Below are 115,343 nucleotides of genomic sequence, written 5' to 3'. Positions count from 1 at the left end.
ATAGATCTGAATTTTTCAATTAAATGGCAAACGATGGTTTTTGATTGAACCCAGAATACAAGGGAGCTCACGTTATTAAGATACTTACTTTGGAGCTCTATATAAATCAATGCTATAATTCTTATTAAATAATACATATCTAATAAGTAAGTAGACTCATGGCTGGTTCATTCAAACCTATTTCAGGCTCTAAGCGAAGCCTTCACGTGCAAGTTGCTCGTGAAATCGCCCGTGGTATTCTTTCTGGTAACCTTCCTCAAGGTTCTATCATTCCTGGTGAAATGGCGCTCTGTGAACAGTTCGGAATTAGTAGAACAGCATTAAGAGAAGCCGTTAAGCTTCTGACTTCAAAAGGTTTATTAGAATCCCGACCTAAAATCGGTACACGAGTTGTTGATCGAGCGTACTGGAACTTCCTTGATCCACAGCTCATTGAATGGATGGATGGGCTAGCGGATCCAGATGAATTCTGTCATCAATTCTTAGGTTTACGTCGTGCTATTGAGCCAGAAGCCTGTGCTCTTGCTGCAAAGTTTGCTACAGCTGATCAACGTATTGAATTATCAGAGACATTTCAGCAAATGGTTGAAATCTCGGATGCAGAAATCTTCGACCAAAAGCGTTGGACAGAAGTTGACATTAAATTCCATAGCCTGATTTTTAATGCGACAGGTAATGATTTTTACCTACCGTTCGGTAATATCCTCACGACTATGTTCATTAACTTTATTTCTCATTCTTCGGAAGAAGGTAGCACGTGTATTAATGAGCACCGTCAGATCTATGATGCAATCATGGCTGGCAACAGTGAAAAAGCACGTATCGCTTCAGCAAATCACCTGCACGAGTCAAACCATAGGCTTTCAAGTGTTAGCTAAGTAAATATTTTTAAATGATTGATTAAGCACGCATTTTGCGTGCTTTTTTTTGGCTGGGTTTTGTTGCGTAAGTAGATTGTGGAGGTGTTAGCTTATTATTTAGGCAAAGCTCACTCGTTTTAATAAATCGGCTAGCAATTACATTTAATGGTTATATAATAATACATAATTGAAATGATGTGTGAATATGACTATGTCCCAATCTTTATTACCCAATATTCTTCAATTTATTGGACAAATTGACCCTTTCGATAAAATACCAAAAGATGCGCTAAGAGAGTTATCTTCGCACGTACAGATTATTTATCTTGGAAAAGGTGATGTCGTTGATTTGTGTGAGTCTGGAAAAGAAAAGTCTCTTTATATTATTCGCACGGGCTCAATGGAGCAGAGAAAATCAGATGGTGTTTTACGGGCTAGGCTAGGTAGCGAAGACCTATTTGGTTTTACTTTTCTTGAATCTAAAGTCAATGATGATAAGGGCTATCGAGCTATTGCCATAGAAAATACCTTACTCTATGTTATCCCGCACAATGCGTTACAAACTTTGTTTAAAACTTTCCCTAGTTGCGCGGAACAATTTGCTTCTCAAGCCCAAGTTCGTTTGAAATCGGCTTTAGATGTGGTTTGGTCGAATAAAGAAAAAGGGTTATTTATTCGAAAAGTGGAAGATGTCGCAAGTGGTCATGTCGCAATAGTAAAATCAGACCAGTCGATTCAATCTGTTGCCACAGAAATGCTGCACCAGAGATCTCCTTGTGCGGTTATCTATGAAGATGACAAAATTGTAGGATTAATTACCGATCGAGATATGACTAAACGTGTTATAGCACATGGTGTGAGTACTGATAATGTTATCTCAGAAGTCATGACACATTCACCGTTAACAGTTAAACCGGATGATTTAGTCTTACATGCTGCGTCAATCATGATGCAGTTCAATATTCGTAATCTCCCTGTAGTGAAAGAGAATAAAGTTATTGGTTTATTAACCACTTCTCACCTTGTTCAAAATCACCGTGTTCAAGCGATTTTCTTAATTGAGAAAATCAAATACGCGGGCAGTGTTAAAACCATGTCTTCGTTTACTTCAGAGAGGCAAGCCATTTTTGAAGCCTTAGTTGAAGGTAAAGTAGCGCCAGAAACGGTTGGCAAAGTCATGACCATGATCATGGATGCTTATACGCGGCGACTAATTCAAATTGCGATTGATAAATTAGGACCTCCACCTTGCGACTTCTCTTGGATTGTTGCAGGTTCCCACGCACGTAATGAAGTACACATGCTTTCTGATCAAGACAGCGCGATTGTACTTGCTGATGACGCAACAGACAGCGACCGTATTTATTTCAAACACTTAGCTATGATGGTGACTAATGGGTTGGCAAGTTGTGATTATCCACTATGTCCAGGTAAATTCATGGCTGCAACGCCGAAATGGTGCCAACCTTTAGGCGTGTGGAAGCACTATTACAAAAAATGGGTATCAAACCCGGAGTATGAACGCTTACTAAACATCAGTGTTTTTTTAGAAATTCGGACTATTTATGGTAATAGTGAGTACGAAACGATTCTTCGCGATGAGCTGCATTCAAATATCCGAAGTAACCGAGAGTTTCTAAGTACATTAGTGAGAGATGCGGTGAACACGAATCCACCGTTGGGAATTTTCAACAGCCTAGTATTGGAAAAATCTGGTGAGAATAAAAAAACGCTGAACGTTAAGAAGTATGCGATAAATCTAATAATCGATTTGGCTCGCATCTACGGTTTAGCAGTGGAATGCGATTTGTCTGCCACGGATGACAGGTTTACAGCAGCCAATGAAAAGGGCATGTTGAGTGATGATGCCTATAAAAATATATTAGGTGCCTATCAATACATATTATCGCTCCGGTTTGGTCATCAGCTGGAAGCATTAAAAAATGGTGAAGTACCCGACAATAATATTAATCCAGATAGCTTTGGCAGTTTTGAACGTAAGCACTTGAAAGATGCCTTTAGAATCATTGCTGACCTTCAAGAAGCTGCAAAAATTAGATTTGGAGCCCGATAATGAAAGGGTTATTTAATTACTTTCATCCTCTTGAGCGTATAAAACGCAAGCGAAAGCAGTACTTAAATACCGTGAAATTACCGGAAGTGTTGTTTAATGTTCTCGAACAGCCTTTGCCACAAATGTTTGATCTTGCTAAAGATGCCGAATATATCATTCTAGATTTAGAAACGACGGGGCTAAGCAGTGAAGACGATCTTATTTTGTCTATGGGGTGGGTGGAAATAAGCAAAGGTCGAATCGACTTAGCTTCAGCGAAACACTTATATTTGAATAATGACTCTCAAATAAATCCAGAAACGGCAGTGATCAACCACATTACACCTCAAATGCTGCAGGAAGGTTTATCTATTCATGATGCCATGCAGGCATTCTTCGAGTCAGCTAAAGGCAAAATTATTGTCGCCCATGCATGTGTTGTTGAAGAAAACTTCATCAATCAATATTTACTGCGTTGTTATGGCTTGAGAAGTCTCCCCTTACTTTGGTTGGATACGTTATGTATTGAGAAGAAAATGGAGCAAGCGATCAGCAACCATGAAGAAGTGGATCTAACATTGGCGGCAACACGAGAACGGTATCGACTCCCCGAATACAACAATCATAATGCGTTAGCGGATGCGGTTTCGACTGCTGAACTATTTTTGGCCCAGCAAAAACGGGTGGCGCAAGGTAAAGAGGTGCCCATTTCTCAGTTGTATCGAATGAGTCATTAGTACCATTAGAAAGTCAGAAGATAGATATTTAAATAAATTGATTTTTTGACTAGCTAAAAAGCCAGCAGATTCGCTGGCTTAAATGTTATTTATGATTAATTTTACTTCCGACGACTCTTTGGAAGCTAGAGGTCAGGAACTAGAAGCTGTAAGTTAAACCGACACGACTTCTTAGTTCACGTGTAGCAGAAGTGCTCGATGTGCTTACATCACCAAACTCTACATATGGTGCCCATGCACCCATCATGCGACGTGCACTTACATTAAGCTCATAGTTCGTGTCGTCATTGTCGTAAATGTCATATCCATCAGCTTTGTAATAGTTTCCTTCAAAACCAAAGCGCCAGTCATTTAATGCATAGTTAATATTAGCGGTTAATCGGTGTCTACGTTGATTAGCGACATTGCTATCAACCATAATAGGCACGCCATCACCATCAACAATAACGTTACCAGCATCGTCAAATTGATATTCAGAACTACGAGTATTTTGTCTCATATCGTAGCGGTAACGAGCACTTAGGCTTAAACCATCGATGCTATCAACACTGTAAGTGGCACGTACTTGAGGCTTGTAAGTGACACCTGATTCACGACCTTCAATAGGCATCCCGTAAGTCATGGTCCAGTTATCGTTAAGTACATGGCGATAGTTGAGTCCGAGCTCCCAGCCATTATTTTTTAGATCTTCCATGAATTCACCATCTTCGCCTTTAAATTTGGCCTCAATGTCGACTAAGAAATTGCCAATGTTATCTGCAAGCTTTACTCGCGTTGCATGTTGATCTGTATGACTTTTATACTCATGTCTCATATCAAAAGATGCAGCTGAAACAGAACTTACCGCCATTAGCGATGACATTGCTATCACAATTGTTTTAAGTTTATTCATGGTAATAATTCCACTCTATCGATTATAAATAAGGTCAATAGGACCAAAAAATGACGCCATATATACTTTTCTACTAATTATTCACTTATTGAATGTTCCTTATAGAATAATTATCTGGCATTAAAATAATACAAATATGCTAACTCTATAAGAAGGTAAGAACTGTGAATTGGATCAAGATGCAGTTATAAATCAGGCATTAACAAAGTGTTACAAACTGAAATAAATGACATAAGTACTTGTTTTGTATCTATTTTGTTGATTTTTGTTCGTGGGCTGGTTTGATTTGTTAGTTAAAAAATGTGCACTGATGCAAAAACTTAATCTTTAGCTCTTCCTTTTTAATTTGTAATACATTAATATTTATACATTAAGGCGTCTGGCAATAATCAAACTTTGATGGCTAAAGTTGAGGGTGTTTTCAGTAATCGCAAGTGGCAATGTAATTGATGGCTCTAAATACATTGCTGCGACTCTAATCATTGAAGAAGACATTATTGAAGTGCTCAGCTAGCATTTTCATTATTGCTCCCAACTATTCTAATGAATCCTTCATTTCTCGATTAGGGGAATAGAAGCGGTAGTCGTGCACTACCTTTACGCTCATGTTGATACAGGCAACATGGGCGTTTTTTTTGCTTAAACATTAGAAACAACAAGGTGTCGAGCCTTGTATTTAGTTTATTTTGTAAAAGATCTAAATATCTCTCTTCATCCGATCCTTTCCCTACCGATATCTGTATCAATCATGCTGTTTTTTATTGTCTCACCTACTGTTGTGTCTTTTGTCGATCCCCAAAATATTTAGCAACAAACGCTAGGTGCTCATTTAACTTTCAGAAAGTAAAATGAAACAGTTAGTTTTAAAAAACCTTACAAATCAACACGATTTAATGATGACCATATAACTTTGATTATTGCTTATATAACCAAATTTATGGATCAGCTTGTCATAATCCCCATCCAATAAATAATGTAGATACAGCGAGATCGAATTTTGAAATTACTCCTTATCTTGCTGTTCTTTGTTATCAACTACATTTAAGACAAAGGAATTGCTATGCATAGCAAAGGCTTAATCACATTAGCCGTGGCTTCCGTGTGTGCAGCAAGCACAGCGCAAGCCAGTACATTTTCAACTGATGCTCGCAGTATGGGTATGGGTAACACTGGTGTTGTAACCGCAGACTTTTTAACCGCTCCTTTTCACAACCCAGCATTAGGCGCTGCATATCGTGCAGAAGATGATATTGGGCTCTTAATCCCTGCTATTGGTGTTACTGTCCAAGACTCAGACGATGCACTAGCAATGATTGATGATGTTCAAGATCATTATGATTCAATGGGAAGGCTACCTTCTCAAGAAGAATACGACACATTGGATCAGTATCTGAATGACTTGTCAGGTGCAAAGCCAATTAACGTAAATGGCGGGATTGCATTTAGCATTTCTATCCCTAATCAATACGCCTCAGTGAATGTGTTCTCATCCACATATGTGGAGATAATGGCTAACCCTTTGATTGGTGATGAAGCTAATGCTAAAAAGCGATATGAAAATTCTGAAGTCGCCCTTACGGGCTTTGGTGTCGCTGAATTTGGTTTAGCTTTATCGAAGGAATACATACTAAAGGAGCAAAAGTTTTCTTTTGGTATTAGCCCTAAACTGCAAGAGCTTCGTACCTATTCTGATGTTACATCTTTAGATGACTTTGATATTGATGACTATGAAGATAGTGAAGTGTCAGATACGGTATTCAACGTAGACGTGGGAGCCGTTTGGTATAAGGATAACTGGCGTGTGGGACTTGTTGGTAAAAACTTGATTAAACAAGAGATTGAGACGAAAAACTCACACCTTACGTATGAACTTGCTCCCAAAGTGACAATTGGCGGCGGTTATATCACAGAGTTGTTTACTGTAAGCCTTGATGCCGATTTAACAAGTCAAGAACGCTTTTCTATGAGTAGTAATGCCACTCAATTTGTTAGGGCAGGCATAGAGTTTAACGCTTGGGGTTGGGCTCAATTAAGGGCAGGCTATGAGACCGATTTAGAAGATAATTTAGAAGATAGCATGAATGCTGGTTTGGGGATCTCACCATGGGATATTGTGAGTTTTGATTTAGCAGCGTCTTACGCAGGTGATAATCAATTTGGAGTAAGTGCAAACCTAGCACTAACGTTCTAACATTTTCTGAGCAGACTATTCCGACTAGATAAATAGAAAAACCGCTCAATCACATTATGAGCGGTTTTAACTTTAGTATTCAGAACTAGCCTAAAAATCCTAGGCTTATAGATAACGATTTTTCAGGTGATCTTGGAAATGCTGAGCATTCAATGTTTCACCTGTTGCTTGCTTCACGAGTTCGTCAGTTGTGAGTAAGCTACCTTTGCTCCAAATGTTCGTTTCTAACCAATTGAAGATAGGCGTTAGATCTTTACTTTGAATGACAGAACTCACATCCAAATCGTTCTTCATCGAAGCCATAAATTGAGCGGCGTACATTGCACCTAGTGTATAGCTAGGGAAGTAGCCAAATGCCCCGTCTGTTTGATTCTAGTATACGGGCGTTATTGTTCAAAACAATTGAGCCTTTCTTAATCCCGCGCTCTAACCCTTTGTAGTATGTGCTATAGAACGAAATGCAGAGTGCGTTAATCCAAGAAATGGACAATACCAATCCAGTATTGGAATACGGTATTATCCCAGCAAATAATAACTTTAAGGTTAGCATTAGCATTCCCTAAAACAAATTAATAGTTAACTGCAGATGCTCTCAAAGCAAAAGATTAATTGGTAAGTTTTCCCAAGCCATCTTTAGCTGAGTTGCTGAGCTTGTCTAATTTTGAAGACATAGAATAGGAAAGGTCTTGAGCATTGTCCTTCATGGCATCGACAGCGTCTTCAGTAGCATCAGAAAGGTCTTCAGCTTTGTCCTTCATGGCATCAACAGCGTCTTCAGTAGCATCAGAAAGGTCTTCAGCTTTGTCCTTCATGGCATCAACAGCGTCTTCAGTAGCATTAGAAAGGTCTTGAGCTTTGTCCTTCATGGCATCGACAGCGTCTTCAGTAGCATCAGAAAGGTCTTTAGCTTTGTCTTTCATGGCATCGGCAGCATCTTCAGTAGCATCAGAAAGGTCTTCAGCTTTGTCCTTCATGGCATCGGCAGCATCTTCAGTAGCATCAGAAATGTCTTGAGCTTTGTCTTTCATGGCATCGATAGCGTCTTCAGTAGCATCAGAAAGGTCTTCAGTTTTATTTTTCATCAGGTTCACAGTGCTTGTCGATGTATTTGCTATTTTGTTGCTTTGTACTCGAATTGAACTACTAACCTTATTGAGGCTGTTGGAAAAAGAGTCATTAGTCACAGAGTCTATTTTCGTGAGCATGTCTTCCCAGCTTTGTGATGCAGAGTCAGCTTGTTTAGAAAAATGTGCTTTTGTGCCACCAATAGTTAAAACTGTATACTTTGTTAATTCTGTTTTTAGATATTTGCCCGATTCTTGTAAATCTGAAATGGCCTGAAAATAGCATTTTTTAAAATCAAATTTATCATTTTTATCAAATAAAAAATTGATTTCATCAATCATATCTCGATGAGATGTACAGTAATCTTCTGCTGCAAAGATTGCCGTGATACCGACCACCGCTGCTGTGCCAATAGTAGCCGATGAAATAGCACTCTTGGTCATTTTCTTTGTAGTGTTTTTTACGTAGTTTTTAGTTAGATCTTTAGCTTTTTTTTCATATTTATCTTTAAAGCCATCTATTTTTGCAATAAAGATTTTGGATTTATCATATTCGTTAACATGGATTACTTTATATTTACCAAAGTGAAACGTTGTAGCCAAAATTAATAGTATTGTTGTCGATGTTGTTAAAAATGTAATTGCAACCAGTTTTATGTTTGACATGAGTTTTAGACCTCATATAATTTACCAGAATAGAGTTCTGTAAAATAACATATGAGTACAGTCGTGAATATCAAAAAGCACATATTAATTTCTTCTATTCTACTTAGTTTTGCTATGGCACAACCTGCATATGCTGATTGGAAAGACACTCTGAATTCAGGGTTAGACAAAGCAAAAGAACTTGTAAACTCTTCAGATTCTATCACTTTAGATTTAGCCCCAGCCTCTAAAGAAATTAAACCGACGGTAACTGAAGAATCAGTTGTAGAGCACTGGGAAAGTCTTAATAAGAGATTCAGTAAAATCTATGAGATCAAAGAAAAGCAGGAAGATGCCCCCAAACAGTCTGGGTTTCTTAAAAAAGGCAAAGATAAATATCAAGATGATATTAATGAACTACTAGGTCAAATATTTGAAACTATTAGTGATGAAGATTTAGAGGATTATAAAAAGCAATTAATTAAGAATGCAGACTATCGAAAGGAGCAGCTTTCAGATTTGTCTAAGTTAAAAGAGAATTATAGATTTAGTTTTGATGCAGATGATAAAGAAAAAATACAAAACAACATTTTAAAATTAGAAGAAAAAATAGCTTATACCGACGCAAAAAAAAGTGAAATAATTGTAGCTGTACAAAATCGACTATCTGATTTTGGAACTTATGTTACTGAGGAGCAAGTTGAAGCTTTGCTAATAAAAGTAAATGCTGATGATATTCTTTCAATGACAACAATATTTCCTATTATCAGTGAGTTTGCTAATTATTTGGGACAAGTTACTCAAGATACTGGAGAAGACTTAGAAGCTGCTAAAAAATATTACGGTATGTATGTAATGTTGTTAGAGCTTCAATTGTTTATTCAAGATCAATATATTAATAAGTTAGATTATACGTTTATCCCACAAATTAATGAGTTGCGTAAGAGTAATGTGAAGTTAATTGAAGATACTAAGCGATTAGTTAGGAAAGCTAAAGGAAATAATAAAAATGTATATCAAAATAACTTAGATAATCAGAGGTTTACTTTAAAAGCTGTAGATTTATATAAGAAGCAGTTGCAATCGGATTTGAAAAAAATAAAAAATGCAAAATATCGACTTAAAGAAGATTATCTTGTTGCGGTGAATACTTACAAAACTGTTGATCTATCATTTAATGTTGCAAATTTAATTAATGAAAATTCAAAGCTATTTGATGATGTGATGAATTTGCAAGCGCCTGATTTGATTTCTTTCGAAAACGAAAAAATGAAAGAAGAATTCGAAAAATTAACAGCACAAATGCAATAAGGCTGAACATATGAATATTATTTTATCTATTATTGCTGTCGTAATAATTTGGACTACTGTCTCTGGTATTTATAGCTATGGTACAACTTATAGAAGCAACACTGAATCAACAATGAGTACATTGGCAACAATCAGTGTGATTTATCTAATTATCAAATGGGTGATATAGCCGAGATTACGCAGCTAATTCAGGAATAAACTGCTTCATAGAATCTACCTAGTGGTTGATCGAGCTTAGTTTTGATGGTTTTGATGGTTTTGAATAATGAGACATGTACTCAGAGGAAATTGAGTACATGTCAGTAACCTAACTAGAGGTAGCGATTTTTCAGGTGATCTTGGAAATGCTGAGCATTCAATGTTTCACCTGTTGCTTGCTTCACGAGTTCGTCAGTTGTGAGTAAGCTACCTTTGCTCCAAATGTTCGTTTCTAACCAATTGAAGATAGGCGTTAGATCTTTACTTTGAATGACAGAACTCACATCCAAATCGTTCTTCATCGAAGCCATAAATTGAGCGGCGTACATTGCACCTAGTGTATAGCTAGGGAAGTAGCCAAATGCTCCGTCTGTCCAGTGAATATCCTGCATGCAACCATTCTTAAAATTACCTTCAGTAGACAAGCCTAAGTATTGCTGCATTTTAAGGTTCCAAAGTTCAGGAACGTCTGTATGTTTGATTTTTCCGTTAATTAAGTCACGTTCAATCTCATATCGAAGAATTACGTGGGCTGGGTAGGTCAGTTCATCTGCATCCACACGTATGAAATCTTTTTCTACGCGAGTATAAATTTTTTGGAAATTACTTTTCTCAAACTCATTTCCACTAAATTGTTGCTCTGCAAGTTCAGCTAAGTGACCGATGAATTCGTCACTGCGACCAATCTGCATTTCAAAAAATAGTGATTGAGATTCATGGATACCCATTGAGCGAGCCTCACCAGAAGGAAGGCCGGAAAGGTGCTTAGGAAGCCCTTGCTCATATCGAGCATGACCTGTTTCATGGACGATGCCCATTAAAGACTGAACAAATTCATTTTCATCATAGCGAGTGGTAATACGAACATCAGATGGAACACCGCCACAGAATGGGTGGACACTCTCATCCAAACGACCATGGTTGAAGTCAAATTGAAGCAAGCTCATCACTTGAAGACCAAGCGCTTTTTGCTTGTCTGTCGAGTATTTACCTGATGGCGCGGTAAATTGTTCAGTAGATTGCTTATCAATGACTTGATCAATTAAGCCTGGTAGCCATGTTTTTACGTCTGAGAATAAAGTATCAAGAGACGCAGAACTGGTTCCTGGTTCATAAATATCAAGCATGGCATCGTATGGAGTCAGCCCTGCAAAGTCAGCACGAATTTGCGCTTCTTCTCTAGAAAGCTCAACGACTTCTCGCCAGTTTTTTTCAAAGCCAACCCAATCGTTTTCACCGCGTTGAGTTCTCCATGCATGTTCACATTTAGAGCCAGCGAGTGATTTAGCTTGAACTAATTTCTCTGGAAGTAGGTTTGCTTGTTGCCAGTTACGCTTGATTTCGCGTAATGTCGATTGCTGTTCAGAATTTAATGATTCATTTTCTGCGTCATTTATCCAATCGGATAGTTGTGGTTGGGTCATCATTCCGTGAATATGAACGGATAACTGAGCCATAGCTTCACTACGAGCTTGGTTACCACCAGAAGGCATCATTGACGCTTGATCCCAACCGCAAATTGCAGCTAGGTGGTTGAAGTGAGAACATTTTTGAGAATGGTCGACTAATTTTTTGAAGGCACTCATAGTACTTCCCTGAGAGTAAAAATGGGATCTTATCAACCAAATAACGGTTGAACCAATACATTTATTCGAATAGTTGATATGAAATGTGAATAAATTGTAATGGTATATTGATGATGACTAATAATTTACAATCTTGGCTTCGTCTTACACAATGCAAGAATTAAAGACTTGGTGGCTAGCCTGTTTAGGCGGGGCGCTAATAGGATATCGAGATAGGAAGGAATAGGGATGGCAATTTTAAATATTGAAGCGTTCTTGATAGCAATAACGATTTTAACGTTAACTCCGGGGTTAGACACGGCATTGGTGATTCGTAATACGACTCGCTCTGGTGTTAAAGATGGCGCAATTACAAGCTTAGGCGTTTGTCTTGGGCTATTTGTTCACGCCACTTTTTCGGCGATTGGTATCTCGGCTATTCTTCTGCAATCAGCCGATCTGTTTCAAATGATAAAATTTTTGGGTGCCGCTTATTTAATTTGGTTAGGGCTATCTAGTATTTACGGGGTAGTGAAGGGCAATGCAGCTTTTCAAGTTGAAGGTATTGTTCACTCTAATCTAAGTGTAAAACGCTCTTTAAGAGAAGGCTTCTTGTCTAATGTATTAAACCCTAAAACGGCGGTTTTCTACTTGGCATTTTTACCACAGTTTATCGACCCTGAAGGTTCAGCATTTGCTCAATCGATGCTTATGGCAAGTATTCACTTTATTATTGCGATGATCTGGCAATGCGGGATTTCAGGCGCGGTAAACTCAGCAAAGCAGTTATTTAAGAGCCCATCTGTGATTGGCTGGATGGAAGGGGTCACTGGTGCTGTACTCATTACTCTTGGGATCAAGTTGATGTTGGAAGATGCCCCCACGCCTGCCTAGAATTTGCATCATCTAATAGATGCTGTCATGAGATAGACAAATAAAAGCCCCCATCATGATTTCATTTTGGGGGCTTTTTATTTACATCCAACTTTCTATTTTTAACTTCTTGATTAGCTGATTAACGTGCTGGTGATTCAGTGTCTCTAATCATGCGAGTACCAACCATTAATCAGCGAATAAGAGGGCTGGTGGGGTGTCTACCTTCAGCTTTAACGTTTGGCAGTTTTGCGAAGAATTGCTTGGTTTCTTCAATAACTACATGTCTTAGAGCAATTAGACCAATAAGGTTTGGCACCGCCATTAATCCATTCACGATGTCTGCAATTAGCCAGATCATATCCAGTTGTAAGAATGCACCAGAAGCGACTAAGCCAATAAAAACGATTTTGTATGGAAGTACTGCTTTAGTACCAAACAAGAATACAACGCAGCGCTCACCGTAATAGTTCCAGCCTAAGATAGTCGTAAACGCGAAGAAGATTAAACCTGTAGATACTAACATTGGTCCAAGTGTATCGGCGTTTAAACCAACAGCAAAAGCGTGAGTTGTCATCGCAGCGCCAGAAAGGTCGGTTTGCCATGCACCCGTCAAAATTAATGCTAAACCTGTCATCGTACAAATAATGATGGTGTCAAAGAAAGTACCAGTCATTGAGATCAGCCCTTGCTTCACACAAGAATCCGTTTTCGCTGCTGCTGCGGCCATTGGTGCACTACCAAGCCCCGATTCATTCGAAAACACTCCGCGTGCAATACCTGATTGAATCGCCAACATAATGCTTGCACCAAGGAAACCACCTGTTGCTGCGGTATTGGTGAATGCAGAGCTAATAACAAGCTGAATCGCATTCAGTAATTGATCTGCATTAGAGATAAGCACACTTAAACACGCAACAACATATAGAAGCGCCATTGTGGGTACAACTTTACCAGCAACTTTAGCAATGGACTGGATACCACCTAAAGTAACGACAGCTACTAGAATGGTTAGAACGACTGCTGAAGCTTCACGAGGTGCACCGAAAGATATTTCAGTCGCATCTAAAATAGCATTCACTTGTGGGAAAGTTCCAATACCGAAACAGGCGACCCCTAAAGCAAAAACCGCAAACAGAACCGCTAATATTCTTGAGCCAACCCCGTACTGAAGGTAGTACATTGGCCCACCAACCATTTGCCCTTTGCTGTCGACCTTACGATACTTTACAGCAAGTAAGCATTCTGCGTACTTGGTTGCCATCCCGAATATGGCAGCTAACCACATCCAGAATAATGCACCAGGTCCACCCATTTTTATTGCGGTTGCTACGCCAACAATGTTACCGGTTCCGATGGTTGCAGAAAGAGCTGTACAAAGAGCAGCAAAGCTAGAAACATCACCAGAACTAGAATCCGATTTGTCTTTAGTAAAAACCATCTTAAGGGCGGTTGGCAGGTGTCTAAATTGGGGTAAGCCTAATCGAAAAGTAAAGTAGATACCGGTACCAACAAGCAATATAAGTAGAGGAGGTCCCCAAATAAGGCTGTCGATGGTTTGAAGTGTTGTATGTAAGTTGTTCATGGTTTCCCCTTAATAAATAAAAATTTAAGGAGAAGAGGGAAAGGACGTATTTTAATTCAGTCGTGATCAAAAGGTTGATCAAAACAAATGAAGATACGGCTTAATAAATACGGATTTCTAGATAGAATTCTTTCGTTAATTAAGGTGTAAGCTTTCCACTCCTCTGTCCTTTTGCCTGAGAGTTTCACTTAGTAATGAGCATTTTGGTCAGCTGCGAATACTAAGCTTGCTCCTTCGGCGACCGATTTAACGGTTCTCTCCAGAGGTTCCTCCAACGACAGTCCTCACTTTTCTGATTTTCATCAGCATAAAGCGCCTGAAAGATTTACTTCTTCGGCGGGTCATTCTAACTAAATGTTAATATTTAGTTAAAAACCACTCTCCTGCAGTCTTCATCGGAACAATTATCTAGTTATAGATAATCTGTATGAGCATCCTAATAAATAAAAAGTGTGATGTCATCGGCAAAAAAACTGTTTGCACAAATGTTAGTCAAGTAAACGTTTAAACAACCATACTCTGACGTAATTAACTGAGATTAATGGTATAAAATAAGAGAAACAAGGAGGAGTTATGACTCGATTAATAGCGATAGTGTTTTTACTGGCATTAGCTTTTGTATTATTCCGTTATAGGACAAATGAGAAAGTACAAAAAGGCGTGGTGATTGCTGTGGTAGGCAGTTTTATTCTGTATACAGCAAGTTTAATGATTTCAGAACTTACGCGCTAAATTGCTTTTTATGTAAATTGTTTTTCACGTAAATTATTCCAAATGGGAGTGCCCAATTAGTGAACCAAAAGACTGAACAAGACAACGAAGACGAAGTTGTTGTTATTGAAGAGCGAGATAAACGTAGCCAGTTATATATTGGTATTGCTGCTGTCATAGGTTTAGCTTTAGGTGGTTTGATTGGTTCTTCTTTGACGGCGAATAAATGGGAAGCGACTTATCATGTGTTGGAAGCCCGTTATCAAACTCTAAGCGATAGCAAGCAACAACTGGTTAGTGACGTCGAAGCGAAAGTCGCGGATGCGGATACTGCGACAGATGCAAAAATTGAAGAGGCTCTTGCGGAGCAAGCTGAGCATCATAAAACTGAATTGAAAGATCTACAAACAGCTTCGATTGAACTGGAGAAAGCCAACCTTTCACTAGAACAGCAATTAAATGAGCAAAAGCTAGCAATTGAACAAACTGCAAAAGAAAATCAAAGTTTGAATCGTCAAGCTGACATGCAAGCGACAATGTTTGATCGCTCACGTGAGCTTTTCCGCAAAGAGCTTCAAATTGCACAAGCATTGGAATCGCTTGAGCAAGAAAGAGATCGTATTGAACCGAACTTGAGTACATTAAAGAGTGAGTGTGATGTGTACCTCGAGGGCACGTCATGGGATGCTAAATCCGATTCTTGTGATAGATACGATGCAGCTAATTCTCGATTGAGTGATATTCGCCAGATGATTCAAGTACACAATATGGATTTGCGACAGATTAAATCCCTTATCGAAGAAATAGGCTTATAAGACTGTATTGTGCTGAGGGATTCATTGCAGTTTGTAAGATGAAAGCTGATTCAAAATTTAATTAGATAACTCGATGATTAATCTAAATAAGAATCCGATAGATAGACATGTTAAAGGCTCCTAATTGGAGCCTTTTCTTTTTATAGTGGGATTGTTTTAAGGGGTAGTTCAATTATTAATATGCTAGAAGCTAGAAGCTAGAAGCTAGAAGATCTGGGATTCACTGATTGGCTAAAACAGCCCGCTTAAAGGTATGTCTAAACCTGATAAAGCAAAGTATTCCCCAGATAAGTGCTTGCCCCCAAAGTAACGTCCATTGATAAGAAACATCAGACCAATTTGCATCCATCTGATTGAGCGCTAGGAATCCTTGTATTGCAGGAGTACTTGGAAAAAGTTGTGAGATAGCGACTAAAGCTGTTGGTATGGCTTCTACCGGCCAAATAAACCCCGCTAAGAAAATAAGCGGCATTGAGCTTATTAATACCACCACGGTGACTAATTCTTTTCTCGGAAGTAGATCACCAAGTAATGCACCAATGAAAGTGCTGGCTAATAAGAAAGGCAGTAATAACGTTAAAATATTGGTCATGGACGCGAGTCTATTTATCCCATAAAACTCAAAACTGCCGCCAAAATAGTACATAGCTAATAGGTAATAAACACTGATCAAGGTTATGCAACGAGCAGCCAGTAGCTTTAAAGGAGAGACCTTCAGCCAGTAGGCGTGTTCATGCCCAATATGGACTGATTTTTGAGTTCCGCCTATTAGCCCTGCAGCCATTGCTAGAGTTTGTTGAAGAATTAAGACAAATACCGCAGGCACGACGTAATCAACATAACCCATTCTGCTGTTAAAAGTAGGCTTCATATTCAAGCTAAATGCGCTGTACTGGCTTTGGGCTTGCGCGATTGGAACGCCTTCAACAAGAAGATGGCTCACTTTTACTTGTGCTGCCAGCGTTCCTCCTGCTTTAGCTAGACCTTCTACAACCGTTCCGTAAACCAGAAAATACGAAGCATCACCTGCATAAGCAAGGGTAGGGCTTTTCCCAAGTAGTAAATCCTTATAGAAGTGCTCCGGAATAACTAATAAACCACCAATTTCTTGCTTGAGCAGAGCAGCTTTTGCCTCTGCAATGCTGTGATCTCTTTGTACAACTTGTACTTGAGAAGTAGCATCGACCATGCGTTCTAATTGATAGCTGGTTTGGCTACGGTCTAAATTGACGATTGCTATCGGTAGCTCTTGGGATACCTGATTAGCGTAAGGAAGAGGGTATAGAAATGAATAAAAGATCACTCCACCAAATACAGTTAATGCGACAACCGGATTACGTAAAATTGCCAATAATTCATTTTTAAGAAGTTGAGGAAAGTTGATATCCGTTTTCATGATTTCCCCGTTAAAGGCAATACTATAGATAGATGTTTTTTAATAAGAACAACAGTAATAATGGCAGGGAAGGCATAGCCTACATATGGCAACATCTCTACTATAGACTGCCAGTTAGTTACGCCGTAACTAGATTGTGCGGTTTGAATTTCAATATAATGACTGATTGGCAGTAAACTGCGCCATGCTTGAGCCATTGTATTCATTTCGCTGACTGGGAAAGTGATGCCCATAAAGGCAAAACTAGGGGCTGTGAAAGCTCCCGCAAAACTCATGGCACGAGCTGGGTCTAGTGTTAAAAAGAAGAAAGTAGAGCCAACAATCATACAGGCGGCAGCGGTGAGCAGCTGCGCTAAAGCTAATACCAATAAATTACCATTAAATGGCCATTGGAGAATGGAGTAGAACCAGCAGATAAAAGCGGTTCCTAGTATTAAGAACAGACCGAGATATGGAAGTAGAGTCTTACCTAGTGCAGTTAAAGGTGCCGAGCTTAACCATTCTTTCAAACCTCGTTCTCGAATATTCGCCGCCAAGATCAGTATGGTACCAACAACAATGGTTATTTGCCAAAGCGCAGGCACGACAGCAGAAATGAGGAACTGCGCATAACTCGTATTTTTATTAAAAAGTGGAGTAATTTGAGTCTGTACTGTTACGGCTTGCCCAAGAGCCGTTTGAGTGTCTACATCTCCGTGGGACAACCCTTTCATTACTTCGATTTCAGCATTCAAGGTACCTTGGACTTGTAAAATTGCGGAGTTAAGAAGTTTACCTACCAAGATGAATTGGCTGTTATAAAAAACAGAAACTTGAGGGTTTAAATTCTGGAATACATCGCGGTCAAAATGCTTTGGAATAACAATATAGCCATAGATATCTTGCTGGATCATCGCTTTTTTTGCGGCACTTATATCCGCATATTCTTGTGTGACTTCAAGAGTAGGGGATGCATCAAAACGTTGAGTAAGCTGTCGAGATAATTGGCTATGTTCTAAATCAATCACGGCAATGGGTAAATCACGAGCAATGCCTTGTGAAAAGATAAGCCAAATTCCCACCGCCAAAAAGATAGGTATCCAGGTTAAACACGACAATAGCCATTTGTCACCAGTGACAATGCGCCATTGTGTTAAAAACTCTTTTCGCATAGTTTGCCTACAGCTCTACGACTAGGCTCATGCCCATGCGTAATGGTTGAGTCGTATCGACAGGGCGTGCTTCAATTTCAAAAGTACGCAAATCAAAGCCTTGTGCAGAATCGGTTGAGCGCCAAGTCGCAAAGTCACCCATTACTGAAATATGCGAGACTTTAAACTCTAATGTTTTATCAAGTGCGGGCAAGTAAGCCGTAAAATGGCTGTCTTTCTCAAAATGTTTCAATAAATCTTCACGTACATTTAGTACCGCCCATGCATCTTTGGTATCAATCACAGTGACTACCGGAAACCCTTGAGGGGCTAGTTCACCACTGCTTAATAATACTTGCGATACTTCACCGTTAAACCAACTTTCAATACTGGTATCAGCGGCATAAGCTTCCACTTCCGCTACTGCGCCTGCAGCCATTAATGCCTTTTGAGAAGCAGCAAGCTTAGTTTCATCACGAACACCTTCTTTCGTTAATTGGTACATTTGGAATGCTGCGCTTTCTGTGTATTTCGAGGCTTGCCACTGTGTTTTTGCTTCATCACGCTTTTGCTCGGCAACGACACCATCGTTATACAAGTTGTTTACTCGTTGGTATGTCTTCTCCATCAATTTTGCCGCCGCTTTAGCTTTTTGCCATTGATCTTTGGCTGCTTGAATTTGTTGAGTTCGGGCACCTTTCTCTGCTTCTAAAGCTAATGCTCCTGCGGCTTTTTGCCCCGCTTTTGCTTGTTCAAGCTTAGCTTCAATTTCAGGGCTATGAAGAGTAAATATAAGCTGACCTTTTTCTACGTTATCCCCTTTACGAACCAGCACTTGATCAATTCGTCCTGGTACTTTTGAGGAAATACTGTATTGCTGAGCATCAATTTGCCCTTGCAGTTTAATTGGCTGTGGCTGGTATGCTTGGTAAAAGCTGAATGCAACCCAAGCGATAATGCTTAAAGCAACAAATGAGAATATTAGAGGCTTGATAGATTTCATGAGTGATCCTGTGATGTGCTTTCAACGTTGCTTTCGGTACGGCTTTCTGAAATCGGCAATACGGCATTATGTAAATAAGTCGAATAGGTGGTCATTTCGCTACTCAAAGCGAGTAACTTATTTAAAGAAATAAGGTATTGGAAACGAGCAACCGATTGTTGGGTTTTGATACTAGCAAGGTACAATTCGGCATCAACGACTTCTAATGAATTTGCCAAACCTTGGTTGAATGCTTTTTTACGTAGCGACAAGTTTTCTTGTGCGAGAGACAGGCTTGAATTTAGCCCTAATACTTCTTCAATAGATTGTTGCGCTTCGAGGTAGGTTTTTTGCACCAATACTTTAAGATCTTGCTTCGCTTGAGCTTTTAGATACTGAACTTGAGATACCGCGCTATGCGCCGCAGCTACTTTGTCTGAACGACCTGACGTGTCAATCAATGGGACATTTACTCCTATCCCTACTAACCAATCTGGTTTCATTTCACTGGCGAGCGAATCATCCTCGTGCAGGCTGTAATCACCATATAGATAAACTTCTGGGTAGTATTTCCCTTTTTCCGCTCTGATTAAGCTGTCCGCTTGTTTCTCTTTTGCCTCTAATAATTGCAAACCAGGGTAGGTTGCCAGTGTTTGTTCAATAAAGGCATTCATGTTTGGTAAGCTAGTATTGATGAAAAGCTGCTCAGAAGGCTCGATGGTTTGGCTTTGTCCTAATATTTGAGTTAATGCAATTTGCGCAATATTTAGGTCGTTTTTTGCTTTGTTTTGTTCGACTTTAGCTTTATCGAGTGAAGCTTCTGCTTGTAAGCGCTCCACCTTTGCGATTTGTCCTTGCTCTTCAAGTTTAAGCGCGAAGTTGCGATGTTGAGTTAAACCTGATGTCACCGCTTTGCGTGTTTGTAGAACATCCTGAGCAAGCAAAACTGAGAAATAGTACTTACTAAGGTCTTCATATCGAGCTTGAGTCTCCATTAATAGCTGACTTTTAGCTTCTTCACTTTTACCTTGTGCGGCATCTTGTGCTGCTGTAATTCTTCCGCCCGTAAAAATAGGCCAGATAGCGCGAATTGAAGAGGTGAAAATGTCTTGTTCAGTGATCGTAGAAGTAATTCCGCCTAGACCACTGATAATGTTTCCAATTCCAGGTAAAGGAGGTACTGCGGGTACACCGCTTAAGCTATCTGCAAACTGCTCACCATTCAGGGTGACATCATTGTCTAGATGCGTGTAATTAGCACTTAAGCTTACAGAGGGGAGGTTTAAACTGTTAGTTGCACGTTGTAGATGCCCATATCGTTCAACATTCGCTTGTTGTGCCGCAAGAGAATTGTTGTTTTCTTGAAGCATTTTCCATGCATCGGCAAAGGAAATTGGGCTTGCCAAACAAGAAAAGCTCAGAGCACTGCTGAGTAAACCAACTAGGAGAGAGTTAGACGTGAACGTTTTTTTTGTCTGATTGGTCATTGAGTCTAATTTCTTATTTAGAGTATAAGCTCTAATGTTAACAGGAGTAATTGATTTTGTCTTGAATCACTTGATATGAAAATCATTACTGAGATTATAATAGGTTAGCTAAGAAATGATTAAAAACAAAGAAGTACAAAAATAGAAAGAGTAAATAAAAAAAGAGTGCGACTAGCGCACTCTTTGGGTGTTTCAAAAATGATGGTTTTAGGGGGGAGTAAAATCTAGTTTTTACTTAAAGTGAGTTATTACTTAAAACTAGGGCAATGGTGATCGGCTCTCCATTCAAGCTGTCGAGAGCCTTGCATGGTTTGCAATAAATCTTGCCCAGACATTTGCGGAAAGCTAAGTAAGACTTTGAGATCAAGAGGCGAAGTGGCGTCTTTCTCATAAGCTCTGACATGAGTAAATGTTGCTTTTAAGTTGTTAAACAGCATGGCCTTATTAAGGCAAATTCCAAAAGTATCGCGTTTCATTGTCGGTATCCTTATAACAATGTATATACGTTATGTTTTTAATTCACTTTGAAATTCAGCTGTGCCATGTCCCCGTTGAGTATTTTTATTATGAGTGCATTCGAAATGTACTTCTATTATATGGTTGCTATGTAAGTAGCTTAACCTAGCCTTTTACTAACGTTGTCCATAAACACCTTGTTGCTATTTTGTTAATCCATGTTGAAGCCTATGAATAAGGTTTTAAAAATAGTGATTAACAAATCATGCAACAATGAATTTCTTTATCTGTACATATTATAATCGTATTTATTTTAACCAACCTAAAAAAGACCTAAAACTTGAGTGATCTAGCTCAATAAATGACCACTTCTGTTTGCATCAAGTTGCGTAAGTTCTAAAAAATCATATTTTACTGAGTAAATTTAGTGAAATGCGAGTCGTACGAAGGTTTTATTAACAAAGTAGTAAATAAATTATCAGCATAGTAATCACAGATATAAAACTGCGACAAGACACAGGTGTTAACTCAGTGTTAACGTTTGATGACGAGTTTATAGGGTAATTTTATGCAGTGGCGAAATATTAGTTTTCGAAAGCGATTACTGATCATAATGACTTTGACCGGGTTAGTTGAACTTTTGATCTTATCTGGTGCTGGTTTTGCCTACATAAAAGATTCTCAAGAGCAAGAAATGGGCTTGAAAGCTTTAGGGGTGGCAGAGTTCTTATCAAATTCAAATACCGTCATCAATTTTATTGAAGAGAATAAAAATTCAAGCCTAGAGTTCGAGCTTAGTCAAAATCACCTTGCAGAAGATGAAGTTCAGCAGCGTTTTAGAAACTTAACTCATTTAATTGGCGCTGCATTTATCGTAATCGGCAATGAACAAGGTATTCGCTTAGTTCATCCCATCGATCAACGCCTTGGTAAGCCAATGCGAGGTGGTGATAACCAGAAGGCATTAGTGTTAGGTGAGTCTTACGTCTCAATCGCACAGGGCTCTTTAGGCATATCAGTTCGTGGTAAAGCGGCTGTCAAAGATGAGAGCGGAAAAATCATCGGCGTAGTTTCAGTCGGTTATTTACTGGATTCATTGCAAGACAGAATTGAGCCTTACCTGGCTTTTTTGATTTTAATGGCATTGCTGGTGGTCGGAGTGAATGCGGTTATTTCAAATTATGCTTCCCGCCGTTTCCAAAAAGCTATTTTAGGGTTTGAACCCGAGGAAATTGGCCGCTTATATGTAGAGCTTGATGTCACGATGAGTACTCTAAAAGAGGGGATTATAAGTATTGATGCTCAGGGTGTTCTTCGTTCAATTAATAAAAGTGCGTGCCAAATTTTAAGCATCGATCGTGAAATGGCATTAAACCAACGGTTAGCCGATGTATTACCAGGAAGTGACCTTGAAGATTTGTTAATTAGTGGTGAATCTGACCATGATATCGAGCTGTATCTTAATAATAAGCGTTTGATTGCCAACCGAAGCCCAATAATTGTTAATGGCACTGTTGTTGGGGCTGTATCGAGTTTTCGATTGCGTGATGAAATAAACGAACTGACCGAACAGCTATCTCAAACCCTCGAATATGCCGATTTACTGCGCTCTCAAACTCACGAACACAGGAATAAACTCAATACAATCAGCGGTCTTGTGCAAATGGGCGATTTAGAATCTGTTCAGCAGTTAATCGGTCAAGAAACCGCTCACTATCAAGTTTTAATCGAATTTTTACGAGAGACGGTCAAAGACCCTTTAATCGCAGGGATGTTGCTAGGGAAAACAGAACGTGCAAGAGAAATTGGTTTAGAGCTAAAAGTTGAAGAAGGCTCGCGATTAGAAGCTTTACCAAAATGGCTAAACTCGGATGATGTTGTGACCATTTTAGGTAACCTAATTGATAATGCTTTTGATGCAACGATGACCGCAATTAAAAATGAAAAACATATCGCGTATTCAAGACGAATCGTAGAAGTGTCTATTAGTGATTTTGGTAATGAAATGATTTTAGAGGTTGATGACAAAGGATGTGGGTTACCACTTGAATTTTCCGAAAAGTCTCTAACTGATAAAGGTGTTTCAAGTAAGGCTAAATCAAACCGTGGAGTAGGGCTGTACTTGATAAAACAGCTTGCTGATCGTTACCACGGACAATTGGAAATGATAAGTAATAAGGAACATGGAACAAGAATGACGGTTTATTTACCGAAAGAAGATATTTTTGCGCAAGAAGGAATTAATTCAATTGAATATCCTTTTCAAAAAGGAAAGCAAAAATGAACACGTTAACTAGAGTGATGATCATTGAAGATGATATTGCTATTGCAGAGCTACATCACCGATATTTGTCTCAAATGGACGGGTTTGAAGTTATTGGTATTGCAACGACACAAGCTGAAGCCGAGATTCAACTTGATATACTTAACCCAGATTTAGTCTTGTTGGATGTGTATCTACCTGATGGTTCTGGCTTAGATATATTGACTAAGGTTCGAGGCTCAAACCAAGGTTGCGATGTTATTTTGATCACGGCTGCACGTGATGTTGAAACCCTACAACATGCGATGAGAGGTGGGGTGGTGGATTATTTGCTCAAGCCGGTAATGTTTCCTCGTCTTGAAGCTGCTTTGAAGAAATACTCATCACAAAGGGAGAACATTGATAATGCTTCAGACCTTGATCAAGGTTTAGTTGATAAAATGCTCCAAGCCTCTACACACTCCGACAATTCGCAACCTAAGCGTTTACCCAAAGGAATTGATGGTGTGACCCTTGATAAGATTCGAATACTTTTCACCGATGGCGAATTCAAGATCACGGCTGATGAAGCCGGGGAAAAAATAGGGGCAAGCCGAACTACAGCTCGACGTTACCTTGAGTATTTAATTACTGCCGGTGAATTAGAGGCCGATTTAAACTACGGAACAGTAGGGCGTCCGGAACGCTGCTACATGAAGTTAATCCGATAGAGTACGATTTAACTGCTCATCTCCTTTCATAATCCTCCTCACTTTTTTGCCAGTATTAAATAAAATACTGGTGAAATGAGTTAATATTTAATCGATTGCCTTCACAGTGGTTGATGTAAATCAAATTGTCGTAGACAATACCGACCCGAATAGAGGTGATAGATTTCACCCCATTTACCAAACACATTTCTAGGTTAATAGGCATTTACTATTGATATAATAGTTAAGACCTATTATCTATTTTCGTATGTCGCTGATACTTTTAGCGAATACTAAAAACCTTGTTTTTATAGGAAAGATGATGGTAATACCTGAAAACAGCAGCATCGTAATTTTCGGTGCATCGGGAGATTTGACCTACCGAAAGCTGATCCCTGCTTTATATCACCTATACGCGAACAATCAGATGCCAAAATCTTTCGCGATTTTAGGTGTTAGTCGTACCGATTACAGTGACGAATCTTACCGCGCAAAATTAAAGCAATCACTTCAGGATATGGAAAAAACAGAGCCTGAGATTCTGAATGCTTTTATTGATCACCTGCATTATCAGGCGATCAATACTTCTGACGTTGAAGATTACGCACGTCTAGCAACCCGTTTGGATCAAATTGAGAAAGATTACCAATTTGAAAATCACAACACGTTGTTTTACTTAGCTACGCCACCAAGTCTATACGGTGTGATCCCAGCAAGCCTTGCTGCACATGGTTTGAACGATGAATCAAATGGTTGGCGACGTCTTATCATAGAAAAGCCGTTTGGCTACGACTTGGCTTCAGCTCAAGCGTTAGATGAAGAAATCCATCATCACTTCCAAGAACACCAAATTTATCGTATCGACCACTACCTAGGAAAAGAGACAGTACAAAACCTTCTTGTATTGCGCTTCTCGAACGCGATGTTCGAACCTTTGTGGAACCGTAACTTTATTGATTACGTTGAAATCACAGGTGCTGAATTCCTTGGTGTTGAAGAACGTGGCGGTTACTACGACGGTTCTGGTGCTGTGCGAGATATGTTCCAAAACCACCTGCTACAAGTTCTAGCAATGGTTGGTATGGAGCCGCCTGCACAGATTAATGCGGATTCAATCCGTGACGAAGTGGTTAAAGTACTTCAGTGCCTTAAACCTCTTGAAGAAGATGATCTACGTAAAGACCTAGTATTAGGTCAGTACACTGCATCAGATGTGCGTGGCCAACATTTACTTGGTTACCGTGAAGAAAACGGCGTGGCTGATGACTCACGTACTGAAACTTATATTGGTCTGAAAGCGTACATCAACAACTGGCGTTGGAATGGTGTACCTTTCTACGTGCGTACTGGTAAGCGTTTACCGACTCGTGTGACTGAAATTGTGATTCACTTTAAGAACACACCACACCCAGTATTCGGTCAAGATGCACCTGAAAATAAGCTGATTATCCGCATTCAACCGGATGAAGGTATTCAAATGAGTTTTGGTTTGAAAGAACCTGGTGCTGGTTTCAAAGCAAAAGAAGTGAAAATGAACTTCTCTTACTCTGACTTGCCAGAAACTCAAATGCTAACGGCTTATGAGCGTCTTCTTCTTGATGCATTAAACGGTGATGCAACTCTGTTTGCACGTACTGATGCAGTAGAAGCATGTTGGAAATACGTCCAACCGATTTTAGATTTCAAACAAGACCCTCAAGCGCTCTTTGGTTATGCTTGTGGTACTTGGGGCCCTCAAGAAGCCGATGACCTTCTACAAAGAGATGGTCGTGCATGGCGTTTCCCATGCAAAAACTTAACAGACACGGATTACTGCGAATTATGATCAATCACAAGATCTTTGAAACGCCTGAATTGGTTGTTGAAAACTTAGCAAATGAAATGAAAGCGTATAGCGAGCAGGGCAAACCTGTTCATATTTCGCTTTCTGGTGGCAGTACGCCCAAAATGCTTTTCAAGCTTTTAGCTCAAGCACCATACGCTGATGGTATTCAGTGGAATAACCTTCACTTCTGGTGGGGCGACGAGCGTTGTGTTGCACCCGATGACGCTGAAAGCAACTTCGGTGAAGCGAATGCGCTACTTTTCTCGAATGTGAACCTTCCGGCAGAGAACATCCACCGCATTCGTGGTGAAGATGAACCCAAAGTAGAAGCTGAGCGTTTCGCAAAAGAAATGGCAGATGTTATCCCAACTGAAAACGGTACGCCGGTATTCGATTGGATCCTGCTAGGTGTTGGCGCAGATGGTCACACAGCCTCACTATTCCCGGGCGTAACTGACTACCAAGATGAGAACCTATCTGTATTAGCTTCTCACCCTGAGTCGGGTCAGATCCGTGTTTCTAAAACAGCTAAAGTTTTAGAAGCCGCGAAACGAATCAGCTACCTAGTGCTTGGCGCAGGTAAAGTTGAGATCGTTAAAGAAATTCATACAACTCCTGCTTCTGAGTTGCCTTACCCGGCAGCAAAAATTCAGTCTAAGACTGGCGAAACAGAGTGGTTCCTAGATTCAAATGCAGCAAGTGCTATCGCGTAATTGCGAATAGCCGCAAGGAGATATAAATAATGAAAGGTGATATCGGTGTAATTGGCCTAGCAGTAATGGGTCAGAACCTTATCCTAAACATGAACGACCACGGCTTCAAAGTTGTGGCTCACAACCGTACTGCTGCAAAAGTAGACGAGTTCCTAGAAGGTCCAGCTAAAGGTACTAACATTGTTGGTGCTTACTCTCTAGAAGAGCTAGTTGAAAAGCTAGAAGCGCCTCGTAAAGTAATGCTAATGGTACGTGCTGGTGACGTTGTAGATACGTTCATTGACAAGCTTGTTCCACTTCTAGACAAAGGTGACATCATCATTGATGGTGGTAACACTAACTTCCCAGATACTAACCGCCGTGTTGCTGCTCTTCGTGAGAAAGGTATTCACTTCATCGGTACTGGTGTTTCTGGTGGTGAAGAAGGCGCTCGTTTTGGTCCTTCTATCATGCCAGGCGGTTCTCCTGAAGCTTGGGAAGCGGTTAAGCCTATCTTCCAAGGCATCTCTGCGAAAACTGACGCTGGTGAGCCTTGTTGTGATTGGGTTGGTAACGATGGTGCTGGTCACTTTGTTAAGATGGTTCACAATGGCATCGAATACGGTGACATGCAGCTTATCACTGAAGCATACCAATTCATGAAAGATGGTCTAGGTATGAACCACGACGAAATGCAGGCTGTATTTGCTGATTGGAACAAAACTGAGCTAGACAGCTACCTAGTAGAAATCACTGCTGACATCCTTGGCTACAAAGATGAAGACGGTGAAGCATTAGTTGAGAAGATCCTAGACACTGCTGGTCAAAAAGGTACGGGTAAATGGACAGGTATCAATGCGCTAGATATGGGTATCCCACTAACGCTAATCACTGAATCTGTATTCTCTCGTTGCCTGTCTGCACTTAAAGACCAACGTGTTGAAGCTGAGAAACTGTTCGGCAAAACTGTTGCTCCAGTTGAAGGCGACAAGCAAGAGTGGGTTGATGCAATCCGTCAAGCTCTACTTGCTTCTAAGATCATCTCTTACGCTCAAGGTTTCATGCTAATGCGTGAAGCGTCGAACGAAAACGGCTGGGATCTAAACTACGGTAACGTTGCACTTATGTGGCGTGGCGGTTGTATCATCCGTTCTGCATTCCTAGGCAACATTCGTGATGCTTACGAAGCGAACCCAGAGATCGCTTTCCTAGGTTCAGATGCATACTTTAAAGGCATCCTAGACAACTGCATGGGCGCTTGGCGTAAAGTTGCAGCTAAGTCTATGGAATCTGGTATCCCAATGCCATGTATGACTTCTGCACTAACGTTCCTAGACGGCTACACTACAGCTCGTCTTCCTGCGAACCTTCTACAAGCTCAACGTGATTACTTTGGTGCTCACACTTACGAGCGTACTGACCGTCCACGTGGTGAATTCTTCCACACAAACTGGACTGGTACAGGCGGTGATACTGCTTCTACAACTTACGACGTATAATCGTGAGTTATAAAGCTAGTCATTAAGACGCTTTAATTAAAAAGGATGCCACATGGCATCCTTTTTTGTTTGTTGGGCTTTATAGGATTTATGCTTAATTCTATCAATCCTGCAATGTATTTTATCTCGCCTTCTAGAATATCAATAACTTACCATTGATAAAACTCCCGCATGGTATACAAAAAATTCACGTTCACTGCATTAATCTCTGTAATAAATAGACTCTGTCGGAGATTAAAATATGAAAAAATTAGCAGTGTTCTCGGCTATGGTAGCTCTCTCATTCCCAAGTAGTCACGCATTGGCAGTCGACCTAATTGGTCATGCAACCGCTCAACAGTTTCAAAATGTGGTCGCTCAGGTGAGTGGTGTTGTTGAAAACAAGCCATATCAACTTGGTGAAGCTATACAGAAAGGTCAATCTCTTATTGTTCTTGAAGACAATGATTTTGTTCTAGAGGTGAGTCGCCAAAAAGCGAACCTAGAATTGGTCAAAGCCGATCTCAAAATCAAGAATAGTATCTATAACCGTTATAAAGAACTAAAAGCGAAGAAAAGTTTGTCGCAGCACGAACTAGATATCTCTTTCGCTGACCTACAAGCTGCGAAAGCTAATGTGAAATTGGCAGAAATCGATCTAGAGCAAGCGGTAGACAACCTTGAACATACTCAAATCAACTCTGATATTGATGGTTACATAGTAAAACGTAATGTAGAGCAAGGCTCATGGGTGGAAAAAGGGAACCTGCTTTACAGCGTGGCTGATGTAGAAAATATTATCATTCGTCTGCTTGCCAGTGAGCATGATCTTACTGAATTGTCTGTTGGGCAAGAACTTACCGTTTGGAGCGATGTTAATCCAAAAATTAAGGTGAAATCTAAGATTAAGCGTATTGGTATAAACTTAGACCCTACATTATTAGCTTACCCAATCGACATTGAGATCCCTAATAGTAATAGCCTTATCAAACCAGGCATGTCTCTTCACGCAAGCACTGTGAATTAAGGAACTGGCGATGCGAAATATTATTAGCTACTTTGCTGCGCGGGGGTTTCTAGCCCGTGTGATCACCATGATGGTATTTGCGGTTGGTCTTGCATCACTAAGTATCATTAAAATGCAGGAAGATCCGGAAGTTGCCTTTCCGGAAGTGGAAGTGGTGACTCATTATCCGGGCGCCTCGCCACAAGATATTGAACTGAATATCACCAACAAAATCGAAAAAGAGCTACGCGGTGTGCAAAACATCCGTGAAATGACTTCTGAATCAAAAGAAGGTACTTCTTTGATCTTGCTTGAAGTCGATGAAACTGCCGACATTGCTGACGTCGTACGCAAAATTCAGCAAGCGGTCGATCGAGTCAGTGGCTTACCGAAAGATATTTCAGATCCCCCGCTGGTGCTTCAAGAGAGTACGTCGTCATTCGAGGTGTTGCGCTTTGGTGTCACAACAACGGGCACCTACGCGGATTTACAACAATATGCACGTCAGTTAGAGAAACGTGTTAAATCGATACCTGGAATTGGTACGGCAACGATGTCGGGCTTTCGCGAGCGTGAGTTTTGGATTGAAGTTGATCCCAATAAAGTTGGTCGTTACAACCTAACGTTTGATGACATCATGACGTCCATTAATAGCCGCAACTTGTCACTTTCAGGTGGTGTGGTTGAGTCGTGGAAGTCAGAGCACCGCTTGGTCACTCTGACACAAGTGACGAGTGCAAAAGAGTTAGAAAAAACCATTATTCGAGTATTGCCTGATGGTGGTTTAGTTCGTGTGAGTGACGTTGCAACGGTGACCGATGGTTTCGAGAAAGCGACTGAATACGGCATGATCAATAACGAACAGGCTATCTTGTTTAATATAACCAAAACAGCGAATGCTGATGTTCGTACCGCAATCAATGCTGTGTTGGAAACGTTAGATCTAGAGCGTGAAAAGTTGGGTGGGAAGTTCGAATTTCACACCTCAATCAACCTTGCAAAAGACATGCAAGAGAAGTTCTCGATTGTTGCAAGCAACGGTGGAATTGGTCTTCTCTTAGTGCTTGTTGTACTTGGTCTTGCATTGATGCGCCAAGTGGCTTTTTGGGTTGCTGTTTCGATTCCTTTCTGTATTTTTGGCGTGCTGGCTCTTATTCCTGGAATGGGAATGACGCTGGATGCCATTACATTGTCTGCGTTATTGCTTGTTATCGGCATTATTGTGGATGATTCAGTGATTGTTGCTGAAAGTATCTATAGTGAACGTGAAAAAGGAGCCTCCCCACTTGAGGCGGCGATAGAAGGTACGCTCAAGGTATACAAACCTGTACTAGCAAGTTTAACGACTACAGTGCTTGTGTTTATCCCAATTTTCTTCATCCCAGGTGAGCTAGGTATGGAAATTGCGGTGATCCCACTGACGGTCATTATGGCTTTAACCTTCTCTTGGTTTGAATGTACGGTGACGTTGCCAGCGCATTTAGCCGACGCAATGAAAAAGCCGACGCCAAAAACCAAATCAACGGAAGTATTTAACCAATTATCAGCGCGCTATGAGTCGATTCTTGCAAGTGCTTTGAACCATAAGTTTACAGTGGTGTTATTGGCATTGACGGCGTTGGGTGCCGGTGGTGCGATCATCGCTACGATGAGGCTAGACTTTTTCCCAGCCCAAGCCGCCAAGTATATTGAAGTGTATACCGAGGTGAAACCGGGTACACCAATGGATAAAGTACGTGCTGCACATAAGCAAATAGAGGAAGTGATCAGTTCGCTACCTGAATCGGAGTTGCTTAGCTACGAAATGACTTACTCAACACCTGTGAGTAAAGGCTTAATTAACCTAACGAATGCCGAAGATAGAGACAGAACTGCAGATGTGATCGTGGATAGTTTGCGAGAGCAGTTAGCTGATAACACCGCTGTTCCTTTCATTAAACTCTCTGTCGATGCGGGTGGTGAACCTCTTGGTGAGCCCGTAGAAGTTCGTGTTATTGGGCAGAACAAAGAGTCTCGTGATCAAGCCGTTGATGTGGTCTCTGAGTGGCTAGCTAACTATGAAGGTTTAAGCCATGTTACTAATAATGAAGAGCTTAAAGATCAGCAACTTGAAATTGTCCCTCAGTATGAATGGTTAGCGCGTTACAACTTAACCGTTGATGATTTAGCTACGACTTTACGTATTGCCTTTGACGGTGAAAAAGTATCAACGACTTGGATTGGTGACGAAGAAGTGGGCTTGCGAGTCATACTGACCGAGCAATATCGTAACCTTGAAAAACTTCGTAATACTAAGATCTACACTGCTGATGGTACTCAAGTTCCATTGAGCCGATTGGCACATGTACGATACACCCAAGCTGAACGTATCATTTTGCACTTTAATGGTGACAGACAAGTGCTTGTCACAGCACAAGTCGGAGGTGGGCAACTGGACCCTGATGAAATTACCGAAGAGCTATGGGAAGCGGTAAAAGATAAGATCAGCGCGGATGTCACACTTGATATTGGTGGTGAAGTAGAAGCTGCAGAAGAAACGCTAGGGGGTATTGTTGTTGCATTCCCTGCTGCTATTTTGGCGATCTACTTTGTATTGGCGATAATGTTTGGTTCGCTTCTACAGCCACTACTGGTTATTTCAGTTATTCCATTCGCTTTGGTGGCATCTCTGTCTGCGCTATTCTTACACATGCAGCCTATTTCATTGTTTGCTCTGGTTGGTGCGTTAGGAATGTGCGGAGTAGTGGTTAACAACTCGTTGGTACTCATTGTACGGATTAATGGGATGAGAGCGAAAGGGCTTGAAATCTCCCAAGCCGTGATCGAAGGGGCGAAGACTCGTCTAAGACCCATATTATTAACGTCAATCACTACTGTAGTAGGCTTGCTACCTCTTGCTTACGGCATTGGTGGGGCAGATGTAAACATGGGACCAATGGCATTAACGTTGGGTTATGGTTTGTTGTTCTCTGTTCCTGTCGTTTTGTTTATTGTTCCGTGTTTGTACGTGTTAACGACAAGACAAAAATAAGCGTCAGTGAGACTTAGTGATTTAGGACGCGAAACTATTAGAGAGGGCATTACAGCCCTCTTTTTTATATATTAACACTCGACAAAAATTAATTTGGGCAGCGGTTGATGGAAATAGAGCCGTTTAATCGTGTTAACTAAAATATAAAGAGCACAGAGTTAGGATACTGACGTGCTTTATGCCATCATAAAGGGAGTGATAGGGGAAACGGACATCCCCATAGAAAATTATTGGTAAGCATTATTGATGATGGCGTACCAAGAGAAATTCAGAGCCTAACTCGGTTTAGGTTGTGAAAAGGTAAAGATATGACAGAACAAGAAAGAATTGAACTTCAACAGAACAACCCTCTACACGGCTTAAAGCTTGAAACCTTGATCACTGAGCTTGTGGATCATTACGGTTGGGAAATTTTAGACGCTGCAATGCGAATGAATTGCTTCAACACTAAGCCGACAGTTGCAAGCGCGGTTAAATATTTGAAGAAAACAGAATGGGCGAGAGAGAAGGTAGAGAACTTTTATCTTTATCGCTTTAAGCGTATGCCAAAAGCTTCGGATGTTGAATATCAGATGCCGCCACGTTCACGTACATTTCGACATGGCTTAGAGCCTCGTGAACCTATGGAATTAACAGTTGAGTCAATCCTAGCTTCACAAGCAAAAGCGGCTTCTGCATTTAAAGAGCGTAGAGGAAATGGTCGCAATTTCCGCCGATAGTGGGAATGGTACCTTGTTATGTATATAAAGGAGCGAGTTCGCTCCTTTATTGTTTCTAGAAGAAACGTCTATAGCTTCAATCATCCACTAAAGGACTAAGAACTAAGGACTAAAGTTCCCTCAACAGCTAAAATCCACACTACCTATAATAGAGCGTCTAATATTTTTCAGAGTGTGACTACTAGACAAATCAAGCTTGGCTATCTTTCAAGCGCTTTTTCCAGAGATCAACGCCATAAATAATGGCACTGACTATAAGAAACATTGCGGATACAAAAAATAACGCTGGCATTTTGAGTATCCACGCAAAGGTTGCAGCAAGAAAGGCGACAAATGAAATGAGCCGACTTGATGACATGATATGACCGAGTTTTTTATTCATAATGCCCCCTGATTTATACTTTTTTCAACATGTCTATTATTGCATTGTTGATTGAAAATTAAGCTAAATTAATATCAAAAAAGATGATTTAGTGAGCTATTTCATAAAGTTTGAGTGCTTAACTTCTAGGCTATATACATTATGAGGTGCACCATAAGGTATAGAGTGTCGGTTAGAAAACTGGCGAACAAAGCTCTTCTCCTGAATCAGAAAGTTGCTGACGAATATTCATGAAAGATTCAAAATTGTCTCGCAGCGCTGCCACACAGTCTGGGTCGAAAATTAAACCATCCTGAGCTTCAATATATTCCATCACCTGTGAAACAGACCATGCATGCTTATAAGTTCTTTTACTGAGCAGGGCATCAAACACATCAGCTAAAGTAACAATCCGAGCTTCTAATGGAATACTGTCTTTATTTAAGCCATCGGGTAAGCCTTTCCCGTCAAATCGTTCATGGTGATGACGAATGATATTTTTTATAAATTGAACTTCTTCTACAGTAATCGAGTGGTTATCCGATAGGCTCACCACATCATTGATAATTTCTTCACCATAAAGCGTATGGTTGTTCATAATTTTACGATCTTCATCAGTAAATTTTTTGGTACTGAAAAGGACATGATCAGGAATACGATATTTCCCGATGTCATGGAAGGGCGCATACAAGCGAATTCGGTGTATAAATTGGTGGGTAATATCTTGTTTAGTATCTGACAAAATACGCGCTAGTAACTCGCTGTATCTTCCCATTCTGGTTAAGTGCTCTTTTGTTTCGGGGTCACGTGAGTGCCCCATATTAAGTGCAACCGCTAACGAAGACCTAAAATGTTTTTGGCTTTCATATTGTTGAATCAATAGGTTTGTTATTAATTGGGTAAAGAAAGCAATGTCACGTTGAGCATTCTGTTGATTAAAAAAACACAAGTTAGACGCATTAATAAAAACAAAACCAAGGTGAATACCACGATAATATATTGGTGCTGTATAACTACTTTGATGCCCAATTTCAATCAAATGAATAAGCCGTTTGGTCGGTGTTACGGAAGTGAGGTCATCGATAACTCTGACTTTATGGTTTGTGTATATTTGGAAGAGCGCTGAGCGAGAAGTAATTTCTTGTTCACTGTAGTCATGCTTTCCGGTTGGACAGAGTTTATCTGCAATGAAGTAATTAGATGCTTTATTATCTTCAGAAAGTACGACTGAAAAGCGTGACAAGCTAGGGTAATAAGAGCGTGCGAGATCAAATAATTCACTGAATATAAGTGGAATGTCTTTGTCTTGAGCCGCAAGTTTACTGAGCGTGGGGTAGTCAAACATGTCGCAAGCCAACCTTAATTTATTGTTATTTGTCTGTTTTTATTTGGAATGTTTGTATCTCAAAAGTAAGAATAAGTAAGATATCAACCATGTTACTTAAATGTAACCATAAAGTGTTATAACTTCCTATAGCATCACTTTTATTGTGGTTATTGCAGGGTGTTTTCAGCAGATATGTTAACTGAGTCTTTATGCGGTAGGTTGCTTAATAAAAAACGCCATCAATGACTGATGGCGTTGAAAAGCTGAGTAATGAGTTAGAAGCTCGAATGTTTTATATCAAGTTCAAGCTTACGGTGATAACTGAAAGCCTGTTTCTATTGGACTTTAAAGCGACCGACAACATCTGATAGGTTGCTTGACGTAGCTCTAAGTTCGTCACTAACAGAAGTGGTTTCACTCGCATTGGAATTAAGCCTTTGAATCATCTCTTGAATCGCAGCCATGTTTCGCGTTACTTCACTTGTTACCTGGCTTTGTTGTTCTGCTGCCGTTGCCATTAGTGTATTGAGATCATTAATTTCAACAACAGATCCCGTGACGATATTAAGTGAAGACATTACTTGGTTTGTTTTTTCTGCCGTTTGCTCACAACTTGCATGGGTAGTCGCCATTTCAGAAACTACGTTATCTGTCGTTTTGTGAAGCTTCGCCAGCATCTCATTTATTTGGGAAGTACTTTGTTGAGTTCTAGCCGCTAATGCTCTTACTTCATCAGCTACTACCGCAAACCCTCTACCTTGTTCACCAGCACGAGCGGCTTCAATAGCAGCATTTAATGCCAGTAGGTTAGTTTGCTCGGCAATATCACCAATCACTTGTAAAACACTATTAATTTGTTTCGTATCTTCGTTCATCGTACTGATGGTGCCAGACATAGAAGCGACTTGATCCATAAGTGAGGAAACGCTTGATACGGCGTTCGTTACTGTATTTTTTGAATCGCTGGCGTTTGAGCTAGTGAGTTCAGTGAGTTTCGCTGCATCATTTGAACTTTCAGCAATAGAGCTAGCAGTTGCACTCATTTCTTCAATAGCGGCGATCGCTTGTTCAGTCTCGACAGTATGGCTATTGAGCGTGGCAACATTTGATTTTGACTGCTGGGAAAGCTGGCTTATGGCTGCATCTATTTGTGCAGAAGAGTCTAGCACTTCCATAAACATTGCCTGTAGTTTTTCAATAAATAGGTTAATGGATGTTGATATCTGCCCAATTTCATCTTGAGAAACAACGTTTAATCGTTGAGTTAGGTCACCATTACCTTGTGATAGATCGGCGACAACGGCTTTTAAATTCAATAGAGGTTTAAAAGCAATGCTTAGTAGCGCAATACTGATCGCGATAAAAATAAGACCGCAAACAATAAGGGCTAACGTGATCCTTTCATTTAGACTAGCGGTATTTTGCTCAATAAGAGTAGTGTCGATATAACCATTTAATTGCCATGTTTGTCCGTGGAACTCAACGGTGTGGTACACAGGGATAACTTGGTCACTAACCTTATTTGAATAAATGGTGATGTTGTTATCTGATATTAATTCTGCATAGCTTCCTTTTATCGAATACTGGCGAATTACATCTGCAAACTCTTGTAAATCCATAACGAAGAAATCGACAGAATCATCGATACGCTTGATAGATATAGTGAGGGTTGCAGTGTCACCTTTAAGAGATACGGGGCTCACAACAGTGTTGTCATTGTGTTTCTCTGCCAAATCAATAAAGGCTTGAGCATCGGCATCTTCCATATTGCCAGAATCATCAAAAGCATAGCCATTTACGATTTTTACGACCTGATTAAACCCAGAACGTTCTTTTGTTTCCGAAATATCCATCATGCTGAAGTTAAGGTTTTCAGCAAGGGCAACTTTACTTTGAAGTTCACCTGTCAGCTTTTGCTGCATTAAGTTGATATTATGGGTGATATTTTTGGTATCAGACTGGTAAATATAACCACTGATAAAGTGGTTTACACTGAAGTATGAAACAAGAATTGTGAGGGTAATGATTGAAACGATAAGAGTGATAATCTTATTTTTAAACGATAGGTTTTTCATGACACTTTACATCCTTAAAAGTGAGCAGATTCAAAATAACCATAATGTGTAATGATTTGATTTAGTACTGTGCGTAGTTATCACGCCAGTTTATAAAAGCAGGCGTAATAGTATGCCACTCTCATTGGTTTGGTTAGATAAATGTAAAATAAAGATACAAAATCGGTGATTTATTTGAAGCTAGTGCAATCAACATCACATTGCTGATTAGTTATTAATCGCATATGCACTAGCGCTTTAGTTGCTGACGACATAGGTGGTATAAAAAAAGTAAACCGTGATAAGTATACTTACCGTGATGACAGTCTTTCTCACATACTGATCTGGAATGCCTCGCGAAATTTTCGCAGAATAGTATCCGCCAACTAATGTACCCAATAGAACGGCAACTCCCGAACTCCAATCAATCGAGCCATTCAGCACAAATAATATAATAGCGGCGAAAGAAGCACAGGCGGAGACGAGTAGCTTAATTCCATTCATAACGGTTAGGTTGGTGTAGCCAGCGAGCGCTAAATAGCTCAATGTCACAATCCCTAAGCCTGCGTTGAAATAACCGCCATAAATACAAACAACTAACAGTAGTAATCCAGAAAAAAATAGCCCAGCACGAGTCGTATTCTTACTCTGACTTGTCGCGTGTTTTAAAAGCTGATTGAGTTTTCCTCCAAACGTGAAAAGTATGGTCGCAAATAAAAGCAGCCAAGGAATAGATTGTGTGAAAACAGTCTCGGGTGTGTGTAGTAGAAGGAACGCGCCTATGGCTCCACCAATAACACTTAATATGACGGTTTGTACAAGTCGAGATTTGTCGGATTTTATTTCAGCTTTAAGCGCATAAGCGCCACTGAGGTAACCTGCACAGGATGAAAATGTATTGGTCGCATTTGCTGTTATGGGAGGGACTCCCACAAACAAGAGGGCAGGAAAGGTAAGAAAACTTCCGCCTCCAGCTATTGAGTTAAGCACTCCACCAAAAACGCCAGCAGTGAATAATACGACCCAATCGAACATTTTTAACGAATCGAATAGCGTTAACGAGTCGGGAAGTGTTAACCAACCTAATTGCATTGAGATTCCTTTCTCTGTGGCAAGTATTTATTAGCATTCTGACCACACTATCATTATGGAGCGCTTCTGTTTAGTTCTGATATGCACTTTAGTGATAGTGGTTCTGTGAAGAAGAAAAAGCCCTAGCGAACAGGTTTGTTTGCTAGGGCTTTTAGGTATTTGAATTTAGCAATTAAGCTTCAACTGGTTTTGCTTTAAATCGCTGGAACAATTTCATTAGTACTGGGCTACTCAGAACCAATACTGCTAAAACGGTAAAGGTCATCGTAATAGGTCGTTCCCATAAAAAACTAAGTTCGCCATCAGCAATCATCAGTGCACGTCTCAAGTTTTCCTCCATCAGACCGCCTAATATGAAGCCTAAAAGCAGTGGTGCAAGAGGGAAGTTAGCAAGCCGTAAAGCAATAGCTGCCATTGCCACTATAAGCATGATGAACACGTCCATCGTGTTGAAAGAGACTAAATACACACCAGTAATCGAGAAGAACAAGATCATTGGAAGAAGTACAGTTCTTGGTACAGCTAATAGCTTAGAGATATATGGAATTAAAGGTAAGTTCAGAATCACTAATACTATGTTACCGAAGTACATGGAAATAATGACCGACCAAAAAACATCTGGGTGCTCAACGAATAGGCGAGGACCAGGCTGAATACCATAAGCGATTAATGCGCCTAACATAATAGCGGTGGTGCCAGACCCAGGAATACCTAAAGTTAGTAAAGGAACAAATGAACCACTTGATGCTGCGTTATTTGCCGACTCAGGCGCGACTAAGCCACGAATACTGCCTTTACCAAACTCTTTTTGTTTATCTTTTGGTGCCAAGCTTCGTTCCATGCCATAGCTTAGGAAAGCCGCAATAGTCGCACCAGCGCCTGGTAATACTCCCGTGAAGAAGCCAAGAATGGAAGAGCGAATAGAAACGGGTGCCACTTCTTTGATTTCTTCCTTCGTGACTTTCATGCTTCCTATATCTGCCATTTTTTGGCTTTCTTCGCTGCTAGTGTCTTTTTCAGGTTTCAAAATCCCCATCAGCGTTTCACCAAGCGCAAATGTTGCCATTGCTAATAATAAGAAGCTAAAGCCATCCATTAAATCAGTCAGCCCAAAGGTAAAGCGTTCTACGCCCACACCTTTGTCAATACCAACGGTTGAAAGCATCAAACCTAAAATAGTCATCATCCATGCTTTTACTACTTGTCCTGGTCCTGCGAATGCTGCAACAGCAGATAGACCAAGTAACATAAGCGCAAAGTAGTCTGAAGATTGGAAACTCAGTGACACGCTTGCTAATGCAGGAGCTGCGATCAGAAGCATAATGGCTGAAAGTGTCCCTCCAGTGAAAGAAGAATAAGCAGCGAGGGCTAAAGCTTTACCTGCCTGTCCTTTTTGAGCCATTGGGTAACCATCGAAAGCCGTCACAACAGTTGATGAACAGCCCGGTGCATTAATCAGTATCGAAGAAGTTGAGCCGCCAAATACCGCCCCATAATAAACACCAGCCATTAAGATTAAGCCCGAAGATGGGTCAAGACCATAAGTGATTGGGATCATTAACGCTATTGCAGATATAGGACCTAGACCGGGCAGCATGCCGATGAAGGTTCCTACAAAACACCCAACGATCACCATCATGATGTTCATTGGCATTATGGCGGTAGAAAGCCCTTGTAAAATTCCGTCTAACATAATGTTTCCCTACCAAAGAGTGAAAATTAAGCCAGGCTCTAAATAAATATCTAAGCCTTGAGTTAAAAGAAGATAAAAACCGATCACAAATGGGAATGAAGCACCAAATAAAATGGGTTTGCTACGCTCACCTAACAGGTAGAAGCCTGACATTAAGAATAAGCCTGTAGAAAGTACGAACCCGATGTAAGTCAGCCCTAACCCGTAAAGAGCCATAAGAGATAAGAAACCAATGAGCAGTTTCCAGTTAAATTCAGTGACAGCGCCGCTGTCTTTGTCTTCCTGACCAGTGACTAGTAGTAAAAGTGATAATGCAATTCCGGCATAGGTCAGTAAAGTCGGCAAAGTTCGAGCCGTGAACGGTTCGTATTCGTCGCCTGGAAAAAGAGGAATGAGGGTGGTTTGGTAGCCATAGCATAGGCATACAAGCAGGAATATCATTGCGCCGACGCGATCTCGACATAGCAAGTAATCCTTACTTAAAAAATTGGTTGGCGAATCCGACATATCCAACTCCGTTTGAAAGGTAAAAAAGAAATAAAAAACCGTACATAAGCGAGTTAATGAGAAAGATCGGGATCATTAACAGAAGGTAAGAAGCTTACTCATTTCAGCCATAGCCACAGGCTTACAATTATCGATATTAACAACTGTTAGGTGCAGCCAGCGATAACAAAGAGGAAAACGACTCACTAATAACAAAGGAGTTTGGGGTTGCACTCATGTACGGTGAAACTGTTTCAATCAGGGTAGGGCTGAGATTAACAGCCCTGTAAATCGGACCTTATTTTAAGAAGCCTAATTCACGCATTAAATCACCCATTTGCTGTTCTTGGTCTTCAAGGAACGCGTAGAAATCTTTATCAGCTTTGTAGTTATCGATCCAACCATTGCGGTCACGAACCACTTGCCATTCATCCGTTTGGTACATCTTATTTAGAGCTTGGTTCCACTCATCAATTTTTGCTTGGCTGGTGTTCGGTGCGGCGAAGAAGCCACGCCAGTTAGCGAAAACTGTTTCATTACCATATTCCATTAGGGTAGGAATGTTTGGTGCGGCTTCAAGTCGCTTAGGTGCCGTTACTGCCAGTACTTTTACTTGACCAGATTTAGACATTTCTAAAACCTCACCTAGACCAGTCGAAAGCAGCTGAGTTTCACCTGAAAGTAGAGCGGCCATCGCTTTGCCACCAGCATCGTATGCGATGTAGCGAACTTTTTTGGCATCAAACCCTTCGCCTTTGAATGCAGCTGCAACCACTAAATGATCCATGCTGCCACGTGCTGAACCACCAGCAATTTTTACTTTACGTGGGTTTGATTCGAACTCTTTAACTACATCTTCCCACGTGTTGTATTTAGAATCGGCAGACGCCACGATAGCGCCATAGTCAGCAATGGTTGCAGCTACAGGAGTTAGGTCTCGGAAAGATTGAGGGAATATACCAGTAAGAGATCGAACAACGATAGGTGTAGAGTTCACCATTAGCGTGTCTTCTTGACGTTTCGCCGTCTCAATAAGGTGGGCAATTGCTTTACCGCCACCACCACCAGATAAGTTTTGGAAAGAGACGTTTTCGACGATGTCAGATTTGACCAGTACATCACCAGTGCCTCGAGCCGTCATATCCCAACCACCACCAGCACCGCCGGGAATTAGGAAATGGATGTTTTCAACATCGGCAGCAAAAGAGCTAAATGAGAAGGTAGCTGCGATGATTGAAGCGGCTAGTGTAGGTTTTAGAGCCTTAAACATGATTCACGTTCCTTATGTGAGCGTATCAAATCGTTGTTTGATACTTATGCTTTTATGGTTCCTACTGAACGTTTTTAGTAAAACACTTCGTCGAGTAGATGTTCATAAAGTTAACGTGATGTTACGAGGTTGTCTTTAATGTGGTGATATTGAGAATAAAGAACATAAAGGGAATTTTGTTCATAAAGTTCACACCCTGATAGGTAACTGGTGGATGAAAGACATATAACGGAGTCGAAATAAGGCAGAGGTGTAAAGTTCAGGTGCTCAATACGTAATATTTACAAGAATGAAAATGAAAAATTTAAATGATGATCGCCGCATTTTTAAGAGAAATACACAAAATAAATGAACGGGTTTATATGACACTGTTACTATATAAAATAGGGTAAAAAATGCGGAAGGCTGAGGGAAAAGCTGCATTTTATCGAATATTGTATTGAAAGGTGTTGACGCTACGACAAAAATATAGGAATAAGTACTTATAGAATTGAGTACAGTATTGTTTAAATTCAGGGATTGAATAGGAATGACAGATCGAAAGGTTTCACTACGAGTTACCGTTGGAGGGATGTTTTTACTTGCAACGATATTGACAGCTTTAGTTGCCGTGTCTTTGCAGTATTATTTTAGTAAGAAGATGGCAACGGAACATACGCTATCAAAATTAACAATGGCTTCTGAAGAACTGAGTGATTATATGGGCTCTATTGATTCAGATGCTGCGAATACCATTCGTTTACTCTCTTCAGTAAACCGCTCTATCAGCAACCAACTAACTAAGACAGAAGTAAGAACTATCTTAGTTGAAGCCATTAAAGATAACCCACTCTTCTATAGTATTTATATTGGGTCATCAAACGATAACTTTTTCCAGATCATCAACCTAGAATCCTCTCCAAGAGTTAGGGACAAAATACAGGCAACACTGGAAGATCGTTGGGTGGTGATAGATATTCAAAACCGTCCAGAAGGTAGAATTCGAAGTACTGAATTTTATGACGCTAATTTTAACCTGCGTGACCGCACTACAGAGTCAACAAACTATCTCCCGACAACTCGTCCTTGGTATATTTCGGCGAATAAAAAAGTGGTTGAAAAAACTCAACCTTATTTATTCCAACATTTACAAATTACAGGCCAAACTTACTCTTTAGCTTTCCTTTCTAAAAACAATCAAAGTAGCCAGCACGTGATTGGTATTGATATCGTTTTGTCTTCGTTATCAAATAAAATGTCAGCAGGTGCTTTAGGGCTAGAGGCAGACAGTGAAGTTGAGTCCTACCTCTACTCTAAATCAGGTCACATAATCGCGACTAACCAAGTTTCAAAAATTAAAGACGTAATTCAGGATACAGTTAGTATTGATTTGACCTCAGCTCAGAAGAAAGAGGTTGCTGAAACTGGTGCCGTTTTGGTCTCTAATCAAAATGATTGGGGACCGATGGACTTTTCCGTATCAGGAAAGCCGCAAGGCTATGCTATTGATTTGTTGTCTATTATTGAAGACATGTCTGGTATTAACTTCGAATTTGTCAACGGCTTCTCATGGGGAGAATTGGTGAATCAATTCAAAGAAGGTGAGTTAGACGCGTTACATTCCATTCAGAAATACTCGAGCAATGGTGTAGAAGGTCTTTATACCGATCCTATCTTTGATTTACCGTTTTCTGTTGTGACGCATTCTAACTCCGTTTCTATTTCAAAATATGCGGATTTAGAAGGTAAAAAAGTGGCGGTCCTTTCGGGGTGGTCGATTATCAAACAGTTAAAGGAAGATTTTCCAAGTATTGAATTAGTGGAGTTCTCTAGTTTAGAAAAGGCGTTAGATTCGGTTGAAAAAGGGGAGTGTGATGCGGTACTTGATGTGAGACCTGTCCTAGCCTTTGCATTAGAAAGGTACTTCCACACTGATTTAAAAGTTAGTGAAAACCTTGAAGATTTGACCGGTCCTTATTCTACAAAGTTTTATATTGCCCTAAGACCTGAGCATTCTGCTTTGATCCCTATAATTAATCGTGCGATTCGTAATATATCCGCCGAACAAATGACTGTTCTAGAAAATAAATGGTTTAAGCCGGGAATTGCGAATAAAAATACCATGGTGCCTTACAGTGAATTACACAGCATGGCAGAAACCGCGACAGTAACAGGCAAAATGATTCAAATTGAACTTGATGGCAAAATTAAGCATCTTTATTTGAAAGCAATTCCTAGAGACGACAGTCACAGTGAGTACTTTGCGGTTGTCATTCCCGAGAAAGAAATTTATGCAACAGTGACAAAAAGAGTGACAACATCCATTGGTGTAACGGTTTTTCTCATGTGTTTAACGCTACCTGTAGCTTGGGTGTTTGGTGCACCAATTGTAAGGCCGATCAAGCATTTGCGAATGGAAACTGGGAAAATAAAAAAACGTGATTATGACAATGTCGAGCTTGTTGACACACGTATCAAAGAAATCTGGGAACTCTCTACTGCTATTCAAGATATGTCGGCGGAATTAAAACAGCATGAACAGACGCAAGAAGAATTTGTAGAGGCATTTATCAAGCTGATCGCTCAAGCCATCGATGACAAATCCCCATATACAGCAGGGCATTGTAATCGAGTCCCGGAGCTTGGAATGATGTTGGCGGAAGCTGCCGAGAAGTCTAATTTTGGTTCATTCAAAGACTTTAACTTTACGAATGATGAGGAAAGAAGAGAGTTCCGAATTGCGGCTTGGTTACATGATTGCGGGAAGATTACCACTCCAGAACATATTGTCGACAAAGGCACTAAATTGGAAGCTAACTATAACCGTATTCACGAGGTGAGAACGCGGTTCGAAGTACTTTGGCGTGATGCAGAAATCAAGGCATTGAAAGACTTACTTGAAGGAACTGCGAGTAAAGAGCAAATTGAATCTGATTTAAAACTGGCCCATCAACAGTTGACTCAAGATTATGAATTCATCGCAACTTCCAACGTAGGAGGCGAATTCATGAGCGATGACAAAGTCGATAAAATTAAGAAAATTGCGGAAACTACTTGGCTAAGGCATTTTGATGACAATTTAGGTTTGTCACCGATTGAAGAAATGTCACGAGGCGAATCTAAACTAGAGCTCCCGGTAGAAGAAAAATTACTTTCTGATAAGCCAGAACACATTATTCATAGAACAAGACAAGCGGATCTTGACCCAAGCTTCAATATCAAAATGGAAATGCCTGAGCATCAATATAACCAGGGTGAGGTGTACAACCTTTCGATTGCGCGAGGCACTTTAACTGCTGAAGACAGGTTTAAAATTAACGAGCACATGATCAGTACCATCAAAATGTTAGAGAACTTACCTTTTCCTAAAGAGTTAAGTCGGGTGCCTCGTTATGCTTCTACACACCACGAAACTCTCAAAGGAACTGGTTATCCACGTAAACTGACTGCTGAAGACTTATCTATACCTGAGAGAGTATTAGTCATCGCTGATATTTTTGAAGCCTTAACGGCTTCAGACAGACCTTATAAGAAAGCTAAGCCTATCAGTGTGGCTGTAGATATTATGCACAAGATGGCTTTAGATGAGCACATGGACATCGAGTTGTTCAGGTTATTTTTAATCAGCGGTACACATGTTAAATATGCTCAAATTTACTTGAAACCAGAACAAAATGACCATGTCGATATAGAAAAGTATTTGGCATAAAGTCATTGATGAAAGATTTAGAGCATGGATGCTCTGATCATTTAAATAATTCTTATGACATTATTGTCATCGATGGATTTATTATATACAGTATATAGTTCTGAAATACTCAGATGCGATGATAACAATATAAAAATGGATGTCAGACTATATGGATAAAGTCTACAGGGATAATAAAAAGTTTTCTATTCGGCTTACTGTCGGCGGGATGTTTATTCTTGCGACAATCATTACTGCAATGCTGGCTATCTCATTGCAGTATTACTTCAATAATAAATTGGCTACAGAAAATACGCTGACTAAATACTCAATAATTGCCAATAATATTAGTGATTATGTAAAAGATTCTGATGGCGAAAGCAGTTACACAACAAAATTACTTGCTTCAATATTAAAGGCGACCGACTCAGAACTAGACCGACTCACTATGAGAAATATCTTTTCTGATGTTCTTAATAATAACCCTCATATTTACAGTGTTTATGTTGGTGGGCAAGATGATAACTTTTATCAGCTTATTAACCTTGAATCTTCTCCTATTGTTCGTGAAAAAATCAATGCCTCTCCTCAAGACCGCTGGGTCGTAATCCATGTATTTAATGAAGGGACGAAACGCTTAAAGCAAACTCATTTTTTCGATGAGAGCTTCCAAGAGCGTTACATGACTTCAGTTGACAGTAATTATTTCCCCACTCAGCGACCATGGTTCAAAAGTGCATCCGATGAGGTTTACAAAACTCAGCCTTACTTATTTCAACATTTGAAAATAACGGGTCAGACCTTCTCAATTGAACTGCCTAGATATAAGCAAGTTCTCGGAGTCGATGTTTTGCTTTCTTCTATGTCCGATAGAATGAAGTCAATTCTCGCGAGCTCAGGCCCCACTATAGGCGTTGAAGCTTTTGTTTTTAGACGTAACGGAGAAGTCATAGCAACTAACCTTGCCCCTGATTATTCCAATAAGATGCCAGCAGGTAAAACTCTGGTGTTGAGTGATGAACAAAAAGCATTAGTTAATGGTGCGCGCTCTTTAAAAGTATCCAACCAAAATGCTTGGGGTCCTATGGACTATGCTATATCGGGAGAGCCAAGAGGCTATGCAGTAGACTTGCTCAATGAATTATCTAAATCAACTGGTTTACAATTTGAGTTCATCAATGGTTTTACTTGGAGCGAGTTACTTCAGCAGTACACCGATGGTTCGTTAGATGTATTACATTCCTTACAAAACAATAATCAAGGCTATGCGGTAGGGGATTTTAGTGATCCTATTTATCATTTACCTTTTGCGCTTGCGACCAAAAAGTCTTTTGGTGAAATCAATTCATTGAATCAGCTTAGTGACAAGAAGCTTGGGATTCTCACTGGTTGGTCAATCGTACCTAAATTTCGTGACCTATATCCTGATATTGAATTGGTAGAGTTCTCGACAATAAATGAGGTCATCGATGCTTTAAGAGCTGATGAAATCAGTGCTTTCATTGATACTTCTGCCATTTTGCAATCTGCTGTTAAGCAATACTTCTTGGCTGATGTGACGGTAAATCAAGGTGTTGCTGAATTAGATAACAACTTCCCAACCGCTTACCACATTTTGATGAAATCTCAGGATAAAGAGATTGTCGATATCATCAATTTAGCGATTGCGAACATTACCCCAGAGCAACGACAATATTTAGATGACAAGTGGTTAAATTTAAAAAATAAGAAAGCGAAAGAAGACATGAGACGAGTTCCATACTTGGAACTATATGAGTTGGCACATTCTGAATCTACTCATGGTCAACTTCTTAAGCGAACTGTGTCTGGTGTGGACAAATACATCTACATTACTCCAACAAGAGATCATGTGAATGGTGAATATTTCGCAGTATTAATTGCAGAAAGCGTTGTACTTGCTCAGGTCATGGATAAAGTGACGAAATCAGTGCTGATTACTGGTGCTTTCTTGTTGTGCTTATTACCTCTTGCATGGCGTTTCGGCTCACCAATTGTCGACCCAATCAAAGACCTAATCGATCAAACTCAGCTGATTAAAGATCGCCAATACGATGAGGTGAAACAATCAGATACACGTATTTCTGAAATTTGGGAATTGTCGGCCGCGATTGTGGAAATGTCGAAAGAAATCAAACGGCATGAAGAAGCACAAGAAGCGTTTGTAGAAGCATTCATTAAACTTATTGCACAAGCTATCGATGACAAATCGGCATACACTGCTGGGCACTGTAATCGAGTTCCAGAACTCGGGTTAATGTTGGCCGATGCTGCAGAAAAATGTGACACCGGTATTTTTGAATCTTTTCAGTTTGAAAATGATGACGAACGCCGAGAATTCCGAATTGCAGCTTGGCTACATGACTGTGGAAAGATCACTACACCAGAGCATATTGTTGATAAAGGAAGCAAATTAGAAGCTAACTATAACCGCATTCACGAAGTGAGAACTCGTTTTGAAGTACTTTGGCGAGATGCGGAAATTACTGCACTTAAGAAAAAATTGGAAGGTGTTGAGTCAACTGAAGTGATTGAAGTTGATTTAGCGGCTAAACAATTGCAGTTGAAAGAAGATTTTGAATTCATAGCTACATCAAATGTTGGTGGTGAATTCATGAGTAATGACAAAGTTGTTCGAATTCAAGAGATTGCTCAAATCACGTGGATGAGAAACTTTGATGATGCACTTGGTCTATCACCAATTGAAGAACTTAATAAAGTGACTCACTCTTCTTTGCCTGCAGTAGAACCTCTGCTTTCTGATAAGCCTGAGCATATTGTTAAGCGAGATCGACCACTGGAGTTCGATCCTAAGCATGGTATAAAAATGGATGTACCGGAACATCTATACAATATGGGAGAGGTGTATAACTTGAGTATCGCTCGTGGCACATTGACTCCAGAAGATCGTTTTAAAATTAATGAGCATATGCTCAGTACCATAAAGATGCTTGAGAACCTGCCTTTCCCGAAAGAATTAAGCCGTGTACCGCGTTATGCATCAACACACCACGAAACCTTAAAAGGGACGGGATATCCAAGGAAATTAACCGCTGAAGATCTTTCTATTCCTGAACGTATCTTGGTAATTTCTGACATATTTGAAGCGTTAACTGCCGCTGACAGGCCGTATAAGAAAGCTAAACCTATCAGTATCGCGGTTGATATCATGTATAAAATGGCGTTGGATGAACATTTAGATATGGAGCTTTTCCGCTTGTTTTTATCTAGTGGTACTCATGTTCGATATGCACAGGAATACTTGAAGCCAGAACAAATTGATTTTGTTGATATTAATAAATACTTCGCACCCTTAGCTAAAGCAGGCTGACCCATAGCATATGTTAGGAATGGTTTGGTTTTAAAGCGCACCTGATCGTGCGCTTTTTTATTACTTGTTAGTTTCGGAACAGGAACTAATCAGCAAAGGAAAGCACTTAAACCGCAATATTGTTCAATAAATTAAACTCACCCTTGGTTAAAGTGAGTGTAGGAATTTAGGAGTATTTATGGAACAAATTATGGTTGCGATGTCAGTATTTGCAATTGTTGGTGCTATTTCGCCAGGGCCAGTGAACTTGGTCGCGACAAGTACAGCTGCGAATTATGGGTTTATGAAAGCGTTAATGTACGTAACAGGAGCCAGTATTGCGTACAGTGCAGTGGTATTTATCTCTGGACATTTACTGAGTTCATTAGCCAACTTAATCCCAAACTTAGCGCAAACCATGCAAATCATCGGTAGCTTATTTTTACTCTACCTAGCTAAGCAAATTGCTACAGCTCCTTTCCAAAGTGTTAGCGAAGCAGAACAAAGAAAAGCACCAAGTTTACTGCATGGCGTTGTAATGCAGTGCATTAATCCCAAAGCTTGGTTAGTTGCTATGTCTGGAATTAGCTTATATGTTGTAGGTTACGACTCAGTGGAGCTTCAGCTGGTCATTTTTACGGGAATTTCTTTAGTAGCTTGTTTTATTGGAGTGTCTTCATGGGCGGCTATTGGTCATGTTATTCGTCAATTTTTACAGTCAGAAAAAAGACAAAAACGATTTAATCAAACCATGGCAATGCTCTTAGTTGTATCAATTTCGAGTATTTGGGTTTAAAGGTGGGCAGGGAATGGCAAAAGATAACTCAGTTGCGTTTAAACAAAGCTCGTTATTACCACAAATTGAAATTCGCGTAGCGAGCGATTCAAATGCTTGCTATGAAGCGCATTCACATGATGAATTTTCGTTCGGAATCATCAATAGCGGGAAAGCCTTTTATACCAACCGTGGAAGCAAGCATAATATTGGTGTGAATGATGTTGTGACAATAAACCCTGCTGATGTTCATTCATGTAACCCAGAGCAAGGTAATTGGTCTTATTCCATGCTGTTTGTTGATAGTCTTTGGATGGGAAAAGTGCAGCAACAAATCCTTGATAGCTCGAGTTACGACTATTTTGCTTTTGAAAATGACTTTGAAAAGCGAACTGACCTTCAGAAACAATTTCAAGCTTTGTACCAAAGCTTAATCAGTGGTGAAAGTGTACTTGAGGCAGAGTACCAGTTATTTGAATTTATAAGTAAAGGCTTTACGCTTTCAAATAAACCTCAAGAGAGCAAAGTATTCACTGCGCCTCATCTTTCGAGAGTAAAAGAAAAGCTTATAGATAACCTCGATTCAAATATGTCTTTGACTGAATTATCCCAAGAAATCGGCGTTAGTCAGTATCATCTTATTCGAAGCTTTAAGCAGTATTACGGCTTGTCTCCACATGCGTATTTACTGGATGAGCGAATCAAGCGCGCCAAAGAGATGCTTAAAACAGGTCAAACAATTGTCGACACTTCAAATCAATTAGGATTTTCAGACCAGGCGCATTTCCAACGTAACTTTAAGAAGCGAACCGCCGTTACACCTAGGTTGTATCAGTCATTCTTTAGTTAATCCTGATTTTAACCCCTTTCATACCCCCTGTAGCACTCTACTACCTTAGTCTAAATTGTCGACAATTTTCTTGATTGTCGACACTTTTATCGTCTATTTTATATTTAGAGAAACAAATTGTAGACAATGTGAGTATCTAAATCGCTCACAATGAATGACTAAGTATAAGGTGCTCACAATGAACAGTACGCTTTCGATAAATAATGAAACGAATAATCGTACGTCTGATAAATCTAAGTCTGAATCTCAAAATACAAAATCGGAAAGCCTTACCGAGTACTTAATTGAAGCGATTGTTGAAGGCTCGATTGCTCCAGGCAGTAAAATATCAGAACCTGAGTTAGCCAAGCGTTTTGAAGTTAGTCGTGGTCCTTTACGTGAAGCCATCATGAGAGTGGAAGGCTTGGGACTGATAGAACGAATCCCTCATGTTGGAGCTCGGGTAATCACCTTCTCCCCAGAGAAACTAATGGAGCTTTATGCCGTCCGTGAGGCACTGGAAGGCATGGCCGCTCGTTTAGCGGCTCGACATATCACTCAGGATGAATTGCTTGCTCTTGAAGGTCTATTGTCAACACACTCGAAGCACATTGATGAAGTTGAAGGTTCTTCTTACTTCCATCAACACGGCGATTTTGATTTTCATTATCGCATCATCAAAGCTAGCCGTAATACCCAACTTATTTCCCTATTGTGTAATGAGCTATACCACCTTCTTAGAATGTACCGTTATCAGGTACCACGATCTCAATCTCGACCAGAACAAGCCCTCGACGAACATAAGTACATCCTTCAAGCGATAAAAAATGGTGATGAGGAGTTAGCAGAAATGCTAATGAGAAGGCATATCTCAGGAAGCCGAACACTGATAGAACAGCAAATGAGTACCACGTCAGGGTAGTACGACTAAGTTTGTTAAGCGCTGTTAGGAATTTACAGAAAAGAACGCATGGATAAAAAAGAATACACGGATAAGTATTATTAACAGGAGAACCAATGATGAGTTTAAGTCCCGGGGCTAAGTTTCGACGAGCAGTTGAAGACAATAACCCACTACAAGTTGTCGGCACTATTAACCCATATTGCGCGATGATGGCGAAAAATTTAGGTCATCAAGCCATTTACCTTTCTGGAGGGGGGATTGCGAATGCATCCTATGGGCTTCCAGATTTAGGGATCACAACCTTGAATGATGTGCTGGTGGATGTCGAAAGAATCACTAATGCCTGTGATCTTCCACTGCTCGTGGACATTGATACGGGTTTCGGTGGGGCATTTAATATCGCTCGAACTATTAAAGCGATGGAAAAAGCAGGTGCAGCAGCTGTTCACATGGAAGATCAAGTTGCCCAAAAGCGATGTGGTCACCGACCGAATAAGGCAATTGTCAGCCAACAAGAAATGGTGGATCGAGTAAAAGCTGCCGCAGATGCTCGCATTAACCCTGAATTTGTTTTGATGGCAAGAACTGATGCCCTAGCAGTAGAGGGTATTGATAGTGCGATTGAACGAGCAATAGCTTGCGTAGAAGCAGGGGCAGACATGATTTTCCCTGAGGCGATGAATACTCTAGACCAATATGTTCAATTCTCAACGTCACTGGAATCCGCAACAGGTAAACACATTCCAATTTTGGCGAATATTACTGAATTTGGACAAACGCCATTATTTAATACTCAAGAGCTAGCAGCTTCAAAAGTGGACATGGTGTTGTACCCGCTTAGTGCTTTTAGAGCCATGAATAAAGCAGCTGAAATGGTTTATGCCCACTTGCTTGAGCAAGGTAATCAAGAGGCATTATTAGGTGATATGCAAACTCGGAAAGAGCTGTATCAGCACCTTAATTATCATGATTATGAAGATAAACTCGATCAACTGTTTAAAAATGATTAAACAACTAAGTATTTAAGAAACAGCTAAGTAAAAAAAGAAATTAAAACGTAAAGAAAATACAAATTAACCTAATCCAATAACGTGAAAATTAGTGTGATGTATTTACTCTCGCTGAATCAAAGTGTTCGTTGAATCACTTGCACCTGCGACAAAGTAATCGCTCCAAAGAGGGCGCACTCACTAAGATAGAAAAGGAGTTCACAATGCCTAGTTCTTCTAATAAGAATCAAGCTATAGGTGGCGCAGGTCTTAGAGGTCAAAGCGCTGGAACCACATCATTATGCACTGTCGGTCAAACGGGGACTGGTCTTACTTATCGAGGCTACGACATTTCAGACTTAGCCGATAATGCCGAGTTTGAAGAAGTCGCTCACTTGTTACTAAGGGGGCATTTGCCGAACCAAAACGAGTTGGATCAATATAAAACACAACTCATTGGTTTACGCGGTTTACCAGCAGAGCTCAAACAAGCTTTAGAGCTGATACCTGCTAGTGCTCATCCAATGGATGTGATGAGAACAGGGTGTTCCGTTTTAGGAAACTTAGAACAAGAGCATGATTTTACTCAGCAGCTGAATTCGACAGAACGAATGCTTGCTATATTTCCTGCAATCATTTGCTATTGGTATCGCTTTAGTCACGATGGAGTGCGTATTGACACAGAAGATCATAGCGAAGCGTGTCTTGGTGGTTACTTTTTAAAAATGCTGACAGGTCAGTCTCCTACAGAATTACATAAAAATGTCATGCATTGTTCGCTGATTCTTTATGCTGAACATGAGTTTAATGCGTCTACATTTGCAGCCCGAGTGTGCGCGTCTACTTTGTCCGATCTTCATTCATGTATTACTGGCGCAATTGGTACATTGCGCGGTCCATTGCATGGAGGTGCAAATGAAGCCGCTATGGATATGATTCAAGATTGGCAAACACCTGATGAAGCTGAAGCCAATATTCTCAACATGTTAGAGAATAAAGATAAGATCATGGGTTTTGGTCATGCCATTTATCGAGAAAGCGATCCTCGAAATGCTTTAATCAAACGTTGGTCAAAAGAACTGTCTGAAAGTGTCGGTGACAGCCACTTATACGCAGTTTCTGAACGTGTTGAGTCCGTTATGAAGCGAGAGAAAGGTCTGTTTTGTAATGCGGACTTTTTCCATGCATCCGCATACCACTTTATGAACATCCCAACCAAACTGTTTACGCCCATTTTTGTGATGAGCCGGCTAACTGGCTGGGCTGCGCACGTGTTTGAGCAACGTGAAAATAATCGAATTATTCGACCTAGTGCCGACTATGACGGACCTGAACATCAAGATTGGTTACCAATAGAACAACGACAGTAACCAGCTGAATGGAACATGTTGTGATTGTGCAATTAGGCAATCGATCATTTAGGTTAGATTCATGGATGGAATGATGAGTAATTCAAAAACAAACTCTCCGGTATTAAATTATCAATACCGGAAAATACTAAAGGGTACTCAGCACGAGTATTTCGATGCTCGTGCCGCAGTCAATGAAATAGAAGCGGGCGCGTACGAAAAGCTTCCCTATACCTCACGGGTTTTAGCTGAAAACCTAGTACGTCGCTGTGAGCCTGAATCATTAGTGGCTTCACTTGGGCAGCTTATTGAACGTAAGCAAGATCTCGACTTTCCTTGGTATCCTGCTCGCGTAGTGTGTCACGACATTTTAGGTCAAACAGCACTGGTTGATCTGGCTGGTCTTCGTGATGCGATTGCAGAACAAGGTGGTGACCCTGCAAAGGTGAACCCAGTAGTTGAAACTCAACTAATTGTTGATCACTCGTTAGCCGTTGAACATGCTGGTTTTGAGCAAGATGCGTTTGAAAAAAACCGAGCGATAGAAGAAAGACGAAATGAAGATCGTTTTCATTTCATTGAATGGTGCAAAACGGCATTTGAAAATGTCAGTGTTATTCCAGCGGGCAACGGAATTATGCACCAAATCAATCTAGAGAAAATGTCACCAGTTGTTCAAGTTAAAAGTGGCATCGCATTTCCAGATACCTGTGTAGGGACAGATAGCCATACTCCTCATGTCGACTCTTTGGGTGTTATTGCTATTGGTGTTGGAGGCTTGGAAGCGGAAACTGTGATGTTAGGGCGCCCGTCAATGATGCGTTTACCTGATATTGTTGGCGTTAAACTGGTTGGGAAGCGTCAAGCGGGTATCACAGCAACTGATATTGTGTTGGCGATTACAGAGTTTCTTCGTAATGAGCGAGTGGTATCTGCTTATCTAGAGTTCTTTGGTGAAGGAACAAAAGAGTTAACCATTGGCGATCGTGCCACTATTTCAAATATGACACCTGAATACGGCGCGACGGCAGGCATGTTCTATATTGATGAGCAAACCATTAACTATTTGAAACTGACGGGGCGAGAGCCTGAACAAGTTGAATTAGTTGAGACTTACGCAAAACAAACGGGTCTCTGGGCTAGTGATTTAGAAACTGCAGAATATGAACGAGTACTTGAATTTGATTTATCAGCAGTGACAAGAACGCTGGCTGGTCCTTCTAACCCTCATCGACGATTGCCGACATCAGAACTGGTTGAACAAGGTATTGCTGGAAAGTGTTTGAATACCACTCGTTTAGAACCCCAATCAGCACTGAGTGTGGATGCTAATTCAAAATCACATCTAGGTGGACCACAGCTAGGAGAACCACAGGACGAAGCTCTACCTGATGGTGCGGTGATCATTGCGGCAATTACCTCGTGTACCAATACTAGTAACCCAAGAAATGTCGTTGCGGCAGCATTACTTGCAAAAAAAGCCAATCAACTTGGATTGGTTCGTAAACCTTGGGTGAAAACCTCTTTTGCTCCGGGCTCTAAGGTGGCGAAGTTATATCTTGAAGATGCCAATCTTCTCTCTGAATTAGAACAACTCGGTTTTGGTATTGTGGCGTATGCCTGCACGACTTGTAATGGTATGAGTGGGGCTCTTGACCCTAACATTCAACAAGAGATTATCGAACGAGATCTTTATTCAACCGCCGTACTTTCAGGGAACCGAAACTTTGATGGTCGAATTCATCCTTACGCAAAACAAGCCTTCTTAGCCTCACCGCCTTTAGTGGTTGCTTATGCGCTTGCGGGCTCTATACGCTTTGATATTGAACGTGGTTCTTTGGGAATAGATACCAACGGTAAAGATATTTATCTGAGTGACTTATGGCCAAGTGATGAAGAGATTGATGCGGTGGTGAACCAGCATGTGAAACCTGAACAGTTTAAGCAGATCTATGTTCAGATGTTTAAGCAGGATAACCAACAAGCTAACTCTAATCCTCTTTATGACTGGCGAAAAATGAGTACCTACATTCGTCGTCCACCTTATTGGGAATCTGCTTTATCAGGCAAACCCGAGCTATTAGGTAAACTCGAGAAAGAAATAAAACACAATGCTGCTAATGAGAGTAAGACCATATTGTCGGGAATGCGCCCACTAGCGCTTCTTGGAGACAACATCACCACAGACCATTTATCACCTTCGAATGCGATCTTAGCAAGCAGCGCTGCGGGAGAATACTTAGCCAAAATGGGGTTACCAGAAGAAGACTTTAACTCGTACGCCACTCACCGTGGTGATCACTTAACCGCTCAGCGCGCCACTTTTGCAAACCCGAAACTATTCAATGAAATGGTCAAAGAACAAGGAGAAGTGGTTCAAGGCTCTTTTGCACGAATTGAACCTGAAAGTAAAGTGACTCGTATGTGGGAAGCCATTGAAACGTATATGGATAGAAAGCAGCCGCTGATCATTGTTGCGGGTGCAGACTATGGGCAAGGGTCCTCAAGAGATTGGGCAGCCAAAGGGGTTCGATTAGCTGGTGTAGAGTCGATTGTGGCTGAAGGGTTTGAAAGGATCCATCGTACCAATTTAGTTGGAATGGGCGTAATGCCGTTGCAATTTAAAGAAGGCATTAATCGCCATACACTTGAGTTGGATGGTACAGAGTTTTATGACGTAATCGGTGAAATTGAGCCAAGAGGGGATTTAGTTTTAGTCATTACCAGAAAAAATGGTGAGAAGATCGACCTCCCTGTTACATGCCGATTGGATACGGCTGATGAAGTTTTGGTTTATAACGCAGGTGGTGTTCTACAACGCTTTGCCCAAGATTTTTTAGCCCAATAAGGAGCGATAAATGATTAAATTTACAGCTCAAACCATTGCTGAAAAATCTCAGGTAGATGGTACAAGTAACCAAGATCAAGTTGAAGATCAGCAATCTCAAATGAAATCCTCACCACCACAAATGTCGCAAGTGAGAGTGCCAGCGACGTATATGCGTGGTGGAACCAGTAAAGGTGTCTTCTTTAACTTAGAAGACCTACCAGAAGATGCTCAAACCCCAGGTGAAGTAAGAGACAATTTACTTTTGAGGGTTATAGGTAGCCCTGACCCTTATGGAAAACAGACTGATGGCATGGGCGGGGCAACATCGAGTACCAGTAAAACAGTTATTGTATCCAAAAGCTCAAAGCAAGGGCACGATGTTGATTACCTTTTCGGACAAGTTGCCATTGATAAACCTTTTGTCGATTGGAGTGGTAATTGTGGAAACCTCTCTGCTGCTGTTGGTTCATTTGCTATCCATTGTGGCTTAGTTGCAAAAGATCGTATCCCGAAGAATGGCATCGTCAAAGTTCGAATATGGCAAGTCAATATAGAGAAAACCATTATTGTTCATGTACCAATTCGTGAAGGTCTGGTTCAAGAAACCGGTGACTTTGAATTAGACGGCGTGACGTTCCCTGCTGCAGAAATCCAAGTGGATTTTGTTAAACCGGCAGATGAGGGAGGCTCGATGTTCCCTACGGGTAATTTAATTGATGAACTCGAAGTTCCAGAACTTGGCGTCATTCAAGCGACACTAATCAATTCAGGTATTCCAACCATTTTTGTTAATGCAGCCGATCTTGGCTACCAAGGTGTGGAGTTACAATCAGACATCAATTCTGATGAAAAATCATTAGCTATGTTTGAAAGTATCCGAGCTCAAGGTGCATTAAAGATGGGGCTAATACAGCAGCTTGATGATGCAAAAACAAGGCAGCACACGCCTAAGGTCGCGTTTGTTTCTCCACCGAAGCAATATCTTTCATCAAGTGGTAAATCAGTCCAATCCACAGACGTTGATTTGCTCGTTAGAGCACTCTCTATGGGGCAGTTGCATCACGCAATGATGGGAACTGCTGCAGTTGCAATTGCTTCCGCTGCAGTGATCCCAGGTACAGTGGTTAGCCAAGCCGCAGGTGATGAAGTAAAAGAATTTGTCACATTTGGTCACCCATCAGGCACGTTGAAAGTAGGAGCTTATGCTCTCGAAAATGATAACGGATGGGGTGTTGAGAAAGTGATGATGAGCCGAAGCGCTCGAATACTAATGGAAGGGTGGGTTCGAGTCCCATTTTAGTCTCCTTTTCAGGAGATGAACTGAGCATGGAGAGACATCATGTCTGCTTATTTAAAAGAATATCAATGGGCTCAAACGCAGCCTGAATCATTTTGGCAATCGCAATCTGAAAAAATTAATTGGTTTGAAAAGCCTCAAACAACGTTATCTTTAGATGAGAATGGTATCGATCGTTGGTTTGCAGATGGTGTAATGAACACCGCATGGGTGGCTTTAGATTACCATTGTGAAAATGGTCGCGGTAATAAAAATGCGATCATTTACGACTCACCGGTTACACAGACCAAACAAACATTCACGTACTTTGAATTGCGAGATCAAGTTGCCAAACTAGCTGGAATGCTAGCTAAACAAGGCGTTGAAAAAGGTGATCGGGTTATTATTTACATGCCGATGATCCCTCAAGCAGCAATGGCGATGTTAGCTTGTGCGAGGTTAGGCGCTATTCATTCGGTTGTTTTTGGTGGTTTTGCACCTAATGAATTAGCAGTCCGAATAGAAGATGCGGAACCTAAAGTGATTATGACAGCGTCATGCGGCATTGAGATAAACAAGGTCTTGCCATACAAGCCATTGGTCGATAAAGCCATCATGGATAGCCGCTGGAAACCAGAAAAGGTAGTCGTTTTCCAAAGGGAACAAGCTAAAGCTGAACTAAATAATGAGCGTGATTTAGATTGGGTTTATGAAGTAGATAAAGCCTTACCACATGCTTGTGTGCCGGTTTTTGCGACGGAGCCTCTCTATATATTGTATACATCTGGTACTACAGGCAAACCTAAAGGCGTGGTTCGAGATAATGGTGGACACGCGGTTGCGATGAAGTATTCAATGCAAACGATCTACGATATGCCGCAAGACGGTGTGTTTTGGGCTGCGTCGGATGTTGGCTGGGTTGTTGGACATTCCTATATTGTTTACGCACCTTTAATACACGGCTGCACAACGCTTTTATTTGAAGGTAAACCAGTAAGAACACCCGATCCAGGTGCATTTTGGAGAGTATGCGAAGAGCACAATGTTGATGTTCTTTTTTCTGCGCCTACGGCTTTTAGAGCGATTAAGAAAGAAGACCCAGATGGAAAACTTCTAAAGCATTATGACTTGTCCAAATTGAAGTCTATTTTCATGGCTGGCGAGCGTTTGGACCCGCCGACTTTAGAGTGGGTGGAAGCGCATAGCGGTAAACCTGTGATTGATCATTGGTGGCAAACTGAAACAGGCTGGGCAATTGCAGGTAATCCGATTGGCTTAGAAAAAATGTCAGTCAAATCGGGTTCTGCGACTAAACCCATTCCCGGCTATCAAGTTGAAGTACTTGATGAACTTGGCGAAAAACTTGAGGCGAATAGACAAGGCTTTGTCGCACTGAAAAGACCGCTTCCACCAGGGTGTTTACCAACAGTGTGGCGAAATCATGACCGCTTTGAATCAGGGTATCTTAGTCAATTTGAAGGCTACTACGTTTCTGGAGATGGTGGGTATTTTGATGAAGAAGGCTACCTCTTCATCATGGGGAGAATTGATGACGTGATAAACGTTGCTGGGCATCGATTATCAACGGGCGAAATGGAAGAAATTGTTGGTGCTCACCCAGCCATTGCTGAATGTGCGGTAGTGGGTGTACATGATGAATTAAAAGGTCAGCTACCACTTGGTTTTGTTGTACTTAAAGATGGTGTGAAAGTAGATGATTTACAACTTGAAGGCGAGCTTGTTGGCAAGGTCAGAAATGAAATTGGTGCAGTCGCTTGTTTTAAGCATGCATTGGTTGTTGAAAGGCTGCCCAAAACTCGGTCAGGTAAAATATTGCGAAGAACCATACGTCAAATTGCAGATGGGGAACAATATGTTGTGCCTTCAACGATCGATGATCCTTCAAGCTTGAATGAAATTGAGAATAGACTCCGCAAGTAGCTTGTCTTAAACAACATGCCCTTTACGAAAACGGTCGCCAGCAGTTCGACCGTTTTCTTTTTAGAACTCTTAATGATCTAAATGAAAAAATGCTCTGAACGAAAACGGCTATTTGCTTGTTTCGATACGCTGTATAAGTACACTACAATCTACTTATGTATTTATCTGATTTAAGAAGTTTATTTGTATGGAACTCACCTTACGGGCTGCTCAACATAAAGATTTAGAGCAACTAAACGAATTAATGTTTGAATTGCATCACCACCACTATTTAGCAAGCCCTGAACATTTCAAAACCGCTGAAGAAATTGAGCAAGAAAAAAGCATCGCTCGTTACTTAGATGATCCTGAATGTCTTGTGTATGTGGCTTTAAAAGGAGAGTTGATTGTTGGTTTTGTAACTGGGCATTTTTGCGAACTCATTTCTACAGTGAGTAAGACTGTACAGATGGGAAGTATTGATGAACTTTATGTTTTACCTGATTACAGAAAAGAGTCTATTGCTGAGTCACTTTTTGAAAAGCTTGAGCGCACATTTGATGACTATGGTGTTCAGCAAGTGTTTGTTGAAGTTTGGGATTTTAACTCGCCGGCCAAGCACTTTTATCAAAAAATGGGGTTCATTCCTCATATTCAATGGATGAGAAAGTCGTTGCGTTAAACATAAAGAGCCACATACAGTTTATTTTATTACACTCAGTTTGTTTTCTATTTCCTTGTTGGTGAATGTGTTGTTTTCTCGTTTTTATTTCATAATTATACTTTCTCTTTTAAGTACGTTTTCAGTTACCGCAGATGACTTGCTTCCCGATCATATCAAAGGTGCGCTTTGTTTAGTCCGCGCCGATAACCAAATATTAATCGTTGATGAGCTCATTACTGGGCAGCTATCTCTCCCTGGAGGCACCATCACGCCTGGTGAGCCGGCATCAATTGCAGCTCAACGTGAAACTTGGGAAGAAGCAGGGTTGGCGGTGACGGTCGGGCATGTTTTAGGCTACACCGACGGCGCTGTTGTTTTTGATTGTGTCTCAGACTCTGAAATCATCAGCTTTCAGCATAGAAATGAGCTGGGTGGTTTTGAACTGCCTATCTGGTTTGCGCCTCATTATGGGGTAGAAGTCAGCAGAGCAATGCTTATTGAGCCAAACTCAATTGCTCCTGAACAATACCGCTACCCTGAAGAATGGGGAAGAGTAACTGGAATGTTTGGTAAGGCGAGTGAGCAGCCAGTGACTTATGTTGATGAGCTTATCGGAGCTGCGCCAAAAATTCACCAAGCTGAGTTAAGCGGTATAAAAGGGTTTCAAACGGCTATCCAATCGTTACCCGCTGCAGTTTCTAACTTAATTCTATCGACCGATCAATTATTAAAACCTTGGGTGTTTATTGTCATTATTCCAATGGTTGCTTGGTATTTTGGTAGATCGTTCGCTTTAAAGTTTGGTTTTACTTTAGTTGCTGTCACATTGCTAAGCTTAATCGCGCATCAAGGCTTTGGATTTCCTAGACCTCATGCGTATATCCCGTCTTTAAAGCTGGTGGATAGTACTGGTTATAGCTTTCCAAGCTTAGTGGCAGCTTTATGGGTGAGCTTGGGTTCATTAGTTATTTGGAAACTAAAAAAACTATCGGATACCAAAGCATGGATTTATTTAGCGGTAGGTTTGGTTTGGATCACTATCTTTAAAATCTATTCAGGCAGTTCATTCTTGAGTGACATAGCTATGGGCGCTATTTTAGGTGGTTTAGGTACGTGGCACATTGTTCGATTAGATGCTAAGCCTGACGTGAATATTAGTGAGTTGCTAAGCTCTAAGGCCGTCTGGTGGGGATTAACATTATTAACTGTCGTATTAACCGTTATATGGCCGTTGCCTACTTTTACTTTTTGGCTAGCAATGCTGATAACTATTTCAGGTACGATAACCTTACTTAAAGGGCAATTATTGGCAAAAGCTGTTCCGTTTAATTTTATGATTGGGGTTATCGTTTTATTACTGCTGATTAACTTTTTGATAAGTGTTGCTGGTGGTTACATTGCTTACAGCGGTATTGGGTCGCTAATTGTAGAAACAGTGAGGTTCCCTTTGCTGATATTAGTCGGTTGTATTGCAATAAAAGTACGTAATAAAGCTGCTTAGAGCTTATTTTCTTAGAGTCGAGCGTTGTTTAGGGTTCTTCCTATAAAAAGCCGAATGTCATATGCATTCGGCTTTTTCTTGATTTTCTTTCTTTGAATTAGCTTTGTTGAAGTGGGAAGCGGTTTTTAATCTGACGTTCATTTTCTATATTTGAAGTGCTTTATCTGAAGTTGCAGCGATTTCCTTAAAGTTGATAGCAACTTAAAAGCTTAGGGATCACGGCTTCTGGCGAGTAATCTTTCTTTATGGTGTGTTGAGCATTGTCAGCTAATTGATGTCTTTTATCTTCTGTTAACGCTAACCAATTGATAAGCAATTGGTGCAATTCCGATTCATCATTCGCAATAAAACCATTAACCCCATGCTGAATAAGATTAGGTAAGTTTCCTACCGCCATCGCTATAACTGGAATCCCACGAGCCATTGCTTCTAAAGCCGCCATTGGCAAACCCTCATATCGAGATGGGATAACCAGTACATCTATTTGTGACCATACTTTACTCATATCGGTTTGGTGACCGTGGAAAAAAAGGTTATCAGATTTCTGAGCTTGTAAGGTTTTTCGGTCAGGTCCGTCTCCAAATAAATGGAATGAGCATTGGGGTAATAATGCCGCCAGTGTGAGAAAGCGATCGGCGGCTTTTTCATGACTTAGGCGACCGACAAAACCAACCTGCTTCTTTTGCTGGTGGTGACGGCTAATCTCAGAAGAAGGGAGAGTAACGAAATTATTCAAGAGTGATGATTTACTGGGTATTTTTTGTTGAATTTTACGGCTTACCACAAGGGAGTGGTTGGATAGAAAGCTAGAGTAGCGGTCGACAAAGTCATAAAACCAAACTTTTCCATGAGGTGTTTCTCCTGCGTGATAAGTAGACAGTTGCTTTAGCTTATTTCTGGTAAATGGTTTAACCCATTTGCTTATCAAGCTCGCTTTGTAACCATGCGCGTGAATTAAAGATGGGCTGTATATATCGCAGGCTGACTTTAATTGATGAAATGTAGATGATTGTTGAGGCGATAAATCAGCTAAAAACGAGTAGGGGACGTTAATTTCAGTTAGCTTAGCTATGATTGCAGGCTCTGGTGAATACTGAGTCACTAATATGACTCGAACCGTTTTATTGAAGGACAAAAGACCTTGTGCGAGTTCTAATACATGAGCTTCTATACCACCAAAAACTAGGCTGTCTAGGAACAGCCAAATTTCATCAGGGTGAATGGAAAGGGAATCATTCTCTCTATTATTTGATGTGGTCGAAATGGGTTCAAGCTCATCATCCAATACACACCTAGTATGGGAGCTCGAACTTGAATGAGCTCCAATACTAGTGTTGTTTGATCTTACTTTAGGCTTGGTTAAGCTCATCGTCTGATTCCCAAGCTTGCTTCTTACGATAAACGGTGGAAGGGCTCAGTTCTAACAACACTGCAGCATTCAATACATTTCCATCACAGTGGCTAATCGCATTCTGGATTGCTTCTCTTTCTATCTTCCACATAGGACGTATTTGTCCATTTGGAGTCATCAAAATATTAGACACTGTTTTTGTAACACTGTCTTCAGAATGCTGTGGTGCTCCTGTGGTGGTGACATTCGAACCAGAGAAACTTTGTTCTGAACTGTTTGTTTGCGAAAAGCTGTCTGTTTGCAAAGAACCGTCTGCTTGAGGAGAGCTTTCTGTCAATAAAGAGCTATGAGCCTGTATTGGTTCGTCAGGAATCGCTTGAGCAACGGACTTCACTTCTGAGTTAATAGCTGAAATAGACTTAGGTGTTGAGCTTGTTTTTACACTATTGATAGGCGGTGGGATCATGTCTTTCGAAACGCTGCTTTCATTATTCAAAACCACAATGTTGCGAATTACATTTTGTAACTGACGTACGTTGCCAGGCCAAGGGTAGCGTTTAAGAATGGATTGCGTTTCTTTGTCTATCGACTTGAACTTTTTCTTGTCTTGCTTGGCGTAGAGTTTCAAAAAGTGGCTAGCCAGCGTAACTATGTCGCTTCCTCTATCTCGGAGTGGGGGCATTTCAATGGGCACAACATGAACGCGGTAATACAAATCTTCTCGGAAACGACCTTCTTCCACTTCCACTAAAGGATCACGGTTCGTTGCACAAATAATTCGTACATCAACTTTTAACTCACGGCTTCCACCTAATGGAGTGAATGTTCCTGTTTGCAGGAATCGAAGCAGTTTCTTTTGCATCTCCAATTCCATTTCACATAATTCATCAAGGAAAAGAGTGCCACCGTGAGCTTGCATTGCTGCACCTTTACGGTCTGTTGTTGCACCTGTGAACGCGCCTTTTACGTGACCAAATATCTCACTTTCCATTAGGTCTCTTGGTATTGCACCACAGTTAATTGCCACAAATGGCTTATCTCTGCGCTGGCTTTCTTGGTGAATAGCTTCTGCGCATACTTCTTTACCAGTACCACTTTCACCATTGATGAAAACACTGGCGGTGGTTGGGGCTACGGCATCAATGGTTTTATATACGGCTTGCATTGGTAAGCAAGAACCAATGAAGTTATGGAACTTTTGGCGGTCGAATTTTGTTTGAATGTCGTCGACAAGGTGTTCTAGCTTTGCGCGTTTTAGGTGAAGCGCAACAGAGGTTTTTAAGCGATCAGCTTGAATAGGTTTTTCTAGGAAATCTTCAGCTCCACGCTGAATGAGACTTACAGCAATGTCAACTGAACCGTGAGCTGTAGCGATGATCACCGCTGTAGGTATTTCACTTTCTGAAATCCAATCGAGTACTTCTTCACCTGGCATATCGGGTAATTTTAGATCTAAAATGACAAGTTGAGGAGCATGCCTTTCAATGAAGGTTTTCGCCTCTTTCCCCGTTTCTACATGGAAAATATCATATGGCTCATCTTTGACGTACTGTTTATATAATATGGCAAGGGACGTTGAGTCTTCTACTAATAATACTTTTGGACGCATTTACAATTCCTTTGAAATTTTATCCTACCCAACCAATATCATAGTGATCTTTGGTCATCAATGCATAACCACTCTATATGTTAGCTTGCGCATAGTTTGTTTAGTACTGACTTTTATATAGACACAAAAAAAGATAAAAGACTCTATCTATTTGAAATTCCACTACTAAGTGGCTAGTTATCAAACTTAAGATGTGAAGCCTTCATTTTTTCTTACAATCAGTGCTTGTATGGATTCATCCGCTAATACTTTGAGATCAGCAACAAGTGGAAAAGCCGTCGAATATTGTTTTTCAAGGCATAAACGTTCAATTTTTCTAGCGGCTAAAGATAAAGCATGATTACCGAGAGCGAGAGAAGTACTGCCAAGTGTGTGAGTCTCAAATTCTAGTGTTTCTTGGTCTCGGTTTTGTGCTGCTTGAACAATGTTTTCGAGGCGAGTCGCCGATTCTTCAACATAATGTTCAATAAGCATAGGAATAATTTCAGCTGAAGTGTCGATGATCATTTGCTGCAAAATTGATTCATCAACCAACTCTGCTCCTCTTTCAATTCTTAAGCTTGTTTCGACCTGAGCTAATGGGTGCTGTTTACTTTCTTGATTAAAATTGTTCAATGTAACTTCCTTCTATCATTGGCATTTTCTACAGAGCGACCAATTATCCTTGTACTATGAGTATGCGACTTTTTTAGTAATTGTGAAGCGCTTGTTTCAAAATTAAATAGGCAAATTAAGAAATTCATTTCTGACCAGTTTATTGACCCAGTTGTTTCTAATTTTTTTAGGAATGAACCAAGCTTTGTTTATTTGGCGAGCCAGTTCTTGGGCAAAGCTGGGTGTGTTTTTCATGTTCATGATAGCTCCCATGATATTGATCGAACTGCCGGAGAGTAAAGATTTAGCTTGCTCTAAATGATGGGTAGATGTCTCCCCATAAGCGATGACTAATAAGGTTGTATCGCAGGCACTTGCGATACTTTGCGCCGGAATATTCCCTTTATTGATATTCAAAATTGGGGATGTATCGATGATCACTCGATCATAACTTCCTAACCACTGTTCTATTACTTTAGTCAAGGTTGCTGGGTCTTTATAAGCAAGTTGTGTAGAAGCTTGACGGGGAGCTGGCACACCAACAAACATGCGATTTGTTTCAGTATGCTCAATCAAATGTTCACCATTAGGTTCATTTAGCATATTGACGTCTTTAAATGCTGGGTTGAACAAATTTAAGTCAACATAAAGTGTTGAATGCCCTGCAAGTAAGTAACGCTCGGCTAAAGCAGTAGCTACAGATGTGACGCCGTCACCTGAATGGCAGGCAGTCACACAAATTGATTTATGCTCATTTAGCTCAGTAGCAAGGTAAAGTTGCTCAATTTCAGCATGGGTGGCAGATATAGTCATTACAGTGCCCCTATCAGTACTATGGTGGTGGTTAGCCTTAAAATGTCTTCTAGACCAACTCGTGCTTTTTCAAGGAAGCTATCACGACGGTCTGGAATGAATATCGTATCACCGGCACGAAGCACTGGAAGGTGGTAGATATTGGCTGTTTTACTGAACTCAATAAGGTCAAAAGTACGAGCTTGACCTTGGCAACAAGACATATTGACGACTGTTATTTTCTCAAGGTAAGCATTCTCTCTTGGTCCTCCGGCTTCTGCCAAAATATCTAATACTGTCATATTGTCATTGAATACGTATCTACCAGGATTGTTGACGGCTCCTAATACTCTAACTGTTGATTCTTTTGAACGATCTAGCCAATTTTTATCTTTCTCGGGGATAAAAATCGTATCACCAGTCGTGACGCTTGGAAGTAAAGATTCATCACCCGTTTCAAAATATAATGACAAGTTTAATTTGCTGACTTTTGAATAACTTTTATCTCTGTGTGTGATGCGAATATTATGAATGTCGGCATCTTTGGTTGGTCCATCAGCTGCAGATAAAATATCTAGGAAATGCATGTCTTTGGTGAATCGGTAACGCCCTGGAGCGTTTACTTGGCCAAAAACATAGATAGAAGCATCAGAGCTTTGACGTACCCATTGAGATTTATTGTCTGAAGGGTCTTGCGGTAAGTCGTGTACTCGAATAATTGCTCCGGCATTAACGAAGGGAAGTTGATCTCTTGGCGCTCCATTACGAATATAATCATCCAAATTAAAAACGGTTAATTTTCTTCCGGTGACGACTTCAATTTTAGTTGTGTCAGCTCTTAAGGTTGGTCCGCCAACGTGTGCCAGCAAATCCATCAAATCCATTTCATCTGACCATTCGATTCGTCCTGGTCTTACGACTTCGCCAATCACATTAACTGCACGGTCTGGTGAAATTTTTAACCACGACTTCTCATTCATGTCTGTTTTTTCAGGAACGAAAATCGCGTCACCGGCTTGAATCCCCGGAGGGTTCGCACCTTTTAAGCCCTCTGTGTATGCTGTTAGGTCAAACTTCAATACTCGACCACTCGCTTTAATAACACGTATTTGGCGGGACTCAGCAAAGCGTGTTGGTCCACCAGCATTTGCTAGGATATCCATGAAGGTCGCGCCTTTTTTTCCTTCATAAGCACCCGGTTCCGCTACTTCTCCCATAATGTAAACAGTGTTCGCACCGGACTTGATTTCTTCTTCTTGTTTAGGAACAAAAATGGTTGAGCCAGGTAGCAGTGTGGGCAGTAAGCTTGTATCACCGCTGTCTAAGTATTGTTTTAGATTGAATAAAGTAGGCGTGTTGTTTGAAATAACGCGAATTTGCTCAACGCCTGCATAGCGAGTAACGCCACCAGAGCGCATCAAAACATCAACAAGATCAGTTTTTTCATTGTATGAAAATGACCCTGGCGCATTTACTTCACCAAAGACTTTGATAGAACTACGAGAGTCTGCACTGTCACCTGAATTAGCAAGTTTTGAAGCATCAAATTCTTGTTCGATATTCCCAACTAAAGGGGAGGCTGGCACAAACAAAGAATCCAATGATTGTAACTCGGGTAAAACTGCATCATTCCCTGAATCTAGAAAACTTTTGTAATTGAATTCTTTTTTAACGGCTCCGCGTTTCAGTAATAACTTATCTAGTTGAGCACCAGCTCGAAGCCCTCCTGCAGCATGTAGTGCCATTTGTATGCTTGAACCTTGTGCCAAAGTGTATTCACCGGGCTGCTCAACGTAACCTTGTACAGAAATTAATATTTGCTGTTCTTTAACAAAAACGGAAGCGTTAGAAAGATCTCGAAAAGCGTTACTGAGGGAATCTAGCACTACACGGTTCAGTTGTTCATTATCGTAACCTGCAACGAAAATAGCACCGACTTCTGGTAACGTAATTCTGCCTCTTTTATCGACTTGGAAACCTTTGTTTAATGTTGTTTCACCAGGAACATTAACTTGAATTAAATCACCGACCTGAACCGCATCAGAAAATAGATCTGAGTCATCAGAGAAAGCTAGGTTGGTAAAGCTAAGGCTGAATAAAACTACACTGATGAATAGCCACTTCGACCATGAGACATAACTAAGGTAATGGGTATTTGTTGGCATGTTCATAATGAGCCTCCCATATTATTTAATTTTTCTGGTGAAATTACTTCAATACTGACTCGGCGGTTTGTTAAGCGAGTCCCATCGGTTTTTCCTTCAAAAAGAGGTACGGTTTCGCCTAAAGAAACGGTATCAATACGTTGTGGGCTCAAACCAAAAATGGTGAGATATCGCTCAACTTGTTTGGCTCTGCCAAGAGCAAGTTTGTCGTTATAGTCTTCTTCACCAGTAGCATCAGCATGACCAGTTACGACCAGCGTTAAGTCTTTATATTCTTTTAAGATATTGGCTGCTTCGGCAAGTTTTCCCATATATTTAGGGTTTACTTCTGTAGAGTTGATGGCGAATTGATTGTCGACATTAAGAAGTGAATACAGATTTTCTATCACAGATAGGTGCAGCCTAAACTGAGATTCATTTTTTGGTGGCGAACAACGAGTTTGTGAAGTGACGTAATCGAGTTGTACTTCTAGTTCATTTAGTCGCTTACGCTGTATCACAATATCGTTTGCCGCATCTAGCAATAAGCCGCCTTGAAGTTCTCTTGCAATACGGTTTTGCTTTTCTATTGCTTGAACGACAGCAGCAGGAAAACACCATCGGGCTCCTTCGCGGATAAGAGAGTCTAAGTGTAGTTTGGCAAGTTGCCAGTCAAAGCGTAGACCGTGCTCTGGGCCTAATGGCTCGTCAGGCATAACTGGTGAGAAATCTGAGTTCTGGTAATTAATGGAATCATAGTTTTCTGCTAGTCCTCCTGTACCTTGCTGCGGGTAACTAGTACACCCAACAACAAGAACAGATAGAGTTATAGCTAGGTATCGATTTGATATATTCATGCCAACATCCTTGTTACTTTTTTTATTATTATGTTTGAGTATTTTGAGCTGCTTGATGACTGTTTGTTCGTTAATACAAATTAATTACTTTAAGTATAGGAAACTAATTGACTAATCAGTGGCTTTCGCTCTTAGAATTCACTGGAATTGCGTGACCAATTCTTAGTAAGTTCATGATTTCTAAAGGTTGCCCTTTAACATTCTCAAGACGCATATTTCGCTCGCGTTCGGTTAGGCGCTTAAACATATAAACAATGGCACCAACGCCTGATGAGTCCAAAAATTCAACTTGGCTGAAATCAATCTCTATTTCAGGGTGTTTATCATTAGAGATCACATCATCAATGTCTGTTTGTACATCTCGGCTTCCAATCGCATCTAAGTTTCCGAATATTGAAAGGGTTAGAGTGGTGTTGTTGAGTTCAATTTTACGTAGTTCCATAATTCTATCTCCATGTGTGCTTATGTTTATAAGAGCAGAATACGTGCCAATATTATAGTTGATAAAATTCAATAGCTTATGTGTTACTGGTTATGTCTTCTCATATTGAGAAACAGTCAATTATCAAATTGAGAACGAGAAAAGGGTGAGTGGGGTATCTGCTCAAGTTATTAAGAGCTTGAAATGCAAAGTGCTATAAGAATGAAGGCTGGATCGCAATGCAATCCATTGATGTCGTGAATGCTAAGCAAATGGTGTAAAACTTAGAGCCTGCCTAAGGAGCTTTTTATGAAACTAACCCAACTTACCATTGCTACCTGTTTGTCCTTTTCTAGTTATGCACATCAGTCATATATGCCGCCTGAAAGTCTTGTATTAGCTAATCAATACGAGCAAGGAGTTAATGTTGATGAGTACTGGAAAAGTGAAAAGCTTGATGGTGTAAGAGCGGTTTGGGATGGTGCTCATCTACATACACGAAATGGTAATAGAATTTACGCGCCCAGTTGGTTTACAAAAAACTTGCCTAATGTGCGGTTAGAAGGGGAGTTGTGGGCAGGTCGTGGAAAGTTTCATATTGTTCAATCCACCGTACTTGATCAAACACCAAATGATGAAGCATGGAAAGCAATCGATCTAATGCTGTTTGATATGCCAGGGGCTGCTGGCGACTACCAGAAGCGTTACTATAATATTTTGCATTGGGTAGCCGTGATTAATGAAGATCATATTAAATACGTCACCCATACTCCTATATTAAGCGAAAGAATTTTATTTGAGCACTTAGATAATATTGGTAGTGATGAAGGCGAAGGTTTGATGTTGAGGAAGGTATCAAGTCGCTATCAAGCCGGACGTAGTAATGATTTGCTGAAGTTAAAGCAGCACCATGATGCTGAAGCCATTATTCTTGGCTATAAAGGTGGGACAGGTAAGTACAAAGGGATGATGGGATCGGTACTGGTTAAGACAAAAGAAGGGGCAGAGTTTTATATTGGAAGTGGTTTCACTGACGAGTTGAGGTTATCACCACCAGAAATCGGGTCGACTATTACTTTTAGGTATAATGGTTTTACCCAAAATGGCATCCCCAAGTTTGCCCGATTTGTAAGGCAAAGAAGTGATTACTAAAAGAGCCCTGCAAGTGCAGAGCTCTATGTCAATTATCAAGATGTCCGGCCGATTTTAACTTCATAGAGCATCTTTAAATTCATCAACTATATGTTGTTGACCAAAGGGATTTGAACTTAAACAAATCCAATTAATGCAAACTAACGCGAACCGAATTCTAGCTGTACATTGTCGTCTTGTTTATGCATCCAGTGAAGGCGAACTCCAAGCATTGCTGCTGCTGAAGAAAGTCCAACAATGAATCCAATCCAAAAACCATGAGCGCCCATAGGCTCTACAATCCAGTCTGTCATACCTAAAATGTAACCTAGTGGTAAACCAATTAGCCAGTATGCAATGAATGTTCTGTTGAAGATCGCTCGCATGTCTTTATAACCACGTAATGCACCAGCTGCGATAACTTGTATTGCATCAGTACATTGGTAAATAGCAGCAAATAATAGAAGTTGCATGGCAATGGTAATTACTGCTCTATTATCGGTATAAAGTAGTGCAATATTTTCACTGAATATAACGGTCAGAGCAGCGGTGACAAATGATGTTGCTAAACCAACTAAAATTCCTACATGGGTAGCAATTTTGGCTCCTTCAATATTGCTCTCTCCTAGCTTGTGCCCAACACGAATACTCACCGCCGTACCAATACTCATAGGTAACATAAAGATTAGAGATGAGAAGTTAATGGCCACTTGGTGAGCCGCGACAATCAGTGAGCCTAATGGAGCAACTAAAAGCGCTACAACAGCAAATAAGGTCACTTCAAAAAAGATAGAGGCGGCAACTGGGAAGCCAAGTTTGAATAAGCGTACTTGAGCTTTAAGTTGAGGCTTATGGAACTCACCGAACACATTAATTTTTGCTAGGCGCTTCGAAGTCACAACATACAGCAGTAATAAAGCAAACATGATCCAATAAACAATCGCTGTTGCCACACCACAACCCACGCCACCAAGTGCAGGGGCGCCTAATTTACCGTAAACAAACATCCAATTAAGTGGAATGTTAATCAGCAAGCCAAGAAAACCGATCACCATCGCAGGTTTTGTTAGTGATAAGCCATCAGTTAAGCTACGTAAAGTCTGAAAAAGTAAGAATGCTGGTACGGCAAACATAACGGCATTCATGTAACCGTTGGTTTTGTCCGCCATAGCAGTTTCAACATCCATCATTTCTAAAATATATTGCGTCTGAAATAGAACACCAATGATTGGAATGGAAATCAGAAGCGCTAGCATAATCCCTTGTTGGATTTCAAAAGGGATCTTTACTTGGCGACCAGAACCGTTCAGCTGAGCGACAACAGGGACAAGAGCCATTAGCAGACCGACACCAAATAATATGGAAGGTAGCCAAATACTTGCTGCAATAGATACCGCAGCCATATCGATAGCACTTACGCCACCGGCCATGACGGTATCTACAAAGCTCATTCCTGTTTGAGCAACAGAGGCGATTAATACAGGTGTTGCAAGTTTGACTAAATTTGAGGCTTCTTGTTTGTATCGATGCACAATTAACTCCAGTAACGTTGAGGGTAGGTGAGCGAAGGAGTTAGACGTTCAGGACGAACGAGGTTTAACTGATCTTTAGGCTTCCACTAGGATGAATGATAAAGAAATGTCACAATAACTGCTATGAAAAACTGTTCATTCATCAAGTTTGATAGGAATATTATGTTTACAGGTATAGTGCAAGGCGTGGCGACGGTTGTTGCTATTGATAAAAAAGACAAATTCCAAACTCACATTATAGAACTCAATGGGCAGCTTGCTGAAGGTTTAGCGATTGGTGCTTCTGTTGCTCATAATGGTTGCTGTCTCACCGTCACTGAAATAAACGAGAACCGTATATCATTTGATCTTATGCAAGCGACACTTGCATTAACCAATTTAGGTGACGTTAATGTTGGCAATGACGTAAACATTGAACGTGCCGCAAAATTTGGTGATGAAATAGGTGGTCACAGTATGTCAGGGCACATTGCATTAACTGCGACTATTCAAAACATCATTAAAACTGAAAACAACCGTACTATTTGGTTCGAATTACCAGAAGCATCAATGAAGTATGTTTTAAGTAAAGGTTATATTGGTATAGATGGTTGTTCCTTAACGATCGGTGAAGTGGAAGATAATCGCTTTTCAGTGCACTTAATCCCAGAGACATTGAATAGAACGCTATTTGGAAGAAGGGAAGTAGGCGAGCGAGTTAATATTGAATTCGATCCTCAAACTCAAGCGATTGTGGATACAGTTGAAAGAGTACTCGCAGCGAAAGGCAACATTTAGTTAAAATGTAACAATAATAAAAGAGCACGTGAGTGCTCTTTTTTATTTATGTCCTGCGGTAGCGAGAGCGTTTTATCATTAAAAAATTTGTTCATCATCCGCATCAATGGACAAATTAATTTGGTCATTTAGCTCATCAACTTTCATGTCCAAATGAATTGCTCGGCAGCATGCTGGACAATCGTCATAAAAATCCTGGCTACCATTAGAAGCATCTAAAGTAATTCCAATCGAATGTCCGCAATGTGGGCAATTGACTCTTTTCTCAGTGTAATTATGCATAGAGTACTTCCTCTTACTTAGCTTGCATTACTGCTTAATTATTGACCCATAGCTAAAGGTGTTAATTATTAGCTTTACTCGAAGCTAGTGCTATTAGTAATTATGTAATTCACAAATAATTAATAAATTAAAAAGCTTGAATTCTTTCTATACAGGCTTCTGTTTGCGCAAGATAATGACCACCAAATTGATTGCAATGATTCAAAAGGTGATAAAGATTATAGATACCTTTTCGTTCACTATAGCCTAGATCTAAAGGTGCGATACTTTCATACCCTAAGTAAAAATCAGGCTGAAAACCTTCAAAAAGCTCAGTCATGGCAATATCACACTCGCGGTCTCCCCAATAACAAGCTGGGTCATAACAAATGGGTCCAAAAGCCGAATTCGCCACGTTTCCATGCCATAAGTCACCATGTAATAAAGAAGGGCGTGGGGTGTGCCCAGACAAACGAGTTTGGATCATATCGACCATCTCATCAATTTTGCCAAACTCAACCCCTTTTTCTTTAAGCAATTGCAATTGATAGCCAATACGCTGCTCTGCAAAAAAACGCGACCATTTCTTATGCCAAGGGTTTGGCTGCAAAGTACTGCCAATGAAGTTATCTTGGTCACAACCAAATTCTTTTTGTTCTCCCCATTGATGTAATTTGGCTAGTTGAACTCCGAAATCAAAGCTGTTTTTATCAGTTTCTAAAGGTTTTGTCGGTAAGTAATTTAAGATGATAAACGCGACATCTTTAGTTGTACCTATGTGAACAAGCTCAGGTACAAACACGGTATTGGTTGTTCTGAGTAAACGTAGATTTTCTGCTTCAATTTCAAATTTAGAGATGAAGTCACGTTGATTTACTTTTACAAAGTAGCGTTCATGCCCATCGCTGATCATGTAGCAGTCACTAATGTCTCCACCAGGGACTTTTACTCTTTCAGTTATTTGAAAGTTAAATAAGAGTGTATTTGAAAGCTGTTGAGAAATGGCCTGCCACATAGGAAATCCTCAATTTGGTTATGGTCTCTATTTATCAGTTTAGGATAAAAATGAGGAGTTTATCGACACGTTGGTCAATGTTCTTTGGTCTCATTTTGCTGGTAGATAACAATTTCATATAAATGTGACTGCGGTCTCTAAACTATTGTGTGGCAAAGTTTTGAGGAGATCCTTCGTTGGTAGAAAGATAGTTACCACTAGATGGGTGTGGTCGATAAGCTTATAAAGGCCCTTGCTTATATCCTGAATTAACCTCTCAAAGGTGAGCTTGATCACTGGAGACTGGTTGGAAAACGAATTTAATTTGATATGGTCGAGCTTAAATCTTAGATAAATACCGTATATTTATCGCCCTTAATTCATTTTGGTCTAAATTTGCGCATAATACCGTCATTGGTGTTATTTATATGCGAATTTTCATAATAAGTAGATGACAAATTCCCATGTTGACTTAATATTACTGATAACAGAATGAATCAATATTTTTGACAAGAATGTCAAACGGAGAAGTATAGTGGTTGTAGAAACCGATGGTTACTTAGCTTTAATCGAGCACCTGTCGTTTAACTTAGATGTATTTGCTTCTGAGACGGGTGATACGGGTACTGAAAGTATCGAGGATATTGTCACAGATATGATATCAACGAACATCATGGCAATCTTCGAGCAAAATCCAGAGCTACACTCTAGTGTGCGTTTTAAGTTGTTAAAAGAAGCGGATTCAGTTGTTGCTGATTTAGGTGAAGTATTAGCTGGCGTATGGCATAAAAAAGCGACCAATCCTCAGATCGAATTTTTGGATGAGTATATTGCTTTAGTTAAAAATTTATTTGATACAGCGGTCGCTAAGTACGACTAATTATCAATAGATGCTTCCAGCGTGAAGTTGGGCGAGTTTATACTCGCCTAAACTGCCAAAACTTTGATGCCCAATAAGGGTTATCCAACCTAGAAATAATTACCCCTTTCGATGTCGAAGCATGTAAAAATTGGTTCATCCCTAAGTAAATCCCCACATGGTTTGTATTTGGCGATGTTTTGAAAAAGACCAAATCCCCACTTTTCGCATCTTTGTAGTTGATCTTAATCCCTTCTTTACTTTGTTCATTGGTTGTTCTTGGGACACTTTGTTTAGTCACATTAAAAACAGCAACTTGTACAAATGCAGAACAATCTATCCCCCGAAACGATTCACCTCCAAATCGATAAGGAACGCCTTTCCATTCGTCATAAACACCTAGATAAGATTGCGTGATATGAGAGTCGTGTTGCAGTAGTTGTCGTTCATTTTCATTATTACTTATTGGAGGTGTAGAGCTGCATGCATTGAGAATGAAGGTGCAAGCGATTGCTATCACAATTTTTTTTGAATGCATTTGTCACTCTTTTGAAAAATAAATGAAATATAACTGTCACCAGTCACTTCTAGTATACGAACTAAATTAAGGGTTCTCCTTTACTTCGTCAAACTGGATTAAAAATGACTGACACACAAGCAACTGGAAAAAGTCTTACTACACCTCACTCCTTTTCATTAATCAATACCATTAGCATCGTTTTCCTTGTAATCATCGTTCTTGTTTCATTTCTATCATTTGCAAGCATTCGCGGTGTTGAACGAATTGGAAAGCAATTTGATAGCTTGTCAGAACAAGCCTTACCCTTAGCATTAAATAATGCCGAACTCACACAAAGCGTGCTGGAGCAGGTTAAGCTTATTTCATATTCAACTCAGACGACTGACCTTAAGGAATTAAAACAAGTTGAAGGTTCAATTAATCGAATATCTGAACAATCCAATTCGGTGATTCAAGAATTGTTTACTATTGCGCAGGCTTTTCCTGAAGCAATAACCCCAGAGCAAAAGCAGGCTATGAATGATGATGTTAACCAACTTCAACAGCACGCCTCTAACGTAATATCTAGACAGATTGATATTCAAGCTAGGCAAATAGAAATTGATAAAAACGTCGCTGGATTTCGTTACGGATTAACCTCTATTGGGGCAGAAATGAACCGAATTAGTTCTTTTTTGGTTGAAGACAACCCTGAAGCATTAGATGCCGCAAACCGATTCGTAGCCAGTGCAACAGCAATGGAAGGTCTATTTTTAGTTCTGATGATGCAAACAGAATTAGAGAAAGCAGAACTTGAATATAAAGAGATGCGAAATAGAAAAGCCAGCGTTAACTTGGCGTTTGATGACTTCAAAGAGTGGCACCCTGATATTGTTGAATTTGCTAGTTTAACAGCACCTTACGAGATGGTTAGCCAAGGGTTTAGTCAAGGTGGCGTTTTAAAACAAATTCTAAGTAAGCTAGAGTTGATGGAGCAACAAAAGTCAGAGCTAACGGAAATTATTACTTTAGCGAACTCATTGATAGGAACTCTTAATCAAATATCCTACACCGCATCGACCTTGATTGATCAGAGTGAAGACGTCGTAAATAGTACCATTACCAGTATTAATAAGACTTTGTTAATCAGTGGCATTGGCATCGCAAGCATTGTGTTCATTGCTTGGCTTGTATTTAGGCAATGGACGAATAAAGGGCTAAATAACATAGTACGACAACTCAATTTACTGGCAAGTCATGATTTTTCCAAGCAAGCAGACATCGTCGGTCCTAGAGAATTGCAGTACATTGCTACTAAATTGAATTCAGTGGTTGCTTCAACATCAGAGTCGGTTACTTCCGTCACTCGAAACTGTGAAACTCTTTATCAAACCGCTGAAGTTAGCCATGATGCGGCAGAGCAAACGAGTTCAAGTTTGCTTCAGCAGAATGAGTCTTTACAAAATATGATCGCTACGATCTCTCAATTAGAAGCCTCTATTGGTGAGATTGCGACTATCACTAATGCATCTAATGAAGACGCTTCTCTTGCTGCTGCGGAGTCAACCAAGGGTAGTGAAGTTGTTGGGTTAAACCAACAGCGTTTACAAGCTTTGGAGAAGTCACTGAGTTTAAATGAAGTATCAATGCATGAGCTAGATAGCCAAGTTAAGCAGATTAGAGAAATGGTTGATATGATCAGTGGTATTGCCGAAAGCACAAATTTACTTGCCTTGAACGCTGCCATTGAAGCGGCAAGGGCGGGGGAGCAAGGGCGCGGCTTTGCGGTTGTGGCTGATGAGGTAAGAAAATTAGCAAGTGATACTTCTCAGCAAACGACCAATATCCGAGTAATGATGAATGAACTGGTGTCCGCTGCCGACAAATCACGTACTTCTGTCACTGAATCGCGTAAAGAAATGGCAAGTGCTCTGCAAACAAGTGGTGATGTGCAGCAAGCGTTTGGTCAAATTGAATATGCGGTAGAGCAAATTCGAGGGCGTGTTGAACAAATTATGGTGGCTACCGAAGAACAAGCAAGAGCAACGACTGATGTGACGAGCTCAATCACAAGAATTTCGGATCAAGGCGAGCTAACAAAGCAACAGTTAGAGTCCATGGTTGGGAGCTCCCAGCAAGTGGCACAAATTGCTGGGAATCAACAAGTTCTACTTCATAAATATGTGTTGGTTTAGCCGCTGCTGCCTAACGAGTAGGTAGTCATCGCCTGAGAGTGCTTTACAGAGAGATTGTCAGCAGGGTTAAGCTTTTCTAAAAATATGAGCAATTAAATGTAGAGAGCAAACTTTATTGAGTACAACTTTATTTATCAAATAAGTTGTACTTATTTTATATTTGTTTCCAGTTTATTTTCGTGTGGATGAGTTGCTTTTAGTGTCAGTATCAAACTTGTTAAAAGGTTGAAGTAACATTTTATCTAATCTTTGCTCATTGCCCTCGGTAATCTCAGGGACTCCAATAATTACACTGTCATGACCAAGTTTTGGTTGTGCTTTATAGGTGTGAAAGATTACGTCCCAAATAGATAAGAAGAATCCGAAATTCGAGTGCGTTTCTTTTACAATTATAGAGTGGTGCACGCGGTGCATGTCTGGCGTGACAATTACTTTTCTTAGAAGAGCATCCAATTTTAGTGGCAGTTTCCCATTGCTGTGATTAAACATCGCACTTGCATTGAGTAATATTTCAAAAATAACCACGGCGATAGGCGGAACACCTAGGCTAATCACGATGGCAATTTTAATCAACATCGACAAAATCATTTCAATGGGATGAAAACGTGTTCCTGTAGTGACATCAATATCAAGATCTGCATGATGCACTCTGTGTAAGCGCCATAGCCAAGGAATGCGGTGAAAGATTAAATGCTGTAAATAGATAGCGAAATCCATCAATATCACACATAAAATTAAGCTTAACTCAAAAGGTATGGATACAAGGTTGAATAGCCCCCAACTATGTTCAGAAGCAATAATCGCGGCTTGGAACGAGGCAATCGGAATGAGAACTGCGATTAATACGCTGTTTAGTGCTACGAGGGCAAAATTATTACTCCAGCGATACCACTTTTTTTGAGTGAGCCCCTTTCTTGGAAGGCAGTACTCCCAAAGTGCGCAAAGGCTGAATACAGCGACAAAACAAAGTAACCGAAGTTGAGATGGCTCTTGCATAACTAATCCTTTTTTCATTCTATAGCTACTCTATCATTCTGTAAGTACTCTAAGTACAATCACGACAATTTTTTAGAACAATAACTGCCTTTCATGAGAATCCACGCTTTTCACCGTTTATACCTACATCGTTTATCTCTTTCTACCAAGCCATTTAAGGCTCGTGGGTGCAAAGTCGTTCGTTGCCAATATTGCCAAATTGTTGAAACGAATTGTATCTGCGATTATCAGCCAGATATTGAAACTAATGTAGCGGCAATGCTGCTTGTATCAGATAACGAAGTGATGAAACCGAGCAATACAGGTGGATTAATTGTCGATATTATTAAAGATAGCTACGTTTATCAGTGGCATCGCACCGAACCAAGTAAAGAAATGTTGGATATCTTAAATAGTGATAAATACCAACCTGTTATTGTGTTCCCTGAAGATTACACTGATGATAAATCACGTGTAGTAGCGGACTTACCTCAAGCTAGAGACCCAAATAAAACGCTATTACTGATTTTTATTGATGGCAGTTGGCGTGAAGCTCGTAAGATCTTTCGACGTTCTGAATACCTGCAAAAGTTACCGGTACTGTCTATTGAGCCAGAATCTGTTTCACAGTATATGATGAGAAAGTCAGATAACGAACAGCACCTATCAACCGCTGAAGTTGCGAGCCTTGTGTTAAAGCAAGCTGGAGAGAATAACGCAGCAACGACGTTACAACTTTGGTTCGAAGTTTTTAGAGAAAGCTACATGCTAAGTAAGACTCGTTATAAGTCCGACCAAACCAGACCTAGCTTAAAATCTTACATTGAACACAGCAAAAGCGAGACGTCACTCTAATCTTTTGCTTCAATGTGCTGCCTTGTTGTGCAAACGATATCATTCGACAAATAAACTGGATTTAAATCACGGTTTGTAGGGTGAGGGATGTGGATAATGCATTTAATATTAATTTTAACCCCTTATTTAGGGAAGAATTTGGAGATATTTCATGTATTACGGCTTCGATGTCGGTGGCACTAAAATTGAATTTGGCGCTTTCAATGAGAAACTAGAACGTGTGGCAACAGAGCGAGTTCCTACTCCAACTGATGACTACCAGCTATTAATCGATACTATAGCGGGTCTTGTTGAAAAATATGATGCTGAGTTTTCTTGTAAAGGTAAAGTTGGTTTAGGTCTTCCAGGTATGGAAGATGCTGACAGTGGCACAATGCTGGTGGTGAATGTACCTGCGTCTACAGGTAAACCGCTACGTAAAGATTTAGAAGCGAAAATTGATCGTCTAGTTAAGATTGAAAATGATGCAAACTGTTTTGCTCTTTCTGAAGCTTGGGATGATGAGCTTAAAGATGAGCCTTCAGTTGCTGGTTTAATCTTAGGTACTGGCTTCGGCGGCGGACTTGTTTTTGAAGGTAAAGTATTCTCAGGTCGTAACCACGTTGCGGGCGAACTTGGTCACATGCGTTTACCATTAGATGCTTGGTTACATCTTGGTGATAACGCACCCTTACTAAGTTGTGGTTGTGGTAAAAAAGGCTGTTTAGATAGTTACCTGTCTGGTCGAGGTTTTGAGCTGATTTATGAGCATTACTTTGGTGAGAAAAAGAAAGCTATCGATATTATTCAAGCTCATGCTCAAGGTGATGAAAATGCGGTTGAACATGTAGAGCGTTTCATGGAACTTCTAGCAATTTGCTTTGCCAACTTGTTCACGGCTCTAGATCCACATGTGGTTGCTCTTGGTGGCGGTTTATCGAATTTCGAATTAATTTACGAAGAAATGCCTAAACGTATTCCTAAGCATCTTCTATCGGTAGCGAAATGCCCTAAAATTATCAAAGCAAAACATGGTGATTCAGGCGGTGTTCGTGGCGCGGCATTCTTAAATATTGCTTAATTCTGCATTTATGGTTTGTAAAGCTAAGGGTTAGAAGAGCAAAGCTAAGATTTAGATAAATAAAAAGGTTGATGCAAAAAGCATCAACCTTTTTTAATAAATTAAGAGCTTGAGTCAGCGATTAACGATCTTTCTTCTTTTTACCAACGCCAAGGTTATCTTTCTGCTTCAGCGTTAACTTAGTAAAGCCTAACTTGCGGAAGTAATTATCTTGATAGTTTCGAACTGCTTTCGTATCAGAAATTAGTTCTAACTGTTGCTCAGTTTTTAAATATTCTGAAATATCAATGCCTTCTGCTTCTGCAACGGCTTCTTGAATATTTCTATGTTCTTGATATGAAAACAATAATTCTTTGTCTTCATCTTTGTACGTATATAAAATTGTGCGAGCCATATTTATGCTCTCCAATAGAATCAAATCTTTGAGCGCACTCTACCTAAAATTCGAAAGGGGCTCAAGTGAACTCTAGAAATAGCTTCGTAGTAAATGACTATATTTTAGCGCAATACACTTTACAGAACTCCATCTTGCTGGTATCAATGCACCACAAACATTATAAGTAGATCGAACAAGGTTATTAATGAACAGCCCACTTTATTCCCATACCCTCGGTATCATAACGCGCTCTCATAATTTACCTGGGCTTGAAGGCTTACAAGAAATAAAACTAAAGATCCAACAAGCTTGTGAACAGTATGATCAAGATGTACCTAAGGTTATTTCCTTGTTTCTTAACGCTTATACTCTTGATAGACAAAATCGGTTGGATGATGCGGAAAAAGTGTACATTGAATGTTTAAATGCACTGGATAGTGATGATGTACAGCTAAAAGTATTCATTAACGGTTTACTTGCATCAATCTACGTTGATAAAGAAGATCTGTTTTCTGCTTATAATCATTACGAAATCGTCCTCAATGACTTACCCAAAGTAGATGATAATATTAGTGCGCTTATCTACTGTAATATAAGTGACATGTACTTAGGGCTTGAAAAGTTCGAGAAAGCGATTGAATTTGCGGGAAAAGGGGTAACCACCGCCCTAAACTCTAATCGACAGCTAGGCTGTGCGGTCAGTTTATTGAACTTAGGCTATGCACATGCTCATCTTGGTCATTCACAAAAGGCGCTGGAAGCGATATTACAAGCGAAAGAGATCGGTGAACAATGTCGAGATAGCCGAACATTGGCATTGAGCCACGGTTATATTGCCCAAGCGATGCTCCTTAATGAACCCCATGATAGCGCCGTAATTATTAATCACTTTGAATTAGCAGAGCATCATTATCAACAAATAGAAGACAATCATAACCGTTTAGAAAATCTTCTAATCTGGGCCAAGTTCTTAGAACAGAAAGATGAAATAGACGAATGTAAACGGATATGTCAATTCGTTAGAGATAACTTCGACACAAAATCGAATTATACATTTTTCAGCTTATATTCGAAAACATTGAGTAAATTGAAGAAAAAAGAGAGAGCCTGGCAAGAGGTGGTGGCTGTTCAATCTGCACATATTGAATATACAGATCAAGTATTAAAGGGTTATACACAGCGGCAGGCTGACCTTGTAGTCAATAACGTTGAGACGATACAAACTAACCAACAAAATGACATATTAGAACAAATGCAAAAACATATGGGGGCTATTACTGAGATTGGTCAGTTTATTGCTACAGCGCCTAACCTTTATGCCGTTTTGCCTGAAATTTTGGAAAAGATAAATACGATCTTACCGACTTTTGAGTTTGGTATTGCACTCTATGATAAGCAAACTGATCTTTTAGACTATCGCTATTTTGTTGATAGCACTGGTCTTGTTGATAACTTAACAGTTAAGTGTCAAGAACATCAAACTGTGGGTACATATGTTATACAAAACAGAAAAACGGTTCATCTGAACACCGTAAATGATCATTCATTAGCACCTTATGTTGATCAATTGAGCCGTGAAGATGAAGATCTTGTAGTGCTCAGTGATTCAACAATGACAAACTCTATCCTTTTAACTCCAATTCTATTGAAAGAAGAAGTAATTGGTCTCCTTTCAGTACAGCACCATTTATCTAGTCAGTACCATCAACATCACAGATATTTGATTGAGCATTTAGCTAGTTTTATTGCTGTGTCCTTAGAAAATCAGAAACAAAGGCAAAAATTAGAAAGTGTCAACAGAACCTTAGAAACGTTATCTCAAACCGATCCTCTTACTGGGCTGTATAATCGTTACCAGTTAGGAAAGCTTACAAGTAAGTTAGTTCGGCAGGCTATGCTTGAACGTGAGACGCTAGCCGTGCTCATGATCGATATCGATGAATACAAGAAATACAATGACACCCATGGACATCTTCAGGGTGACGAAGCGTTAATAAGCCTTAGCCTTCTAATGAATAAGTTTTTTGGCGATGAAAGTGATTATTTATTCCGCTATGGCGGAGATGAGTTCATGGTAATTTGTTCTGCGCAAAATACGCACTCTATCCAACTTAAAATTGAAGCATTACGACAAGCTTTCTATGACATAAACCTATCAAACCCAAACTCTGTATTATCCGATAGATTAACTCTCTCAATTGGAGGATCTAACGTCTTATTTGAGAAGGGTAACTGTGCAATGCGTTCTAAAACAGAGTGTTTTAAAATGGTTTGTGACCAAGCAGATAAACATTTATATAAAGTGAAGGCATCTGGTCGAGACGGTTCATTAATTACTGAAGATAGCCTTTAAAATTCGACTAATTTAGTTTTGAGCTACTGGTCCCCAGCAATTATCTGTCTGGTAATACCTACGAAATGATTGAACTTTAAACATAAAGTGATTCATACGAAAAACGGAACCGTGTTTTATGGTTCCGTTTTTGTTGTCTGCTAGAAGTAATTAAAGTGTTATTGCCGATTTAATTGATTATATACGGCCTTGCAGAGGGATAATCGTTACTTTCTCGCCCACCTTGACGGTGTCTACCGACGGTGAAATTTCAATCAAGCAGTTGGCCTCGCTCATCGAACGCAAAATTCCAGAACCTTGTTTACCAGTAGTTTTCACTTCGAGTACACCTGATTCATTCATGGTAAAGAAACCACGGCTAAACTCAGTTCGCCCTTGTCTTGAACGTAATTGCTCTGTCGCAATAGCATTTGCTTTGACAGGAACCCAATCAAGCTGCCCTTGAAGTTTACGAATGGCAGGCTCTACAAAATTGATGAAAGAAACCATAACTGCTACTGGATTACCCGGTAAACCAAAGAATGGTTTATTTTCTATTTTCCCGTAAGCGAGTGGGCGACCTGGTCGCATGTTAATACGCCAGAAATTAATCTCACCTAGTTTGTCTAACGCAAGTTTGATGTAATCGGCATCACCAACAGAAACACCGCCAGAGGTCAGTACCATGTCGGTTTCTAGAGAAGCGCTGTGCAGAACTGCCATCATCTTCTGCTCATCATCTTCAATAATACCGTAATCAACAATCTCACAGCCTAGCTTTTGCAGCATGCCCATGATGGTGTAACGGTTAGAATCGTAGATAGAGTTAGGCTGTTGAGCATTGCCTGGATCTTGAACTTCGTCACCGGTAGAGAAAATACCTACTTTGACTTGTCTGCGAACCGAACATTCGCCAAAGCCAAGTGATGCCATCATTCCCATTTCTGGTGCTTCAATTCGAGTGCCAGCAGTGAAAACAGGTTGACCAATACTAAGGTCTTCGCCAGCCATACGCACATTTTGTCCGTGAGATATTTTTGCTTCAGGGAAGCTTACTAGCCCATCTTTTTCAATAGCTTGCTCTCGCATTACAACAGTATCTGCACTTAAAGGAGTAGGTGCACCTGTCATGATTTTTACCGCTTGACCCGTTTGTAACTCTTCATCAAAGCTATGCCCAGCCATGACTTCTGCCACAATCGTATAGCTTTCACGATCTAAGTCGTCTCCACGAATAGCATAACCGTCCATTGCAGAATTGGTATGCTGTGGAACATTAATTGGTGAAACAATATCTGAAGCTAACACTCGACCATAAGCTTGATTAATCGCGACTTTCTTGGTGAGACTAACATTACTAATTGTCTCTAAAATCTTCTGCTGCCCTTGAGGGACACTAAGCCCAGCAGGAGAGAAAGAATCACAACAGACGATAGGTTCAGACGTCTTTTTTTCAGAGCAAGATTGAGTTTTGTTCGAGTCGTCATTCGGCTGAGTTAAGTTAGATGCATCAGCTTGAGAGTTTGTGTCAAATTTAAAATCAGCCGCGTATTGAATTACAAAGTCACGAATTGAATCGAGATCATTGATCGATATTTGGGGTAGGGGTGATTCCACATGTGTATCGGCTGCAATCGCAATGATGTTGTTATCATTTGGGTAAAGCCAAGGTTTGCCGGCTTCATGTCGGTTCAGCTCAATTTTAGGAAAGGCAATATTCTTACAGCCTTCAACTAAGATAAGGTCAAGTTTAGCGCTATCAAAGCGTGTAAGTAGGTAATCAAACTCAGCTTCCGCTTCTGGTGTTTCTGTCATTAGAACATGACGGTTACGCGAAGCAATCAGCATTTGGTTTGCACCGGCTTTACGAAGGCGATAACTGTCTTTGCCTGGCTTATCAACATCAAAATCATGGTGGGCATGTTTTAAAACGCCCACTTTCAAACCAGCTTGGGTCAATAAAGGCAATAAAGCTTCGAGCAGTGTTGTTTTTCCTGTGCCACTGTAGGCTGCGAAACCAAGTAGAGGTAGGTTAGGACGTTGTTTTGAATCATTCATTATTGGAGAGTTCCAAAGTGTTGTAGTTCTTCTGGCGTATTAAGATTAACAAAGCAGTTTGGTGAATCACTAAAATCAACAAACTCAGTGACACAATCTTTATAAAGTAGAATGATCTTACGATCACCACGTTGAAGAAATGCTTCTAATTTAGGAAGTACGCGTTTATGGAATAATGTAAAGACAGGCTGTTTGAATTCACCATCATGGGCAACCAAAATGTCGCTGTCTTCTTTCACTTGTGAACAGAAACGTTCCACTAAATCACCGTTAATTTGTGGACTATCACAAGGTACGAAACCGACCCAATCGGTGTTCGCAGCTTGTAACCCTGCATGAATACCGCCAAGTGGACCTGGGTAATCTGGGAATGAATCTGAGACAACTGCAGCAAACTCTTGGTAGCGATCAATATTGCGATTAGCATTAATCACAATGGAATCTGTCTGCGTGGATAGTTTGTCGATGACGTATTGAACGAGTGGTCGCCCGTTTAACTCAACAAGGCCTTTATCTTTTCCACCCATGCGGCTAGCTTGACCGCCCGCTAAAATAACCCAACTCGTTTGTGTGGGAAGCAACATAAAGATTCTCTTGTGCTTGTTTGAGTTAACGCTATTTTCTAATAGCTTAATTATGATCGTGAACGGCAATTCTAAGCATGATCATTTTTATATGAATTTACACTGCTCGGAATGTTGTACTTGCATTAATACTAGACCGTTCTGAATTGGCTGATCCTAACATAGAAGAAGGCTCAGACACGACTTGCAATAACGGGGATTCAGTCAAGGTATTGTCCTTGATCCACCATTGTTTCTTACATAAATCGGTCAGAGCATTAGCTTGGTGGCTAGTTATCACTAAGCTTGCTCCTCTCTGTAACAGGTCTTTTGCCATAATGACCAATCGCTCAATAGATTCTTTATCCAAAGATGCACTTGGCTCATCCATTAATAGAATCGAAGGTTTTAGTATCCAAGCGCGAGCCATGGCAACACGTTGACGCTCGCCTCCTGATAATACTGAAATGTGTTCATCAGAAAGGGTTTCTAACCCTACCATTCTTAGCGCATTGATAATTTGCGCTCGCTTATCTTTTGGACTCTCTTTCGAGTAACGAATACCGTAACCAACATTCTGATAAACCGTTCCATCAAATAAGTAAGGAGTTTGGTGCAGGTAGATAACGTCTTTAAACTTCGCTTTTGGAAATAGAGCATGTCTCCATGTGGTGTTGGTTGTTGCTATTTTCCCGGATGAAGGTTTAGTCAATCCTGATAAGATTTTGAGCAGGGTGGTTTTACCAACGCCATTATCTCCTTTTAGGTAAATGGCGTCATTAGGACCAATAGTTAATTCAGGGATATGGAATAAAACACGCTCTTTATAGCGCATTGAAACTTGCTGCGTTGTTATTGTAATACTCATACAGCGTTCCTAAGTTCTTAGATAACCTTTTCCTCTCACACTGGAGAGAAAAAAGTTAAGAGCTAAAGCTAAAGCAAGCAGAACCATGCCTAATGCTACACCTTGTGCAAAAGCGCCTTTGTGGCTTTCCATCGCTATTGCTGTTGGAATATTCCGAGTCATACCCATGATGTTCCCGCCTACCATCATCGAACAGCCCACTTCTGTGACTATTCGAGAAAATGCTGCAATCACCGCCGCTAATAAAGGAAAGCGAGTTTCCCAAATTAGTGTGCTTGCCACACGAAACGTAGAAACGCCAAGCGTTCTGGCGGTTTCTACTGCTCGTCGATCGCTGGCTTGTAGAGCGCCATGCATCATAGAGACTAAAATCGGAAAACAAATCAGCATTTGCCCCAAAACCATCGCTTGTTGAGTGAAAAGCATTTGCCAATCACCCAAAGGTCCAGAGCGCGATAGCATCATGTACAATAACAACCCAATCACAACTGTTGGTATGGCTTGTAGAGTATTGATGATAGATAGCATTGCCCACTTTCCCGGAAAGTTGGTATAAGCCAATATGAATGCCATCACGATAGCTGGAATGATCACTAAAGAAATGGAAGAAAGTGACACGCTAAAAGACACGGCCACAATTTTCCAAAGTTCATGATCAAAGCTAACTAAAAGGTTCAGCGCATCAAGCGTGGTTTGCCATAAGGTCATACTTAGTCAGCACTTGCCGTAAACAACTGCTTTCCATGCAGTTTAAATTCGTTAATTAACTTTTGACCTTTAGGGTTCACTAACCAGTCGCTGAATACTTTTGCAGATTGGTAATTGATGGTTGGGTATCGCTCTGGGTTCACGAGAATCACTTGATACGGGTTGAACAGGTTTTTATCGCCTTGGAAAAGAACCGATAGCTCTAATTTGTTTTGGTAAGCAAGCCAAGTACCACGGTCTGTCATCGTGTAACCTTGCATTTCAGACGCCATGTTCAATGTCGGTCCCATACCTTGACCAACAGAACGGTAGCCACCGAAGTTCGGTTCCATTTTTGTTTGCGCCCAAATGCCCATTTCTTTTTTATGAGTGCCTGAATCGTCACCACGGGAAACGAACATTGCATTGTTATTTGCGATGGATTTGAATACTTCAGCTACAGATTGCTGTGAGTGGATCTTCGCTGGGTCAGCTTGTGGACCAACGATAACAAAATCGTTATACATAAGCTTACGCGGGAGTACACCATAGCCTTTTTCTACAAAGTTAGCTTCAGCTTTAGGAGCATGAGTCATAACTAAATCAACATCACCGTTTTGTCCCATGCGTAGAGATTTGCCCGTACCCGCTGCGATGACATCCACTTTAATACCTGAATCTTTTTCAAATTCCGGCAGTAAGAAATCTAGAAGACCAGAGTGATAAGTACTGGTGGTGGTAGCAAGTTTGATGTGCTGAGCGTCTTCTGCGCTGGTTGCGGTATAGCTAACGATAGATAGCGCGGCAATAGTAAGGGGGAGTGCTTTCATTATTGTGTCCATTTAATGCTAGAAACTGACGATATAAAACAAGATGACTATACCCTTAACTTCTACAGGGTTATGTGCGACATCTTGTGCTTTGTAATTTTTATAAAAATAATCAATCGCATGTACTGATTTATCTCTAATAAGCAATCTTGATGCCACAAGTAAACTACTGACAAGCTGTGTAAATTAGCCTCTATTGGGGTAATTATGTCGAGTAAATCATGACATAGGACAAAATGTCGCATATTGAACCTGTTGTACTTAATTTTAGTTGGTACACTCTGTCCCATTCTAAGTTAACAGCGTATTCAACATGTCTCCTCAACATCAGAAAGCTCCTCATTCAATTTCAAATCCTCAAAACTTTTCTCAGTACCAAGCATTCTCTGTTTTGGTGGTTGATGATGAAGTCGGGATGCAAACCATTCTGAAAAAGGCTTTAGGTAAGTTCTTTGGCAGAGTGGAAAGTGCAGGTTCAGTCGAAGATGCAGAAGAATTACGATGTAAAGAACATTTCGATCTGATCGTGTTAGATATCAACCTGCCTGGGCGTTCTGGTATTGAATGGGAAGAAGCATTTAATGACTCGGATAAGCGTGCAGACGTTATTTTTATGACGGGATATGCGGACTTGGAAATGACGATTTCAGCTTTGAAGCTAGGAGCATCTGATTTCATTCTAAAACCATTCAATCTCGAACAAATGATTCAAGCGGTTTTACGCTGTATGGATAAGCGTTTAGAGCAAAGAATGCAATATGCCCTAAAGCGAGATGTAAGTAGGCACATTACTACCGAGATCATTGGTAGCTCTGACAAAACCAAACAGCTGAAACAATTGATTACTCAATTTGCTCCTTCAAGAGCATCCGTTTTGATTGAAGGTGATTCCGGTACTGGTAAGGAACTTGTTGCGCGAGGCGTACATGAAGCCAGTAAGCGATCAGGACCATTTGTACCAATCAATTGTGGAGCGATTGCCCCTGAACTTCTAGAAAGCGAGCTTTTTGGTCATACATCTGGGGCATTTACTGGAGCGAAGAAGAATCGGGAAGGTTTATTTAGAGTCGCAAGTGGCGGCACTTTATTTTTAGATGAAATAGGAGAAATGCCGTTAGCGATGCAAGCTGCCTTGTTAAGAGTTTTGGAGCAAAGAACGATTCGACCGGTTGGCAGTGAAAAAGAAATTTCTGTGGATGTAAGAGTTGTTGCGGCGACAAACCGAAATCTGCAAGAAGAAGTAACGCAAGGTAATTTTAGGCGCGATCTTTTCTACCGCCTGAATGTACTAAAAATTGATGTTTCACCACTGAAAGAAAGAACGTCTGATTTACTTGAATTAGTGCCGTATTTTACTCGTATGCTTTCCGCAGAATTGGCAATGCCGGAACCCGACTGGGCGCATGAAGATATTTTAGCCATGAATGAATACGATTGGCCGGGCAATATTCGTGAACTAAAAAACCTCATTGAAAGGTGTATCTTATTAGGTAAACCGCCTGCTCATTATTGGAGAGAAATTAATGGTGAATCGACTCCGACACACGTTTCAGTGACGGTGTCACATGGGGCGGAATTGCCTAACATGACGAACCAAGACAGTGTGGAAGGTTATCCGAATGATTGGACTTTGAAAGAAGTGGAAAAAGCACATATCGAGCAGTTAGTCAGCCACCACGATGGCAATAAATCAGCAGCGGCACGTGAACTCGGTGTTGCTCGTAAAACATTAGAACGCAAATACAAAGAATGGCAACTTGAAGGCTCTGAATATGCCGACTAGCTTGAAATTGTTTCGTCTTGCTAGTTTAGGTAAGTGGAAGTTTAGATTTAAAACCATGGTGCGTTATCGCCTTTTGTTTCTAACTTCTGCACCTATCATCTTAACGTTATGTGCATTAGTCGCGATAACTCTGTATTGGTCGGTTCATTATACTTGGCAAGGGGCGCTGGTTGATGTGTCTGAACGGCTTGATGTCGCGGATAACAGTATCCATTTGATACAAAAGCAACAAGCATACAATGTAAAGTCATTCGCAGAGTCCTATGACTTTCGAACTAACTTGAATGAACTTTTAAGCTCAAGCGAAGTGAGGTCAGTTGAAGTAAGTGCCAGTAAACTCAATTCAACAATATCAACCCGCATAGGAACAATAGAAGGTAACACAAGTGCTGAAGCCTCAAAATCTGAGGAATTTGCTCAATGGGTATCAGAGAACAAGTCACGATACGAACTGGATTTTCTAGATTGGAAAACCGTTAAAACTGTTGAAGACAAATGGAAGTATCTTGATCTAACTCGTAAAGAGTCGTTCTTTGACGTATTAGGTGAAGATGAACTTGATGGCTTAGATGTTGATCTGGCAAAACGTGCTGAAGTGCCCTTATTGAATGGAGATAGCATAGAAAAAAGAGGGCTTGTTAGCCGCACTGTGCTTCCAATTAAAAATGAACATGACGATATTATAGGGTTTCTTGATGGTGGAATTTTATTAAATAACAGTACAGGTTTAGTCGACCAAATTCGTAACTTAATTTACCCAGTTAGTGAAGGTTCTATTAGACGAACGGGAACGGTAACCGTTTTTCTTGATGACTTACGCGTAAGCACCAATGTTCCATTAAATAGCGATGATAAAGCTGGTCGGGCAATTGGTACTCGAGTTTCCCATGATGTTCATAGCAAAGTCTTGAATCGCGGTGAAGAGTGGCTTGATAGAGCTTATGTTTATGATGCTTGGTATATCACGGCTTACCAACCCATCCTCGACCAATACAATAATGTTATTGGCATGCTGTACACGGGATATTTGATCTGGCCTTTGATCGAAACCTACTTGACCAACTTAGGTGAGATAAGTATTACGATCATTATGCTGCTGCTGGTGTCTGGTTTAATTGTTTATCGCGGTGCGCGTGACCTTTTTAATCCAATAGAGCGCATTCATAAAGTCGTCAAATTAGTTCATATGGGTCAAGAAAAACGAATTGGCGCACTAGGTTTGGATGATCAACATGAACTGACTCAACTGGCTAAACAGTTCGATAAGATGTTGGATCAGCTATATCAACGTAACCAGGAAATTCAGCAAGCTGCCATTCAGCTTGAATGTAAAGTTAACGCGAGAACTGCAAGCCTAAAAGAAAAAACAGAGCAGTTAGAGCACCATATTACGTTGTTGAATCAAGCTAGAGATACGCTGGTGGTTAATGAGCGCTTAGCTGCTTTAGGGGAATTAACAGCAGGAATTGCTCATGAGATAAATAACCCAACCGCAGTTATTTTGGGCAATGTAGAATTAATGAAGTTTGAGCTAGGGAGTGACACTAACCGAGTTGATGAAGAAATCACCGCTATAATGGAGCAGATTGATCGTATCAGGAATATTACACGAAGCTTATTACAATACAGTAGACATGGCGGAGTACAGGACGAAGTGACTTGGCAGCACATTAACCCAATTGTTGATGAGAGCATCACTCTAGTCAAAACCGGAGCGAAAAAGAAAGGAATTACTTATGTCTCCGATCTAAAAGCGAAAACTTCGGTGGAAATTAACCGTAACCAACTTCTTCAAATCTTAGTGAATCTTCAAATGAATGCGATTCATGCAATGGATGGGCAAGGGGCTCTAACTGTCTCCAGTGAAGACTGGATCGAAAGTGGTATTGCATGTGGTGCGATTATTCATGTAGAAGATCAAGGCTGCGGGATCAAACCTGATCAATTAAAGAGAATCTTCTCTCCGTTCTTTACGACAAAACGCGATGGAACTGGTCTTGGGTTGTCTGTTTCTCAAAGTATTCTCAGCCAGACAGGTGGTGAAATCAAAGTAGAGTCTAAAGTCGGTGAAGGGAGCCGGTTTAGTGTATATCTACCGAAAAAGTCCGAACCGCAACTATTAGTCTCTAATTTATGAGTAATTAATAAAATTAAATAATGGTCAGAATTTAAAGGTAAGCTTTGCAATCTAAGTTTTCGTGTGCGTAGGTTGACGAGCTTATCTTTTTACTTATGTAACGCTATGTATATTTTCAAATCATGATTCATATCATCTGAGTTTTATAATTTTTTGTTAGATTGATTCCAAATTATAACTAAATATGAATGACGTCAGACATGAAATTAAGCAACCTTTCTATTAAATCCAAATTACAGTCCATTGTTTTTTTATCCGTTATCCTACTTGTCGCAGCGTGTGCTTATAACCTTTTTGTCCAACGAGCTTCTTCTCTAGAGGAGAGAGAAAGTAAATTGAGTGCTCAAGTTGAAGCCGCTGTCAGTTTAGCACAGCATTACTATGCTCAACGTGATCTAATGGGTAAAGAAGCCGCTCAACAACAGGCTCTCCAAGCTATCAAATCAATTCGTTATGACAGTTCAAACTACTTTTGGATTCTTAATCAAGAGCTAAAAGTGGTTATGCACCCTTTGAAGCCTGAATTAAATGGTAAGAATGCAAATAACTTTAAAGACGGTGCGGGTAAATTTCATTGGCGTGAGATGGTTACCATAGCGAAGACTCCTGAACAAAAAGGTTTTCTTACTTACCAATGGAAAAGTCCTGAAGGTGATCTAAAAGATAAAATATCTTATGTGCAGTTGTTTCCTGAATGGAACTGGATCATTGGATCTGGAATTTTAGTGGCTGATATCCAAGAATCTTTTTACGCCTTAGCTATTAAAGAAGCTTTAGTTGCTACTTTTTTTGTTGGATTGTTAGTAGCAATGGGCTATGTCGTGTCACATAACATTCTTATCCCATTAAATCGGTTAATAGAAAATACTCATAAAATCGCTGAAGGTGACCTGCGTGTACGTATGAATATGTCACGTAAAGACGAGCTCGGTGATATGAGTAATCAAATTGATAAGATGCTGGATAAGCTTCAAGGGACACTACGCACTGCAAACGAATCTGCGATTCAATCGAGCTCTATGGCAAGTAATATTGCGCAAGCGAGTGAAGAAGCTGCCACTAGCGTTAATTCTCAGCATGCACAACTAGAGTTACTATCTACGGCAATGACTGAAATGAGTGCGACTATTTCAGATGTAGCTAACAATGCAGAAAACACCGCGGATAGCACGAACCGAGTTGTGGAACATGCTCAACGTAATGACCAAAACATGCGTGTGACCTCAGAAACGATTTCCCATGTTTCTGAAAATATTTCAACTGCTAATGAGTTGGTTCAAGACCTCCAATCAGGCGTCGCAGAAATTAGCCAAGTTGTCGGTGTTATCCGAGAAGTCTCAGAGCAGACAAACCTTCTAGCGCTGAATGCAGCGATTGAGGCGGCGAGAGCGGGTGAACAAGGGCGAGGCTTTGCTGTTGTTGCCGATGAGGTTCGTAACCTTGCGAGCCGAACGCAAAATTCTACCAGTGAAGTTCAACATACTATTGAGAAGTTAACTACACAGGCTGAACGTACATACAGCGCGATGCAAAGCAGTAATGAAAAAGTAGATCAAAGTGTTGAGGTGTCAGACAAAACTCGTCAGCAATTGGATCTAATTGTCGATGAGTTAAATAACGCTAATGACATGGTGTCACAAATTGCGGCTGCATCAGAACAACAAAGCGCAGTGGCAACAGAAATGAACCAAAACGTTACTGGTATTCATCTTGCGGCGAATGAAGTGTTACAAGCTTCTCAGTCTCTTGCTGAAGACAGTCAGCAAATGGCTAACACTACTGAGCACCTTGCTGATCAATTGAAGTACTTTAAAGTGTAATATCTAGTTTAGTTAACACATATAAAAAACACTCTGTTTAGCAGAGTGTTTTTTTGTATATGGCACTTGATATAACTGACTTTATTCAGGATTTTGAGATGAAGACGATTGCCCAATAATGAGTTCTCGTAACCACTTATGGCTTGGATCATTATCAAAGTGTTTATGCCATAGTAATGCGCAGCCGCCGTCTTTAAGCTCTAAAGGTAATTTTTTAGCGATAAGTTCATCACTAGCCTGGAAAGCGCTTACCGACGATGAAGGGCAACACATAAACAAATCACTTTTGGCGCACAGTTTCATTGCGCTGTTTATGTCAGACATATTTACAGCAGTGTTAACCTTTTTATGATCTAAGGAAAGCACCTCGTTTAATAACCAACGATCCATTCCGCCGATTTTTAATTCTATATGTCGGTAGCGTAAGAAGGTGTCTAAGTTCCATTCTTCTTTTAATGCAGGGTGATCCTTACGCATTAAGCACCGGGAACTGTCTTTTGTAAGTTCCACATAATTTAATTCATTCGGAATGTTCAGATAATGTTTTTCACTTCGATTATCCCATTCGAAAATCCCTAAACCAAAATCAACCTCACGTCTTAATAGTCGATTAATACTATTGTCACTCCAAAGTTGATTATGCACGGTAATACTCGGTGCTTGTTCAATAAGTGATGGCATAAAATCTAGAAATATTGAAGAGTAAGCGGTTTCACATAAATCAAACTGGAAAGTTCGTTTACTGTGCTTAGGCTTAAAGTCTAACGGAATAGACAATTGATCCAATTGCTTAAGAATTTCAAAGATTTTTGGTGCAAGTGATAACGCTTTCGGTGTTGGGTTTAAATGAGTAGCTTGTCTTTCAAACAATGGATCATCAAATGTCTCCCTTAGTTTAGCCAGTTGCTTGCTCACTGCAGAAGGACTTTTATACAAACGCTCTGCCGCGGCAGTTACGCTTTGCTCTTCAAGTAACACTGCCATTACACGTAATAAATTGGCATCAAAGTTCTTCATAAACAACCTTTATCGTTACAGGTTTTGATAGTTCGCTGGCTGATAGCCTATTAGTAGATAGCTTATTACTTGATAGTTTACGGTCCTTCATTAACTGGCACTCACGGCTATTTTGGGTGGAATGATATTGTGTTTTTTGAACTCTTTCATCACTCGTAATGTGATGTCAGTTTCGAATAGTTTTTCATAAGCAGTGTCTACTACATAAGCTTTGCATGTTAGCTGAATGGCTAAGTAATTATCAGTAATGGTTTGTTTTACCAATACAGTAACAGGTTTAGGTAAGTGTATGTAACGGCTAGAAGAAGCGGCTTCTTGAATTAAATCCCGAGCTAGAGTGATGTCTTCATTCATCCCTACATAAAATGGAATGACCACTTGCATGTCTAAGGCACCATAGTTACCGCTGGTGGTCACTTCATTTAGGAATTTGTTGTTTGGAATAGTAATGATGTCATCATTTAATGTTCTCATTCTTACTGAACGCAAGCCAATCGTGATGATGTCGCCGTAGTTACCTTCAAATGTTACTCGGTCGCCGACTTGGAAAGGCCTATCAATCATGACGGTCAAACCGGCAATGAATGAAGCAGCGAGATCTTTGAGAGCGAAACCGACGGAAACGGCTAAGGTGCCACCAATAAGCGCAAGGATTTGATCGTTAATCCGAAAACTCATCATAAAGACCACAAGTCCAGCCGTCATATAGATAAAGAATTGTAGGAATGATTGAACTTTTTGCAGCATCATCCGGTACTGAGCGAATTGACGACCAACGCTTTTAACCATTGAATCCATAAATTTAATTAAGATCCAAGTAGCTCCAATAACAAGCACTGAAAGCAATACTCCACTCCAACGAATTAGGCTCGCAAATTGCTGGATATTATCTGCATTGGTAATTTCTTCTGCTGCAGATGCATTAGCTATCAACAAGGAATTCGTTAGCAAGAAGAATGTGATTATGCTAATTAGTTTTTTCATTTTACTTCACCAATAAATGCTGGCGATCTAACACATTAGTAATGTGTCGGAACCAATGGTCGGAAATTTTTGCTCTGTCTTCTGTCCATTCAATGTATCCACGGCTTTGGAAATAGCGCAAAGTACCGGTCACTTCAGAAATAGTTAACTGAGTGCATTCAGATAATTCGTCAGGGGAGGCTATCTCTAATTGAACAATGGAACGTAAAACAGCAAGCATAGGTTTTGGCATCTTCTCAAGTTCTTCTGATTCAGGAGCATGAAACAAACGAACTAAAACTTGGTTGGTTTCTTTATTCCTATTTAGTGAAAATCGGAAAAACCTAAGAGCAACCGTTGGGTTTCCATCAGAGTAATGCCAGAGAATACGATAAAAACCTTGTTTCGCTCTTTCTTCTTCTGTGATGTCTTCTTGGTCCCATTGTTTAGGAACGACTAAGCCATCAAAGCTGATAGCGTGTTCGTCATTTTGATTAATCCGGCTGTTGAGTAAATCTTGTACTTGAGCTTCATTCCACTTAGGTAAAAATGACACCCAGTCAAACAGTAGCCTTTCACCTCTCGCTCGGTCTACAAATCGCCAACTGGACTTTTCAATGGCTATCACAGCGCGATGATTCTTTCTAGAACGACGTATTAGGTTGGTTAAACGAATAAGTGCGGATAATCCGCCTACCATTGGTTTGACGAGTCTTTGACCGTTGTCGACTGCAATAAGGTAGGTGGTTTGGCTGCTTCTTAAATGTGCCAGTACTTGTATCTCAGTGGTGTCTTCTTCTAACCCAATACTTACAGCAAAGTGAGCGAGTAGTTCATTGTAACCAGAGTGAGGGCAATTCAAATAAACAGGCTCTGCATTTTTAACTTTAAACAGCATTTGCTTTAAGAAGGTCGTGGTTCCAACGCCTCGTTCTCCGGATAAAACACACAGTGCTGGTGAATCCGTTAACAGATACTTGGAAAGCTGCTTCAGCTCTGCTTCGGCGTAGTTGATTAATTCACTATCGTGCGTCCCAGGAAGAACATAATCAAAGGCAGCGTCTCCTTTTACACGAGCTAGTTGATGATTGTCTGCAGAGTTACTTTTCTGTTTTGCGACCTCAATCTTGAATAAATACGCTAGTGCTTGGCTGAAAAAAGTGAAGTTGGACAAATTTGAGATGAGTCGGTGTTTAAGGATATGAGTCACGACCCAACAAGCGGCAATCGCGGTTGCGATGATACTCAAAATAGGCACATCTTTCTTACTGATAGTCCACTGAACCCATAAAGGTCGTTCAGGGATATTCATGACGGATTCGAATACTTTCTTCCGCCAAATCCTGAGAGCTGAAATGGTGACAAGCACAAACCAAAAGAATAGAGCGCTGTAGATCCAGTAATAAATCGTCCCTTTGCCTAAAGTTCGCATCGATATTTGTAAAACCACACCCGCGACAATAGCGCTCCATATGTAACGCCTGATGGTAGATAGGCGTAATGCTATGGTCTCTTTACTTGAAGAACGGCTATTGCGATAAGCAAACTCAAGTATGAATGAAATAGCAATAGACCCGCCTAACACCCACCAGGTGAATATTTCTAGGAATATAAGGTGTTGTAAGCTTGGTATTCCAGATAAGACCCGTAAAGACAAAGTGATCGCGATTAACCAAGCAAGGGCTTTGTGAGCACGGCTCAAATACCAAATGACTCTAATGAATATTGATGGCTTCGGGTTAGAGTCTAAAACGGTTTCTTTGAAGAGCAGGATGATTTTTTGACTATTGGCTAACCACCACGTTAACGCAAGGTAGATGAAGAAGACTTTTGTTGCAGCCCAAATTACAGGAATAGGGGAAATGAAAAGGTCATCGACAAGAGACTTAAAACTACGTAACTGGAAATATAACCAGTATTCTGCGTTTAGCGTGGTTAATGTCAATTCTTGCTTAAATTGTGTTACCCCGTAAGGACCAAACCCTGTCGATTTATTTCGGGTGGCACTATCTGCTAACTCTAAAAGTCGCTGTTTACTCTTGTTAATACTATTCAGTGTTAAATAACTGGATTGAACCTCAAACCAAGCTTTCTCTCGTTTCTCTGCTTTCAGCAATTTCTCTTCTGCATCACTGGTGACAAAAGTAGATAAGTGATCGGCAAAAATATTGATTTGATTACGCTGTTCGTTTTCTACTGCACTAAGAAGTTGAGAGACCTTTCTTTGGTCACTTTGATTCATGAATAATGGGTCAGGAATAGTGCTGACTGCGTTATGTATATTAATGGCTGACTCGTTAACTTTTGGCACTACTTCTTGTTCATACTGCCAGCCAGTTGCATGGATACCGAAAGAAGCCATAACGACGCCAAGAAATATCATGTTTCGAAGCCATAATTGGAGAATTAAAGACATACACATCACTTATAACATCCTGATTAGATTGACTTAGTGTAGTTTGTTTATTGGTATTAATCCTTACAAATCGTACATTGTATTAACAAGCTAGGTTTGAGTGCTGCTTTATGCATCAATATGAGTGATGTTTCTATAAATGTAATCTAAAGTTAACTGTGACAAGCTTCAAACTAATATAGCCTGGTTATTCGCGGAAACTATTCGGCTTTATATCGCAATCAATGCTTGAAGTTAGGGCTCCGAACAAGTAACGTTGCGACGTTTTTGACATTATTAAGGTAAAGGCATTGATCTCCACAGCAAACATCACTCAACAATTCGGCGCTAAGCCACTTTTCGAAAATATTTCAGTTAAGTTCGGTGAAGGTAACCGCTACGGTTTAATCGGCGCGAATGGCTGTGGTAAATCGACGTTCATGAAGATTCTATCTGGTGAACTTGAGCCAAGTGCTGGTAACGTTAGCTACGATCCAAACGAGCGCGTAGCTAAACTAAACCAAGACCAATTTGCTTACGAAGAATTCACAGTAATCGACACTGTTATCATGGGTCACAAAGAACTTTGGGAAATCAAAGTAGAGCGTGACCGTATTTACTCATTAGCAGAAATGAGTGAAGAAGATGGTATGAAAGTAGCTGACCTTGAAGTTCAGTTTGCTGAAATGGATGGTTACATGGCTGAAGCAAAAGCTGGCGAACTGCTTCTTGCTGTTGGTATTCCTGAAGAGCAACACTTCGGTCTAATGAGCGAAGTAGCTCCTGGTTGGAAACTTCGTGTTCTATTATCTCAAGTACTGTTTGCAGACCCGCATATCATGCTTCTTGACGAACCAACGAACAACCTGGATATGGACACGATCAAGTGGTTGGAAGATACGTTAAACCAACGTAACTGCACAATGATCATCATTTCGCATGACCGTCACTTCCTTAACTCTGTTTGTACGCATATGGCTGACCTTGATTACGGCGAACTTCGTCTATTCCCAGGTAACTACGATGAGTACATGACTGCTGCGACACAAGCTCGTGAACGTCTGCTGTCTGATAACGCTAAGAAGAAAGCACAAATTGCTGAACTTCAAACGTTCGTTTCTCGTTTCTCTGCTAACGCATCTAAAGCGAAACAAGCGACGTCTCGTGCTAAACAGATCGACAAAATTCAACTAGATGAAGTTAAAGCATCTAGCCGTCAAAACCCATTCATCCGTTTTGAACAGTCTAAAGAACTATTCCGTAACGCACTTGTAGTTGAAAACCTAGCTCAAGGTTTTGAAGAAGACCTATACAACAAGTTCGATGCGATTTTCGAAGTAGGTGAGCGTGTTGCTATCATCGGCGAAAACGGTGTAGGTAAAACAACGCTACTTAATACTCTTGCGGGTGCTCTAGAAACTCGTGAAGGTGAGTACAAGTGGTCTGAAAACTCAAATATCGGTTACTACGCTCAAGATCACGCGCACGACTTTGAAGAAGACCTGAACCTATTTGACTGGATGAGCCAATGGCGCCAAGAAGGTGAAGATGAGCAAGTGGTTCGTGGCTTCTTAGGTCGAATGCTGTTTGGTCAAGACGACATCAAGAAATCTGTAAAAGTCATTTCTGGTGGTGAGCAAGGTCGTATGCTTCTTGGTAAGATCATGATGCACAAACCAAACATCCTTCTTATGGATGAGCCAACAAACCACATGGATATGGAATCTATCGAAGCGCTTAACTTGGCTCTTGAAAACTACAAAGGCACATTGTTCTTCGTATCTCATGACCGTGTATTCGTAGATTCATTGGCAACTCGTATTCTTGAAATCAAAGACGGTAAGATCAACGACTTCCGTGGTACATACGCAGAGCTTCTTAAAACTCGCGCTTAACTTTAGTTAGTCGTAGCCTTTTACTTTCGGCATGAATGTAAGTTACGAATAAATGAAAGGCTCCTAATGGAGCCTTTTTTGTTTCTTGTCCTGTATTTTCTTATTTCTAGTTTATAGATACCAGGAATGAACAGAAGCTGTACTTGAACTGAACGAGTACTTACTTGAAAGTGATTTGCTCTGAATCAGTACTTGAACTGAGCGACGACTTTTTCTAGTTTACTGCTCACATTAAGTATTTCTCGGCTGCTATTTCCTGCAAGTTGAACAGTATCTGCAGTACTACCCGCTAAGTCGGCTATTTGGGTGATATTACGGTCAATATCCGCAGATACCATAGATTGCTCTTCAGACGCTGTTGCAATCTGTGCGTTCATATCAAAGACTTCAGAAATTTGGTCAACAATTTGTTGAATGGAGTGTACAGCCAGCTCCGTTTTCTGATTCGTGGTATTCACTTGATCTAAACTGTTCTGCATTGTCACTACGGTCTTTTCAACACCGTTAGCAAGCCCATTAATTGTATCTTCAATTTGCTGAGTTGATTGATTGGTCTTTTGCGATAACTGCCTAACTTCATCTGCAACCACAGCAAATCCACGTCCATTTTCACCTGCTCTTGCGGCTTCTATGGCTGCATTTAATGCGAGCAGGTTAGTTTGTTCTGCGATACCCGTTATGGTCGACATCACGGTACGAATTTCTTGGCTGTGCGTTGCAAGTTCATTAACTAAATGGCGTGATTCAGAAATATTGTCTGTTAATGAGTGAATACTAGTGCTGGCTTCATTAGTCACGAGCATACTTTTTTCGGCTTCTTGCTTAACACGTAATGCTGTGTCTGCTGCACTTTCAATATTCGCGGTGATTTCATTGCTGGTCATGACCAGTTCATTTACTGCGGTTGCTACAGATTCAGATTCTATTTTTTGTTGTTCCGAATTCTTTATGCTTTTATTTACTGCTTGCTCAGCGGTATTGGCGCAAGTAGATAGCGTTGTCATTACCTCGGCAACTTCGGTAATGTTTTGGTGAAGCTTGCTAATGAATAAATCGAAAGAGTTAGCAAGTTGAGCCAGTTCATCACTGCCTTTTGCATTCATCCGAACGGTCAAATCACCATTGCCTTCTGAAATGTCTTTCATCAGATCTGTTATTTGGCTAATACGACGCGTAATACTTTTCCCTATGATTAATAGCATGCCTGAAACAATGGCTGCGATGATGAAGCCAAATAGTTGAAGTTGCAGTGTCACTTTATTGCTGGCTTCTATATAAACGGTGTGAATATCTTTCTGTAGGTTGAGAATGGAGTCTTCCATTTTATGAACAGTATTACGTAGATCGCCTTGTAAACCTTTATCAGGATTAAAACCATAAGTCGTATAAGACTGGATTAAATAATTAAGAGAACTTTTATATGCTTCAAAATCTGCTTGAAGAGCGGAAGTTTCTTGAAGATCAACGTTATTACGAGTCAGGTTATCCATTATCGATATTTTGCTAATCAATTGAGTATTGGTTAACTCATTTGGTGTTTGAGTGAAAGAATACACGCTGTCGGCTAGTTGCGAAGAGGCAACAGAGAGAGGCAAACTATCAAGCTCTTCAATTCTGTTATGGAATATAGTGCGTGTTTGTGTGACTTTTTGCTTAATACCTTGGCTTAAAGGATCACCTAGTTGAACGACATGTTGGGAAAGAACATGAAATTGGTCTTGATACTTGCTTAATTTATCCAGAACTAAGTCTAACTGAGGTTTTATCTGGTTGTTGTTGTCTGTTACTAGAGTACCAAGGGTATGAATACGCTGCTTTAAATTCAAATAAGTATCATCAAACCTTTGAACGTATTTGAGATCTTTACGGGCTAGGAAATCTTTCTCATGACGCCTTAAAGTCAGTAAATCAATTTCGCTGCTTAGATTCTGATGCTCCGCTTGTTGTAAACGATCAAGCTGTAAGAAACTGTAGTGTTCGAAAGTAGCGTAGCTGAGAATACCTAATAGAAGAAATGCAGTGATCAAAGTAAGCTGCATTCGTATAGAGAGAGTATGTAAGAAACTGATAAAGCCTGGTGACCTATCCATAGGCACCTCCATGGTAAACGTGACGTTGGTTTACCGCTGAATTGTTATGTTTTTATTTCAATTTTATGACAGCGGATATTAAACTAATAGCACTTAATATCCGCAATTCAAGTTATAAACGAGGCTATTTAAAGATGATAAATAACTTAAAAACGTAGATTTATAATAATAATTTACGCTTATATTTATTGTTTAATTCACCTTTATTTTTAATTAATGTGGCAGGGTATAGACCATATTATTATCCAGCTTCTGAGCCTTTTACATCAAACGTCATTTTGCTTGCGCCGGTAAAGACTTGAAAACGTAGACCTTTAGCTCTAGCTATTGTCGTAATACCAAACTTTTGAGCTAAGTCTAATCCCATCTGAGTTACACCAGATCGAGACAGTAAAACAGGGATGCCCATCTGTGCGACTTTGATTACCATTTCTGATGTTAAGCGACCTGTTGTATAAAATATTTTATCAGCGCCATTCTCACCATTAAGCCACATTTCACCCGCTAAGGTATCGACAGCATTGTGGCGACCTACATCTTCAACAAATGATAATACTTGGTCACCTTTACATACCGCACAACCATGAACTGCACCTGCTTTTTTATAGGTGTCGTTGTAGTGAGTTAGAGCTTCAAGTGCAGTATAGATCTCAGATTGTTTAATCGGAGATTGTGGCACTTGGTAATTTTCTAATTGTTGCATCACGTTGCCATACATGGTGCCTTGCCCACAGCCAGAGGTAACGGTTTTCTTCTTGAGCGCTTTTTCTAATTGGCTTGTGTCTTCTTTGGTAATCACCGCTGCTGAGTTGGTTTCCCAGTCAATGATGATGGATTCCACAGCCTCTGGATCTGATAAGAAACTTTGATTTTTAAGGTACCCAAGTACAAGAGCTTCAGGGCGAGAACCTAATGTCATTAAAGTTACGATTTCTTTCCAGTTAAGCATTACGGTGAGGGGTCTCTCACAAGCAATTTGTTTCGTTAATCTTTCGCCGTACTCATCAAACACTTCCACTTCGATTGTCTGAAAAGGGTTTTCACTGGTTTTTATTATATTAGGTTTTGACACGTCGAGTGTTCCTTGTATTTCACGCCAACTGAATGAAAGTATCAGTTCCAATTAAGGTATTCATCATTTTGAATCAAATTAAAGCAAAACTTATTCCACTTATTATCTAGCGATATAGATAGAGGAGCTCACATCTTGATTAAAGTGTTATAGGTTTATAGGTTTATAGATCTATGGCTTTAAGCTTAAGAACAAATGGCTCAGAAATTGCTTTATCACAGTAATAATAGATTTATAGCCCCATGGCTTATTGCTCCAATCAACTTTGTCTAATCAATTCAGCTTGAATGAACATTAGCTTTATTGACTAGAAGGGCTATATGGAAGAGAAAGGAAAGCAGATGAACAGTGCGGAAAAAGAATTGAATGTGACTGAACTGAAGAGCGACTCGTGCTGGCCTTTAGCCTGTGATTTAAGGGAACATGAAGTAAAAACGGGTTTATGGACAACGATGCAATGGCACTTGGAAGGCTTTAATTTAATGCCTACTACAGAGTCTCCAAATCAGATGATTCTAGATCTTCACCGAGACGAGCGTACTGACTATCGATTTAACCTGAGTTCACAAAATCCTAAGCTATTTTTAGTAATTGATAGCCTAGATGATGACGTAGACCTCAACTTAGTCACTATAACCGCTTCACAGAGCGTTGCAGGGCAGTATATGGATGGAGACTACCTAGTACTCTCTGCTGAAATGCCATTACCAATTCAAGCATGGATGGAAGCTTACATAGGCAGGCATGGTGAACTGTTAGAAGTAAGACGTAAGAAACGCAAAGGTGCGGGGCGTTCAAGTGGTCAATAATTTCTTTTCGCGTTGGTCTCAACGTAAGTTAGACGGTGATAATCCAGATTCAGCGGTAAGCCAAGATACATCTAACTTTCAAGATGAGTCTGATAAGGTTAATGCTGAGGATAAAAATCTAGCTGCCGATGGTGTTGGTACAGATAAATTAGCTACAGAAAGCGTAGAAACGACAACGTCTGATGAGAACTTATCAGAAACGGAATACTTGAATGACACGTCTTTAGAAGAAGTGGTAGAAGAAACGTCACTAGCACAATTACTTGCTTCCGGCGCCGAAGCTGGTGCAAAAAAGGCTGCTATGCGTAAGCTATTCCTCAGTGGCGAATTCAGTGAAGTCGATAGGTTGAATGATTACGACCATGATTATTCATCCGTAAAAAGCCTAACGACTGAAGCCGCAAGCAAGCTTCGTAACTGGGTGAATGAAAAATTGGAAGAAGATGAAATAGCAGAGTCTGAACGGGCAGATGCTAATAAAGAACTAGTCTCTGATAAAGAGTCAGATTCTAATGACAAACTCGCTTCCAATGCCGAAGAGGATAATACTGAAGAGGAAAGCTTAAAAGAAGTTGACCAAGAAGCATCAAACCTTGAGAAGAGTGTGGAACCGCTTGATCAGGAAGCAAGTATAGAAGTATCTCATGCAGGAGCACCAGATGTGGATGTTCCTAAAAGTCATGTATTAGATAATCAATAATTCAATCAAGAGAAAGTTTCGATAGGAAAGTAAACATCCTGGGATGCAGTCCTGCATCTCAGAATAGTGGGACAAAATATACCACACAAAAAATAGGTACATTTTGACTTAACCATCAATAGAATGGGTGGGACAAATAGTCTCACCTTGATCCCTTCAGTCTATACAATCGAATAAGCTGACTTTCAAAATATCGAATAACTCCATAAAGCATTGTTTTAAAGCATAAAATCAAGTTGGAACACTAATTGCTATGTTCAACTTAATTCATGTGAATTCGTTCTTCGATGGAACTGAGCAATGTTAAAACAATTCTTAAAACAATATGACTCTACCAATGGCAAGGCTCGTGCTTATGCTATTGATAATACAGTAGAGCTTGCAAACCTTATCCCACCAACGGTTAGTTACGAAAGTGGCGGTAATACGCTAATTGTTGGACCTACCGCAATAATTCTAAGCGCAGCAGAACAACTTAAAGAGATGCATTCTCTTACTTTGCTATCGACTGATGGTATCTCCGCTGATTCAGCAAATGGTTCTGATTCACTACCTAATCTATATTTTACGAGTTCGATTCAGCTGGATGGCTTTCTTGGCACTTTTACAGCATTAATTGAAAATAATGGTTTGACGACCAACCTAGCAAAAGTAGCTATTAATAGTGATTGCTTTGATGTAGTACTCGATTTATCTCTAACAGGGTGCATGACGGAAGAAGTCCCTGTACCTGGTTATTACCCGGTAGGGCGAGGTTATCCAAAACTGGCTGATGCATTGGAAAAGATCCCAACATTAATGGGCACTTTTGATAAGCCGAAATACTTTAGACTTGATACCGATTTGTGTGCGCATAGCTCTCGCGGTATTAAAGGGTGTGAACGTTGTGTTGATGCCTGCCCAGCCGGAGCATTATCCAGTGAAGGGAATGATCAAATAGGTCATAAGATTGAAATTAACCCTTATCTTTGCCAAGGCGTAGGTACATGTGCGACAGCATGCCCGACAGAAGCGATTCACTATGCGCTTCCTAACCCTCAAGATACTCAAAAATTCATCGAGCGTACTCTAACAAATTACGAGCAAGCGGGCGGAATAGACCCAATTGTACTTATCTGTAGTTCACGTCATGAAGCGTATAACTTAATGGCACTTCAAGCACTGCCAGATAACGTTATTCCAATTGTTGTAGAAGAACTTCCATCTGTTGGTATAGATACTTGGTTTGCTGCTCTTACTAACGGTGCAACACAAGTTTTATTTGCAGCAAGTAAGCATATGCCTGCAACAATTCTTAGGGTGCTTAATAACGAAGTCGGTATTGCTCAAGATTTATTGGATCAATTAGGTCTAAATAAAGAATGCATTGATATTCTTTATTTAGAGACGCTAAGAGAACTGGCCCAAAACGGTCAAGCATTAGAATTACAAACGCTTCCTTTTGAACTTTGGATTGGTGATCTAGAGGGAACAAAGCGAGAAAGACTATTTACAGCTTTAGATGCGTTAGTAAGTAATCGAATTCCTGTTGAGACTCTTCAACCTCTATCTTCTTCTGCTCCATATGGCACTGTCGATTGCGAATCAAAAGATTGTACTTTGTGTATGGCTTGCGTGTCTGTTTGCCCAACACGTGCACTTCATAATGATGGTCAATCTCCTAATCTTCAATTTGTAGAACAAGATTGTGTTCAATGTGGCATGTGTGAAAAAGCTTGTCCTGAGAATGCATTAACTCTTACTCCAAGAATGAATTGGGATAAAGCAAGTCGAACTCAAGCTATCACCCTCCATGAAGAAAAAGCAGCGGAATGTCTGCGTTGTAAAAAGCCTTTCGCTCCTCAGTCAATGATCACCATGCTTCAAGATAAGTTACGCGGTCATTCTCAATTTTCAGATGAGCTATCAATTAGTCGCATTGCTATGTGCGAAGACTGCCGTGTAGTCGATATTTTTGAATCGATGGCAGAGAAGCCTGAACAGCAGTTGAAATTCTAAGTAGGTAATAAATGAAATCAGACAATCAATTATCAGCTAATCAATCTTCAGAGAATGCATCAAATAATGATGAGTCGCTGCGTGCAGATATTTACTTACTTATTGCCCAACTTTTTAGAAGTGCACCGAGTGAAGAATTTTTAATGTGGCTAACTCAACTTGAAGTCACAGAAGATCAGCATCCTATGGCGATTGCTTGGAATGCACTTCGTGAAGCCGCGCGTTCACATTCATTAAACCAAGTGGCTGAAGAATACCAAGATTTGTTTATTGGTGTAGGGCGTGGAGAAGTCGTTCAGTTTGGATCTTGGCATATCACCGGCTCTCTCATGGAAAAACCTTTGTCTGATCTTCGACAAGACCTAGATGCTCTTGGGTTTGAGAGACACAAAGACGTTAAAGAGCCTGAAGATCATATTTCAGCTTTGCTTGAAGTGATGTCAATGCTTGTTGAATTACCTAAACCTGTTCAGCAAACATTTTTCAACAAACATATTGGTAATTGGGCTGGTTCATTCGTGGAGCAACTACAACAAGCGAAAAGCGTAAGTTTTTATGCGGCAGTTGCCAACTTATTGAATGCGTATTTGACCATAGAACAAGTGAGCTTTGCTGTGAATCCTAAACACAATAAAGCTGTTCATAAAGTCGATGTAAAAAATCAGATTTTTGTAGAAGAAAAGCGCTGAATTTGTATTAGAGATGCTTAAGCATCCAACACTACCTAACCGGTAAAGGGAAGCAATGATGAAAGATCAAGATAAGGTAAACACCAGCCGTAGAGACCTTCTTAAAGGACTAAGTACTGCAGCCGTTGCGGGGGCTGTCGTTGCTGGTACAGCAAAAGTGGCTAATGCCTCAGAAGAGAATACCCCAAAAAGTAACATCGAAATTAATCAAGAAGGCTATCACGAAACTAAACATATTCGTGATTACTACGACAGTCTATAGGAGCTAACTAATGAAATTAACGAAACGCTCCGATAGCGTCACTAAACAAGAAAACCAATTAGGTATTAGCCGCCGCTCTTTCATGAAAAACAGCTCACTTGCCGCTGGTGGTGTTGCTGTTGGTGCTTCAATGTTTGCGCCATCAATGATTAAGAAAGCTGAAGCAAAATCAGTTGACCCGACCGCTAAAACTGAAATCAAACGTACGATTTGTTCACATTGTTCTGTTGGTTGCGGCATTTATGCAGAAGTTCAAAATGGTGTATGGACGGGGCAAGAACCTGCTTTTGATCATCCATTCAATGCTGGTGGTCACTGTGCAAAAGGCGCAGCACTACGTGAGCATGGCCATGGTGAACGCCGTTTAAAATACCCAATGAAGCTTGAAGGTGGTAAATGGAAGAAGCTTTCTTGGGAACAGGCAATTGAAGAAATTGGCAACAAAGCATTAGATATTCGTAAAGAATCTGGACCTGATTCAGTTTACTGGTTAGGCAGTGCTAAGCACAGTAATGAGCAGGCCTATACTTTCCGAAAAATGGCGTCTATTTGGGGAACGAATAATGTCGATCACCAAGCGCGTATTTGTCACTCCACAACGGTTTCAGGTGTAGCAAACACTTGGGGTTACGGGGCAATGACCAATTCATTTAATGACATGCATAATTGTAAATCTATGCTTTTCATTGGTTCAAACCCAGCAGAAGCTCACCCAGTTGCCATGCAGCACATCTTAATCGCGAAAGAAAAGAACGATTGTAAGATTGTGGTAGCTGACCCTCGTCGTACTCGCACTGCAGCAAAAGCTGATCATTATGTGTCACTTCGCCCAGGTACGGATGTTGCGTTTATTTGGGGTGTGTTATGGCACGTATTTGAAAATAAATGGGAAGACAAAGAGTTTATCCGCCAACGTGTTTACGGTATGGATGAAATTCGAGCTGAAGTTGCGAAATGGACACCAGAAGAAGTTGAGCGCGTAACCAGCGTAAGCAAAGAAGAAGTTTACCAAACGGCTAAGCTACTTTCAGAGAATCGACCTGGCTGTATTGTTTGGTGTATGGGCGGTACTCAACATACAACAGGTAACAACAATACACGCGCTTACTGTGTACTTGAGCTTGCGCTTGGAAACATGGGTAAATCTGGTGGTGGTGCGAATATCTTCCGTGGTCACGATAACGTTCAAGGCGCAACTGACCTTGGTGTGCTTTCACATACTCTACCAGGCTACTACGGTTTATCTGATGGCGCGTGGAAGCATTGGTCAAAAGTGTGGGGTGTTGATTACGCTTGGCTAACCGATCGCTTCGATCAGAAAAAATACCATGGCAAGAAACCAATGAATAATATGGGTATTCCCGTATCTCGTTGGATTGATGGTGTTCTTGAAAATAAAGATAACATTGAGCAAAACGATAATATTCGCGCAATGTTCTATTGGGGCCATGCGGTTAACTCGCAAACCCGTGGCGTCGAAATGAAAAAAGCGATGCAGAAGTTGGATATGATGGTGATTGTCGATCCATACCCGACGGTTGCAGCGGTAATGAATGATCGTACTGATGGTGTATATCTACTTCCTGCTACGACTCAGTTCGAAACCACAGGTTCAGTCACGGCTTCAAACCGCTCACTTCAGTGGCGTGATCAAGTCATTGATCCATTATTTGAATCTAAACCTGACCATGAAATCATGTACCTGCTATCTAAAAAGTTAGGTATTGCAGAGCAGTTATTTAAAAACGTTCGTGTTGAAAACAATCAGCCTGTTATCGAAGATATCACTCGTGAATTTAATAAAGGCATGTGGACAATTGGCTACACAGGCCAAAGCCCTGAACGTATTAAAGAACATCAACAAAACTGGCACACCTTCCATAAGACGACTCTTGAAGCAGAAGGTGGGGCAGCTCATGGTGAAACCTATGGTCTCCCTTGGCCATGTTGGGGGACACCTGAAATGAAACACCCAGGCACCCATATTTTATACGATACATCTAAAGCGGTTGCAGATGGTGGTGGTAACTTCCGTGCTCGATTTGGTGTGGAATTTGAAGGGGATAATCTACTTGCTGAAGATAGTTATTCAAAAGATTGTGAGCTCGAAGATGGTTACCCTGAATTCAGTGACAAACTATTGAAGCACCTAGGTTGGTGGGATGACTTAACTGAAAAAGAAAAAGCTGCAGCGGAAGGTAAAAATTGGAAGACAGATACTTCCGGTGGTATCCAGCGCGTAGCCATTAAACACGGTTGTATGCCTTTCGGTAACGCAAAAGCGCGTGCCATTGTGTGGACATTCCCTGACAGAGTCCCACTTCACCGTGAGCCACTTTACACGCCTCGTCGTGATTTAGTCGCTGATTATCCAACATGGGATGACAGTGAATCTATCTACCGTTTACCGACTTTGTACAAGTCTATTCAAGACCAAGATAAATCAGGTGAATACCCAATCATTCTTACTTCTGGTCGTTTAGTTGAATACGAAGGCGGTGGTGAAGAAACACGTTCTAACCCTTGGCTGGCAGAGCTCCAACAAGAAATGTTTGTGGAAGTTAACCCGAAAGATGCCAATGACATCGGCTTTAAAGATGGTGAAATGGTTTGGGTTGAAGGCGCTGAAAAAGGGCGTATTCATGTGAAAGCCATGGTTACTCGCAGAGTGAAACCAGGTCTTGCATTCATACCTTTCCATTTTGGTGGCAAATTCCAAGGTGAAGAGTTAAGAGACAAGTACCCAGAAGGGACAGACCCATACGTAATTGGTGAATCAGCCAATATCGCAACGACCTATGGCTATGATCCTGTGACGCAAATGCAGGAAACCAAAGTTACTCTCTGTAAAATTACTAAAGCGTAAGGAGTCACAAGATGGCTAAGATGAAATTCCTGTGTGACACCAAACGTTGTATTGAATGTAATGGTTGTGTCACAGCATGTAAGAACGAAAATGATGACGCATTAGAGTGGGGCATTCAACGCCGACGCGTTGTGACATTGAATGACGGTGAACCGGGTGAAAACTCGATTTCTGTCGCGTGTATGCACTGTACTGACGCACCTTGTATGGCGGTTTGCCCAACAGATTGCTTTAAGCAAACAGACGACGGCATTGTATTACACAATAAAGACTTATGTATTGGTTGTGGTTATTGCTTGTTTGCATGTCCATTTGGAGCTCCGCAATTCCCTCAAGAGTCAGCATTTGGCGAGCGAGGAAAAATGGATAAATGTACATTCTGTGCAGGTGGTCCTGAAACTGAGGCAGGCTCAGAAGAAGAACGCAAAAAATACGGTGCGAACCGTATAGCAGAAGGCAAACTGCCAATGTGTGCTTCACTATGTTCAACGAAAGCGCTTATTGCCGGTGATGCTGAGAAAGTATCAGAGATTTTCCGTCAGCGTGTTGTTGAACGTGGTGCGAAAGGCGCAGGTTGGACAAACGGTGAAGATCTTTCATTTGATGCAACAAAAAGCTAGGAGCAGATAAGAGTGAAACGTATATACGTATTATTAGTTAGCGTTTTTGCTCTTCTGTTTTCAACAGTTGCTTTTTCGGAAGCAACTGCCACGACAGAAAAAGCGAATGCAGAACAAGAAGTTGTTCAATTAGCGGGCGCAGATTACTGGCGACAAGTTAAAGATGGACAAGAAGGCTATACAACAGCTCAGCATCGTGAAGCTGGTGTGTTGATCAACACTTCTGGTCAGTTGTGGCGTGAAATTCGAAATAAGTGGATTACCCCAATCGGTGCATTAATGATTGGTGCGTCGTTTGCGTCGCTTTTTGCTTTCTACTTATGGGCAGGGCAAATTAAAGTCGATAAGCCAAAGACGGGGAAAAAGGTACTGCGTTGGACTCCCTTTGAAAGAGCACTACATTGGTATACCGCAATTCTATTTATTATCCTTGGTTTCTCGGGTTTGACGCTCCTGTATGGCAAACATGTAATGAAACCTGTGCTATCTGATGGCATTTGGGCGAACTTAGTTATGGCTGCTAAGATTTCCCATAACTATTTAGGTCCTTTGTTTGTGGTTGGCATTACGGTAATGCTTGTTAAGTGGTTAAAAAACAATTTCTTTACCAAAGTGGACTTAGAGTGGTTTAAAGCCGGTGGTGGTATTTTACCAAATGGGAAACACCCATCTGCTGACTTTTGTAACGGTGGCGAAAAGGTTTGGTTTTGGCTGTTAGCTACGGCTGGAGTTGCGGTGTGTATTTCTGGTCTTGTGATGAATTTCCCAATGTTTGGTCAACTTCGAGAGCATATGCAAATTGCTAATGTTATCCATGCCGTTGCTTCACTGGGTTTAATCGCGGCTTCTTTTGGTCATATTTATATTGGTACGGTGGGGACTGAAGGCGCATTAGAAGGTATGAAAACCGGCTATGTAGACGAGTCATGGGCTAAGCAACACCACAACCTTTGGTATGATCGAGTAAAAGATAAAGCTGAATAGTATTACCTTTTAGTTAGGATTTGTTCATTTTCAAACGCCCCAATTAGGGGCGTTTTTGTATTAGAAATATAAGTATTAAACGTGTAATACAGCCAGTTTATATGCTGATAATTCCTTTCAGACTACTTATCCTTCAAAAAAACACATATTAATATAGTTCGAATAACTCTAAGTGGATCAAATTGAGGCAATAGCACTAATCTGGTGCAATTTAAAATCTAAAAAGGAAATGAGAAGAAGAATAGAGAACTCGCCAATCAGATTTTAAGTAATTAAAACAATAATTTAAAACCATAAAAATTCTATGAGAGCTGTTTTTTAAAGATGGAACACTCTTTGCTTTATTGACGATTAAATTAATAAATCACCAAATTAGTTCAATTAACTCTCTGTAGCACGGAAAAGTGCAGAGATGAATTTAAAGCAATGGAGAATGCAAGACATGAGTGAAACGGTTACCCAGGTTCATAGCGCTGTACAGAGCCTAACCCAAAGTTCAGATACCTTATTTCTACTACTTGGTGCCATTATGGTGTTCTTGATGCACGCTGGCTTCGCTTTTTTGGAAGTGGGAACAGTACGAAAAAAGAACCAAGTGAATGCTTTAGTAAAAATACTGGCTGATTTTGGCGTTTCTGCCATTGCGTATTTTTTTATTGGCTATTGGGTTGCTTATGGCGCTAACTTTTTTGCTGATGCAGAAACGCTCTCACAAGCAAATGGCTATGAAATGGTTAAATTCTTTTTCTTACTGACTTTTGCAGCAGCTATTCCTGCCATAGTATCGGGTGGTATTGCTGAGCGTGCACGCTTTTACCCAATATTGATTGCAACGTTCTTTACTGTTGGTTTTGTGTACCCACTTTTTGAAGGCATTATTTGGAATGGTAACTTTGGTCTGCAAGCTTGGTTTGAGGCTCAATTTGGTTATGGTTTTCATGATTTCGCAGGCTCTGTTGTTGTGCATGGTGTTGGCGGTTGGATAGCTTTAGTTGCTGTGTACTTCTTAGGTATGCGTAAGGGGCGTATTCGTGCAGGAAAACACACCAACTTTGCACCATCAAATATCCCATTCCTTGCTCTTGGCGCATGGATCTTATGTGTCGGTTGGTTTGGCTTCAATGTGATGTCAGCACAAGCGATTAACGGCATTAGTGGCTTGGTTGCTATGAACTCTTTAATGGCAATGGTCGGCGGCATTCTGGCAGCACTTGTGGCGGGTAAAAATGACCCAGGCTTTATTCATAATGGTCCATTAGCTGGCTTAGTTGCAGTATGTGCTGGTTCGGACTTAATGCACCCACTTGGAGCGTTAGTAACAGGTGGTATTGCAGGTGCTCTATTCGTGTATTTATTTACATACATGCAGAATAAAACCAAGATAGACGACGTATTGGGTGTGTGGCCTTTACATGGTGTTTGTGGTGCTTGGGGCGGTATTGCAGCTGGCATCTTTGGACAACAAGCGTTGTGGGGGCTAGGTGGGGTGAGTTTTACGGTTCAACTCTTAGGTACATTCGCTGGTATTCTTGTTGCTTTAATCGGTTCATTTATTGTTTACGGGCTACTGAACAAATTCACAGGGCTGCGCTTAAGTGAAGAAGATGAATTTAACGGTGCTGATTTATCAATTCATAAGATTTCCTCTATCAGTGAAGACTAATCTCTAGTCTCAATACCTAAATCCTTAATAAAAACGGCTTCGGTCGTTTTTTTGGTTTTAGAACTAAATCTCTCAGTTTTCTTTTAGGTTTAGTGATTAAGTCTGTTATTAGTGAAAGCTTTAATAAATGGAGTATTTCTTCCAAATCGTACTTTGTTCTACATCACAAATATCTAACGATTCCTTTAAGTTAAGACCATAGTCTAATCCCTAAAACTATTGTTGGAATTTGAAGAGTGCTAAGCTGAGTTTAGATAGTTTATTGGTAAGGATACGATATGAATTTCCCATATAAGAACATTGTGATTCTCACTGGCGCTGGCATTTCGGCCGAGTCAGGCATTCAGACATTTCGAGCTCAAGATGGATTATGGGAAAACCATAAAATTGAAGATGTGGCAACGCCTGAAGGTTTCGTCAAAGATCCTGATCTCGTACAAGAATTTTATAATAAAAGAAGAGCAGGGCTTCAAGGGAAAGAAATAAACCCTAATTCCGCTCATCTAGCATTAGGTGAACTGGAAGATCAGCTTGAAGGTAAAGTGACCATTATTACTCAGAATATCGATAACCTTCATGAACGAGGCGGAAGTTCGAATATTATCCATATGCATGGTGAACTACTTAAGGCGAGATGTAGTGAATCGAATCAAGTAATTGAGTATAAAGATAAGATTACGACGGGTGATTTATGCCATTGTTGTCAAATTCCGGCTCAAATGCGACCTCATATTGTTTGGTTTGGTGAAATGCCTTTACGTATGGGCGACATTTATTCTGCCTTAGAAGAAGCTGACCTCTTTGTTTCTATAGGGACATCTGGAGTGGTGTACCCAGCAGCGGGCTTTGTACACGATGCAAAAATGCATGGAGCTCATACGATCGAAGTGAACTTAGAGCCAAGTGCTGTGGAAAGTGAATTTGAAGAAAAACGTTATGGTAAAGCGAGTATTGAGATTCCCAAACTAGTTAAAGAATTACTTACTCGGGATGGTGCTCTAAGCGCTTAATTCTTTGTAATTAAATATGCATTTATCAATTATCTTAATAGGCTTTAATTAGATATTAGATATTAGATATTAGATATTAGATATTAGAGTAAAAGAGAGAAGGAGACGTAGCGTCTCCTTTTTAATGCTCCGAACTTGTGTTATCGCTTTCTTTCTGTTCTTTTTTCATTTCATACATAGCTTGGTCAGACCGAATTAAAGCCTGTTTGAAATTACAACGGGTAGCTTGTTCAACCCCGTATGAAAAAGAGATCCTCTCACCTTGTAGTTGTGCTTTCACTTGAGAGATGAATTCTTCACTTCGTCCTATTTCAGTGGTTACAACAAATTCGTCACCACCCACTCTGAAAATCATTTCTTTTTCAATAATGGCTTGAGATAGAGCTTGAGAAAAGCGGACTATCATTAAATCGCCAACATTATGACCTTTGTGGTCATTCACCAGTTTCAGACCATCAAGGTCTAAAAAAATTAGTTCAAATTCTTCTAGTTGTATAGCATCAAATTTTTTACGGTTATACAGCCCTGTTAATTCATCTTTTTTGCTTGCTTCATTGAGGTGAGAGGAAACTTGTGTGACTCCAATAGCGATTAATAGAAAGGCTGTTTGAAGTAATCCATCTTCAAGAAATGTGTCCAAAAACTCGTTTTTATCAGCCCATACATCTAAGAAGTGCAATTCAGTTACTACATCGTAAGTAAGATTAAATATGAGTAATAAAGCGCCATATTGCAGGACTCTATTCTTATAAATGACTCGGCGGGCAACAAAGTAAATATACGTTACAATTACTAGCGTATTCGTTTCGAAGAAAAGGTCATAATTAGAATCAATTTCTAAAACTGAACTGACGGCAAGCATCACTAAAGATGCAATTAGCATAAAGACAACGACTATCAGTATGGGGTTTGCTGGCATTTATATAGAACTCCATTTCGTTTACTTTTGATTCTATATAAAGTTTAGATAAAAATAAAGCG

General features: G+C 40.4%; 87 protein-coding genes, 4 pseudogenes and 1 riboswitch. Of the genes and pseudogenes, 49 read left to right on the top strand and 42 right to left on the bottom strand.

All coding sequences use genetic code 11. The annotated features are described in order from the left end of the window. Nucleotides 1–158: 158 nt before the first annotated feature. The 3 genes from OCU78_RS07695 to OCU78_RS07685 all read left to right on the top strand — a co-directional run bounded on the left by OCU78_RS07695 (nt 159) and on the right by OCU78_RS07685 (nt 3,650). The gene (locus OCU78_RS07695; RefSeq protein WP_137373138.1) at nt 159–878 is read left to right on the top strand and encodes a FadR/GntR family transcriptional regulator; all 720 of its coding nucleotides are present in this window, start codon (nt 159–161) and stop codon (nt 876–878) included. 193 nt (nt 879–1,071) lie between these two features. Beyond that, complete coding sequence (locus OCU78_RS07690; protein ID WP_137373139.1) at nt 1,072–2,934, top strand: DUF294 nucleotidyltransferase-like domain-containing protein; 1,863 nt, start codon at nt 1,072–1,074, stop codon at nt 2,932–2,934. Further along, nucleotides 2,934–3,650 carry a 3'-5' exonuclease gene (locus OCU78_RS07685; RefSeq protein ID WP_137373140.1) on the top strand — a complete coding sequence of 239 codons (717 nt, stop codon included), beginning with the start codon at nt 2,934–2,936 and terminating at the stop codon, nt 3,648–3,650. Before OCU78_RS07690 ends, OCU78_RS07685 begins: the two co-directional genes overlap by 1 nt. Before the next feature lie 139 nt (nt 3,651–3,789). Here the strand turns inward: OCU78_RS07685 and OCU78_RS07680 are convergent, their stop codons facing one another. After that, nucleotides 3,790–4,542 (bottom strand): oligogalacturonate-specific porin KdgM family protein, encoded by a 753-nt coding sequence (locus tag OCU78_RS07680; protein ID WP_137373141.1) that lies wholly within the window; start codon nt 4,540–4,542, stop codon nt 3,790–3,792. 1,060 nt (nt 4,543–5,602) lie between these two features. Here OCU78_RS07680 and OCU78_RS07675 point away from each other — a divergent pair. Next, nucleotides 5,603–6,733: a conjugal transfer protein TraF gene (locus OCU78_RS07675; RefSeq protein WP_137373142.1), complete on the top strand. Its 1,131-nt coding sequence runs from the start codon at nt 5,603–5,605 to the stop codon at nt 6,731–6,733. Between the two features lie 105 nt (nt 6,734–6,838). Here OCU78_RS07675 and OCU78_RS07670 read toward each other — a convergent pair. Both OCU78_RS07670 and OCU78_RS07665 read right to left on the bottom strand, forming a co-directional pair. Beyond that, nucleotides 6,839–7,099, bottom strand: a pseudogene (locus tag OCU78_RS07670) (carboxypeptidase M32); the annotation flags it as partial. A 239-nt stretch (nt 7,100–7,338) separates the two neighbouring features. Next, nucleotides 7,339–8,463, bottom strand: coding sequence for a hypothetical protein (locus OCU78_RS07665; protein ID WP_180033699.1), 1,125 nt, complete (start codon nt 8,461–8,463; stop codon nt 7,339–7,341). Nucleotides 8,464–8,526: 63 nt separating this feature from the next. On the opposite strand from OCU78_RS07665, the gene OCU78_RS07660 reads away from it, so the two are divergent. Next, nucleotides 8,527–9,753, top strand: coding sequence for a hypothetical protein (locus tag OCU78_RS07660; protein ID WP_137373143.1), 1,227 nt, complete (start codon nt 8,527–8,529; stop codon nt 9,751–9,753). Nucleotides 9,754–10,064: 311 nt separating this feature from the next. Here OCU78_RS07660 and OCU78_RS07655 read toward each other — a convergent pair whose 3' ends face one another. Next, nucleotides 10,065–11,537 (bottom strand): carboxypeptidase M32, encoded by a 1,473-nt coding sequence (locus tag OCU78_RS07655; protein ID WP_137373144.1) that lies wholly within the window; start codon nt 11,535–11,537, stop codon nt 10,065–10,067. Between the two features lie 228 nt (nt 11,538–11,765). On the opposite strand from OCU78_RS07655, the gene OCU78_RS07650 reads away from it, so the two are divergent. Then, the gene (locus tag OCU78_RS07650; protein WP_137373145.1) at nt 11,766–12,410 is read left to right on the top strand and encodes a LysE family translocator; all 645 of its coding nucleotides are present in this window, start codon (nt 11,766–11,768) and stop codon (nt 12,408–12,410) included. Between the two features lie 172 nt (nt 12,411–12,582). Here the strand turns inward: OCU78_RS07650 and OCU78_RS07645 are convergent, their stop codons facing one another. Then, nucleotides 12,583–13,974, bottom strand: a complete 1,392-nt coding sequence (locus OCU78_RS07645; RefSeq protein ID WP_137373146.1) for an alanine/glycine:cation symporter family protein — start codon at nt 13,972–13,974, stop codon at nt 12,583–12,585. 153 nt (nt 13,975–14,127) lie between these two features. Then, a riboswitch (glycine riboswitch) is annotated at nt 14,128–14,247 on the bottom strand. Nucleotides 14,248–14,547: 300 nt separating this feature from the next. Between OCU78_RS07645 and OCU78_RS07640 the strand changes: the two genes are divergently transcribed. After that, nucleotides 14,548–14,706: a hypothetical protein gene (locus tag OCU78_RS07640; RefSeq protein WP_167494024.1), complete on the top strand. Its 159-nt coding sequence runs from the start codon at nt 14,548–14,550 to the stop codon at nt 14,704–14,706. 59 nt (nt 14,707–14,765) lie between these two features. After that, entirely contained in the window at nt 14,766–15,500 is a 735-nt protein-coding gene (locus OCU78_RS07635) for a chromosome partitioning protein ParA (protein WP_137373147.1), read from the top strand. A 220-nt stretch (nt 15,501–15,720) separates the two neighbouring features. Here OCU78_RS07635 and OCU78_RS07630 read toward each other — a convergent pair whose 3' ends face one another. From OCU78_RS07630 to OCU78_RS07610, 5 genes are all read right to left on the bottom strand, one after another. Next, nucleotides 15,721–16,884, bottom strand: coding sequence for an ABC transporter permease (locus tag OCU78_RS07630; protein ID WP_137373298.1), 1,164 nt, complete (start codon nt 16,882–16,884; stop codon nt 15,721–15,723). Nucleotides 16,885–16,892: 8 nt separating this feature from the next. Further along, entirely contained in the window at nt 16,893–18,047 is a 1,155-nt protein-coding gene (locus OCU78_RS07625; RefSeq protein ID WP_137373148.1) for an ABC transporter permease, read from the bottom strand. Between the two features lie 7 nt (nt 18,048–18,054). Further along, a complete protein-coding gene (locus OCU78_RS07620; protein WP_137373149.1) occupies nt 18,055–19,029 on the bottom strand; it encodes an HlyD family secretion protein in 975 nt (324 codons plus the stop codon). After that, nucleotides 19,026–20,495: a TolC family protein gene (locus OCU78_RS07615; protein WP_137373150.1), complete on the bottom strand. Its 1,470-nt coding sequence runs from the start codon at nt 20,493–20,495 to the stop codon at nt 19,026–19,028. Before OCU78_RS07615 ends, OCU78_RS07620 begins: the two co-directional genes overlap by 4 nt. Nucleotides 20,496–20,743: 248 nt before the next feature. After that, the gene (locus OCU78_RS07610) at nt 20,744–20,971 is read right to left on the bottom strand and encodes a hypothetical protein (RefSeq protein WP_137373151.1); all 228 of its coding nucleotides are present in this window, start codon (nt 20,969–20,971) and stop codon (nt 20,744–20,746) included. 548 nt (nt 20,972–21,519) lie between these two features. On the opposite strand from OCU78_RS07610, the gene OCU78_RS07605 reads away from it, so the two are divergent. The 8 genes from OCU78_RS07605 (at nt 21,520) to OCU78_RS07570 (ending at nt 32,654) form a co-directional block, all read left to right on the top strand. Next, complete coding sequence (locus OCU78_RS07605) at nt 21,520–23,235, top strand: ATP-binding protein (protein ID WP_435440472.1); 1,716 nt, start codon at nt 21,520–21,522, stop codon at nt 23,233–23,235. Then, nucleotides 23,232–23,924 (top strand): response regulator, encoded by a 693-nt coding sequence (locus OCU78_RS07600; protein ID WP_137373152.1) that lies wholly within the window; start codon nt 23,232–23,234, stop codon nt 23,922–23,924. Before OCU78_RS07605 ends, OCU78_RS07600 begins: the two co-directional genes overlap by 4 nt. Nucleotides 23,925–24,225: 301 nt before the next feature. Further along, nucleotides 24,226–25,728: a glucose-6-phosphate dehydrogenase gene (gene zwf, locus OCU78_RS07595; protein ID WP_167494029.1), complete on the top strand. Its 1,503-nt coding sequence runs from the start codon at nt 24,226–24,228 to the stop codon at nt 25,726–25,728. After that, a complete protein-coding gene (pgl, locus tag OCU78_RS07590; protein ID WP_137373300.1) occupies nt 25,725–26,441 on the top strand; it encodes a 6-phosphogluconolactonase in 717 nt (238 codons plus the stop codon). Before zwf ends, pgl begins: the two co-directional genes overlap by 4 nt. 29 nt (nt 26,442–26,470) lie before the next feature. Then, nucleotides 26,471–27,919: a decarboxylating NADP(+)-dependent phosphogluconate dehydrogenase gene (gene gnd, locus OCU78_RS07585; protein ID WP_004733587.1), complete on the top strand. Its 1,449-nt coding sequence runs from the start codon at nt 26,471–26,473 to the stop codon at nt 27,917–27,919. A 241-nt stretch (nt 27,920–28,160) separates the two neighbouring features. Next, nucleotides 28,161–28,925, top strand: a complete 765-nt coding sequence (locus tag OCU78_RS07580; protein ID WP_137373154.1) for an efflux RND transporter periplasmic adaptor subunit — start codon at nt 28,161–28,163, stop codon at nt 28,923–28,925. Nucleotides 28,926–28,935: 10 nt separating this feature from the next. Further along, nucleotides 28,936–31,935, top strand: a complete 3,000-nt coding sequence (locus tag OCU78_RS07575; RefSeq protein WP_137373155.1) for an efflux RND transporter permease subunit — start codon at nt 28,936–28,938, stop codon at nt 31,933–31,935. A 308-nt stretch (nt 31,936–32,243) separates the two neighbouring features. Continuing rightward, on the top strand, nt 32,244–32,654 hold the full coding sequence (locus tag OCU78_RS07570; protein ID WP_137373156.1) for a VF530 family protein: 411 nt from the start codon (nt 32,244–32,246) through the stop codon (nt 32,652–32,654). A 190-nt stretch (nt 32,655–32,844) separates the two neighbouring features. Here the strand turns inward: OCU78_RS07570 and OCU78_RS07565 are convergent, their stop codons facing one another. The 7 genes from OCU78_RS07565 to OCU78_RS07535 all read right to left on the bottom strand — a co-directional run bounded on the left by OCU78_RS07565 (nt 32,845) and on the right by OCU78_RS07535 (nt 40,937). Further along, the gene (locus OCU78_RS07565; protein WP_137373157.1) at nt 32,845–33,036 is read right to left on the bottom strand and encodes a hypothetical protein; all 192 of its coding nucleotides are present in this window, start codon (nt 33,034–33,036) and stop codon (nt 32,845–32,847) included. 172 nt (nt 33,037–33,208) lie between these two features. Then, complete coding sequence (locus OCU78_RS07560; RefSeq protein ID WP_240701729.1) at nt 33,209–34,360, bottom strand: HD-GYP domain-containing protein; 1,152 nt, start codon at nt 34,358–34,360, stop codon at nt 33,209–33,211. Between the two features lie 317 nt (nt 34,361–34,677). Further along, complete coding sequence (locus OCU78_RS07555; RefSeq protein WP_137373159.1) at nt 34,678–36,417, bottom strand: methyl-accepting chemotaxis protein; 1,740 nt, start codon at nt 36,415–36,417, stop codon at nt 34,678–34,680. 237 nt (nt 36,418–36,654) lie between these two features. Further along, nucleotides 36,655–37,488, bottom strand: coding sequence for a sulfite exporter TauE/SafE family protein (locus OCU78_RS07550; protein WP_373367622.1), 834 nt, complete (start codon nt 37,486–37,488; stop codon nt 36,655–36,657). A 172-nt stretch (nt 37,489–37,660) separates the two neighbouring features. After that, nucleotides 37,661–39,181: a tripartite tricarboxylate transporter permease gene (locus OCU78_RS07545; protein WP_137373160.1), complete on the bottom strand. Its 1,521-nt coding sequence runs from the start codon at nt 39,179–39,181 to the stop codon at nt 37,661–37,663. Nucleotides 39,182–39,190: 9 nt separating this feature from the next. Further along, on the bottom strand, nt 39,191–39,688 hold the full coding sequence (locus tag OCU78_RS07540) for a tripartite tricarboxylate transporter TctB family protein (protein WP_137373161.1): 498 nt from the start codon (nt 39,686–39,688) through the stop codon (nt 39,191–39,193). 277 nt (nt 39,689–39,965) lie between these two features. Continuing rightward, nucleotides 39,966–40,937, bottom strand: a complete 972-nt coding sequence (locus OCU78_RS07535) for a tripartite tricarboxylate transporter substrate binding protein (protein WP_137373162.1) — start codon at nt 40,935–40,937, stop codon at nt 39,966–39,968. A 529-nt stretch (nt 40,938–41,466) separates the two neighbouring features. On the opposite strand from OCU78_RS07535, the gene OCU78_RS07530 reads away from it, so the two are divergent. The 12 genes from OCU78_RS07530 (at nt 41,467) to OCU78_RS07475 (ending at nt 60,969) form a co-directional block, all read left to right on the top strand. After that, on the top strand, nt 41,467–44,625 hold the full coding sequence (locus OCU78_RS07530; protein ID WP_137373163.1) for an HD domain-containing phosphohydrolase: 3,159 nt from the start codon (nt 41,467–41,469) through the stop codon (nt 44,623–44,625). 151 nt (nt 44,626–44,776) lie between these two features. Next, nucleotides 44,777–47,953: an HD domain-containing phosphohydrolase gene (locus OCU78_RS07525; RefSeq protein ID WP_137373164.1), complete on the top strand. Its 3,177-nt coding sequence runs from the start codon at nt 44,777–44,779 to the stop codon at nt 47,951–47,953. A gap of 178 nt (nt 47,954–48,131) precedes the next feature. Continuing rightward, entirely contained in the window at nt 48,132–48,728 is a 597-nt protein-coding gene (locus tag OCU78_RS07520; protein WP_137373165.1) for a LysE family translocator, read from the top strand. A 13-nt stretch (nt 48,729–48,741) separates the two neighbouring features. After that, entirely contained in the window at nt 48,742–49,557 is an 816-nt protein-coding gene (locus OCU78_RS07515; RefSeq protein ID WP_137373166.1) for an AraC family transcriptional regulator, read from the top strand. Between the two features lie 178 nt (nt 49,558–49,735). Beyond that, on the top strand, nt 49,736–50,458 hold the full coding sequence (locus OCU78_RS07510; protein WP_137373167.1) for a GntR family transcriptional regulator: 723 nt from the start codon (nt 49,736–49,738) through the stop codon (nt 50,456–50,458). 98 nt (nt 50,459–50,556) lie between these two features. Then, entirely contained in the window at nt 50,557–51,450 is an 894-nt protein-coding gene (gene prpB / locus OCU78_RS07505) for a methylisocitrate lyase (protein ID WP_137373302.1), read from the top strand. Nucleotides 51,451–51,653: 203 nt separating this feature from the next. After that, nucleotides 51,654–52,799 carry a bifunctional 2-methylcitrate synthase/citrate synthase gene (gene prpC, locus OCU78_RS07500; RefSeq protein ID WP_137373168.1) on the top strand — a complete coding sequence of 382 codons (1,146 nt, stop codon included), beginning with the start codon at nt 51,654–51,656 and terminating at the stop codon, nt 52,797–52,799. Nucleotides 52,800–52,860: 61 nt separating this feature from the next. After that, nucleotides 52,861–55,626, top strand: a complete 2,766-nt coding sequence (gene acnD, locus OCU78_RS07495) for a Fe/S-dependent 2-methylisocitrate dehydratase AcnD (protein ID WP_390200170.1) — start codon at nt 52,861–52,863, stop codon at nt 55,624–55,626. A 100-nt stretch (nt 55,627–55,726) separates the two neighbouring features. Beyond that, complete coding sequence (prpF, locus tag OCU78_RS07490; RefSeq protein WP_137373303.1) at nt 55,727–56,908, top strand: 2-methylaconitate cis-trans isomerase PrpF; 1,182 nt, start codon at nt 55,727–55,729, stop codon at nt 56,906–56,908. 39 nt (nt 56,909–56,947) lie between these two features. Beyond that, entirely contained in the window at nt 56,948–58,825 is a 1,878-nt protein-coding gene (locus OCU78_RS07485) for a propionyl-CoA synthetase (protein ID WP_137373170.1), read from the top strand. A gap of 187 nt (nt 58,826–59,012) precedes the next feature. Next, the gene (locus tag OCU78_RS07480) at nt 59,013–59,486 is read left to right on the top strand and encodes a GNAT family N-acetyltransferase (protein ID WP_137373171.1); all 474 of its coding nucleotides are present in this window, start codon (nt 59,013–59,015) and stop codon (nt 59,484–59,486) included. Between the two features lie 70 nt (nt 59,487–59,556). Further along, nucleotides 59,557–60,969: an NUDIX domain-containing protein gene (locus tag OCU78_RS07475; RefSeq protein WP_137373172.1), complete on the top strand. Its 1,413-nt coding sequence runs from the start codon at nt 59,557–59,559 to the stop codon at nt 60,967–60,969. A 184-nt stretch (nt 60,970–61,153) separates the two neighbouring features. Here the strand turns inward: OCU78_RS07475 and OCU78_RS07470 are convergent, their stop codons facing one another. From OCU78_RS07470 to OCU78_RS07440, 8 genes and pseudogenes are all read right to left on the bottom strand, one after another. Further along, nucleotides 61,154–62,233 carry a glycosyltransferase family 4 protein gene (locus OCU78_RS07470; RefSeq protein ID WP_373367624.1) on the bottom strand — a complete coding sequence of 360 codons (1,080 nt, stop codon included), beginning with the start codon at nt 62,231–62,233 and terminating at the stop codon, nt 61,154–61,156. Nucleotides 62,234–62,318: 85 nt separating this feature from the next. Then, nucleotides 62,319–62,489 (bottom strand): annotated as a pseudogene (locus OCU78_RS22965) (helix-turn-helix domain-containing protein); the annotation flags it as partial. A 239-nt stretch (nt 62,490–62,728) separates the two neighbouring features. Further along, nucleotides 62,729–63,929, bottom strand: a pseudogene (locus OCU78_RS07465) (sigma-54-dependent transcriptional regulator); the annotation flags it as partial. Between the two features lie 186 nt (nt 63,930–64,115). Then, nucleotides 64,116–64,544 (bottom strand): Hpt domain-containing protein, encoded by a 429-nt coding sequence (locus tag OCU78_RS07460; RefSeq protein WP_240701730.1) that lies wholly within the window; start codon nt 64,542–64,544, stop codon nt 64,116–64,118. A 102-nt stretch (nt 64,545–64,646) separates the two neighbouring features. Beyond that, nucleotides 64,647–65,336 (bottom strand): CpsD/CapB family tyrosine-protein kinase, encoded by a 690-nt coding sequence (locus tag OCU78_RS07455; protein ID WP_137373175.1) that lies wholly within the window; start codon nt 65,334–65,336, stop codon nt 64,647–64,649. Then, a pseudogene (locus tag OCU78_RS07450) lies at nt 65,336–67,354 on the bottom strand (SLBB domain-containing protein); the annotation flags it as partial. The gene OCU78_RS07455 and the pseudogene OCU78_RS07450, both read right to left, overlap by 1 nt. Nucleotides 67,355–67,482: 128 nt before the next feature. Continuing rightward, entirely contained in the window at nt 67,483–68,316 is an 834-nt protein-coding gene (locus OCU78_RS07445) for an OmpA family protein (RefSeq protein WP_137373176.1), read from the bottom strand. Nucleotides 68,317–68,431: 115 nt separating this feature from the next. After that, the gene (locus tag OCU78_RS07440; RefSeq protein WP_137373177.1) at nt 68,432–68,758 is read right to left on the bottom strand and encodes an STAS domain-containing protein; all 327 of its coding nucleotides are present in this window, start codon (nt 68,756–68,758) and stop codon (nt 68,432–68,434) included. A 288-nt stretch (nt 68,759–69,046) separates the two neighbouring features. Between OCU78_RS07440 and OCU78_RS07435 the strand changes: the two genes are divergently transcribed. Continuing rightward, the gene (locus OCU78_RS07435; protein WP_137373178.1) at nt 69,047–69,889 is read left to right on the top strand and encodes a DNA ligase; all 843 of its coding nucleotides are present in this window, start codon (nt 69,047–69,049) and stop codon (nt 69,887–69,889) included. A 140-nt stretch (nt 69,890–70,029) separates the two neighbouring features. On the opposite strand, the gene OCU78_RS07430 is transcribed toward OCU78_RS07435, so the two are convergent. Beyond that, nucleotides 70,030–71,400: an MATE family efflux transporter gene (locus OCU78_RS07430; protein ID WP_137373179.1), complete on the bottom strand. Its 1,371-nt coding sequence runs from the start codon at nt 71,398–71,400 to the stop codon at nt 70,030–70,032. A gap of 162 nt (nt 71,401–71,562) precedes the next feature. Between OCU78_RS07430 and OCU78_RS07425 the strand changes: the two genes are divergently transcribed. Continuing rightward, on the top strand, nt 71,563–72,177 hold the full coding sequence (locus OCU78_RS07425) for a riboflavin synthase subunit alpha (protein WP_137373180.1): 615 nt from the start codon (nt 71,563–71,565) through the stop codon (nt 72,175–72,177). Nucleotides 72,178–72,255: 78 nt separating this feature from the next. On the opposite strand, the gene OCU78_RS07420 is transcribed toward OCU78_RS07425, so the two are convergent. Then, entirely contained in the window at nt 72,256–72,459 is a 204-nt protein-coding gene (locus OCU78_RS07420; protein WP_137373181.1) for a CPXCG motif-containing cysteine-rich protein, read from the bottom strand. Between the two features lie 127 nt (nt 72,460–72,586). Then, a complete protein-coding gene (locus tag OCU78_RS07415) occupies nt 72,587–73,453 on the bottom strand; it encodes a fructosamine kinase family protein (RefSeq protein ID WP_137373182.1) in 867 nt (288 codons plus the stop codon). Between the two features lie 514 nt (nt 73,454–73,967). On the opposite strand from OCU78_RS07415, the gene OCU78_RS07410 reads away from it, so the two are divergent. Further along, nucleotides 73,968–74,312 (top strand): DUF3802 family protein, encoded by a 345-nt coding sequence (locus OCU78_RS07410; RefSeq protein WP_137373183.1) that lies wholly within the window; start codon nt 73,968–73,970, stop codon nt 74,310–74,312. A gap of 37 nt (nt 74,313–74,349) precedes the next feature. Here the strand turns inward: OCU78_RS07410 and OCU78_RS07405 are convergent, their stop codons facing one another. Beyond that, complete coding sequence (locus OCU78_RS07405; protein WP_137373184.1) at nt 74,350–74,829, bottom strand: C40 family peptidase; 480 nt, start codon at nt 74,827–74,829, stop codon at nt 74,350–74,352. A 104-nt stretch (nt 74,830–74,933) separates the two neighbouring features. Here OCU78_RS07405 and OCU78_RS07400 point away from each other — a divergent pair, with 104 nt between their 5' ends. Beyond that, nucleotides 74,934–76,985, top strand: coding sequence for a methyl-accepting chemotaxis protein (locus OCU78_RS07400; RefSeq protein ID WP_137373185.1), 2,052 nt, complete (start codon nt 74,934–74,936; stop codon nt 76,983–76,985). 171 nt (nt 76,986–77,156) lie between these two features. Here OCU78_RS07400 and OCU78_RS07395 read toward each other — a convergent pair whose 3' ends face one another. Beyond that, the gene (locus OCU78_RS07395) at nt 77,157–77,981 is read right to left on the bottom strand and encodes a sterol desaturase family protein (protein WP_137373186.1); all 825 of its coding nucleotides are present in this window, start codon (nt 77,979–77,981) and stop codon (nt 77,157–77,159) included. A gap of 93 nt (nt 77,982–78,074) precedes the next feature. Here OCU78_RS07395 and OCU78_RS07390 point away from each other — a divergent pair, with 93 nt between their 5' ends. Together OCU78_RS07390 and nagK are read left to right on the top strand one after the other, a co-directional pair. Then, entirely contained in the window at nt 78,075–78,815 is a 741-nt protein-coding gene (locus OCU78_RS07390; RefSeq protein WP_137373187.1) for a tRNA-uridine aminocarboxypropyltransferase, read from the top strand. A 151-nt stretch (nt 78,816–78,966) separates the two neighbouring features. After that, nucleotides 78,967–79,875 (top strand): N-acetylglucosamine kinase, encoded by a 909-nt coding sequence (gene nagK, locus OCU78_RS07385; protein ID WP_137373188.1) that lies wholly within the window; start codon nt 78,967–78,969, stop codon nt 79,873–79,875. Nucleotides 79,876–79,996: 121 nt separating this feature from the next. On the opposite strand, the gene OCU78_RS07380 is transcribed toward nagK, so the two are convergent. Continuing rightward, nucleotides 79,997–80,269 carry a DUF2960 family protein gene (locus tag OCU78_RS07380; protein ID WP_137373189.1) on the bottom strand — a complete coding sequence of 91 codons (273 nt, stop codon included), beginning with the start codon at nt 80,267–80,269 and terminating at the stop codon, nt 79,997–79,999. A gap of 187 nt (nt 80,270–80,456) precedes the next feature. On the opposite strand from OCU78_RS07380, the gene OCU78_RS07375 reads away from it, so the two are divergent. After that, nucleotides 80,457–82,604 (top strand): tetratricopeptide repeat-containing diguanylate cyclase, encoded by a 2,148-nt coding sequence (locus tag OCU78_RS07375; RefSeq protein ID WP_137373190.1) that lies wholly within the window; start codon nt 80,457–80,459, stop codon nt 82,602–82,604. Between the two features lie 177 nt (nt 82,605–82,781). On the opposite strand, the gene OCU78_RS07370 is transcribed toward OCU78_RS07375, so the two are convergent. The 5 genes from OCU78_RS07370 to OCU78_RS07350 all read right to left on the bottom strand — a co-directional run bounded on the left by OCU78_RS07370 (nt 82,782) and on the right by OCU78_RS07350 (nt 87,589). Beyond that, complete coding sequence (locus OCU78_RS07370) at nt 82,782–84,641, bottom strand: bifunctional molybdopterin-guanine dinucleotide biosynthesis adaptor protein MobB/molybdopterin molybdotransferase MoeA (protein WP_137373191.1); 1,860 nt, start codon at nt 84,639–84,641, stop codon at nt 82,782–82,784. Then, nucleotides 84,641–85,225, bottom strand: a complete 585-nt coding sequence (gene mobA, locus OCU78_RS07365) for a molybdenum cofactor guanylyltransferase MobA (protein WP_137373192.1) — start codon at nt 85,223–85,225, stop codon at nt 84,641–84,643. The genes OCU78_RS07370 and mobA overlap by 1 nt, the downstream gene beginning before the upstream one ends. 97 nt (nt 85,226–85,322) lie before the next feature. Further along, entirely contained in the window at nt 85,323–86,072 is a 750-nt protein-coding gene (locus OCU78_RS07360; protein ID WP_137373193.1) for an energy-coupling factor ABC transporter ATP-binding protein, read from the bottom strand. Between the two features lie 9 nt (nt 86,073–86,081). Then, entirely contained in the window at nt 86,082–86,780 is a 699-nt protein-coding gene (locus OCU78_RS07355; protein WP_137373194.1) for an ABC transporter permease, read from the bottom strand. A 2-nt stretch (nt 86,781–86,782) separates the two neighbouring features. Beyond that, a complete protein-coding gene (locus OCU78_RS07350; protein ID WP_137373195.1) occupies nt 86,783–87,589 on the bottom strand; it encodes a substrate-binding domain-containing protein in 807 nt (268 codons plus the stop codon). A 313-nt stretch (nt 87,590–87,902) separates the two neighbouring features. On the opposite strand from OCU78_RS07350, the gene OCU78_RS07345 reads away from it, so the two are divergent. The 3 genes from OCU78_RS07345 to OCU78_RS07335 all read left to right on the top strand — a co-directional run bounded on the left by OCU78_RS07345 (nt 87,903) and on the right by OCU78_RS07335 (nt 93,329). Next, a complete protein-coding gene (locus tag OCU78_RS07345; protein WP_137373196.1) occupies nt 87,903–89,372 on the top strand; it encodes a sigma-54-dependent transcriptional regulator in 1,470 nt (489 codons plus the stop codon). Continuing rightward, nucleotides 89,362–91,509 (top strand): sensor histidine kinase, encoded by a 2,148-nt coding sequence (locus OCU78_RS07340; protein WP_137373197.1) that lies wholly within the window; start codon nt 89,362–89,364, stop codon nt 91,507–91,509. Before OCU78_RS07345 ends, OCU78_RS07340 begins: the two co-directional genes overlap by 11 nt. A 200-nt stretch (nt 91,510–91,709) precedes the next feature. Further along, on the top strand, nt 91,710–93,329 hold the full coding sequence (locus OCU78_RS07335; RefSeq protein WP_137373198.1) for a methyl-accepting chemotaxis protein: 1,620 nt from the start codon (nt 91,710–91,712) through the stop codon (nt 93,327–93,329). Nucleotides 93,330–93,410: 81 nt separating this feature from the next. On the opposite strand, the gene OCU78_RS07330 is transcribed toward OCU78_RS07335, so the two are convergent. The 3 genes from OCU78_RS07330 to OCU78_RS07320 form a co-directional block, all read right to left on the bottom strand. Next, nucleotides 93,411–94,346, bottom strand: coding sequence for a LysR family transcriptional regulator (locus OCU78_RS07330; RefSeq protein WP_137373199.1), 936 nt, complete (start codon nt 94,344–94,346; stop codon nt 93,411–93,413). A 90-nt stretch (nt 94,347–94,436) separates the two neighbouring features. Beyond that, nucleotides 94,437–95,330 carry a mechanosensitive ion channel family protein gene (locus tag OCU78_RS07325; RefSeq protein ID WP_137373200.1) on the bottom strand — a complete coding sequence of 298 codons (894 nt, stop codon included), beginning with the start codon at nt 95,328–95,330 and terminating at the stop codon, nt 94,437–94,439. A 1-nt stretch (nt 95,331) separates the two neighbouring features. Next, nucleotides 95,332–97,725, bottom strand: a complete 2,394-nt coding sequence (locus OCU78_RS07320; RefSeq protein ID WP_137373201.1) for an ATP-binding protein — start codon at nt 97,723–97,725, stop codon at nt 95,332–95,334. A 290-nt stretch (nt 97,726–98,015) separates the two neighbouring features. Between OCU78_RS07320 and OCU78_RS07315 the strand changes: the two genes are divergently transcribed. Continuing rightward, entirely contained in the window at nt 98,016–99,599 is a 1,584-nt protein-coding gene (locus tag OCU78_RS07315; RefSeq protein ID WP_137373202.1) for an ABC-F family ATPase, read from the top strand. Between the two features lie 185 nt (nt 99,600–99,784). Here the strand turns inward: OCU78_RS07315 and OCU78_RS07310 are convergent, their stop codons facing one another. Together OCU78_RS07310 and fdhD are read right to left on the bottom strand one after the other, a co-directional pair. Further along, nucleotides 99,785–101,689 carry a methyl-accepting chemotaxis protein gene (locus tag OCU78_RS07310; RefSeq protein ID WP_137373203.1) on the bottom strand — a complete coding sequence of 635 codons (1,905 nt, stop codon included), beginning with the start codon at nt 101,687–101,689 and terminating at the stop codon, nt 99,785–99,787. 241 nt (nt 101,690–101,930) lie between these two features. Then, on the bottom strand, nt 101,931–102,761 hold the full coding sequence (gene fdhD / locus OCU78_RS07305; protein WP_137373204.1) for a formate dehydrogenase accessory sulfurtransferase FdhD: 831 nt from the start codon (nt 102,759–102,761) through the stop codon (nt 101,931–101,933). A 320-nt stretch (nt 102,762–103,081) separates the two neighbouring features. Between fdhD and OCU78_RS07300 the strand changes: the two genes are divergently transcribed. The 10 genes from OCU78_RS07300 (at nt 103,082) to cobB (ending at nt 114,362) form a co-directional block, all read left to right on the top strand. Beyond that, on the top strand, nt 103,082–103,570 hold the full coding sequence (locus OCU78_RS07300) for a DUF3305 domain-containing protein (RefSeq protein WP_240701731.1): 489 nt from the start codon (nt 103,082–103,084) through the stop codon (nt 103,568–103,570). Continuing rightward, nucleotides 103,560–104,270: a DUF3306 domain-containing protein gene (locus tag OCU78_RS07295; RefSeq protein WP_167494025.1), complete on the top strand. Its 711-nt coding sequence runs from the start codon at nt 103,560–103,562 to the stop codon at nt 104,268–104,270. The genes OCU78_RS07300 and OCU78_RS07295 overlap by 11 nt, the downstream gene beginning before the upstream one ends. A 300-nt stretch (nt 104,271–104,570) precedes the next feature. Beyond that, nucleotides 104,571–106,268 carry a 4Fe-4S binding protein gene (locus OCU78_RS07290; protein WP_137373206.1) on the top strand — a complete coding sequence of 566 codons (1,698 nt, stop codon included), beginning with the start codon at nt 104,571–104,573 and terminating at the stop codon, nt 106,266–106,268. 11 nt (nt 106,269–106,279) lie between these two features. Next, a complete protein-coding gene (locus OCU78_RS07285) occupies nt 106,280–106,957 on the top strand; it encodes a TorD/DmsD family molecular chaperone (RefSeq protein WP_137373207.1) in 678 nt (225 codons plus the stop codon). Nucleotides 106,958–107,015: 58 nt separating this feature from the next. Further along, nucleotides 107,016–107,219, top strand: coding sequence for a twin-arginine translocation signal domain-containing protein (locus tag OCU78_RS07280; protein ID WP_137373307.1), 204 nt, complete (start codon nt 107,016–107,018; stop codon nt 107,217–107,219). A 10-nt stretch (nt 107,220–107,229) separates the two neighbouring features. Further along, nucleotides 107,230–110,085: a formate dehydrogenase subunit alpha gene (locus OCU78_RS07275; RefSeq protein ID WP_137373208.1), complete on the top strand. Its 2,856-nt coding sequence runs from the start codon at nt 107,230–107,232 to the stop codon at nt 110,083–110,085. Between the two features lie 11 nt (nt 110,086–110,096). Beyond that, nucleotides 110,097–110,705 carry a formate dehydrogenase FDH3 subunit beta gene (gene fdh3B, locus OCU78_RS07270; protein ID WP_137373209.1) on the top strand — a complete coding sequence of 203 codons (609 nt, stop codon included), beginning with the start codon at nt 110,097–110,099 and terminating at the stop codon, nt 110,703–110,705. Nucleotides 110,706–110,717: 12 nt separating this feature from the next. Continuing rightward, nucleotides 110,718–111,689 (top strand): formate dehydrogenase subunit gamma, encoded by a 972-nt coding sequence (locus OCU78_RS07265; protein WP_137373210.1) that lies wholly within the window; start codon nt 110,718–110,720, stop codon nt 111,687–111,689. A 442-nt stretch (nt 111,690–112,131) separates the two neighbouring features. Next, nucleotides 112,132–113,352: an ammonium transporter gene (locus tag OCU78_RS07260; protein WP_137373308.1), complete on the top strand. Its 1,221-nt coding sequence runs from the start codon at nt 112,132–112,134 to the stop codon at nt 113,350–113,352. A gap of 278 nt (nt 113,353–113,630) precedes the next feature. Further along, a complete protein-coding gene (gene cobB / locus OCU78_RS07255; protein WP_137373211.1) occupies nt 113,631–114,362 on the top strand; it encodes a Sir2 family NAD+-dependent deacetylase in 732 nt (243 codons plus the stop codon). Between the two features lie 121 nt (nt 114,363–114,483). On the opposite strand, the gene OCU78_RS07250 is transcribed toward cobB, so the two are convergent. Then, nucleotides 114,484–115,281: a GGDEF domain-containing protein gene (locus OCU78_RS07250; protein WP_137373212.1), complete on the bottom strand. Its 798-nt coding sequence runs from the start codon at nt 115,279–115,281 to the stop codon at nt 114,484–114,486. Nucleotides 115,282–115,343: the final 62 nt, after the last annotated feature.

Origin of the sequence: Vibrio gallaecicus (assembly GCF_024347495.1) — a bacterium.
In the GTDB taxonomy this organism is placed as follows: domain Bacteria; phylum Pseudomonadota; class Gammaproteobacteria; order Enterobacterales; family Vibrionaceae; genus Vibrio; species Vibrio gallaecicus.
Note: the sequence above shows the minus strand (reverse complement) of the source record. Positions and strands in the feature narration are given on the sequence as shown.

Bases quoted from the DNA above. Each gene is read 5' to 3' on its own strand.
- OCU78_RS07695 (WP_137373138.1), top strand. From the start codon at position 159: ATGGCTGGTTCATTCAAACCTATTTCAGGCTCTAAGCGAAGCCTTCAC.
- OCU78_RS07690 (WP_137373139.1), top strand. From the start codon at position 1,072: ATGTCCCAATCTTTATTACCCAATATTCTTCAATTTATTGGACAAATT.
- OCU78_RS07685 (WP_137373140.1), top strand. From the start codon at position 2,934: ATGAAAGGGTTATTTAATTACTTTCATCCTCTTGAGCGTATAAAACGC.
- OCU78_RS07680 (WP_137373141.1), bottom strand. From the start codon at position 4,542: ATGAATAAACTTAAAACAATTGTGATAGCAATGTCATCGCTAATGGCG.
- OCU78_RS07675 (WP_137373142.1), top strand. From the start codon at position 5,603: ATGCATAGCAAAGGCTTAATCACATTAGCCGTGGCTTCCGTGTGTGCA.
- OCU78_RS07665 (WP_180033699.1), bottom strand. From the start codon at position 8,463: ATGTCAAACATAAAACTGGTTGCAATTACATTTTTAACAACATCGACA.
- OCU78_RS07655 (WP_137373144.1), bottom strand. From the start codon at position 11,537: ATGAGTGCCTTCAAAAAATTAGTCGACCATTCTCAAAAATGTTCTCAC.
- OCU78_RS07650 (WP_137373145.1), top strand. From the start codon at position 11,766: ATGGCAATTTTAAATATTGAAGCGTTCTTGATAGCAATAACGATTTTA.
- OCU78_RS07645 (WP_137373146.1), bottom strand. From the start codon at position 13,974: ATGAACAACTTACATACAACACTTCAAACCATCGACAGCCTTATTTGG.
- OCU78_RS07640 (WP_167494024.1), top strand. From the start codon at position 14,548: ATGACTCGATTAATAGCGATAGTGTTTTTACTGGCATTAGCTTTTGTA.
- OCU78_RS07625 (WP_137373148.1), bottom strand. From the start codon at position 18,047: ATGCGAAAAGAGTTTTTAACACAATGGCGCATTGTCACTGGTGACAAA.
- OCU78_RS07620 (WP_137373149.1), bottom strand. From the start codon at position 19,029: ATGAAATCTATCAAGCCTCTAATATTCTCATTTGTTGCTTTAAGCATT.
- OCU78_RS07615 (WP_137373150.1), bottom strand. From the start codon at position 20,495: ATGACCAATCAGACAAAAAAAACGTTCACGTCTAACTCTCTCCTAGTT.
- OCU78_RS07610 (WP_137373151.1), bottom strand. From the start codon at position 20,971: ATGAAACGCGATACTTTTGGAATTTGCCTTAATAAGGCCATGCTGTTT.
- OCU78_RS07605 (WP_435440472.1), top strand. From the start codon at position 21,520: ATGCAGTGGCGAAATATTAGTTTTCGAAAGCGATTACTGATCATAATG.
- OCU78_RS07600 (WP_137373152.1), top strand. From the start codon at position 23,232: ATGAACACGTTAACTAGAGTGATGATCATTGAAGATGATATTGCTATT.
- zwf (WP_167494029.1), top strand. From the start codon at position 24,226: ATGGTAATACCTGAAAACAGCAGCATCGTAATTTTCGGTGCATCGGGA.
- pgl (WP_137373300.1), top strand. From the start codon at position 25,725: ATGATCAATCACAAGATCTTTGAAACGCCTGAATTGGTTGTTGAAAAC.
- gnd (WP_004733587.1), top strand. From the start codon at position 26,471: ATGAAAGGTGATATCGGTGTAATTGGCCTAGCAGTAATGGGTCAGAAC.
- OCU78_RS07580 (WP_137373154.1), top strand. From the start codon at position 28,161: ATGAAAAAATTAGCAGTGTTCTCGGCTATGGTAGCTCTCTCATTCCCA.
- OCU78_RS07575 (WP_137373155.1), top strand. From the start codon at position 28,936: ATGCGAAATATTATTAGCTACTTTGCTGCGCGGGGGTTTCTAGCCCGT.
- OCU78_RS07570 (WP_137373156.1), top strand. From the start codon at position 32,244: ATGACAGAACAAGAAAGAATTGAACTTCAACAGAACAACCCTCTACAC.
- OCU78_RS07565 (WP_137373157.1), bottom strand. From the start codon at position 33,036: ATGAATAAAAAACTCGGTCATATCATGTCATCAAGTCGGCTCATTTCA.
- OCU78_RS07560 (WP_240701729.1), bottom strand. From the start codon at position 34,360: ATGTTTGACTACCCCACGCTCAGTAAACTTGCGGCTCAAGACAAAGAC.
- OCU78_RS07555 (WP_137373159.1), bottom strand. From the start codon at position 36,417: ATGAAAAACCTATCGTTTAAAAATAAGATTATCACTCTTATCGTTTCA.
- OCU78_RS07550 (WP_373367622.1), bottom strand. From the start codon at position 37,488: ATGCAATTAGGTTGGTTAACACTTCCCGACTCGTTAACGCTATTCGAT.
- OCU78_RS07545 (WP_137373160.1), bottom strand. From the start codon at position 39,181: ATGTTAGACGGAATTTTACAAGGGCTTTCTACCGCCATAATGCCAATG.
- OCU78_RS07540 (WP_137373161.1), bottom strand. From the start codon at position 39,688: ATGTCGGATTCGCCAACCAATTTTTTAAGTAAGGATTACTTGCTATGT.
- OCU78_RS07535 (WP_137373162.1), bottom strand. From the start codon at position 40,937: ATGTTTAAGGCTCTAAAACCTACACTAGCCGCTTCAATCATCGCAGCT.
- OCU78_RS07530 (WP_137373163.1), top strand. From the start codon at position 41,467: ATGACAGATCGAAAGGTTTCACTACGAGTTACCGTTGGAGGGATGTTT.
- OCU78_RS07525 (WP_137373164.1), top strand. From the start codon at position 44,777: ATGGATAAAGTCTACAGGGATAATAAAAAGTTTTCTATTCGGCTTACT.
- OCU78_RS07520 (WP_137373165.1), top strand. From the start codon at position 48,132: ATGGAACAAATTATGGTTGCGATGTCAGTATTTGCAATTGTTGGTGCT.
- OCU78_RS07515 (WP_137373166.1), top strand. From the start codon at position 48,742: ATGGCAAAAGATAACTCAGTTGCGTTTAAACAAAGCTCGTTATTACCA.
- OCU78_RS07510 (WP_137373167.1), top strand. From the start codon at position 49,736: ATGAACAGTACGCTTTCGATAAATAATGAAACGAATAATCGTACGTCT.
- prpB (WP_137373302.1), top strand. From the start codon at position 50,557: ATGAGTTTAAGTCCCGGGGCTAAGTTTCGACGAGCAGTTGAAGACAAT.
- prpC (WP_137373168.1), top strand. From the start codon at position 51,654: ATGCCTAGTTCTTCTAATAAGAATCAAGCTATAGGTGGCGCAGGTCTT.
- acnD (WP_390200170.1), top strand. From the start codon at position 52,861: ATGGATGGAATGATGAGTAATTCAAAAACAAACTCTCCGGTATTAAAT.
- prpF (WP_137373303.1), top strand. From the start codon at position 55,727: ATGAAATCCTCACCACCACAAATGTCGCAAGTGAGAGTGCCAGCGACG.
- OCU78_RS07485 (WP_137373170.1), top strand. From the start codon at position 56,948: ATGTCTGCTTATTTAAAAGAATATCAATGGGCTCAAACGCAGCCTGAA.
- OCU78_RS07480 (WP_137373171.1), top strand. From the start codon at position 59,013: ATGGAACTCACCTTACGGGCTGCTCAACATAAAGATTTAGAGCAACTA.
- OCU78_RS07455 (WP_137373175.1), bottom strand. From the start codon at position 65,336: ATGACTATATCTGCCACCCATGCTGAAATTGAGCAACTTTACCTTGCT.
- OCU78_RS07445 (WP_137373176.1), bottom strand. From the start codon at position 68,316: ATGAATATATCAAATCGATACCTAGCTATAACTCTATCTGTTCTTGTT.
- OCU78_RS07440 (WP_137373177.1), bottom strand. From the start codon at position 68,758: ATGGAACTACGTAAAATTGAACTCAACAACACCACTCTAACCCTTTCA.
- OCU78_RS07435 (WP_137373178.1), top strand. From the start codon at position 69,047: ATGAAACTAACCCAACTTACCATTGCTACCTGTTTGTCCTTTTCTAGT.
- OCU78_RS07425 (WP_137373180.1), top strand. From the start codon at position 71,563: ATGTTTACAGGTATAGTGCAAGGCGTGGCGACGGTTGTTGCTATTGAT.
- OCU78_RS07420 (WP_137373181.1), bottom strand. From the start codon at position 72,459: ATGCATAATTACACTGAGAAAAGAGTCAATTGCCCACATTGCGGACAT.
- OCU78_RS07415 (WP_137373182.1), bottom strand. From the start codon at position 73,453: ATGTGGCAGGCCATTTCTCAACAGCTTTCAAATACACTCTTATTTAAC.
- OCU78_RS07405 (WP_137373184.1), bottom strand. From the start codon at position 74,829: ATGCATTCAAAAAAAATTGTGATAGCAATCGCTTGCACCTTCATTCTC.
- OCU78_RS07400 (WP_137373185.1), top strand. From the start codon at position 74,934: ATGACTGACACACAAGCAACTGGAAAAAGTCTTACTACACCTCACTCC.
- OCU78_RS07395 (WP_137373186.1), bottom strand. From the start codon at position 77,981: ATGCAAGAGCCATCTCAACTTCGGTTACTTTGTTTTGTCGCTGTATTC.
- OCU78_RS07390 (WP_137373187.1), top strand. From the start codon at position 78,075: ATGAGAATCCACGCTTTTCACCGTTTATACCTACATCGTTTATCTCTT.
- nagK (WP_137373188.1), top strand. From the start codon at position 78,967: ATGTATTACGGCTTCGATGTCGGTGGCACTAAAATTGAATTTGGCGCT.
- OCU78_RS07380 (WP_137373189.1), bottom strand. From the start codon at position 80,269: ATGGCTCGCACAATTTTATATACGTACAAAGATGAAGACAAAGAATTA.
- OCU78_RS07375 (WP_137373190.1), top strand. From the start codon at position 80,457: ATGAACAGCCCACTTTATTCCCATACCCTCGGTATCATAACGCGCTCT.
- OCU78_RS07370 (WP_137373191.1), bottom strand. From the start codon at position 84,641: ATGAATGATTCAAAACAACGTCCTAACCTACCTCTACTTGGTTTCGCA.
- mobA (WP_137373192.1), bottom strand. From the start codon at position 85,225: ATGTTGCTTCCCACACAAACGAGTTGGGTTATTTTAGCGGGCGGTCAA.
- OCU78_RS07360 (WP_137373193.1), bottom strand. From the start codon at position 86,072: ATGAGTATTACAATAACAACGCAGCAAGTTTCAATGCGCTATAAAGAG.
- OCU78_RS07355 (WP_137373194.1), bottom strand. From the start codon at position 86,780: ATGACCTTATGGCAAACCACGCTTGATGCGCTGAACCTTTTAGTTAGC.
- OCU78_RS07350 (WP_137373195.1), bottom strand. From the start codon at position 87,589: ATGAAAGCACTCCCCCTTACTATTGCCGCGCTATCTATCGTTAGCTAT.
- OCU78_RS07345 (WP_137373196.1), top strand. From the start codon at position 87,903: ATGTCTCCTCAACATCAGAAAGCTCCTCATTCAATTTCAAATCCTCAA.
- OCU78_RS07340 (WP_137373197.1), top strand. From the start codon at position 89,362: ATGCCGACTAGCTTGAAATTGTTTCGTCTTGCTAGTTTAGGTAAGTGG.
- OCU78_RS07335 (WP_137373198.1), top strand. From the start codon at position 91,710: ATGAAATTAAGCAACCTTTCTATTAAATCCAAATTACAGTCCATTGTT.
- OCU78_RS07330 (WP_137373199.1), bottom strand. From the start codon at position 94,346: ATGAAGAACTTTGATGCCAATTTATTACGTGTAATGGCAGTGTTACTT.
- OCU78_RS07325 (WP_137373200.1), bottom strand. From the start codon at position 95,330: ATGAAAAAACTAATTAGCATAATCACATTCTTCTTGCTAACGAATTCC.
- OCU78_RS07320 (WP_137373201.1), bottom strand. From the start codon at position 97,725: ATGTCTTTAATTCTCCAATTATGGCTTCGAAACATGATATTTCTTGGC.
- OCU78_RS07310 (WP_137373203.1), bottom strand. From the start codon at position 101,689: ATGGATAGGTCACCAGGCTTTATCAGTTTCTTACATACTCTCTCTATA.
- OCU78_RS07300 (WP_240701731.1), top strand. From the start codon at position 103,082: ATGGAAGAGAAAGGAAAGCAGATGAACAGTGCGGAAAAAGAATTGAAT.
- OCU78_RS07290 (WP_137373206.1), top strand. From the start codon at position 104,571: ATGTTAAAACAATTCTTAAAACAATATGACTCTACCAATGGCAAGGCT.
- OCU78_RS07285 (WP_137373207.1), top strand. From the start codon at position 106,280: ATGAAATCAGACAATCAATTATCAGCTAATCAATCTTCAGAGAATGCA.
- OCU78_RS07280 (WP_137373307.1), top strand. From the start codon at position 107,016: ATGAAAGATCAAGATAAGGTAAACACCAGCCGTAGAGACCTTCTTAAA.
- OCU78_RS07275 (WP_137373208.1), top strand. From the start codon at position 107,230: ATGAAATTAACGAAACGCTCCGATAGCGTCACTAAACAAGAAAACCAA.
- fdh3B (WP_137373209.1), top strand. From the start codon at position 110,097: ATGGCTAAGATGAAATTCCTGTGTGACACCAAACGTTGTATTGAATGT.
- OCU78_RS07260 (WP_137373308.1), top strand. From the start codon at position 112,132: ATGAGTGAAACGGTTACCCAGGTTCATAGCGCTGTACAGAGCCTAACC.
- cobB (WP_137373211.1), top strand. From the start codon at position 113,631: ATGAATTTCCCATATAAGAACATTGTGATTCTCACTGGCGCTGGCATT.
- OCU78_RS07250 (WP_137373212.1), bottom strand. From the start codon at position 115,281: ATGCCAGCAAACCCCATACTGATAGTCGTTGTCTTTATGCTAATTGCA.